The 111,279-nt window shown below is 69.6% G+C and carries 107 protein-coding genes, 2 pseudogenes and 1 riboswitch (2 of these 110 running past the window's edge); of the genes and pseudogenes, 70 read left to right on the forward strand and 39 right to left on the reverse strand.

What is annotated here, in order from left to right; translation table 11 throughout:
* From BKK80_RS28050 to BKK80_RS28060, 3 genes are all read left to right on the forward strand, one after another.
* A protein-coding gene (locus BKK80_RS28050) for an ABC transporter ATP-binding protein (RefSeq protein ID WP_071019803.1) crosses the window boundary here: on the forward strand, positions 1-985 show its 3' portion. 44 nt of this gene lie to the left of the window's left edge; only the last 985 of its 1,029 coding nucleotides appear in the window; the start codon falls outside the window, past its left edge; the stop codon is at positions 983-985.
* Positions 982-1,977 (forward strand): ABC transporter ATP-binding protein, encoded by a 996-nt coding sequence (locus tag BKK80_RS28055; RefSeq protein WP_071072175.1) that lies wholly within the window; start codon positions 982-984, stop codon positions 1,975-1,977. The genes BKK80_RS28050 and BKK80_RS28055 overlap by 4 nt, the downstream gene beginning before the upstream one ends.
* A 62-nt stretch (positions 1,978-2,039) precedes the next feature.
* Entirely contained in the window at positions 2,040-3,506 is a 1,467-nt protein-coding gene (locus tag BKK80_RS28060) for an N-acyl-D-amino-acid deacylase family protein (RefSeq protein WP_071072177.1), read from the forward strand.
* 48 nt (positions 3,507-3,554) lie between these two features.
* On the opposite strand, the gene BKK80_RS28065 is transcribed toward BKK80_RS28060, so the two are convergent.
* Together BKK80_RS28065 and BKK80_RS28070 are read right to left on the reverse strand one after the other, a co-directional pair.
* A complete protein-coding gene (locus BKK80_RS28065) occupies positions 3,555-3,776 on the reverse strand; it encodes a DUF3606 domain-containing protein (protein ID WP_071019794.1) in 222 nt (73 codons plus the stop codon).
* A gap of 186 nt (positions 3,777-3,962) precedes the next feature.
* Positions 3,963-4,178 (reverse strand): hypothetical protein, encoded by a 216-nt coding sequence (locus BKK80_RS28070; RefSeq protein WP_071072179.1) that lies wholly within the window; start codon positions 4,176-4,178, stop codon positions 3,963-3,965.
* A gap of 286 nt (positions 4,179-4,464) precedes the next feature.
* On the opposite strand from BKK80_RS28070, the gene BKK80_RS28075 reads away from it, so the two are divergent.
* Positions 4,465-5,250 carry a PP2C family protein-serine/threonine phosphatase gene (locus BKK80_RS28075; protein WP_071073377.1) on the forward strand — a complete coding sequence of 262 codons (786 nt, stop codon included), beginning with the start codon at positions 4,465-4,467 and terminating at the stop codon, positions 5,248-5,250.
* Positions 5,251-5,276: 26 nt separating this feature from the next.
* On the opposite strand, the gene pedF (BKK80_RS28080) is transcribed toward BKK80_RS28075, so the two are convergent.
* The 3 genes from pedF (BKK80_RS28080) to BKK80_RS28090 form a co-directional block, all read right to left on the reverse strand.
* Entirely contained in the window at positions 5,277-5,795 is a 519-nt protein-coding gene (gene pedF / locus BKK80_RS28080; protein ID WP_198173370.1) for a cytochrome c-550 PedF, read from the reverse strand.
* Positions 5,796-5,800: 5 nt separating this feature from the next.
* Positions 5,801-6,409: a pentapeptide repeat-containing protein gene (locus tag BKK80_RS28085; RefSeq protein WP_071019788.1), complete on the reverse strand. Its 609-nt coding sequence runs from the start codon at positions 6,407-6,409 to the stop codon at positions 5,801-5,803.
* Between the two features lie 128 nt (positions 6,410-6,537).
* Positions 6,538-8,355 carry a methanol/ethanol family PQQ-dependent dehydrogenase gene (locus BKK80_RS28090; RefSeq protein ID WP_231908249.1) on the reverse strand — a complete coding sequence of 606 codons (1,818 nt, stop codon included), beginning with the start codon at positions 8,353-8,355 and terminating at the stop codon, positions 6,538-6,540.
* A gap of 609 nt (positions 8,356-8,964) precedes the next feature.
* Between BKK80_RS28090 and adh the strand changes: the two genes are divergently transcribed.
* The 6 genes from adh to BKK80_RS37595 all read left to right on the forward strand — a co-directional run bounded on the left by adh (position 8,965) and on the right by BKK80_RS37595 (position 14,343).
* Positions 8,965-10,485: an aldehyde dehydrogenase gene (adh, locus tag BKK80_RS28095; RefSeq protein ID WP_071019783.1), complete on the forward strand. Its 1,521-nt coding sequence runs from the start codon at positions 8,965-8,967 to the stop codon at positions 10,483-10,485.
* Positions 10,486-10,634: 149 nt separating this feature from the next.
* Positions 10,635-11,039, forward strand: coding sequence for a DUF779 domain-containing protein (locus BKK80_RS28100; RefSeq protein ID WP_071019780.1), 405 nt, complete (start codon positions 10,635-10,637; stop codon positions 11,037-11,039).
* A 107-nt stretch (positions 11,040-11,146) separates the two neighbouring features.
* Positions 11,147-12,127 carry a tripartite tricarboxylate transporter substrate binding protein gene (locus BKK80_RS28105; RefSeq protein WP_071022495.1) on the forward strand — a complete coding sequence of 327 codons (981 nt, stop codon included), beginning with the start codon at positions 11,147-11,149 and terminating at the stop codon, positions 12,125-12,127.
* Positions 12,124-12,912, forward strand: coding sequence for a quinoprotein dehydrogenase-associated SoxYZ-like carrier (locus tag BKK80_RS28110; protein WP_071019777.1), 789 nt, complete (start codon positions 12,124-12,126; stop codon positions 12,910-12,912). The genes BKK80_RS28105 and BKK80_RS28110 overlap by 4 nt, the downstream gene beginning before the upstream one ends.
* Positions 12,909-13,886, forward strand: a complete 978-nt coding sequence (locus BKK80_RS28115; RefSeq protein ID WP_071019774.1) for a quinoprotein relay system zinc metallohydrolase 1 — start codon at positions 12,909-12,911, stop codon at positions 13,884-13,886. The genes BKK80_RS28110 and BKK80_RS28115 overlap by 4 nt, the downstream gene beginning before the upstream one ends.
* Positions 13,887-14,097: 211 nt before the next feature.
* Entirely contained in the window at positions 14,098-14,343 is a 246-nt protein-coding gene (locus BKK80_RS37595) for a c-type cytochrome (RefSeq protein WP_231908248.1), read from the forward strand.
* 224 nt (positions 14,344-14,567) lie between these two features.
* Here BKK80_RS37595 and pqqE read toward each other — a convergent pair whose 3' ends face one another.
* The 5 genes from pqqE to pqqA all read right to left on the reverse strand — a co-directional run bounded on the left by pqqE (position 14,568) and on the right by pqqA (position 17,890).
* Entirely contained in the window at positions 14,568-15,818 is a 1,251-nt protein-coding gene (pqqE, locus tag BKK80_RS28125) for a pyrroloquinoline quinone biosynthesis protein PqqE (RefSeq protein WP_071019771.1), read from the reverse strand.
* On the reverse strand, positions 15,790-16,089 hold the full coding sequence (pqqD, locus tag BKK80_RS28130) for a pyrroloquinoline quinone biosynthesis peptide chaperone PqqD (protein WP_071019768.1): 300 nt from the start codon (positions 16,087-16,089) through the stop codon (positions 15,790-15,792). The genes pqqE and pqqD overlap by 29 nt, the downstream gene beginning before the upstream one ends.
* The gene (gene pqqC, locus BKK80_RS28135) at positions 16,086-16,778 is read right to left on the reverse strand and encodes a pyrroloquinoline-quinone synthase PqqC (RefSeq protein WP_071019767.1); all 693 of its coding nucleotides are present in this window, start codon (positions 16,776-16,778) and stop codon (positions 16,086-16,088) included. Before pqqC ends, pqqD begins: the two co-directional genes overlap by 4 nt.
* A complete protein-coding gene (pqqB, locus tag BKK80_RS28140; protein WP_071072181.1) occupies positions 16,775-17,692 on the reverse strand; it encodes a pyrroloquinoline quinone biosynthesis protein PqqB in 918 nt (305 codons plus the stop codon). The genes pqqC and pqqB overlap by 4 nt, the downstream gene beginning before the upstream one ends.
* Positions 17,693-17,815: 123 nt before the next feature.
* On the reverse strand, positions 17,816-17,890 hold the full coding sequence (gene pqqA, locus BKK80_RS35910) for a pyrroloquinoline quinone precursor peptide PqqA (RefSeq protein WP_083384790.1): 75 nt from the start codon (positions 17,888-17,890) through the stop codon (positions 17,816-17,818).
* A gap of 145 nt (positions 17,891-18,035) precedes the next feature.
* Between pqqA and BKK80_RS28145 the strand changes: the two genes are divergently transcribed.
* Both BKK80_RS28145 and BKK80_RS28150 read left to right on the forward strand, forming a co-directional pair.
* Complete coding sequence (locus BKK80_RS28145; protein WP_071072183.1) at positions 18,036-19,007, forward strand: alpha/beta fold hydrolase; 972 nt, start codon at positions 18,036-18,038, stop codon at positions 19,005-19,007.
* A gap of 161 nt (positions 19,008-19,168) precedes the next feature.
* Entirely contained in the window at positions 19,169-20,053 is an 885-nt protein-coding gene (locus BKK80_RS28150) for an MBL fold metallo-hydrolase (RefSeq protein WP_071073379.1), read from the forward strand.
* Positions 20,054-20,110: 57 nt separating this feature from the next.
* Here the strand turns inward: BKK80_RS28150 and BKK80_RS28155 are convergent, their stop codons facing one another.
* Positions 20,111-22,234, reverse strand: coding sequence for a sigma-54-dependent Fis family transcriptional regulator (locus BKK80_RS28155; protein ID WP_084545916.1), 2,124 nt, complete (start codon positions 22,232-22,234; stop codon positions 20,111-20,113).
* A gap of 321 nt (positions 22,235-22,555) precedes the next feature.
* On the opposite strand from BKK80_RS28155, the gene pedF (BKK80_RS28160) reads away from it, so the two are divergent.
* From pedF (BKK80_RS28160) to BKK80_RS28210, 11 genes are all read left to right on the forward strand, one after another.
* Entirely contained in the window at positions 22,556-23,044 is a 489-nt protein-coding gene (pedF, locus tag BKK80_RS28160; RefSeq protein ID WP_071019758.1) for a cytochrome c-550 PedF, read from the forward strand.
* Between the two features lie 104 nt (positions 23,045-23,148).
* On the forward strand, positions 23,149-23,589 hold the full coding sequence (locus BKK80_RS28165) for a thioesterase family protein (protein ID WP_071019756.1): 441 nt from the start codon (positions 23,149-23,151) through the stop codon (positions 23,587-23,589).
* Between the two features lie 365 nt (positions 23,590-23,954).
* Entirely contained in the window at positions 23,955-25,520 is a 1,566-nt protein-coding gene (locus BKK80_RS28170; protein WP_084545917.1) for a L,D-transpeptidase family protein, read from the forward strand.
* A gap of 73 nt (positions 25,521-25,593) precedes the next feature.
* The gene (gene mepK / locus BKK80_RS28175; protein ID WP_071019750.1) at positions 25,594-26,160 is read left to right on the forward strand and encodes a peptidoglycan L,D-endopeptidase MepK; all 567 of its coding nucleotides are present in this window, start codon (positions 25,594-25,596) and stop codon (positions 26,158-26,160) included.
* Positions 26,161-26,526: 366 nt separating this feature from the next.
* Positions 26,527-27,768 carry an amine dehydrogenase large subunit gene (locus BKK80_RS28180; RefSeq protein WP_236903808.1) on the forward strand — a complete coding sequence of 414 codons (1,242 nt, stop codon included), beginning with the start codon at positions 26,527-26,529 and terminating at the stop codon, positions 27,766-27,768.
* On the forward strand, positions 27,765-28,358 hold the full coding sequence (locus tag BKK80_RS28185; RefSeq protein WP_071072187.1) for a MauE/DoxX family redox-associated membrane protein: 594 nt from the start codon (positions 27,765-27,767) through the stop codon (positions 28,356-28,358). The genes BKK80_RS28180 and BKK80_RS28185 overlap by 4 nt, the downstream gene beginning before the upstream one ends.
* Positions 28,359-28,426: 68 nt before the next feature.
* Positions 28,427-29,014, forward strand: a complete 588-nt coding sequence (gene mauD / locus BKK80_RS28190; RefSeq protein ID WP_071040050.1) for a methylamine dehydrogenase accessory protein MauD — start codon at positions 28,427-28,429, stop codon at positions 29,012-29,014.
* Positions 29,015-29,033: 19 nt separating this feature from the next.
* Positions 29,034-29,549, forward strand: coding sequence for a methylamine dehydrogenase light chain (locus BKK80_RS28195; protein WP_071019744.1), 516 nt, complete (start codon positions 29,034-29,036; stop codon positions 29,547-29,549).
* The gene (locus BKK80_RS28200; RefSeq protein WP_084545791.1) at positions 29,546-30,043 is read left to right on the forward strand and encodes a c-type cytochrome; all 498 of its coding nucleotides are present in this window, start codon (positions 29,546-29,548) and stop codon (positions 30,041-30,043) included. Before BKK80_RS28195 ends, BKK80_RS28200 begins: the two co-directional genes overlap by 4 nt.
* 1 nt (position 30,044) lies before the next feature.
* Positions 30,045-30,482 (forward strand): cytochrome c, encoded by a 438-nt coding sequence (locus tag BKK80_RS28205; RefSeq protein ID WP_071072189.1) that lies wholly within the window; start codon positions 30,045-30,047, stop codon positions 30,480-30,482.
* Positions 30,483-30,808: 326 nt separating this feature from the next.
* Entirely contained in the window at positions 30,809-32,263 is a 1,455-nt protein-coding gene (locus BKK80_RS28210; protein WP_071022487.1) for an amidase, read from the forward strand.
* A gap of 113 nt (positions 32,264-32,376) precedes the next feature.
* On the opposite strand, the gene BKK80_RS28215 is transcribed toward BKK80_RS28210, so the two are convergent.
* Complete coding sequence (locus BKK80_RS28215) at positions 32,377-33,366, reverse strand: AraC family transcriptional regulator (RefSeq protein WP_071072191.1); 990 nt, start codon at positions 33,364-33,366, stop codon at positions 32,377-32,379.
* A 237-nt stretch (positions 33,367-33,603) separates the two neighbouring features.
* Positions 33,604-33,714, forward strand: a riboswitch (SAM-I-IV-variant riboswitch).
* A 54-nt stretch (positions 33,715-33,768) separates the two neighbouring features.
* Between BKK80_RS28215 and BKK80_RS28220 the strand changes: the two genes are divergently transcribed.
* The 3 genes from BKK80_RS28220 (at position 33,769) to BKK80_RS28230 (ending at position 36,125) form a co-directional block, all read left to right on the forward strand.
* Positions 33,769-34,137, forward strand: coding sequence for a hypothetical protein (locus BKK80_RS28220; protein ID WP_071019737.1), 369 nt, complete (start codon positions 33,769-33,771; stop codon positions 34,135-34,137).
* Positions 34,138-34,518: 381 nt separating this feature from the next.
* Positions 34,519-35,541: a D-alanine--D-alanine ligase family protein gene (locus tag BKK80_RS28225; protein ID WP_071072194.1), complete on the forward strand. Its 1,023-nt coding sequence runs from the start codon at positions 34,519-34,521 to the stop codon at positions 35,539-35,541.
* A 32-nt stretch (positions 35,542-35,573) separates the two neighbouring features.
* The gene (locus tag BKK80_RS28230) at positions 35,574-36,125 is read left to right on the forward strand and encodes a shikimate kinase (protein ID WP_071072196.1); all 552 of its coding nucleotides are present in this window, start codon (positions 35,574-35,576) and stop codon (positions 36,123-36,125) included.
* 258 nt (positions 36,126-36,383) lie between these two features.
* Here the strand turns inward: BKK80_RS28230 and BKK80_RS28235 are convergent, their stop codons facing one another.
* The 3 genes from BKK80_RS28235 to BKK80_RS28245 form a co-directional block, all read right to left on the reverse strand.
* Complete coding sequence (locus BKK80_RS28235) at positions 36,384-36,800, reverse strand: DUF5615 family PIN-like protein (protein ID WP_071072198.1); 417 nt, start codon at positions 36,798-36,800, stop codon at positions 36,384-36,386.
* Positions 36,797-37,471 (reverse strand): DUF433 domain-containing protein, encoded by a 675-nt coding sequence (locus tag BKK80_RS28240; protein ID WP_071072201.1) that lies wholly within the window; start codon positions 37,469-37,471, stop codon positions 36,797-36,799. Before BKK80_RS28240 ends, BKK80_RS28235 begins: the two co-directional genes overlap by 4 nt.
* A gap of 314 nt (positions 37,472-37,785) precedes the next feature.
* Positions 37,786-38,025 carry a hypothetical protein gene (locus tag BKK80_RS28245; RefSeq protein ID WP_236903809.1) on the reverse strand — a complete coding sequence of 80 codons (240 nt, stop codon included), beginning with the start codon at positions 38,023-38,025 and terminating at the stop codon, positions 37,786-37,788.
* 16 nt (positions 38,026-38,041) lie between these two features.
* On the opposite strand from BKK80_RS28245, the gene BKK80_RS35915 reads away from it, so the two are divergent.
* Both BKK80_RS35915 and BKK80_RS28250 read left to right on the forward strand, forming a co-directional pair.
* The gene (locus BKK80_RS35915) at positions 38,042-38,581 is read left to right on the forward strand and encodes a GNAT family N-acetyltransferase (RefSeq protein WP_418235921.1); all 540 of its coding nucleotides are present in this window, start codon (positions 38,042-38,044) and stop codon (positions 38,579-38,581) included.
* A gap of 290 nt (positions 38,582-38,871) precedes the next feature.
* A complete protein-coding gene (locus tag BKK80_RS28250; RefSeq protein ID WP_071072205.1) occupies positions 38,872-39,708 on the forward strand; it encodes a helix-turn-helix transcriptional regulator in 837 nt (278 codons plus the stop codon).
* Positions 39,709-39,735: 27 nt separating this feature from the next.
* Here the strand turns inward: BKK80_RS28250 and BKK80_RS28255 are convergent, their stop codons facing one another.
* Positions 39,736-40,323, reverse strand: coding sequence for a LysE family translocator (locus BKK80_RS28255; RefSeq protein WP_071019695.1), 588 nt, complete (start codon positions 40,321-40,323; stop codon positions 39,736-39,738).
* 905 nt (positions 40,324-41,228) lie between these two features.
* Between BKK80_RS28255 and BKK80_RS28260 the strand changes: the two genes are divergently transcribed.
* The 11 genes from BKK80_RS28260 (at position 41,229) to BKK80_RS28310 (ending at position 54,604) form a co-directional block, all read left to right on the forward strand.
* Entirely contained in the window at positions 41,229-43,253 is a 2,025-nt protein-coding gene (locus BKK80_RS28260) for a sigma-54-dependent Fis family transcriptional regulator (RefSeq protein ID WP_162287360.1), read from the forward strand.
* 345 nt (positions 43,254-43,598) lie between these two features.
* Positions 43,599-44,681, forward strand: a complete 1,083-nt coding sequence (locus BKK80_RS28265; RefSeq protein ID WP_071073386.1) for a 2,3-butanediol dehydrogenase — start codon at positions 43,599-43,601, stop codon at positions 44,679-44,681.
* Between the two features lie 155 nt (positions 44,682-44,836).
* Positions 44,837-45,985, forward strand: a complete 1,149-nt coding sequence (locus tag BKK80_RS28270) for a hypothetical protein (protein WP_071073388.1) — start codon at positions 44,837-44,839, stop codon at positions 45,983-45,985.
* 303 nt (positions 45,986-46,288) lie between these two features.
* Positions 46,289-47,299 carry a thiamine pyrophosphate-dependent dehydrogenase E1 component subunit alpha gene (locus tag BKK80_RS28275; protein WP_071019690.1) on the forward strand — a complete coding sequence of 337 codons (1,011 nt, stop codon included), beginning with the start codon at positions 46,289-46,291 and terminating at the stop codon, positions 47,297-47,299.
* Positions 47,300-47,329: 30 nt separating this feature from the next.
* Positions 47,330-48,403: an alpha-ketoacid dehydrogenase subunit beta gene (locus BKK80_RS28280; protein WP_071019689.1), complete on the forward strand. Its 1,074-nt coding sequence runs from the start codon at positions 47,330-47,332 to the stop codon at positions 48,401-48,403.
* Positions 48,400-48,651, forward strand: coding sequence for a lipoyl domain-containing protein (locus BKK80_RS28285; protein WP_071019686.1), 252 nt, complete (start codon positions 48,400-48,402; stop codon positions 48,649-48,651). The genes BKK80_RS28280 and BKK80_RS28285 overlap by 4 nt, the downstream gene beginning before the upstream one ends.
* Positions 48,648-49,385: a 2-oxo acid dehydrogenase subunit E2 gene (locus BKK80_RS28290; protein WP_071019685.1), complete on the forward strand. Its 738-nt coding sequence runs from the start codon at positions 48,648-48,650 to the stop codon at positions 49,383-49,385. The genes BKK80_RS28285 and BKK80_RS28290 overlap by 4 nt, the downstream gene beginning before the upstream one ends.
* Positions 49,385-50,155, forward strand: coding sequence for a lipoate--protein ligase family protein (locus BKK80_RS28295; protein WP_071072209.1), 771 nt, complete (start codon positions 49,385-49,387; stop codon positions 50,153-50,155). Before BKK80_RS28290 ends, BKK80_RS28295 begins: the two co-directional genes overlap by 1 nt.
* 122 nt (positions 50,156-50,277) lie before the next feature.
* Complete coding sequence (locus tag BKK80_RS28300; RefSeq protein WP_205683728.1) at positions 50,278-50,862, forward strand: gluconate 2-dehydrogenase subunit 3 family protein; 585 nt, start codon at positions 50,278-50,280, stop codon at positions 50,860-50,862.
* 80 nt (positions 50,863-50,942) lie between these two features.
* Complete coding sequence (locus BKK80_RS28305) at positions 50,943-52,517, forward strand: GMC family oxidoreductase (RefSeq protein ID WP_071072211.1); 1,575 nt, start codon at positions 50,943-50,945, stop codon at positions 52,515-52,517.
* A 122-nt stretch (positions 52,518-52,639) separates the two neighbouring features.
* Complete coding sequence (locus BKK80_RS28310; RefSeq protein WP_071072213.1) at positions 52,640-54,604, forward strand: sigma-54-dependent Fis family transcriptional regulator; 1,965 nt, start codon at positions 52,640-52,642, stop codon at positions 54,602-54,604.
* Between the two features lie 227 nt (positions 54,605-54,831).
* Here BKK80_RS28310 and BKK80_RS28315 read toward each other — a convergent pair.
* Positions 54,832-55,035 (reverse strand): annotated as a pseudogene (locus tag BKK80_RS28315) (transposase); the annotation flags it as partial.
* Positions 55,036-56,182: 1,147 nt separating this feature from the next.
* Between BKK80_RS28315 and BKK80_RS28320 the strand changes: the two are divergent.
* From BKK80_RS28320 to BKK80_RS28340, 5 genes are all read left to right on the forward strand, one after another.
* On the forward strand, positions 56,183-56,581 hold the full coding sequence (locus BKK80_RS28320; protein WP_071072215.1) for a hypothetical protein: 399 nt from the start codon (positions 56,183-56,185) through the stop codon (positions 56,579-56,581).
* Between the two features lie 180 nt (positions 56,582-56,761).
* Positions 56,762-57,046 carry a type II toxin-antitoxin system Phd/YefM family antitoxin gene (locus tag BKK80_RS28325; RefSeq protein WP_071040562.1) on the forward strand — a complete coding sequence of 95 codons (285 nt, stop codon included), beginning with the start codon at positions 56,762-56,764 and terminating at the stop codon, positions 57,044-57,046.
* The gene (locus BKK80_RS28330) at positions 57,046-57,381 is read left to right on the forward strand and encodes a type II toxin-antitoxin system RelE/ParE family toxin (RefSeq protein WP_071040065.1); all 336 of its coding nucleotides are present in this window, start codon (positions 57,046-57,048) and stop codon (positions 57,379-57,381) included. The genes BKK80_RS28325 and BKK80_RS28330 overlap by 1 nt, the downstream gene beginning before the upstream one ends.
* A 458-nt stretch (positions 57,382-57,839) precedes the next feature.
* Positions 57,840-59,078, forward strand: a complete 1,239-nt coding sequence (locus BKK80_RS28335) for a hypothetical protein (RefSeq protein WP_157903360.1) — start codon at positions 57,840-57,842, stop codon at positions 59,076-59,078.
* Positions 59,079-59,579: 501 nt separating this feature from the next.
* Complete coding sequence (locus BKK80_RS28340) at positions 59,580-62,336, forward strand: UPF0182 family membrane protein (protein WP_071072220.1); 2,757 nt, start codon at positions 59,580-59,582, stop codon at positions 62,334-62,336.
* Positions 62,337-62,420: 84 nt separating this feature from the next.
* On the opposite strand, the gene BKK80_RS28345 is transcribed toward BKK80_RS28340, so the two are convergent.
* Positions 62,421-63,722 (reverse strand): MFS transporter, encoded by a 1,302-nt coding sequence (locus tag BKK80_RS28345; protein WP_071072222.1) that lies wholly within the window; start codon positions 63,720-63,722, stop codon positions 62,421-62,423.
* 179 nt (positions 63,723-63,901) lie between these two features.
* Complete coding sequence (locus BKK80_RS28350; RefSeq protein WP_071040069.1) at positions 63,902-64,534, reverse strand: TetR/AcrR family transcriptional regulator; 633 nt, start codon at positions 64,532-64,534, stop codon at positions 63,902-63,904.
* A gap of 79 nt (positions 64,535-64,613) precedes the next feature.
* Between BKK80_RS28350 and BKK80_RS28355 the strand changes: the two genes are divergently transcribed.
* Positions 64,614-65,279: an O-methyltransferase gene (locus BKK80_RS28355; protein ID WP_071019663.1), complete on the forward strand. Its 666-nt coding sequence runs from the start codon at positions 64,614-64,616 to the stop codon at positions 65,277-65,279.
* Positions 65,280-65,366: 87 nt separating this feature from the next.
* Entirely contained in the window at positions 65,367-65,933 is a 567-nt protein-coding gene (locus BKK80_RS28360; RefSeq protein WP_071072224.1) for a hypothetical protein, read from the forward strand.
* A 186-nt stretch (positions 65,934-66,119) separates the two neighbouring features.
* On the opposite strand, the gene BKK80_RS28365 is transcribed toward BKK80_RS28360, so the two are convergent.
* The 4 genes from BKK80_RS28365 to BKK80_RS28380 all read right to left on the reverse strand — a co-directional run bounded on the left by BKK80_RS28365 (position 66,120) and on the right by BKK80_RS28380 (position 69,934).
* Complete coding sequence (locus BKK80_RS28365) at positions 66,120-67,319, reverse strand: aminotransferase class V-fold PLP-dependent enzyme (protein ID WP_071072226.1); 1,200 nt, start codon at positions 67,317-67,319, stop codon at positions 66,120-66,122.
* A 6-nt stretch (positions 67,320-67,325) separates the two neighbouring features.
* Complete coding sequence (locus tag BKK80_RS28370) at positions 67,326-67,835, reverse strand: RidA family protein (RefSeq protein WP_071072228.1); 510 nt, start codon at positions 67,833-67,835, stop codon at positions 67,326-67,328.
* 90 nt (positions 67,836-67,925) lie between these two features.
* A complete protein-coding gene (locus BKK80_RS28375) occupies positions 67,926-68,924 on the reverse strand; it encodes a LysR substrate-binding domain-containing protein (protein ID WP_084545793.1) in 999 nt (332 codons plus the stop codon).
* 125 nt (positions 68,925-69,049) lie between these two features.
* Positions 69,050-69,934 carry a LysR family transcriptional regulator gene (locus BKK80_RS28380; RefSeq protein ID WP_071019652.1) on the reverse strand — a complete coding sequence of 295 codons (885 nt, stop codon included), beginning with the start codon at positions 69,932-69,934 and terminating at the stop codon, positions 69,050-69,052.
* A gap of 190 nt (positions 69,935-70,124) precedes the next feature.
* Here BKK80_RS28380 and argC point away from each other — a divergent pair, with 190 nt between their 5' ends.
* Both argC and BKK80_RS28390 read left to right on the forward strand, forming a co-directional pair.
* Positions 70,125-71,078, forward strand: coding sequence for an N-acetyl-gamma-glutamyl-phosphate reductase (gene argC, locus BKK80_RS28385; protein WP_071072230.1), 954 nt, complete (start codon positions 70,125-70,127; stop codon positions 71,076-71,078).
* A 282-nt stretch (positions 71,079-71,360) separates the two neighbouring features.
* A complete protein-coding gene (locus BKK80_RS28390; RefSeq protein WP_157903361.1) occupies positions 71,361-73,061 on the forward strand; it encodes a serine hydrolase domain-containing protein in 1,701 nt (566 codons plus the stop codon).
* A gap of 32 nt (positions 73,062-73,093) precedes the next feature.
* On the opposite strand, the gene BKK80_RS28395 is transcribed toward BKK80_RS28390, so the two are convergent.
* From BKK80_RS28395 to BKK80_RS28400, 3 genes are all read right to left on the reverse strand, one after another.
* The gene (locus BKK80_RS28395; protein WP_071019644.1) at positions 73,094-73,501 is read right to left on the reverse strand and encodes a VOC family protein; all 408 of its coding nucleotides are present in this window, start codon (positions 73,499-73,501) and stop codon (positions 73,094-73,096) included.
* Positions 73,502-73,609: 108 nt separating this feature from the next.
* On the reverse strand, positions 73,610-73,744 hold the full coding sequence (locus BKK80_RS37785; RefSeq protein ID WP_257786758.1) for a hypothetical protein: 135 nt from the start codon (positions 73,742-73,744) through the stop codon (positions 73,610-73,612).
* Between the two features lie 342 nt (positions 73,745-74,086).
* On the reverse strand, positions 74,087-75,166 hold the full coding sequence (locus BKK80_RS28400) for a Leu/Phe/Val dehydrogenase (protein ID WP_071019642.1): 1,080 nt from the start codon (positions 75,164-75,166) through the stop codon (positions 74,087-74,089).
* Positions 75,167-75,603: 437 nt separating this feature from the next.
* Between BKK80_RS28400 and BKK80_RS28405 the strand changes: the two genes are divergently transcribed.
* The gene (locus BKK80_RS28405; protein WP_071019639.1) at positions 75,604-76,041 is read left to right on the forward strand and encodes a universal stress protein; all 438 of its coding nucleotides are present in this window, start codon (positions 75,604-75,606) and stop codon (positions 76,039-76,041) included.
* 44 nt (positions 76,042-76,085) lie between these two features.
* On the opposite strand, the gene tdh is transcribed toward BKK80_RS28405, so the two are convergent.
* From tdh to BKK80_RS28435, 6 genes are all read right to left on the reverse strand, one after another.
* On the reverse strand, positions 76,086-77,114 hold the full coding sequence (tdh, locus tag BKK80_RS28410) for an L-threonine 3-dehydrogenase (RefSeq protein ID WP_071019637.1): 1,029 nt from the start codon (positions 77,112-77,114) through the stop codon (positions 76,086-76,088).
* 124 nt (positions 77,115-77,238) lie between these two features.
* Complete coding sequence (locus BKK80_RS28415) at positions 77,239-78,441, reverse strand: glycine C-acetyltransferase (RefSeq protein ID WP_071019635.1); 1,203 nt, start codon at positions 78,439-78,441, stop codon at positions 77,239-77,241.
* A gap of 126 nt (positions 78,442-78,567) precedes the next feature.
* Positions 78,568-79,383, reverse strand: coding sequence for an SDR family NAD(P)-dependent oxidoreductase (locus BKK80_RS28420; RefSeq protein ID WP_071072237.1), 816 nt, complete (start codon positions 79,381-79,383; stop codon positions 78,568-78,570).
* Positions 79,380-80,189, reverse strand: a complete 810-nt coding sequence (locus BKK80_RS28425; protein ID WP_071040073.1) for a citryl-CoA lyase — start codon at positions 80,187-80,189, stop codon at positions 79,380-79,382. The genes BKK80_RS28420 and BKK80_RS28425 overlap by 4 nt, the downstream gene beginning before the upstream one ends.
* Positions 80,190-80,199: 10 nt before the next feature.
* Complete coding sequence (locus BKK80_RS28430) at positions 80,200-81,771, reverse strand: class I adenylate-forming enzyme family protein (RefSeq protein WP_084545795.1); 1,572 nt, start codon at positions 81,769-81,771, stop codon at positions 80,200-80,202.
* Between the two features lie 209 nt (positions 81,772-81,980).
* Positions 81,981-82,979 carry a tripartite tricarboxylate transporter substrate binding protein gene (locus tag BKK80_RS28435; RefSeq protein ID WP_071019627.1) on the reverse strand — a complete coding sequence of 333 codons (999 nt, stop codon included), beginning with the start codon at positions 82,977-82,979 and terminating at the stop codon, positions 81,981-81,983.
* 90 nt (positions 82,980-83,069) lie between these two features.
* Here BKK80_RS28435 and BKK80_RS28440 point away from each other — a divergent pair, with 90 nt between their 5' ends.
* On the forward strand, positions 83,070-83,939 hold the full coding sequence (locus BKK80_RS28440; protein WP_083384487.1) for an IclR family transcriptional regulator: 870 nt from the start codon (positions 83,070-83,072) through the stop codon (positions 83,937-83,939).
* Between the two features lie 352 nt (positions 83,940-84,291).
* On the opposite strand, the gene BKK80_RS28445 is transcribed toward BKK80_RS28440, so the two are convergent.
* Entirely contained in the window at positions 84,292-85,104 is an 813-nt protein-coding gene (locus BKK80_RS28445; protein WP_071019624.1) for a siderophore-interacting protein, read from the reverse strand.
* 65 nt (positions 85,105-85,169) lie between these two features.
* The gene (locus BKK80_RS28450) at positions 85,170-85,868 is read right to left on the reverse strand and encodes a PadR family transcriptional regulator (RefSeq protein WP_071019621.1); all 699 of its coding nucleotides are present in this window, start codon (positions 85,866-85,868) and stop codon (positions 85,170-85,172) included.
* 286 nt (positions 85,869-86,154) lie between these two features.
* On the opposite strand from BKK80_RS28450, the gene BKK80_RS28455 reads away from it, so the two are divergent.
* Positions 86,155-86,760, forward strand: coding sequence for a 2-hydroxychromene-2-carboxylate isomerase (locus BKK80_RS28455; protein WP_071019619.1), 606 nt, complete (start codon positions 86,155-86,157; stop codon positions 86,758-86,760).
* 82 nt (positions 86,761-86,842) lie between these two features.
* Here the strand turns inward: BKK80_RS28455 and BKK80_RS28460 are convergent, their stop codons facing one another.
* Complete coding sequence (locus tag BKK80_RS28460; protein WP_071072239.1) at positions 86,843-87,658, reverse strand: MetQ/NlpA family ABC transporter substrate-binding protein; 816 nt, start codon at positions 87,656-87,658, stop codon at positions 86,843-86,845.
* A gap of 361 nt (positions 87,659-88,019) precedes the next feature.
* On the opposite strand from BKK80_RS28460, the gene BKK80_RS28465 reads away from it, so the two are divergent.
* From BKK80_RS28465 to BKK80_RS28495, 7 genes are all read left to right on the forward strand, one after another.
* Positions 88,020-88,985 (forward strand): helix-turn-helix transcriptional regulator, encoded by a 966-nt coding sequence (locus BKK80_RS28465; protein WP_071019615.1) that lies wholly within the window; start codon positions 88,020-88,022, stop codon positions 88,983-88,985.
* Between the two features lie 263 nt (positions 88,986-89,248).
* Positions 89,249-89,518, forward strand: a complete 270-nt coding sequence (locus BKK80_RS28470) for a hydroxyquinol 1,2-dioxygenase (protein ID WP_157903362.1) — start codon at positions 89,249-89,251, stop codon at positions 89,516-89,518.
* Positions 89,519-89,889: 371 nt separating this feature from the next.
* Positions 89,890-91,902 (forward strand): alkaline phosphatase family protein, encoded by a 2,013-nt coding sequence (locus BKK80_RS28475; protein ID WP_071019612.1) that lies wholly within the window; start codon positions 89,890-89,892, stop codon positions 91,900-91,902.
* Between the two features lie 31 nt (positions 91,903-91,933).
* On the forward strand, positions 91,934-92,134 hold the full coding sequence (locus BKK80_RS28480) for a hypothetical protein (RefSeq protein WP_071072241.1): 201 nt from the start codon (positions 91,934-91,936) through the stop codon (positions 92,132-92,134).
* Positions 92,135-92,184: 50 nt separating this feature from the next.
* A complete protein-coding gene (locus BKK80_RS28485; protein ID WP_071019607.1) occupies positions 92,185-94,320 on the forward strand; it encodes a phosphocholine-specific phospholipase C in 2,136 nt (711 codons plus the stop codon).
* 172 nt (positions 94,321-94,492) lie between these two features.
* Positions 94,493-95,413 carry a LysR substrate-binding domain-containing protein gene (locus BKK80_RS28490; RefSeq protein WP_071072243.1) on the forward strand — a complete coding sequence of 307 codons (921 nt, stop codon included), beginning with the start codon at positions 94,493-94,495 and terminating at the stop codon, positions 95,411-95,413.
* 246 nt (positions 95,414-95,659) lie between these two features.
* Positions 95,660-96,505 carry an isocitrate lyase/PEP mutase family protein gene (locus BKK80_RS28495; protein ID WP_071040078.1) on the forward strand — a complete coding sequence of 282 codons (846 nt, stop codon included), beginning with the start codon at positions 95,660-95,662 and terminating at the stop codon, positions 96,503-96,505.
* Positions 96,506-96,645: 140 nt separating this feature from the next.
* Here the strand turns inward: BKK80_RS28495 and BKK80_RS28500 are convergent, their stop codons facing one another.
* Positions 96,646-97,566, reverse strand: coding sequence for an alpha/beta fold hydrolase (locus tag BKK80_RS28500; RefSeq protein WP_071019599.1), 921 nt, complete (start codon positions 97,564-97,566; stop codon positions 96,646-96,648).
* An 801-nt stretch (positions 97,567-98,367) separates the two neighbouring features.
* Here BKK80_RS28500 and BKK80_RS28505 point away from each other — a divergent pair.
* The 8 genes and pseudogenes from BKK80_RS28505 to BKK80_RS28540 form a co-directional block, all read left to right on the forward strand.
* Positions 98,368-99,126, forward strand: a pseudogene (locus tag BKK80_RS28505) (IS481 family transposase); the annotation flags it as partial.
* A 616-nt stretch (positions 99,127-99,742) separates the two neighbouring features.
* Positions 99,743-100,447 (forward strand): HAD family hydrolase, encoded by a 705-nt coding sequence (locus BKK80_RS28510; RefSeq protein WP_071019597.1) that lies wholly within the window; start codon positions 99,743-99,745, stop codon positions 100,445-100,447.
* A 153-nt stretch (positions 100,448-100,600) separates the two neighbouring features.
* Positions 100,601-101,635 carry a M14 family zinc carboxypeptidase gene (locus BKK80_RS28515; protein ID WP_071019594.1) on the forward strand — a complete coding sequence of 345 codons (1,035 nt, stop codon included), beginning with the start codon at positions 100,601-100,603 and terminating at the stop codon, positions 101,633-101,635.
* Positions 101,632-102,384: an alpha/beta fold hydrolase gene (locus BKK80_RS28520; protein WP_071019592.1), complete on the forward strand. Its 753-nt coding sequence runs from the start codon at positions 101,632-101,634 to the stop codon at positions 102,382-102,384. Before BKK80_RS28515 ends, BKK80_RS28520 begins: the two co-directional genes overlap by 4 nt.
* A gap of 105 nt (positions 102,385-102,489) precedes the next feature.
* Positions 102,490-103,410: an alpha/beta hydrolase gene (locus tag BKK80_RS28525; RefSeq protein ID WP_071072245.1), complete on the forward strand. Its 921-nt coding sequence runs from the start codon at positions 102,490-102,492 to the stop codon at positions 103,408-103,410.
* 348 nt (positions 103,411-103,758) lie between these two features.
* Positions 103,759-104,052 carry a hypothetical protein gene (locus tag BKK80_RS28530; protein WP_071019586.1) on the forward strand — a complete coding sequence of 98 codons (294 nt, stop codon included), beginning with the start codon at positions 103,759-103,761 and terminating at the stop codon, positions 104,050-104,052.
* A 130-nt stretch (positions 104,053-104,182) separates the two neighbouring features.
* Positions 104,183-104,875 (forward strand): alpha/beta hydrolase, encoded by a 693-nt coding sequence (locus tag BKK80_RS28535; protein ID WP_071019583.1) that lies wholly within the window; start codon positions 104,183-104,185, stop codon positions 104,873-104,875.
* A gap of 80 nt (positions 104,876-104,955) precedes the next feature.
* Positions 104,956-105,324, forward strand: a complete 369-nt coding sequence (locus BKK80_RS28540; RefSeq protein ID WP_071019581.1) for a hypothetical protein — start codon at positions 104,956-104,958, stop codon at positions 105,322-105,324.
* A 69-nt stretch (positions 105,325-105,393) separates the two neighbouring features.
* Here BKK80_RS28540 and mdtD read toward each other — a convergent pair whose 3' ends face one another.
* Positions 105,394-106,815, reverse strand: coding sequence for a multidrug transporter subunit MdtD (gene mdtD / locus BKK80_RS28545; protein ID WP_071072247.1), 1,422 nt, complete (start codon positions 106,813-106,815; stop codon positions 105,394-105,396).
* 133 nt (positions 106,816-106,948) lie between these two features.
* Between mdtD and BKK80_RS28550 the strand changes: the two genes are divergently transcribed.
* Together BKK80_RS28550 and BKK80_RS28555 are read left to right on the forward strand one after the other, a co-directional pair.
* A complete protein-coding gene (locus BKK80_RS28550; protein WP_071040080.1) occupies positions 106,949-107,809 on the forward strand; it encodes a LysR family transcriptional regulator in 861 nt (286 codons plus the stop codon).
* Between the two features lie 293 nt (positions 107,810-108,102).
* Complete coding sequence (locus BKK80_RS28555) at positions 108,103-108,819, forward strand: Crp/Fnr family transcriptional regulator (RefSeq protein ID WP_071019574.1); 717 nt, start codon at positions 108,103-108,105, stop codon at positions 108,817-108,819.
* Between the two features lie 11 nt (positions 108,820-108,830).
* Here BKK80_RS28555 and BKK80_RS28560 read toward each other — a convergent pair whose 3' ends face one another.
* Positions 108,831-109,961: an AGE family epimerase/isomerase gene (locus tag BKK80_RS28560; protein ID WP_071072249.1), complete on the reverse strand. Its 1,131-nt coding sequence runs from the start codon at positions 109,959-109,961 to the stop codon at positions 108,831-108,833.
* Between the two features lie 228 nt (positions 109,962-110,189).
* Between BKK80_RS28560 and BKK80_RS28565 the strand changes: the two genes are divergently transcribed.
* Positions 110,190-110,438, forward strand: a complete 249-nt coding sequence (locus BKK80_RS28565; RefSeq protein WP_071019570.1) for a hypothetical protein — start codon at positions 110,190-110,192, stop codon at positions 110,436-110,438.
* A gap of 295 nt (positions 110,439-110,733) precedes the next feature.
* Complete coding sequence (locus tag BKK80_RS28570; protein WP_071019567.1) at positions 110,734-111,003, forward strand: hypothetical protein; 270 nt, start codon at positions 110,734-110,736, stop codon at positions 111,001-111,003.
* An 81-nt stretch (positions 111,004-111,084) separates the two neighbouring features.
* Here BKK80_RS28570 and BKK80_RS28575 read toward each other — a convergent pair whose 3' ends face one another.
* On the reverse strand, positions 111,085-111,279 hold the end of the coding sequence (locus tag BKK80_RS28575) for an MOSC domain-containing protein (RefSeq protein WP_071019564.1). The gene runs 369 nt beyond the window's last position; only the last 195 of its 564 coding nucleotides appear in the window; its start codon lies off the right edge, out of view — the gene reads right to left on this strand; it ends in the stop codon at positions 111,085-111,087.

The following is a 111,279-nucleotide window of genomic DNA, read 5'->3' on the forward strand; positions in this document are numbered from 1 at the left end:
GGAAGTCCAGGACCTGCAGGTCCGTTTCGATACCCTCAGCGGGCCGGCGCGCTCCGTCAACGGCGTGTCCTACACCGTGCGCGCCGGCGAGACGCTCGGCGTGGTGGGCGAGTCGGGCTGCGGCAAGAGCGTGACCGCGCTCGCCATCATGCGCCTGCTGGCCACGCCGCCCGCCCGCGTGCGCGGCAGCATCCGCCTGCGCGGCACCGAGCTGCTGGCGCTGAGCGAGCGCGAGATGCGCCGCATCCGCGGCAACCGCATCTCGATGATCTTCCAGGAGCCGATGACCTCGCTCAACCCGGTGCTGACCATCGGCCGCCAGATTGGCGAGACGGTGCGCCTGCACCAGGGCGCCAGCCGCGCCGAGGCGCGCCGGCGCGCCATCGAGATGCTGCGCCTGGTGCAGATTCCCGAGCCGGAGCGCCGTGTCGACGAGTATCCGCACCAGCTTTCGGGCGGCATGCGCCAGCGCGTGATGATCGCGCTGGCACTGGCCTGCCATCCCGAAGTGCTGATCGCCGACGAACCCACCACCGCGCTGGACGTCACCATCCAGGCGCAGATCCTCGAGCTGGTGCGCCGGCTGCAGCAGGAACTCGGCATGGGCGTGGTGATGATCACGCATGACCTCGGCGTGGTGGCGGAGAGCTGCCAGCGCGTGGTGGTGATGTACGCCGGGCGCAAGGTGGAGGAAGCCGACGTGACCGAGCTGTTCGACCGGCCGCTGCACCCTTACACGCGTGCGCTGATGGCCTCGATGCCTTCGCTCAATGCGGGCGGCGGGCGCCTGGCCGAGATCCCCGGCCTGGTGCCCTCGCCGCTGCAGCCGCAGCGTGGCTGCGCCTTCGCGCCGCGCTGCGCGCTGGCCGAGGCACGCTGCCACCAACAGGCGCCGGCGCTGGCCGAATCCGGCGCAGGCCACCTGGTGGCCTGCTTCGCCGTGGCCGCCGCCCACCCCGCATCCCCGCTGGAGATCGCCGCATGAACGCCCCCGCCCAGGCCGCCGTCCCCTTGCTGCAGGTCGAAGGCCTGCGCAAGCACTACGCCGCGCCGCGCCGCTGGCCGGCCCCGCCGCCCGCGCCGGTACAGGCCGTCGATGGCGTCTCCTTCACGGTGGCGCGCGGCGAGACGCTGTCGCTGGTCGGCGAATCGGGCTGCGGCAAGACCACCACCGCCAAGTCCGTTCTGCGCCTGGTGGAACCCAGCGCCGGCTCGGTGCGCCTGGACGGCGAAGAACTGCTGGAGCTGTCGGCCAGCGCCATGCGCCAGCGCCGGCGCGACATGCAGATCATCTTCCAGGACCCCTACGCCTCCTTGAGCCCGCGCCTGACCGCCGGCGAGATCGTCGCCGAGCCGCTGCGCAATTTCGGCATGCGCTCGCGCGCCGAGCGCGAGGCGCGCGTGCAGTGGCTGTTCGGCAAGGTCGGGCTGCGCCCGGAAGCGGCCGCGCGCTATCCGCACGAGTTCTCCGGCGGCCAGCGCCAGCGCCTGGGCATCGCGCGCGCGCTGGCGCTGCAGCCCAGGCTGATCGTCTGCGACGAACCGGTCTCCGCGCTCGACGTGTCGGTGCAGGCCCAGGTGGTCAATCTGCTGATGGACCTGCAGCAGGAATTCGGCATCGCCTACCTGTTCGTCGCCCATGACCTGGCCGTGGTACGCCATATCAGCCACCGCGTGGCGGTGATGTACCTGGGCCGCATCGTCGAGCTGGCCGACCGCGACACGCTGTTCGACGCGCCGCGCCACCCCTACACCGAGATCCTGCTGTCGGCCGCGCCGGTACCCGACCCGCGCGCGCCGGTGCGCCGCATGGTGCTGCAGGGCGACCCGCCCAGCCCGGCGCGGCCGCCCTCCGGCTGCCGCTTCCATACGCGCTGCCCGCTGGCGCAGGAGGTCTGCCGCACCCAGGCGCCGGCGCTGACCCCGCGCCCGGGCGCCGGGGCCGCCGAGCACCTGGTGGCCTGCCATTTCCGCTGAAGGTGGCACCCCGCTGCTGCCTCCCTTTCCGATCCCCTTGCCCTGCCCAGGAGAACCCCACGATGGCTGAACCGGTTACCACCCACCACGACCTGCTGATCCGCGGCGGCACCGTGATCGACGGCAGCAGGGCACCGCGCTTCGAAGCCGACGTGGCAGTGCGCGACGGCCGCATCGCCGCCATCGGCGACCTGTCCGGCCACAGCGCCGCGCGCACGCTCGACGCGCACGGCCGCATCGTCGCGCCCGGCTTCATCGATTCCCATACCCACGACGACCAGGCCGTGCTGTCGCAGCCGGCCATGCCGTTCAAGGTCTCGCAGGGTGTCACCACGGTGGTGGCCGGCAACTGCGGCATCAGCGCCGCGCCGCTGCGCGCCGACATGGACCTGCCGATGCCGCTGGGCCTGATCGACGCCCCGCCCGACGGCCGCTTCGGCACCTTCGCCGCCTACCTCGACGCGCTGCGCGCGGCGCCCAGCTCGGTCAACGTGGCCGCCATGGTCGGCCATTCCACACTGCGCGCGGTCACCATGGCCTCGCTCGAGCGCCCGGCCGACGCCGGCGAGATCGCCGCCATGCAGGCCCTGGTGGAAGAGGCCATGCAGGCCGGCGCCATCGGCCTCTCGACCGGCACTTTCTACCCGCCGGCGGCAAAGGCCACCACCGAAGAGATCATCGAGGTATGCCGGCCGCTGAGCGCGCGCAAGGCGCTCTATGTCACCCATATGCGCAACGAATCCGACCATGTGATGGAGGCGCTGCAGGAGACCTTCCGCATCGGCCGCGCGCTCGACGTGCCGGTGGTGGTGTCGCACCACAAGGTGCAGAACACCCCCAACTTCGGCCGCAGCCGCGTCACGCTGCCCTTTATCCAGGAGACCATGCGGCAACAGTGTGTGTCGCTCGACTGCTATCCCTACACCGCCGGCTCCACCATGATCCGCACCGAGGCGCACATGCTGGAAGGCCGCGTGCGCATCGCCTCCAGCCAGCCGCACCCCGAGTGCGCCGGCCGCGACCTCGACGAGATCGCGCGCGAATGGGGCGTGTCCAAGCAGGAGGCCGCGCAGCGCCTGCAGCCCGGCACCGCGATCTACTTCCTGATGGACGAGGGCGATGTGCAGCGCATCCTCGCCTTCGAGGACACCATGATCGGCTCCGACGGCATTCCCGTGGGCGAGAATCCGCACCCGCGCCTGTGGGGCACCTTCCCGCGCGTGCTCGGCCACTACTGCCGCGACATCGGCCTGTTCCCGCTGGAAACCGCGGTGTGGAAGATGACCGGACTCACCGCGCGCAACTTCGGCCTGCACGGGCGCGGCACGCTGGCGGCGGGCAATCATGCCGACCTCGTCATCTTCGACGCCGGCACGATACGCGACGCGGCGGACTACGACACGCCCACGCGGCCGGCCGAAGGCATCGATACCGTGATCGTCAACGGCGCCGTCACCTGGCACGCGGGCCGGCATACGGGCGCGCGCAACGGCCAGGTCATCACGCGGCGCGATCCCGTGGCGGCTTAGCCAGGCGGCGAGCCGACCAGCCGGCCAAGCCGCCGAGCTGCTGAAACCCTAAGGCGCGGGCGCGCCGCCCGGCCGTGCGCCGGCCGCGGCGCGCCAGGCCTCCAGCTGCGCGCGCACCGCCGCCAGGTGTTCGCCTGCGGCATCGACCGCGTCCTCGAGCTGCTGCGGCGTGCAGTGCAGCTCCGCGCACCAGTAACGCGCCTCCAGGGCATCCATCAGGTTGACCCGGCCCGGGTCCAGGGGCCGGAAGCCCTGCGGAATGTCGCTCATGCCTGCCTCCCTATGTCGGCGGGCGCCACCTGTCCCGCCGGCGCGTGCTTGCGGCCGGCATCCGTGCGACGCCTTCAGGCACTGTAGACCAAATCCGCCTGCATGCAGCCCGGGCGCACCAGGCCCGGACCATGCTCCGGGGCCGCCTTCCTGCAAGGCGGGCCGCGACCGGGCGCCGCCGCGCGCTCAGGCGCGCGGCGGGGGAAACACATACCAGCATCCGTCGCCGTGCCGGAAGAAGAACAAGGCGAGGCGGCTGTCGCCATGCGCGGCCTCCACCCGCACGCAGCCGTACGGATTCACCGGGGAGCGCGCCATACGCGTGATGCGCACCGGCAGGCCGGCCGCCGGCCCCATCCATTTGCCGATCAGCCGGCGCAGCGATATCGCATCGGTCCGCATGGCATCCTCTTCCTCAGCCTGCGTGGGTGACGTACGGCACGCAGCCGGCGGCGCAACGCGCCGATGCCCGCCCGGGTCGGGGCCTGGCCGTGGCGAGCCGTCCCCGGCGAGGGCCTGGGATTGCGCGGCCCGCTTTGAGCGCGGCGCCCCAGTGGCTATGCTGATCGATGGGCGCGCGCTCCCCGGTGCCACCTCGACCCGGGCCTTGCGGCGGCCGTGGCGGCACGCCCGGCATGGCAGGTGCCGGCCGATCGCAGTGATTCCGTGAACCCGCATCGTGAACATCGTGCGTTGCGCATCGCCATTCCCTTGGCAGTCTTCCGCCTGCACGGACGTCGGGCGGGTGCGGCTGCGCAACGAGGACGCCTGCCTCGACCTGCCCGGGCGCGGCCTGTGGGCCGTGGCCGACGGCATGGGCGGCCACGCGCTCGGCGACTACGCCAGCCAGGCGGTGGTGGCCGCGCTGGCCGCGCTGCCCGCGCCCGCCACGCTGCGGGACGCGCTGCGCGATGCGCGCGCGGCGCTGCAGCAGGTCAACCAGGCGCTGCTCGACGAGGCCGCGCGCCGCCGCGTGCCGTGCATCGGCAGTACCGTGGTGGTGCTGCTCGCCTGCGGCCCGCGCCGTGCCTGCCGCTGTGCCTGCCTGTGGGCGGGCGACAGCCGGCTCTATGTCCTGCGCGACGGCCACCTCTCGCGCATCACGCACGACCACAACCGCGCGGAAGAGCTGCGCGCGCGCAGGCTGATCACCGCCGGGCAGGCCCGGCACCACCCGGCGCAGAACCTGGTCACGCGTGCACTCGGCGCCGCCGCCACGCTCGAGACGGAAGAACGGGAGATCGAAGCCGACGCCGGCACCGTGTTCCTGCTGTGCAGCGACGGTCTCAGCAACGAGCTCTGCGACGAAGACATCGCGTCGATCCTGGCGGCCTGCGGCGACGACTGTGCGCAGGCCGCCAGGGCCCTGGTGCAGGCCGCGCTCGAGCGCGGCGGCAGCGACAATGTCTCTGCGGTCGTGGTACGTGCCGGCGAGGCCGGCCTGCCAGCCGGGCCCTTGCCGGATTCCGCGTGACGCGAGGGTTCCGCGGTCCCCGCTCATCACTTGCCCCGCTGCGACTCCACGAAGGCCTGCACCGCCCACAGCACCTCCTGCGGCAGCAGCCCTTCCCACGGCGGCATGTGCACCACGCCGACCCGCACCTTGCCGTGCAGCACCGAGTCGCGGAAGAAAACGTCGTTGTCGACCATGCAGTCGTGGCGCAGCTTGGCGTCGCCGATGGCGCGGCAGAAACCGTCGAGCCGGCGCAGGTCGGGCGCGCTGCCGCCGCCGGCGGCATCGGCGCCGTGGCAGCGCGCACACGACTGGTTGAATACCGTGCGCCCGACCGCTTCGGCCTCGGCGTTGCCGCGATAGGGGTTCTCTGTGCGCCACTCGGTACCGAGCGGCGGCAGCCGCGAGGCGTCGACCACCGGCGCATGCGCGACCTCGGCCGCCGCGCAGCCGATGGTCAGCACGAACAGGGCCAGCGCGGCCAGCGCCAGCCAGAGCGTCATCGCGAGCATGCCCATGGTCTTCCCCCTGGGTTCCCGGTGCGGATGTTGAAGGATCGATGTCATGGTGCCTACCAGTCCGTCGGGCAGCCGCGGCAGCCCTCGAAGGCGCTGTCGGGAAAGATCGTGTAGCGGATCAGGCTCCCTTCCAGCGTGGCATTGCGCAGGTTAACGGTCACGAATTTGGTTTCCTGCAGGTTGGCGTCGGCCAGCTTGGCGCCGGCGAACCAGGCGAATTGCGCACGCGCCGCTTCCAGGCTGGCGGCGGTGAGGTCGGCGCCACTGAAATCGGCGCGCATGATGCGGCCGAATTCCAGGTCGGCGCCGACCAGCCTGGCGTTGCGAAAGGTCGCCGCAGGGGCGTTGACCTTGTTCAGGCGCGCGCCGGTCAGGTCGGCGCCGTCGAGATTGGCGCCGGCCAGGTTGGTGCCGCGCAGGTCGGCCCGCGCCAGCCGGGCGCCGCGCAGGTCGGCGCCGGCCAGGTTCTGGCCGGACAGGTCGGCATGGCGCAGGTCGGCGCCGGCGCAGCGGGCATGGGGCCAGATGCCGCAGCCGTTGATGACCAGCGGCGTGATGGTCTTCGGCTGGGCCTGGGCGGCAGGCGCGGCCAGCGCCACGGCTGCGCCCAGCATGAACGCCGCATGGCGGGGGAAACGCGCAGGGCGGGCGGGAAGTCGCATGGGAAGCTCCTGAAGCGGGCGGAAAGCGGATCCGAGCGGATCCGAGCAGCGCCACCGCATGACACGCGCGGCGCCGGCGGGCGGCCGAGGCGGCGGGACGCTCGCCCCGCCGCCTCGGCCCCTCCTGCTTACAGCCGTGTCGCCTTGGGCAGCTTGAACACCCACATCGAGCCGCCCTGCGTGACCTGCTTGGTCAGCTCGGCCATATCGCCGCCCCAAAGCGGCACCGCGCCGCCGTAGCCCGACTGCACGCCGATGTACTGGTCGCCGTCCATTTCCCAGGTGATCGGCACCGAGACCACGCCGGAGCCGGTCTGGAAACTCCACAGCTCCTTGCCGGTCTTGGCATCGAAGGCCTTCATGAAGCCGTCCGAGGTGCCGGTGAAGACCAGGCCGCCGGCAGTGGTCAGCGTGCCGGCCCACAGCGGGAACTTCTCCTTGTGCTCCCAGGCGATCTTGCCGGTCTTGGGATCGATGGCGCGCAGGATACCCACGTGGTCGTCGAACAGGCGCTTGATGCGGAAGCCCTGGCCGAGGTAGGCCGAACCCGGCTTGTAGGTCAGGTGCTCGGTCCAGTAGTCCATCGCCCAGTGGTTGGCGGGGATGTAGAACAGGCCGGTGTCAGGGCTGTAGGACATCGGGTGCCAGTTGGTGCCGCCGAGGAAGGGCGGCGAGACGAACACGCTCTCGCCCTTGTCCTCGCCGTCCTTGGGCAGCGGCGGGCGGTTGTTCTTCTCGATCGGCTTGCCGGTCTTGAGGTCGAAGCCCGAGGCCCAGGTGATGCCGTCGACGAAGGGCCAGGCCCCGATCAGCGAGGTCGGCTTGTTGGGATAGCCGGCGCCGGTGGCGAGCTTCTCGCGGTCGGTGACGAAGAAGAAGCCGTTGCGGTCGGCGTGCGCCGAGGCCTTGATCTGCTTGCCGGTCTTGGCGTCCTTGTACTCGAACAGGATCACCGAGTTATTGCCCGAGAAGTCCCAGGCATCGTTGGGCGTGTGCTGGTAGAAACCCTTCAGTTCGCCGGTGCTGGCATCGACGTAGGCCTGGCCGGAGGTGAACAGGCTGTCCCAGTTGCGCGGGTCGTCGCCCTTGGCGGTGCGCTTCCAGGTGTTCCACGGCGCCGGATTGCCCGCGCCGATGACGATGGTGTTGGTATCCACGTCGAAGGAGGCGCTCTGCCAAGGCGCGCCGCCACCGTGGTTCCAGGCCTCGACCTTGCCGGTGGGCGATTCGGGGTCGGCCGGCCAGGACGGCGCCTTGGGATCGCCGGTGGGCGTGCTGTCCTTGCCGTCGAGGCGGCCCATATGGCCTTCCACCAGCGGGCGCGCCCACACCTCCTTGCCGGTATCGGGATCGCGCGCGAACAGCCAGCCGACCACGCCGAACTCGTCGCCCGAGGAACCGTGCACCAGCAATACGCGGCCGGTGCGCTTGTCCTTGACGATGGTGGGCGCGCCGGTCATGGTGTAGCCGACCTTGTGGTCGCCGAACTTCTCCTTCCAAACCACCTTGCCGGTCTTGCGGTCGAGCGCCACCACGGCGGCGTCGAGCGTGCCGAAGTAGACCTTGTCGCCGTAGATGGCGGCGCCGCGGTTGACCACGTCGCAGCAGGGACGGATATCGTTGGGCAGGCGGTGCTCGTAGGCCCACAACTGCTTGCCGGTACGCGCGTCGATGGCATAGAAGCGCGAGTACGAAGCGGTGATGTAGATCACGCCGTCGCGCACCAGCGCCTGGCCCTCCTGCCCACGCTGCTTCTCGCCGCCGAAGGAGAACGACCAGGCCGGCACCAGCTGGCTCACGGTCTTGGCGTTGACCTGCTTGAGCGGGCTGTAGCGCTGCGCCTTCACGCCCAGGCCATAGGTCAGCACGTCGCCGGGGGTCTTGTCGTCGTTGAGGATGTCTTCCCAGGTCACGTCGCCGGCGGCGGCTTCGGCGGCGCCGACCATGGCGCCGAAGGACAGCGCGGCGGCCGTCAGCACGACCAGGCTCTTGAGCGCGGGCAGCGCGGATTGTTGTGGCTTCATCGTTGCAATGTCTCCCTTCATTATTGGTTGGTTCGAACCGTTGGCTGCGCCGCGGCTGGTGACCTGATCACCCGCTCACCAACTGGCGGCACCGGCGCGACGCGTAGGCCGCGCCACCTACCTGCAATCGCTGTGCCAGTGCCGTGCCGACCGCCCGGCACGGTTGCCACCCCCGCCGCAAGCGCACCGCCGCGCGCCATTGTTCAAATCCGCAACAGCGCGCACGGCGCAACGGTCCGCCATGCAACAGGCCCCGGCGGCACGGTACAACGTGCCTTGCCGCGGCACCGTGCCAGGCGCCGCAGCGACACGCCGGAGGGCACGCCAGGGGCACGCCAGGCGCCTCGCGCCGGCCCGCAGGCACGCCGTTTCTCCGCACAAACCCTGAGACGCGCAGCAGCATCGCCACACTGGCACGGCACTTGCCCTGCTGTATCGCGGAGCCGGCGGCACGCACCCGCCTGCCGGCGATCCGAACCTTCAGGCCCCTCAGGTCATTCGGGCCGAATCCGGCCAATCCAGGAGACAAAGATGAACCACGCCGAAATGAAGTTCCTCGACATCGAATTCCCGTACAAGGACCGCTACGACAACTACATCGGCGGCAAGTGGGTGCCCCCGCGCTCGGGCCAGTACTTCGACAACATCTCGCCGGTGACCGGCGAAGTCTTCTGCCAGATCGCGCGCTCCAACGCCGACGACGTGGAACTGGCGCTGGACGCCGCGCACGCCGCCAAGACCGCCTGGGGCCGTACCTCGCCGGCCGAGCGCGCCAATGTCCTCAACCGCATCGCCGACCGCATGGAGGCCAACCTCAAGCGCCTGGCCGTGGCCGAGACCATCGACAACGGCAAGCCGCTGCGCGAGACCATGGCGGCCGACCTGCCGCTCGCGGTCGACCACTTCCGCTACTTCGCCGGCACCGTGCGCGCCCAGGAAGGCGGCATCTCCGAGATCGACCACGACACCATCGCCTATCACTTCCATGAGCCGCTGGGCGTGGTCGGCCAGATCATCCCGTGGAACTTCCCGCTGCTGATGGCCACCTGGAAGCTGGCCCCGGCGCTGGCCGCCGGCAACTGCGTGGTGCTCAAGCCGGCCGAGCAGACCCCGGCCTCGATCCTGGTGCTGATGGAGATCATCGGCGACCTGCTGCCGCCGGGCGTGCTCAACGTGGTGAGCGGCTTCGGCCTCGAGGCCGGCAAGCCGCTGGCGTCGAACAAGCGCATCGCCAAGATCGCCTTCACCGGTGAGACCACCACCGGGCGGCTGATCATGCAGTACGCCTCGCAGAACCTGATCCCGGTCACGCTGGAGCTGGGCGGCAAGAGCCCCAACATCTTCTTCGCCGACGTGCTCGACAAGGACGACGCCTTCTTCGACAAGGCGCTGGAAGGCTTCGCCATGTTCGCGCTGAACCAGGGCGAGGTCTGCACCTGCCCGTCGCGCGCCCTGATCCAGGAATCGGTCTACGACCGCTTCATGGAGCGCGCCATCAAGCGCGTCGAGGCCATCAAGCAGGGCCACCCGCTCGACCCCTCCACCATGATCGGCGCGCAGGCCTCGCAGGAGCAGCTCGAGAAGATCCTCTCCTACATCGACCTGGGCAAGCAGGAAGGCGCGCAGCTGCTGGCGGGCGGCGCGCGCAACCAGCTCGGCGGCGCGCTCGACAAGGGCTACTACGTCAAGCCGACCGTGTTCCGCGGCCACAACAAGATGCGCATCTTCCAGGAGGAGATCTTCGGGCCGGTGGTATCGGTGACCACCTTCAAGACCGAAGAGGAAGCGCTGGAAATCGCCAACGACACCCTGTACGGGCTGGGCGCCGGCGTATGGACGCGCGACGTCAACCGCGCCTACCGCTTCGGCCGCGAGATCCAGGCCGGCCGCGTGTGGACCAACTGCTACCACGCCTACCCGGCCCACGCGGCCTTCGGCGGCTACAAGCAGTCGGGCATCGGGCGCGAGAACCACAAGATGATGCTCGACCACTACCAGCAGACCAAGAACCTGCTGGTCAGCTACAGCCCGAACGCGCTCGGCTTCTTCTGAGCGGAACCGGCACCGGCAAGGGCGGCGCGCGCCCGCCCGTCGCGCGCGCCGCCCGCAGGCTCCGCAACCCGGGTGCCGCCTCCTCCGGCACCCGCTTTCGCCAGGCCGCCGCGCCCCCGCGGCGGCGGCCGGCTTTTTCTCTCGCGCCCATGACCGACACCACCCTGCCCGCCCGCGTCACCGCCACCGATGCCGCGCTGGCGCTGATCGCCCGCCTCGTGCGCGACCACGGTCCCGTGCTCTTCCACCAGTCCGGCGGCTGCTGCGACGGCAGCGCGCCGATGTGCTTTCCGCGCGGCGAGTTCCTCGTCGGCGGCAGCGACGTCAAGCTCGGCGAGATCGGCGGCGCGCCGTTCTACATGAGCGAGTCGCAGTTCGAATACTGGCAGCACACCCAGCTCATCATCGACGTGGTGCCCGGCAATGGCGGCATGTTCTCGATGGAGCGCGCCACCGGGCTGCGCTTCCTGACCCGCTCGCGGCTGTTCAGCGACGCGGAAGCCGATCGGCTGGCCGCCCATCCGCCGCAGCGCGCCACCGTGGACTTCCCATGAGCACGCCGCAAACCTTCCAGGTCCGCCACGGCTGCGATGCCATCCACTCCCGGCTGCCGGGGCGGCCCCGCCCCTGGACGTCCGCGCCGGCCCTGCTGGCGGCGCTCATGGCCACGCTGCTGGCCGCGCTGCTGGCCGCGCTCCTGCCGGGCACGGCGCGGGCCGCGCCGGCGCAGGACCGCCAGGCCTTCCCCGTGCGCCCGCTCACGCTGATCGTGCCGTGGCCCGCCGGCGGCGCCACCGACCTCTCGATGCGCATCCTGGCCGAGCGCGCCGGGCGCGAGCTCGGTCAGCCCATCGTGGTCGAGAACCGGCCCGGCGCCGGCGGCACCCTGGTGGGCGGCCTGCTGGCGGCGGCCGCACCGGACGGCTACACCCTCGGCCAGCTGCCGCCCACGGTATACCGGCTGCCGCACCAGCAGCGCACCGCCTGGCAGCCGCTGCGCGACCTGCAGCCGGTGCTGATGATCTCCGGCTACACCTTCGGCGTGGTGGTCCCCGCCGACAGCCCGTTCCGCAGCTTCGACGACCTGCTGGCCTGGGCCGCCGCGCACCCCGGGCAGCTCACGGCCGGCTCCACCGGCATCGGCACCACCGCCCACCTGGCCATGGAAGACGTGCTGGGCCGGCGCGGCATCGACTACGTGCACGTGCCCTACCGCGGCACCGCCGACCAGATGCTGGCGGTAGCCAACGGCTCGCTGATGGCCGGCGTCAACTCGACCGGCTTCGCGCCCTTCGTGGAGAGCGGCAAGATGCGCCTGCTGGCCATCTTCAGCGACAAGCGCTCGCCGCGCTGGCCGCAGGTGCCCACCGTGGCCGAACTCGGCTTCCCCGGCGCGGTCCACACCGCGCCCTACGGCATCGCCGTTCCGCGCGGCACCGATGCGCGCATCGTGCGGCGCCTGCACGACGCCTTCCGGCTCGCCATGCAGGACCCCGCCCACCTGGCCGAACTGGCCAAGTACGACCAGTCGCTGTCCTACCTCGATACCGAGCACTACGAGGCCTATACGCGCGACCTGTGGCAGCAGGAAAAGCGCTTCGCCGAACGGCTGGGCATGGCCGCCAGGGAGGGTTCGCGATGAACACGCGCCGCACCCTGCTGCGGGCCGGCCTGTGCCTGCCCCTGGCCGTCCCGGCCGCCATGCTGGCCACCCCCGCCCGCGCACAGGGCAGCGACCCGCTCGGCTCGCCGCAATGGCCCGCGGTCTGGCGCGACGTGCTGGGCGGCGGCCGGGTGGTATTCGATCCGCGCGTCAAGGTCAGCGGCCCCGCCTTCGCCGAAGACGCCATGCACGTGCCGATCGCCTTCGATGCCGGCGAGCTCGGCGCGGTGCGGCGCATCGTGGTGGCGGTCGACCGCAACCCGATCCGCAAGGTGCTGGAGTTCGAGCCGGGCCCGCTGCGCGCGGCGCTCACCTTCCGCTTCAAGCAGGAGCAGGCTTCGCCGGTACGGGTGGCGGTCCAGGACGGGGATGGCGTCTGGCACGTCGGCGGCATCCTGGTCAACGCGGCCGGCGGCGGCTGCACGGTGCCCGGCGACACGCGCCGCGACGGCTCCTGGGAGGCCACGCTGAACCGCGTCGAGGCGCGCGTGTTCCCCGGCCGCACGCCCGGCACGGCGCGGCTGCGCCTGCGCGTGATGCACCCGATGGACACCGGCCTGGTGGCCGGCATCCCCGCTTTCCACATCGAGCAGCTCGCCATCACCGAGCCCGGCGCCGCGGCGCCGGCCCTGCTGCGGCTGTACGAGCCGGTCAGCGAGAACCCGGTGTTCTCCTTCGACCTGCCCGCCTGGCCGCGCAGCGGCACCCGCGTCAGCGGGCAGGACAACAACGGCAACCGCATTGCCGCACGGATCGTGCCATGAGCCGACCCCAGCGCCTTCTCCTCGCCCTGGCGGCCAGCGCCTGCGCCGCGCTGGCCGCCACCGGCGCGCCGGCCCAGAGTGCCCAGGGCACCCCGAGCGACTACCGGCTCGCGCCGCAGCGCATCGCCCCCGATACCTGGCTGATCGCCGGCGAGAACGCCGACTTCGCACCGGCCAACGGCTGCAACATCATCAACACCGCCTTCATCGACACCGGCGACGGCGTGGTGGTGGTCAACACCGGCCCCTCGCTGCGCTACGGCCAGCAGCAGCGCCGCGCCATCGCCGCCGCCACCGCCGCGCCGGTGCGGCAGGTGCTCAACCTCAACCTGCATCCCGACCACTTCTTCGGCAACCAGGCCTGGAGCGACGCGCCGACGCAGGCGCTGCCCGGCACCATTGCCGGCGCGGCGCGCGAAGGCGAAGCCTACGCCGACAACCTCTACCGCCTGTGTGGCGCCTGGCTGGCGGGCACCACGCCGGCCCCGGCCGGGCTGCCCGCCCAGCCCGGCCGTTTCCGCCTCGGCACGCACGAACTGGAGTTGCTGCGCTTCGACGGCCATACCGGCGACGACCTGGTCCTGGTCGACCACAGCGCCGGCGTGATCTTCGCCGGTGGCCTGGTCTTCCACCAGCGCGCGCCGACCACGCCCCATGCCGACCTGCCGCGCTGGCTGGCCAGCCTGGACCGCCTGGAGGCCCTGCAGCGGCGCAGCGGCGCGCGCGTGCTGGTGCCCAGCCATGGCCCGCTCGACGCCGACGGCGGCGCGGAGGCCATCGGCCAGACCCGGGCCTACCTGCGCTGGCTCGACACGCGCATGCGCGAGGCAGCCGCTGCCGGCACCGACCTCGCCGAGCTGATCGCCCAGCCGGTGCCCGCGCCCTTCGCCGGCTGGGCCGCCATGCCGCAGGAATACGTGCGCAACCTGACCCACCTCTACCCGGCCTACGAGCGCGCGGCCCTGGCCGACTGAGCCGTCCGCCCGCACCGCTTTCCCTCAAAACACAAAGGAGACCTCCATGCCCCCGAACCCCTACCCCGCAGCGCTGCCGGCTGCCCGTGTGGCTGCCCGTGTGGCTGCCCGTGTGGCCCATCGGCCAGCCCCGCTGCCCGCCCTCGGCACCGCCTTCGGCCTGGCGCTCGCGCTGGCGCTGGCCCCCGCCGCCTCGCACGCTGCGCCCGACATGCAGGCGCTGGCGGAGAAAAGCGGCTGCTTCTCCTGCCACGGCATGCAGAACAAGGTGATCGGTCCGGGCTTCGCCGAGGTCGCCGCCAAGTACAAGGGCGACGGCGAGGCCGCCGCACGGCTGGCGCGCAAGATCCAGGAAGGCGGCAAGGGCAATTGGGGCCGCATCCCGATGCCGCCGCATCCCGGCCTGAAAGAGGCCGAAGCGCGCCAGCTTGCCGACTGGGTGCTGGGCGCGGGCTGACGCACGCTTTCCCGGCCCTGCCCTGCGGTGGCGCTGAAGCCCGGCGCCGCCGCGCCGTCCAGGCCATAGCGACGGGGCTGCCCCCCCTGGAGGCGCACCTACGCACCTACGCACCTACGCACCTGCCGAATGCTTGCCGCAGGACTTGTCGACCGGCTCGCCGTGCGGCCCGCGGGCGAGCCGCAAGGGGCCGCGGCACCGCGGCGCCCGCAGGTCCGCGCCGGCTAGCCCCGGCTCAGGCGCAGTGAGTTGGCGTCGGTGCGGAACACCAGCGGCGCGGTGGACGCCGCTGCGGCACCGTCCCGCGGCGCCAGGGCCGCCGCCAGCCTCCCGTGCGCCACGCCGCGCGTGGCCGCCACGCCCGGACCGGTTGCCATCGACGCCGCGCCTTGCGCCACCGCCTCGCGCACGCGTCCGTGCTCGGGCGAGCGCTCGCAGGCCGGGTCGGTGGCCGCCGGGTCGCCGGTCAGCAGGAACGCCTGGCAGCGGCAGCCGCCGGCATCGTCCTCGCGGCCGTCGCAGCTGCGGCACGGCTCGGGCATCCAGCCGGTGCCGCGGAAGCGCTGGAAGGCTTCGCTCTCCTGCCAGATCCAGCGCAGGCCGTGCTCGCGCACATTGGGCAGCGCCGGCCCGGGCAGCATGCGCGCCGCGTGGCAGGGCAGCGCGGTGCCGTCCGGCGCCACGCCGAGGAAGGTCGTGCCCCAGCCGTTCATGCACTTCTTCGGCTTGCCCTCGAAGTAGTCCGGCACCACGAACAGGATGCGGCAGCGCTGCCCCACCTGGGCCCGGTAGCGCTCCACCACCGCCTCCGCCTCGCGCAGCTGCCGGGCATCGGGCATCAGCGCCTGGCGGTTGTGCCAGGCCCAGCCGTAATACTGCGTGTTGGCCAGTTCCAGGTATTCCGCCCCCATCTGCAAGGCCATCTCGATGATGGTGCCCACGTGCGGCAGGTTGTAGCGGTGCAGCACGCAGTTGAGCACCATCGGGTAGCCATGCGCCTTGATGCTGCGGGCCACGCGGCGCTTGAGCTCGAAGGTGCGGGTGCTGGAGAGGAAGTCGTTCAGTTCGCGGGTCGAATCCTGGAAGGAGAGCTGGATATGGTCGAGCCCGGCCTCGCGCAGCGCGGCCAGGCGTGCGTCGGTGAGGCCGATGCCTGAGGTGATCAGGTTGGTATAGAAGCCGAGCCCGTGCGCGTGCGCCACCAGGGTTTCCAGATCCTTGCGCAGCAGCGGCTCGCCGCCGGACAGGCCGAGCTGCACCGCGCCCAGCGCGCGCGCCTGCGTCAGCACGTCCAGCCACTGCGCGGTATCGAGCTCGGCCTCGTGGCGGGCGTAGTCGAGCGGATTGGAGCAGAAGGCGCAGTGCAGCGGGCAACGGTAGGTCAGCTCGGCCAGCAGCCACAGCGGCGGCCCCGGCCGCGCCGCCGCGGCGTCCGCGGGCACCGCCTCAGACCAGCCAGCCGCGTTCGATTGCATGACTGACAAAGGCGTGGACCTCGGGGGCGATGCCATCGACGCCGAAGGCGGCCTGCAGGTCGTCGATCAGCATGTCGAGCGTGCGCGTGCCGTCGCAGTGGCGCAGGATGGCGGCGGCGCTGTCGTTCAGCGTCACCATGCCTTCCGGATAGAGCAGCACCCAGGCCTGCTGGGCGGGCTCCCACTGCAGGCGGAAGGTGCCGTGCAGGCTGGGCCTGCGCGCCGCGGCGGCAGGCGCCGGCGCGGTCTCGGTGGTCGGGGCGGCGCTCATGGATAGGCCTTTTCGATGGCGTCCAGCATCGACCACAGCACGTCGAGCTTGAACTGCAGGATCTCCAGCGCGCGCAATTGCAGCGCCGGCGTGCGGAAATGGGACAGCGTCACGCGCAGCCCATGGTCGACGTCGCGCTGGGCGAGCGGGATGCGCGAACGGAAATAGGCCAGCCCCTCGCGCTCGATCCACGGATAGTGTTCGGGCCAGCCCGACAGCCGCTGCTGGTGGATCTCCGGCGCGAACATCTCGGTCAGCGAGGAACAGACCCCCTCCTGCCAGGGCGCGCTACGCGCAAAGTTCACATAGGCGTCGACGGCGAAGCGCACGCCCGGCAGCACCAGGCGCTGCGACCACAGCTGCTCGCGCGACAGCCCCACCGCCTCGCCCAGGCGTGTCCACGCCTCGATGCCGCCCGGCGTTTCCGGGGTGCCATCGTGGTCGAGGATGCGCACCACCCACTCGCGCCGCGTCTCGCGCTCCGGGCAGTTGGCGAGGATGGCCGCATCCTTCTGCGGGATGCGGACCTGGTAGTAGAAGCGGTTGGCCACCCAGCCGCGGATCTGCTCCGGCGTGCAGGCGCCGGCCGCCATGCGCTGGTGGAAAGGATGGTGGATGTGGTAGCCCGACTGGCGGGCGCGCAGCCGGGCCTCGAATTCCGCCGGGCTCCAGGGTTCGCTGTGGCTCATAGCGCGATCTCCATGCCGTCCCAGGCCACCTCGATGCCGTGCGCGGCCAGGCGGCGGCGCTGCGGCGAGTCTTCGTCGAGGATGGGATTGGTGTTGTTGATGTGGATCAGGATCTTGCGGACGCGCGGCACGGCATCCAGCACTTCGATCATGCCGCCCGGGCCGGATTGGGCCAGGTGGCCCATGTCGCGCGCGCGCTTGGCCGACAGCCCCAGTTTCGGCATCTCGTCGTCCTGCCAGAAGGTGCCGTCCACCAGCACCACGTCGGCCGCCTGCAGCTCGGCCATCACGTGCGGCTCGATCGCGCCCAGCCCCGGGGCGTAGAACAGGCGCGCGCCGCTGCGCGTGTCGACCACGCGCAGGCCGATGTTGTCCCCGTGCTGGGGGGCCTCGCGGTTGGGCGAGTACGGCGGCGCCTTGCTGTCGAGCGGCACCGGCGTCAAGGCCAGCGACGGCAGCGCGGCCAGGCGCAGCGCGCTGCCGTCGAGCGGCAGCGGGTGGGCCTCCAGGCCGCAGTAGTGGGACAGGATGCGCCGCAGCGGGAAAGCCCGGTCGAGATCCGCCAGCACCGGCGCGGTGGCGTAGAGCGGCAACGGCCGGCCATGCTCGCGCAGCATCAGCAGGCCGGTGACGTGGTCGATCTGGGCGTCCATCAGCAGCACCGCGGCGATGCCGCTGTCGCGCTGGCTGCGTGCCGGCTGCAGTGCCGGCGTGGCGCGGACCTGCGCCAGGATGTCGGGCGAGGCATTGACCAGCAGCCAGTCGCTGCCGTTCTCGCTCAAGGCGATCGAGGATTGTGTGCGCGGCGTCGCGCGCACGGTGCCGCGCCGCACGCCGGCGCAGTTCGGGCAGTTGCAGTTCCATTGGGGAAAGCCGCCGCCCGCGGCGGATCCCAGTACCCGCAGTGTCACCATGTTCTTGTCGGGCGCGGTGCGCCTGTCTCCCTTGTCTGTGCGGCCCCGCCGGTTCGCGGGAAGCCGGCACGGCAGGCTGCGCGGCCGGGCCCGCCGCGCGGGCGGGCCCGGCCGGCTACGGCGTCAGCGGTTCGCGATGTACATCGTGATCTCGAAGCCCAGGCGCAGTTCGGTGTAGGCGGGGGTATTCCAGGTCATGTCTCCTCCTTGATTCGGATGTCGGATTGGCTTGGTCCGGATGGCTCGTTGCTACGGTGCGCCCGGCTGGCACGGATCGTGTTCGCCTGGCCTGCGCGGGCGTCCATCCGGGCCGCCGCGCATGAACCCTGACGAGGCAAATTCCATGCCCAACACGCCATCGCCCCCGTCCGGCGAGGTCTTCTGGCTGCGCACACCCGACGCGCACCGCCTGCACGTGCGCCTGCTCGGCCCGCCCGGCGGCACGCCCTGGCTGGTCCTGCACGGCGGGCCGGGCAGCGGCTGCGCGCCGTCGATGGCGGACTGGTTCGACCTGGCCCGCCACCGCGTGGTGCTGCCGGACCAGCGCGGCGCGGGCCGCTCGCGCCCGGCCGGCTCGCTCCGGCGCAACACCACCGGCGCGCTGCTGGACGACCTGGAGCGGCTGCGGCGCGCCCTCGGCATCGAGCGCTGGCACGTGGCGGCCGGCTCCTGGGGCGCCGCGCTGGCCCTGGCCTACGCCGCCCGCCACGCGCCGCATGTGGCCGGGCTGGTCCTGCGCGGCAGCTTCCTGACCGGGCGCGACGACATCCTGCGGCTGTTCAGCGCGCGGGCGCGCGGCGCCTCGATGCTGGCGCCGCGCGCCCATGCTGCGGCGCACACACGGCTGGGCGCGGCACAGGCGCAGCTGCTTGCGACAGTGCAACTGTTGCAAAACGGAACACCTGTCCAGCAACGGGACACCGCGTGGCGCTGGCGCCGCGTCGAATCCGGCCTGCTGACGGGACGGCCGGCGCGGCGCTCGGACGGTGCGGACCGTGCCGGCGCGCGCTCGCTCGCGGCCAGGCGCGCCGAACGCGCGCTGTGCCGCAAGTACCGCATCCAGGCCCGCTACCTGCCGCGCCGCTGCGGCCTGGGCAAGGCCGCGCTGCTGCGCGCGGCGGCGGCGGTCGGCGCGCAGGGCATCCCGGTCACGCTGCTGCACGGCACGCGCGACCGCGTCTGCCCGCCGCGCAATGCCGAGCGGCTGCGCCGCGCCATCCCGCAGGCCGAGCTGTGGCGGATCGCGGGCGGACACCTGGCGCAGGGCGCGATGGCCGAGGCGCTGGGCCGGGCCATCCGGCGGCAGTCGGCATGACGAGGCCGGCACTCCCACGCCGGCGCTGGCTGGCGCAAACCCCGGCGCTGGTCCTCGGCGCATGGCTGCCGCCGGCCGCTACCGCGCAGGCCGCACGGCCCGCACGCCACGCCGGAAGCGGGTCCGGCCTGCCCGCACCGGCCTCCGTCGCCGCGGCGGCCATGCCGCCGCTCGCGCTGCGGCCGTTCGGCCCGGGTACCTGGGTGGCCGAGGCCGTCAATGCCGAGCCCGCGCGCGCCAATGCCGGCGCGGTGGTCCCCTCGCTGGTGGTGCTGGCCGGCGACGGCGTGCTGGTGGTCGATCCCGGCCCGCACCTGCGGTGGGGCCGGCGCCTGCTGGCGGCGATCCGCCGGCTGACGCCGCTGCCGGTGCGCTGGGTGGTCAATACCCACGCCCATCCGGAGCATGTGCTCGGCAACGCGGCTTTTGCCGCGCTGCGGCCGCGCCCCGTCTTCGTCGCCTCGCCGCAGACCGCCGCCCTGATGCGCGCGCGCTGCGCGGCCTGCCTGGACCATCTGCGCGCCCTGCTTGGCGCCGGCACGCTGGCCGGCACAGGCATCGTGCTGCCGGCGCCCGCGCTGCGCGATGGGACGCGCTTCGCCACCGGCGCGATCGATTGGCGCGTGCGCGTCTTCGCCGACGCGCACAGCCCGAGCGATACCGTGCTGTACGCGCCGGCCAGCGGCCTGCTGTGCGCCGGCGGCCTGGCCACACGCCAGCGCGTGCCGGACCTGCGCGAGGGCAGCCTGGCCGGCTGGCAGGCGGCGCTGCGCGAGCTGCTGGGGTGGGAGGTGCGCCGTGTTGCCGGCGCCGGGGTGGGCACGCCGGCGCAGACGCTGGCGCCCACGCTGGCCTATCTCGATGCCCTGGAAGCGGATATCGCGCGTGCCTGGCGCAGCGGCGGCGATGCTGCCGACGCCGCCCGCGCCGTGCCGGGAGACGGCTTCCGCCACTGGCGCGGCGTCTCGCCGCGCCACGCGCTCAATGTGCAGCGCGCCTGGCTGGAACTGGAAGACCGCTACCTGCGCGAGGCGCCGCCGGGCTGAGGGTGCCGGCGCAGGACGCGCTCACGCCGAGCAGAGCTCGGGCCGGCTAGCGGAGGCTCAGGCGTCCGGCCCGCCGCCGCTGCCGGGGTCGGTGCCCGGATCGGCACCCCCCGGCTGCAGCAAGCGTGCCGCCTCGCCGATCTTGCGGTAGACGGTGTTGCGCGAAATGCCGAGGGCCTTGGCGGCGGCCGAGATATTGCCGCCATGCGCGCGCACCGCGGCCACCGTGGCCAGCGCCTCGACTTCGGCCAGCCGGGTCGGCGTGGCGGCAGGCGCGGCAGGCGCGGCGGACGTGGCGGCCGCCGACGGCAAGCCGAAAGCGGGCGCGGCCGGCTGAGCGGCCAGGCCCCCCGGCCCGGCGGCCACGGCCTGCCCGGCGCGCGCCTGGCGCTCCTGCCAGTCTTCCAGGAAGTCGTCCGGCAGGTGCGACTCGTCGATCTCGTCCTCGCCCGCCGCCATCAGCCGTGCCGTGTTCAGCAGGTTGCCGAGCTGGCGGATATTGCCCGGCCAGTGGTAGCTGCCGAACATCCGCATCACCCCCTCGCCCAGGCGTTCCGGGCAGGCCGGCGTGCGGTCCTGCGCCAGCAGCCGGGTGGCGATGGCGGCCAGGTCGGTGCGGTCGCGCAGCGCCGGCAGGCGCACCACCAGGCCGTTGAGCCGGTAGTACAGGTCCTCGCGGAAACGCCCCGCCGCCACCTCCTCGCGCAGGTTGCGGTTGGTGGCGCACACCAGGCAGAAGCTCACCTGGATCACCTTGCTGCTGCCCAGCGGCGTCACCGCGCGCTCCTGCAACGCGCGCAGCAGGCGTGCCTGCAGATGCAGCGGCATATCGCCGATCTCGTCCAGGAACAGCGTGCCGCCGTTGGCCAGCAGCATCTTGCCCACCCCGCCCTTCTTGCGCGCCCCGGTGAAGGCGCCTTCCTCGTAGCCGAACAGCTCGGACTCGATCAGCGTCTCCGGGATCGAGGCGCAGTTGACCGCCACGAAGGGGCCTTGCCGGTTCGGGCTGTCGGCATGGATGGCACGTGCCAGCAGTTCCTTGCCGGTGCCGGTCTCGCCCAGGATCATCACCGGCACCTCGCGCCCGATGACCTTGCGCAGCTTGCCGATCACCGCGTGCATCTGCGCGTCGCCGGTGTCCAGGCCGGCCAGGCCCTCGGCCGCCTGCGGCACCGCAGGCGCCAGCCGGCGCGGCATGGCCGGCGGCACTTCGCTCACCGCGGTCGCCACGCCGGCCGCCGCGGGATCGGTCGCGAGGCGCGCCCCCGACACCGCCTCGGAGCGCTTGTACTGCACCCGCGCCCACACCTTGACCCCGCTCGGCAGGCGCAGCGCCAGCGCGCCGCCGTGGGCCGCGCGCAGCGCGTCGAACAGTTCCGACATGGCCACGCCGAACAGCGAGGGGAAGGTGTGCACCTGCAGCGCCCCCAGCGACAGGCCGAGCTGGAACTGGCCGCTGCGGTTGGCCGAAAGGAAGCGGCCGCCCGGCGTGAACGCCGCCAGCCCCTCGACGATGGTGCCGAGGAACTCCTGGCGCGAGTGGAAATGCACGCACACCATGTCCTGGAAGGCGTTGCCGAACAGCTGGTTCTCGATCATCTGCGCCGACATCCGCACCAGCGCCATGGTGTGCTTGTGGAAGCCGCGATGGTCACCGGAGACGTCCAGCGCGCCGGCGGTGCGGCCGTAGGGATCGACGATGGGCGCGCAGGAGCAGGTCAGGAACTGGTTGGCCTGCAGGAAGTGGTCGCCGGCATGGACCAGGGTCGGCCGCCCTTCGGCCAGCGCCGTGCCGATGGCGTTGGTGCCCTTGCTTTCCTCCGACCACACCGCGCCGGCGCGCAGCGCCACCTTGTCGGCCTTCTGCAGGAAATCGTCGTCGCCCAGCGAATGCAGGATCAGCCCCGAGGCGTCGGTCAGCATCACCATGCTGTGGGTGTTGACGATCTGGTCGTAGAGCGTCTCCATCACCGGCAGCGCGTGGGTATACAGCGACTGGCTGTGGGCGATACCGTCGCGCAGTTCGCCGGCAGCCGCCTGGCCGTAGTCGGGCGCCTCGTAGCGCCGCAGCCCATAGGCCTCGGAGCGCTGGTGCGCCTGCGCGATGGTCTCCGTGGGCGTGCCGTCCCAATCCGGGACGGTGCCACCGCCGGCCGCCTGGCCGGCCGGGTGGGCAGTCATCATGGCATGGTCTCCTTCTCCTGTTCGGTTCGCCCGCGGTCTGTGCGCGCGGGTCGCCGGCGGCGCGCCTGGGGCGCCTTGCCGCCGCTTGTACCCCACTTGTTCCGGGGTACTGTTGCATGGTGAAGCAAGAGGCTTGCCAGCGTGTTCCATTTCGGGGCACGCCGGCCGTGCCCGCCTGTCACGATGCGGTGCAATATCCTACCGCGCCGGGCCCTCCGACCCTGGTATGCCATTTGCAGATAGGTCCGCCAACACCGCGCGAGCGGCGAGTACCTATCGAAAACAAGACAGAAACCAACCAAAACGGAGGTGACACCCATGGCCCGACCGCATCGATTCCGCCCCTGGCTGCGCGCGCTGGCGCTGGCCGGCGCCGCAGCCGCGCTGCCCGCCCTCGTGCAGGCCCACGGCGACGTGGTCCCGCAGGCCGTCGATATCGGCACGCTGCCGCAGCTCGGCGCGGAATGGAAGCCGGACAATCCCTATCGCAGCGGCGCCGCCCACAAGGAAGCCTTGCATATCGGCAGCTCGGCCTACAACCAGAACTGTGCGCGCTGCCACGGGCTGGAAGCGGTCTCGGGCGGCATCGCGCCGGACCTGCGCGCACTCGACACCGACTGCACCTCGCTGTCCGATCCGGCCAAGAAGCAAGCCTGCCGCAGCGAGATCGACCAGTACTTCTCCACCACGGTACGCCAGGGCCGCACCCGCGACGGCCGCGTCTACATGCCCCCCTTCGAAGGCACGCTGTCGCAGGAGGCGGTGTGGGCGATCCGCACCTATATCGAGTCGCGCGGCGCGCCCTGAGCGCCGACCGGCGGGCGCGGCGGCGCCCATCGACTATCATAGGGCCCCCGCGGCCGCGCCTCACCGGTGGCGCGGCCGCTTCCGTCTTACCCGTATCCATCCCAATGGCCCGCCTGCAGCTCGACTTTCCCGCAGAGCAGTTCTGCTACGACACCCACCTGACGGTGCGCGTCACCGACATCAATTCCGCCAACCACCTGGCCAACGACTCGATGATCTCCATGATCTCCGAGGCACGTGCCCGCTTCCTGCATGATTTCGGCATCGGCGAGATCCAGGGGGAAGGCGTCGGCATCATCGTCACCGACCTCGCCACCACCTACCGCAACGAGGCCCATGCGCGCGACCAGTTGCGCTTCGAGGTGGGCGTGATGGACTTCAACAAGTACGGCGGTGACATCATCTTCCGCATCACCCGCCCGCGCGACGGCGCGCTGATCGCCATGGCCAAGTCGGGCTTCGTCTTCTTCAACTACATGCAGAAGCAGGTGGTGCCGATGCCCGAGGCCTTCCCCGGGCGCTTTCCGCGCGTCAACTGGGTCTGAGGCCCCGGCCGCGCGGGCGCGGCTCCGGCACGCCGGCTTGACGCACATCAAGCCACCGCGCGGAAGCGGTCCGCCGCACGCGCTGGCGCGACCGGCAGCGGCCGACCCCGGCGGTACACTATCGTTTCCTCCCCGCAGTGATCTGCCGCCGCGCCTGCCCTGCCTGCCGGAGCGGCCCATGCGCCAGCGCCGGGGAAGCCGATGGAGAAACGATGCCTTGCCCCGCTGTCCTGCCCGCCACCCTGCCTGCAGTCCTGCCCGCCACCCGCCACGCGCGTCACCCCGTGCCGCCCCGGGCACCGCGCCGCGCCTTCGCCCGGCGTGTGCTCGGCGCCTGCCTGCTGGCCTGTGCCACGGCCTGGGCCATGCCGCCGGCGTTTGCCAGTGCCAGCGACAGCGCAGGCAGTGAGGCCGGCGCCACACCGTGGTTCACGCAGGGAAGGCCGAGCGATGCCGCCCTGCAGGCGGTGGATGCCCTGGCCGGCGCCGCCGCCGACGGGCTGGATGCGAGCGACTACGATGCCGAGGGCCTGCGCCGCGCCGTGCGCGAGGCGCGCGATGGGGCGCCGCTGGCGGCGGATGCCGCCGGCGCGCTGGACGCTTCGCTGACGCGCGCCATGCAGCGCTACCTGTCCGACCTGCACGACGGCCGCGTCGATCCGCGCCAGGTGCACGCCAATTTCCCCCATGCCGCCGGCGACACCTTCGATCCCGCGGTATCCCTGCGCGAAGCGCTGGCACACCAGCGCCTGCCCGAAGCCTTGCATGCGGCCGCGCCAGCCTTCCCGCTCTACCCGGCCCTGCGCCGGGCCCTGGCGCACTACCGCACGCTCGCCGGCGATCCCGCCTTCGCGGCGCCGCTGCCGGCGCTGCCTGGCGGCAAGCTGGCGCCAGGCCAGGCCTATGCCGGCAGCGCCGCGCTGGCACGGCGGCTGGAAGCGCTGGGCGACCTGCCCGCCGGCACGCGCGTGCCCGCGCGTTACGAAGGCGCGCTCGTCAACGGCGTCAAGGCCTTCCAGGCGCGCCACGGCCTCGACGCCGACGGCGTGCTCGGCGGCGGCACCCTGGCCCAGCTCAACACGCCCATGGCCACGCGCGTGCGCCAGATCGAGCTGACCATGGAGCGCCTGCGCTGGACCCCGCTGCTCGACGCGCCGCGCATGATCGTGGTCAACGTGCCCGAGTTCGTGCTGCGTGCCTACGAGGTCCACGACGGCCAGGTGCAGGTCAAGGTACAGATGAAGGTGATCGTGGGCAAGGCACTCGACACGCGCACGCCGCTGTTCAAGGAGGACATGCGCTACATCGAGTTCAGCCCGTACTGGAACGTGCCGCGCTCGATCGCCCGCGCCGAGACCATCCCGCGCATCCGCCGCGACCCTGCCTACTTCCAGCGCCAGGGCTTCGAGTTCGTCGGCGGCGACGGCCGCGCCGTCACCACCTTGTCCGACGCCAATCTCGACGCCGTGCTGAACGGCCAGATGCGCATCCGCCAGCGGCCGGGCCCGCAGAACGCGCTGGGCGACATCAAGTTCGTGTTCCCTAACAACGACAATATCTACCTGCACCACACGCCCACCGTGCAACTGTTCCAGCGCGGCCGGCGCGACCTCAGCCACGGCTGCATCCGCGTCGAGGAACCGGTGGCGCTGGCGCGCTTCGTGCTGCAGGACATGGCCGGCTGGGACGAGGCCCGCATCCGCCAGGCCATGACCAAGGGCCAGTCGAACACGCTGCGGCTGCAGCAGCCGCTGCCGGTGGTGCTGGCCTACGGCACCGCCATCGTGCAGGAGGACGGCCGCGTGATGTTCCTGCCCGACATCTACGGCCTCGACCGCCTGCTCGACCAGGCCCTGCGCCAACATTCGACGCGGCGCATGGCGGCCGGCAAGCTCGCGCCGAGGCAGCGCAGCCTGGCAGTGCGCAACTGACCGTACACTACAGACAGCGCGCTACCGAGCCGGCCCCGCACGCCGGCACATGACCCCCACAGGAGTCCCGCCCATGTCCGACCCCGTCCACCCCCGCCGCCGCTTCCTGCACCGCGCCGGCGCCGCCGCGCTCGCCACCGGCCTGCTGCCGCTGGCCCCGCAGCCGGCGCTGGCCGCGCTCGCGGCCCTGCCCGGCGCCCACGCGCTGTCCTTCGACAACCTGCACACCGGCGAGCGCCTCTCCACCGTCTTCGCCATCGGCGACACCTTCGTGCCGCAGGCGCTGCAATCGCTCAACCACCTGCTGCGCGACCACTACTCCGGCCAGGTCGGCAATATGGACCCGCAACTGTTCGGCCTGCTGTTCCGCCTGCGCCAGGCACTCGGCACCGACGAACCCTTCCAGGTCATCTCCGGCTTCCGCAGCCCGGCCACCAATGCCCGCCTGCGCCACACCGGCGGTGGCGGCGTGGCCAGGCGCAGCCTGCACATGGACGGCCAGGCCATCGACATCCGCCTGGCCGGCGTGCCGCTGGCCGAGCTGCGCGACGCCGCGCTGTCGCTGCAGGGCGGCGGCGTCGGGTTCTATGAGAAGGAGCAGTTCGTCCACGTGGACACGGGACGCGTGCGGGCCTGGTAAGCTGCCGGCCGCCCTTGCCACCTCCCGGCCTCCTGGCCGGCGGACCTTCTGGTCGCCGGGTTGGTCGCCGGGTTCCCCGGGCGCAGGCCCTCGGCCGCGCCGCCATTGCCGAAAACGGATGACCAGCGTGGTGCGGCACGCCCCATGCCAAGGCAGCGGCACGCGCCGCACATCCACCGTACGCGCACCGGACGTGCACCGGCCGCCTGATCCGCCACCCCGCGCCGCACACCTGCCGCGCCCGCGCTGAAACGGCGCCGGCAGCGCTCCGTACAAGTCCCGGTCCCCGCCTTGCCGATTCCGGCTCACGCCGGCAGCGCGCCCCTCCCTAGACTGGCTCCCATCCCGCCTCGACAGGAGCCCGCCGTGAAGCACCCCAGCCGGGCGCCAGGCCGCACGAACCGCATGCCATGGCGCACCACCCGCCCCCGCCGCCGGACCACCGCCTCGGTCCTGTCCGGCGCCGCTTTCGCCACCCTCGCGGCACTCGCCGCCGTCTGCGGCGTCCCCGCCGCGTGCGCCGAGGACCTGCCGCCGGAGACGCTCACCGTCGCGCAGCTGCCGCCGGCCGATGCCGACCGCCTCTATATCTCCGACGTGGCCTTCCGCCACATGGTGGACGGGCGCCTGCACGTGGTCGACGGCAAGCGCATGAAGTACCTCGGCCTGGTACCGACCGGCTTCGGCGGCCAGGCCGTGCTGTCGCCGGACAAGCGCACCCTCTACGTGGTCGCCACCTACTACCCGCGCCTGTCGCGCGGCGAGCGCGCCGACGTGGTCAGCCTCTACGACGCCGACACCCTGGCCTACCACAGCGAGATCGTGATCCCGCCGCGCCACGCGCAGTCGCTGCCCTACCGCGGCATCATCGCGGTCTCGGCGGACGGACGCTTCCTCTACGTGCAGAACGCCACGCCCGCCACCTCGGTCAGCATCGTCGACCTGCAGGCCGGCAAGCTGGCCGCCGAAGTGCCGACCCCCGGCTGCTGGGGCATCTTCGCCACGCCGGCCTCCAGCCAGCGCTTGCGCACCTTGTGCAGCGACGGCGCCATGCTCACCATCGAGCATGACGCGCAAGGCCAGCCGGCCGGCCAGAAGCGCAGCGCGCGGCTGTTCGACCCGCAGCAGGACCCGGTCTTCCTGCATGCGGAAGCCATCGGCGACGCGCTCTACTTCGTCTCCTTCCACGGCAATGTCTATCGCGCCGACCTGTCCGGCGAAACGCCCGCCTTCGACCCGCCCTGGTCCCTGCTCGGCAGCGCCGATGCCAGGCGCGGCTGGCGCCCGGGCGGCTACCAGCTGTTCGCCGTGCACGCCGCCACCCGGCGGCTCTTCGTCGGCATGCATCCGCGCGGCCGGGAAGGCTCGCACAAGTCGCCGGCCGACGAGATCTGGACCGTCGACCTGGCCAGCCACAAGCGCCTGGCGCGCGCCCCGGGCCAGCACGCGCTGGCGCTGACCGTCACCCAGGAAGCGCGCCCGACCCTGTACGCCCTCGACGCCACCACCTCCGGCGTGGTCGCGCTCGACCCGGCGCAGGGGCTCAAGCCGGTCGCGCGGCTGGACGGCGTAGCCGAGAACCCCCTGCGCGTGGAGGCCCACCAATGAATGCCGCCGCCCTGCTGGCCGACCCCATCGTCGCCGCCGCCTGCCACGCCGCCGCAGCCCTGGTGCTGGGCCTGTCGGTGGCGCCCAAGCTGCGCGACCTGGCCCGCTTCCAGGCTGCCTTCGCCGCCTATGGCCTGCTGCCGCCGGCCTGGACGCGCACCGGCGCGCTGGCCTTTGTCGCGGCCGAGGGCGCCGCCGCGCTCGGCCTGGTGCTGCTGCCGCAGAGCCCGGGCCCGGCCCTGGCCGGGCTGGCGGTGGCCGGCCTCGCCACTGCCGCGGTCGCCGTCAACCTGGCGCGCGGCCGGCGCGAACTGCGCTGCGGCTGCGGGGCGGCCGCCGACAGCATGCCGATCTCCGGCGCGCTGCTGGCGCGCAACGCGGGCCTGCTGGCCGTGCTCGCGGTGGCGGCGGCCTCCACCAGCAGCAGCCTGGCCGGCGCGGCCGGCATCAGCGACGTGGCCGGCACCGGCATGGCGCGCGCGCTCGGCACGCTCGACTGGGCTGCCGCCGCCTTCTGCGCGCTGGCCTTGCTGCTGCTGTGGCTGGCTGCCACCCAGTTACTGGTCAATGCCGGGCGCGCGCGCGGCTGACGCCGCCGCGACGCCGGACCTCCCCGCTTCCTTCCACTTCAAGCATCACGCATCAAGCCGAGTTCACCATGACCGCTCTCGTTATCGCCAATATCGTCTTGTGGATCGCCGTGCTGGCGCTGCTGTTCGGCCTCTACGCGCTCGCGCGCCAGGTCGGCATCCTCTATGAACGGGTCGCGCCGATGGGCGCGCTGATGATCGACGCCGGCCCGCGCGTGGGCCAGCCGCTGACACGCTTCGACCTGCAGGACGTGCGCGGCGATGCCGTCGCCGTGGGCGGCGCGCAGCCCGCCAGCACGCTGCTGTTCTTCCTCTCGCCCACCTGCCCGATCTGCAAGAAGCTGCTGCCGGTGCTGAAGTCGATCGCCGCCAGCGAGCGCGCCTGGCTGCGCATCGTGCTCGCCTCCGACGGCGAGCAGCCCGAGCACCTGGCCTTCCTGCGCCAGGCCGGGCTGGCCGAGTTCCCCTACGTGCTGTCCAAGGAACTGGGCATGCACCTGCAGATCGGCAAGCTGCCCTACGCCGTGCTGCTCGACAGCGCCGGCACGCTGCGCGCCAAGGGGCTGGTCAACTCGCGCGAGCAGCTCGAAAGCCTGTTCACCGCCATGGACCTGAACGTGGCCTCGGTGCAGCAGTTCCTCGAAACCCACGCCTGACGGCACGGAGACATTTGTGATGTGGTTCGACCGATGGATCGAGCGCCAGGCCCGCCGCACGGCCCAGCGCACCAGCCGGCGCAGCGCGCTGGCCACGCTGGGCAAGGCCATGGTGGGCGGGCTGGCGCTGCCCGTGCTGCCCTTCGACCGCAGCGCCCACGCCGCCGCCGCGCATGGCGCGCGCCCCGGCAAGGGCGTGGACGAGACCTCCTGCGACTACTGGAAATACTGCGCCGTCGACGGCTTCCTGTGCGCCTGCTGCGGCGGCAGCTCCACCAGTTGCCCGCCGGGCACCGAGCCCTCGCGCGTGTCCTGGGTCGGCACCTGCCGCAACCCGGCCGACGGCAAGGACTACATGGTCAGCTACAACGACTGCTGCGGCAAGACGACCTGCGGCCGCTGCGAGTGCAACACCAACGAGCGCGAGCGCCCGGGCTACAAGCTCGGCGTGCACAACGACGTCAACTGGTGCATGAGCAACAGCAGCACGATGTTCCATTGCACCACCTCCATCATCCTCGGAGTACAGGAATGACGCGCTTCACCCGGCTCGGCGCCCTCACCGGCGCTGTCCTTCCCACTCTCCTCCCCGCGCTGCTGGCCGCGCTCGCCGCCAGTCCCCTCGCCGCCACCGCCGCCACCGCCGCCCCCGACGGCAAGGCCCTGTTCACCGCCAACTGCGCTGCCTGCCATAACGCGGACGCCTCCGGCATCGCCGGCGTGGCCCCGCCGCTGGCCGGCGCGCTGCGCGAGCGGCTGGCCACGCCCGCCGGCCAGGCCTACCTGGCCAATGTGGTAGTGCATGGCCTGGCCGGCCCGATCGAATCGCAGGGGCAGTCCTATAACGGCATCATGCCGTCGTTCGCCACGCTGCCGGACGACGACCTGGCGGCGGTGCTGGCCTGGCTCGGCACGCAGAACGGAGAGGCCGCGCCCAGCGTCGGGGCCGAGCTGCTGGCCAAGGCGCGCGCCGAGCGCAAGACGCCCGGCGCGGTGCGCAAGCTGCGCGATGGCGCCACGGCACGCTGACATGGCGAGCGCCGCGCCGCGCCGCGCACGGGCCCGCGCCGCGCTGCTGGCCGCCGCCGCGTACGGCCTGCTGGCCGGCCCCGCGCACGCCCAGCAGCGGCTGCCGCGCGCCCAGGCCAACTACCTGCTGCACTGCTCCGGCTGCCACCTGCCCGACGGTGCCGGCAAGCCCGCCGCCGGTATCCCCGACATGCGCGCCACGCTGCCCCGGCTGCTCGCCTCGGCCGCCGGGCGGGCCTTCGTGATCCAGGTGCCAGGCACCTCGGGCTCCGACCTCAGCGATGCCGAGATCGCCGAACTGTTCAACTGGATGGTGCCGGCGTTCGGGCCCGGCGTGGCCTCGCCCGGCTTCACCCGGCAGGAGGTCGCCCGCTACCGCCACGATCCGCTCGACGACGTGATGGCGCGGCGCGCGTCCATCCTGCCGGCGCCCCGCTGAAAGGCGCGGCCATTCCAGCCGGACTTCCACGCCGCCCCTGCCGACCGATTCATCACCGCCCCCAACCCCTTCCCGGATACCGCCCAATGACCACCCCCGCCGCCTCGCCCCGGGCAGTTGCCTCGGATACCCCGGATGCCTCGGATACCCTGGGCACCGCCACCGCCCCGGCACCGCCGCAACCCACCCGGCGCCAATGGCTGGGCCGCCTCGCCGGTGCCGCGCTCGGCACGGCGGCCGCCGGCGCCACGGCCGCCGTGCCCGGCGCCGATGACCACGCAGCCCCGGCGCCCCGCGCCGGCGCCACCCCCGACCCCATCGTGCTGATGCCCGCCTGGCAGCTCTCGCGCGAGATCGCCGCGCGCCGCGTCTCCTGCCGCGAAGTGATGGCCGCCTACCTGACCCATATCGACCGCGTCAATCCCGTCGCCAACGCCATCGTCGCCCGCCGCGACAGCGAGCTGCTGCTGCGCGAAGCGGCTGCCGCCGATGCCGCCCTTGCATCCAGCCAGCGCGCCGGCCAGCGCCCCGGCTGGATGCACGGCATGCCGCAGGCCCCCAAGGACCTGGCGCTGACGCGCGGCATCCGTACCACCTTCGGCTCGCCGATCTTCCGCGACAACGTGCCGACCCAGGACGCCATCATCGTCGAGCGCGCGCGCCGCGCCGGCGCCATCCTGCTCGGCAAGACCAACACCCCCGAGTTCGGGCTCGGCTCGCAGACCTTCAACCCGGTCTACGGCGCCACCCGCAACCCCTACGACCCGGCCCGCTGCGCCGGCGGCAGCAGCGGCGGCGCGGCCGCCGCGCTGGCCCTGCGCCTGCTGCCGGTGGCCGACGGCAGCGACTTCGGCGGCTCGCTGCGCAACCCCGCCGGCTTCTGCAATGTGTACGGCATGCGCCCGTCGATGGGCCGCGTGCCCTACGGACCGACACCCGAAGTCTTCCTGCAGCAGCTCGGCTACGAAGGCCCGATGGGCCGCACCGTGGCCGACGTCGCCCTGCTGCTCGCCACCCAGGCCGGACCCGACCCGCGCACACCGCTGGCGCTCGAGCGCGACCCCGCGCTGGCCGCGCTGACCCCCGACAACGTGCAGGCAGCGCTGGCCGCCGACCTCAAGGGCAAGCGCGTGGCCTGGCTGGGCGACTGGAACGGCTACCTGCCGATGGAAGACGGCATCCTGCCGCTGTGCGAACAGGCGCTGCAGGCCTTCCCCGCCTTCGGCGTGGCGGTCGAAGGCATCGCACCGCCCTTCGCGCCGGAACGGCTGTGGAAGGCCTGGCTCACGCACCGCCACTTCCTGGTCGGCAACGGCATGCTGCCGTTCTACCGCGACCCCGCCAAGCGCGCGCTGCTCAAGGCCGACGCCATCTGGGAAATCGAAGGCGCGCTGCAGCTGAGCGGCAACGACGTGTACCACGCCAGCGTGGAGCGCAGCGCCTGGCTGGACACCCTCGACCGGCTCTTCACCCGCTTCGACTACATCGCCGTGCCCACCGCGCAGGTCTTCCCCTTCGATGTCAACCAGCCGTGGCCCAAGTCCATCGCCGGCCGGCCGATGGACACCTACCACCGCTGGATGGAAGTCGTGTTTCCGTGGACCCTGTCCGGCTGCCCCACCATCAGCGTGCCGGTCGGCTTCGGCAGCAACGGCCTGCCGATGGGCATGCAGCTGATCGGGCGGCCGCGCGGCGACCTCAGCGTGCTGCGGCTGGCGCGCGCCTATGAGCAGGAACGGGACTGGGTGGGACGGCATCTGCCGCGGGCGATGCTGGGGTAGCGAGCAAGGTCGCGCGGGATGGCTTGGTGGAGTAACGGCCTGATGTGGATACGGCGAGGGCAGCCATCGCCAGCGCGACCCAGCTCGCTTGATGCTAGCGCCGACCCTCTCCCTCAACGCGGCCGCGCCAGCGTCTGCGACGGCAACTCGCCGAAGAACTCTCGATACTGCGCCGCAAAGCGCGGCAGGTGATGAAAGCCGTAGCGCGCCGCCACCGCTCCCACGGAATCCGCGGTGCCGGCGCGCAGCGCCAGCCGCGCGCCGTTCATGCGCACCGCGCGCACGAAGTCCAGCGGCGCCAGTCCGGTCACCTCATTGAAGCTGTACTGCAGCGTGCGGCGCGATACCCCCAGCCGCTCGCACAGCGCCAGCACACTCCAGCCGGCTTCGGGCGCGGCGCGCACCATGTCGTAGGCGTCGGCCACCAGCCGTCGCCTGACCGTGGGCGTGGGCAGCGACTCATGCGTGCGGTCACCGTCGGCAGTCAGTGCCGTGGCGGCCGCCAACAGCAAGGCATCGCGCATCGCGCTCTCGACGAAGCGGTGACGGAACACCTCGGTTTCCAGCGCCGCAGTGCCCAGCACCGACAGCAGCGCCGCGCGCAGTTCCGCCGCCACGCCCGGACGCAATTGCCGCACCGGCGGCAATTGCGCCACCGTCACCGGTGCGCCGCCGGCCAGCGCGAGCGCGTGCTGCAGCGCCGGCAGCGGCAGGGTCAGCCCGAGCAGATCGAGTTCGCGCGGGGTGCGCATGGCCAGGGCCTTGCCGTTGCCGGCGGTCAGCAGCCCCGCGCCACGCATCGCATAGCCGTGGAACCAGCCGCCATCGCACTGTGCATGCGGCAGCGCCAGCGACAGGTAGCCGCGCATCGCCTCGCCCTCTTCGAGCAAGGCCTGCGAGGTCTGTTCGCGGAACACATGGACATCGCCGAAGGCAGCCTGCTGCACCTCGGCGCGGAAGGGGCCCGGCGTGAGCTGCTGGTAGCGCTGCTGCCAGCCGTCGAGTTCGGCCGCGGCGGCCTGCACGTCGTCCGCGACGAAGCGGCGCAGGCCGCGCGCGGCCCGTGACGGCGGGGGCGCCGAAGGGGGCGGGGTGGGCTTCATGGAAATGTCTGCCTGGGGTATCGGCCCTATGCTGTAGCCTGTTCCGGCGCCCGTCACGCATCGGTTCCGGCCGGCGTGCGGGCACTACCGGGCCAGTGTAGCGAAACGGCTCCGCCACGCAAGCGGGGCAATCCCATGCCGTCGCGCCGACGACGCAAGCGCCCGCCGCGGCCACCGATGTGGTGCCCAGTGCGGCACCCGCCCCTTCCGCCGGCCCCGCGCCGTCTGCTATAGTCGCCCCTGCATCCAGAGTTGGTACCCGACGGTATCAACGCCAACCTGCCTCTCCCGGGCAAGGTGGTTGCCTCAAGGCGATGCGGCCGATGGTCGGCAACGAAGCGGGAAGCGGCATGGCGCGCACCGGTTCGAGTGATCCTTCCAGTGATCCAATTGCGAGCAGCTATGCAGCAGACACAATCCTCCTCCCCCTGTCCCATTGCGGACACCTCGAGCTCCACCCCCGGCAAGACCGCCTGCACCACCGGCACGGAATTTCCGCCAGCGGGCGACCAGTTGGTCCACATCCTGCACATCACTTCGGTACCCGACCACAGGGTCGTCGATGACGTCTCCGGCCGCATGACGGCCTGCGGCGGCACCGTCGACGGCTGGCGCGTGGTGCGCAGCGGCCCGCTGCTGGCCCAGGAGGTACGCCTGCGCGGCGTCAGCCAGGCCTGTGCGCGCGCCGTGCGCGAGGAGCTGCTGGCGCTCGACGAGGTGCTGCGGATCCGGCTGGAGCACCTGTACCTGCGGCGCGGCCGGCCGGCCTGAGACACTCCAGGCCGCCCGCCCGGACGCGCCAGTGTCCGGGCCGCCTCAATCCCGGTCGCATGCACCCAGTGGCAAGAAGCGCCGGTAAGGCCTCGCCTTGGGGGCACGATTGAAGGCCAAGCAAATGCTTCAGTATCCAGCCAACCGGCCGCAATCCGCGTGGCACGCACTGACGGCCGGAAAGCGACCATCGCGACAGCCGTCGTGCTGTCCGTTGTCACGTCCATTGCAGTCTCCTGCCCGAATCAGGGAAACTTTCGGCCGCGGCAACGTCTGAGCCATGTCAGAGCCTGACGGTGTCCGAAGCATCGGCCGTCGACCCAGTCCCGCCCCTGCCCGCCACCGGCACGGGCGGCCCATCATTGCGAGAACCCAGCCCCCATGCCAGATAGCAAACTGAAGGTAGCGGTACTGTTCGGCGGCACCAGCGAAGAACGCGAAGTCTCCATCGCCAGCGGCGCGCAAGTCATCCAGGCCCTGCGCAGCGCCGGCCACCATGTGCTGGCCGTGGAAACCTCGCGCGGCCTGCTCAGCGACGAAGACGAAGTCCGGCTGCTGAGCGCCAAGGTGGACGAGGCCCCGCCCGCCTCCGACGCCCTCGCCGTGCTGCGCTCGGCCGAAACCAGCCTGATCCGCACGCCCGCGCTGGCCGACGTCGACGTCGTCTTCCTGGCCCTGCACGGCGGCACCGGCGAAGACGGCACCGTGCAGGCCATGCTCGACCTGGCCGGCATGGCCTACACCGGCAGCGGCCACCTCGCCAGCGCCATCGCCATGGACAAGGACATGTCCAAGCGCCTGTTCGTCGCCGCTGGCGTCGCCACGCCGCGCTGGCACATGGTCCCCTGCCCGCCCGAAACGGTGACGCGGGACCTCGGCTACCCCCTGGTGGTCAAGCCCAACCGGCAAGGCTCCACGGTCGGCCTGTCCATCGTCCGCAGCCCCGACGCCCTGGACGCCGCCATCCAGCACGCCGCCCGCTTCGACCGTGAAGTCATGCTCGAACAATTCATCGCCGGCCGCGAACTGACCGTTGGCGTACTCGGCGACCAGGCCCTGGCGGTCGGCGAGATCCTGATCGAACCCCAAGCCGTGTTCGACTACCGCGCCAAGTACCAGCCCGGCGCCGTGCGCGAGATCTTCCCCGCCGACCTGCCCGACGCCATCACCGCCGCCGCGCAGGACGCCGCGCTGCGCGTGCACCGCGCGCTCAAGCTCGACGGCTACAGCCGAACCGACTTCCGCCTCGACGCGCAGGGCCGCCTGTGGTGCCTGGAAGTGAATTCCCTGCCGGGGATGACGGCGACGAGCCTGCTGCCGCAGTCAGCGGCGGCGAGCGGGGTGTCGTTTGCCGAGTTGTGTGAGCGGATCTGCCGGGCGGGGATAGCGCGGCGACGGGGATGACAGCGTTCCGGCCGCCGCCGCCGGAGAGATCAATGTTCCCTGTCGCACATCTGATCGGGCCAGGAGGGGCCGGCAAGAGCACCATCGGCGCGGTCCTGGCACGCCGGCTGAACTGGCGCTTTGTCGATCTGGACCAATGCTTCTTGTCATGGCACGGCCATATCGGCGACCTGATAGATCGCCACGGCTACGCCGGATACGCAAGACGCAATATCCAGCTGTACGCCGACCTCAGGCATCGCGTGGCCGAGCCCATGGTCTGCGCGCTCTCGTCCGGGTTCATGACGTATCCGTCGGACATTGCGCCAGCCTATCCATCCATCCGCAGCAGCATCGAGTCCGATGCACGCACCGCGCTCTTGCTGCCCGCCCTCGACCTGGAGCCATGCACCAGCCTGATCGTCGCGCGGCAATTGTCCCGAACCTATCTCAAGGCAAGCGCGGAAAGCGAGGCCAGGAAAATCCGCGATCGGTTCCCGCGCTTGATGGCACTGAACTGCGCGCGCTTTGTCAGCGAGGGACCTGTCGATGCGATCGCGGCCTCGATTGAACGGTTTATCCGGGATTCGTTGGCACGGGCTTGAGCCGCGTAGCCCGGACCGGCGCGCGGCAAATTCGCGTACTCGGCGACCAAGGGCAATCGGCCTTCTTCGATAGCAGTCGTCTTACATCGACGATCATCAACAATGCATGCTGCAGAGAAGCCGAAAGATTGATAGGCTGCTTGCGGCCAGGAGCTGGCACTCGACATGAGGGCCCGTTTGGGGTTCACATGGATAGCGCTGGAGAATCCATCAGGAGGTGCGCCGCATGACTTCGTGCTAGGCGGCCCGCCTTTCCCCTTACTGCGGAATCGCATACCGCTCGATCGTCACCCCGCCGGCGGCATCTTCAATCACCTCAAGCGCCTGATTGATCAGGTCTGGCAACGTCGCCAGCTCTTGCAGAGCAAGGCCGAACAAATCGAGTTGGCGCGCTGGTGTCATGGGCAGGTTGGACACAAGGCACACAAGGCCGGCATGTATCGGCTCTTTCGTATGCAGCCCACCCAGTGGCCCGCCAAGCGGCCCGCGAAAATCCACGGCGTTATGGGTCACCAACGTGAAGTCCTCCGCAAGCGCGTGCCGGATAAGCCGATAGTCCGGGGTACCCGACCAGCCACGGTCACGCACACAGGTGGACTCGGGATAGCCGGCATCGCGCGCGAGCCGGACCAGGCCCGGCCAGAGGCATTCGTCGATCAGGAACTTGTACGTCACGCCCGCTCCGGCGCGGGCCTCACCACTTTGCGGGAAACGATGACCTGCGCCGACTCGGCCTCCGGCAGGCGGCGCGGTCGACCGGGTCGCGGATGGGCCTTGACGTAGACCTTCGCGTCTTCCAGCAAGGGTGCCGTCAGGAACGGGTAGGCTTGCTGCAGTTCCGCGAACGGAACCCCATCGTCTGAGGCCGCGACGACGTTGGCTACAGGCACGCGGGTGCCGGCAAAGCACGGGGTGCCGCCGAGCACATCCCGATCCTCGACTATGTATTCCTCGGCTTGCTGCAGTTGCGTGGCGCGTTGAACGACCGATTCCACGAACTTTCCCAGGCCAATGATGCAAAAGTCCGTCTTCAACGACCAATCGAAGTCCGCATGCAGCGCACGACTGCTGAGGATGAGGAAGTTGTCAAAGTCCGCGCGCTGTGCCAGCCGTGACGTGATGTGCTCGATCACGTGCCGGCGCATGGTGCGCGTCAGTTCGTCGCTCGTTTGGAAATAGAACTGGGCCAGTGGCGCAGTCAACGGGGCGAAACGTCGGCCGTGCTCGCGCCACACCAAGGTGGGCGGCAGCACTTCTTCATCCACGAGGCGATTGATCTCCTTGTCCGTGACGCCGGCCAGGAAGGCGACATGGGCGGCCGATACTGCATTGCCCGCTGTGAGCATGATAGACCTCCAATCCTTTCCGGAATGCAGAAATCTTTCCGGTTAAAAGGAAAGATTTTAGTCGATTCAGGCCAACAGCGCGACAGGCGCTTGCTCTGTTTCACGGCGAGTCTGGAATTCTTGCCCCTTTCCGGCGCGAACTGAGCACAGGATCGCGCTGGCAGACTTTGATTCCCGACCGACCGGCGTGACGGCATCCAAGGATGTGGACAGCCCGGTCACAAAGCCTCGGACCGAAGCAGTTCCTCCGTCCTTGCGCGCCTCGCCGGCATACGGGAACAGACTTCCCCAGGGATCCCCTTTCCCATCCACCTTCAAGCCCACAGTCCTCCGCGCGTCGCCATCAATGCCTGCGCCAGCCTCCGCAGATTCTTCCAGATCTCCGACGGCCTGCGCTGCCGCCTGGGTGCCACCTCCGCCACCATCTTGGTAACGAGCTGGAATGGCGCCTCATCCAGCACCTGAGCCAGATACGCCCGGAACGCGGCGGGCCACTTTGAGACGTTCGACAGGCCGATGCACATCGGCCACAATCCGACGACATCGGTAAACACATGGGGATGAACCTTGGTGCTGCACCCGGATGAAATCCGTATCGAATCTAGTCGACTTTCGATTAAACCCTTCTCTGCAAGTGATGCTGACGCTACATTTCCGTGCATCACGCTTTCACTGACTCGTTTGATGTCATGGGAGCCGCCTCCTGACAGAGAGAGCTTTGATCTCGTCTGGCAAGCGTGGTTACCGGCGATAGCCGAAGGAACGGATTTTGTATTTGCAGTCCGTCAACGAGATAGCGGGGGATTTCTTGGATTGGCGGGACTCCATCACGTTAAGAGCCCTAGTGCGGAGTTGGGCATTTGGATTCGAGAGGATCGCCACCGCGAAGGCATTGGCCGTGAAGCGGTTAGTCTTGTGGCAACGTGGGCAAGCCGCGAACTGGGCATCGATCGCTTCACCTATCCTGTTGCTGAAGAAAACTACCCCAGTCGACGCATTGCCGAATCTCTCGGCGGTGTCGTAGCGGAACGCAGGCTGATACCGAAATACAAGTACGTCATCTATCAAATACCGAGCCAATTGAAACTCGATGACCGGCGAAAGCCATAGCATCGCTGCCATCCGGCAGCGGCACAGAGACGGAATCGAAGGACATGCAAGGCAGAAGTGCCGCTTCTGACGGCAAAGCTGCATCTTTGACCGACCGCTTTGGAGAATTTCGATGGACCGCTTTGGGTCGGGAGCCGTCAAAGGCCGTCGCCGATCGTCGAGAGAAGTCGCTGGAGGCGGAGATCGGCCAGAGGCGGCCGGCCGACTTCCCGGGCCAATCTGGGCACCGTGCTCGACCGAGGATGCGTTACAGTACCCAATGCCAAGCGTGGACATAGCCGCGAATCCAGATGAACAGTGTGCCCCTTACGGTCAAAGAGACAATAGCCCCGACGTTCTGGCGCGATGAAACGCTGCCGTTTATCGAGGCTCGTTCAATACAGGGCGGTCGCCAGGTTTGCTATGCAAAGCACGCGCATGACACGTTCTCAATCGGTGCGATCACGGGCGGCCGCAGTACGTATCTCAACGGGAGAGTCCAGGAGCACGTGGGTGCCGGCGCAGTGGTGGTCATCAACCCGGAAGATGTCCACGCCTGCAATCCGATCGACAATCAGCCATGGTCGTATCGCATGTTCTATGTGAACGTTTCTTGGCTGATGGACCTTCAGCATGAACTCGGTTTCAGTCACAACTGCGGCTTTCGTGCGTTTTCGACCACCATGACGACTCGGCCTGACCTGTATGCTGGGTTGAATCGCCTATATGCCGTATGCACCGACGAGCACGCAGACCATCTGAAAAAGCATAGTGCGGCGCTCACCTTCTTTTCGGAAGTGCAGCAAGCGCTGAGCCCGGCCCCTGCATTGACTGGGAGCCCGAATCGAAAGCTCGTCCGCGCGGCGGAATACATACGAGAAAACTGCACGCGCTCGCTGAAGCTGGCGGAGATCTGTGCAGCAGCAGATCTCTCTGCGTCCTATCTGATCCGCTCTTTTAAGGATCGCTACGGCATGACGCCTCACGCGTACCTTATCAATTGCCGTATCGAATACAGCCGGTCAGAGCTCAGGCGGGGGCGAGCCATCGCCGATGTCGCCATTGAAGCGGGATTCTCCGATCAGGCCCACCTGCAACGGACTTTCCGGCAATTTGTGGCGGCCACGCCTCGCCAGTATCGTGGTTGAGCCCCAGGGCGTGGCCGAGCCAGCCGCCTATGCCTGAAGCAGGTAGACGGCGCTGCCCGCAAGCAACAGCGCCATCAGGCGATTGAATAGCCGGACCCGCTTGGGATCGCTCAAGTATTGACGCAAAAATGATCCTGCATATGCCCAGCAGGCAATCGATCCATAGCAGATCACGAAATAGACTACCGTGAACTGCCAGACCAACATGCGGTCGCCGTTTGCTGCGTATGCCCCCATGCCCGCAAGGGATGCTAGCCATGCTTTCGGATTCAGCCACTGCATCGCTGCTCCGGAGAGCAACGACGGACCTTTTGTTGCCTCCTCCGCTCCGAGTCGCCCGTCATCGACGGCGAGCTTGTAGGCCATGTAAAACAGAAACGTTACCCCGGCCCACTGAATTGACTTCGTCAGATACGGCCAATGACTCTGGATTTCGTGTAATCCCAACCCGGTCAGCAAGAGCAACAACGTAAAACCAATGGTCGCTCCCGTAACATGCCGCATGCTGGCGCGTAGTCCATGCTGAGCGCCTGTACTCAACGCAACGATGTTGACGGGCCCGGGAGAAATCGATGCAGCCAGGGCAAAGGCGCTCATGGAAAGAAGATGGCTCATCTATTGCCTTCGATACGCTCGTTGAGAAATCACAGAGCCCGAAGGTATAGCGGGATGGGACCGCACGTATTGAAGAAAATTACCCTTTGCTTTCCGTAGACCGACCGCTTTTTGCAACTGTGGCAGTCCATTTCGGGTCGGTAGCCGCCATCCGGCATCGAGAGTGCCGCTGGTAGCTGGCCGAAACCTTGCACGACTCGCGCCAACTGAAGATTCGTTCCAGATCTCGGCCGCCCGGGACTCAGGTCGCTTCGACCGTGACCTCACGCAATGGCACCTTGAGCGACCGGCCATCTTCCAATCGAATAATGGCCTCAGGCGCTGCCTTCCTGCTGCCCGGCGCGATCATCCAGCACCCTTGGACGGGGTCCCTACCCCGACTCACTAGCGCGAGCCGGCACTGCGGGCCTCTTTGCTTGCATTCAGGCGTCCGCATGTCCGCATGCCTTGGGCAAGCCGCACCTCCTCTGCGCCGTACCTTGTGACCAAGATGATCTCGGTGTCATCGTCGGTGATATCACTCAGCATCGAGGGCGGGCTTCGGCTGCCGCTTCCGCTGCCGCCGGCATGCCGGCGGGCCAGGCGAGATGGCGTGGCGCCGGGGAGCGCGGGAAGGCGCGGAGGTGGCCTATCCTTTCTGACAGGAATACCAATGATAATGGTCCGTATTAGTAACAAAAGCCGGAAACTTTTACCATGAAGACGACCGCGTGGCGGTGCCGCGCGCGCTTCGCGTGCTGCAATGCGGTGTGATTGCCAGCGCGGGATATGCTAAAAAGGCGGGCCGTGCGCGATGCGCGGGCGAGTACGACGGGACTCTCGCGTCCGGCACGGCCGGTATGGACTGGCGGATGCGGACGCCGACGCCCCGGGCAACAGGAGTTATGCATGTCGAGGAAGCGGAAATGACCCAGTCCTATGCACTGCAACACGCGCGGCGCGTCTCATCCGTGGTCGACCAGGCGTCATTCAACGAGGCTGCAGCGCAGGCGCGCCTGTTCCGCTCCTGGACCCGCTCGCTCAATACCTTCCGGCTGGACCCGGGCAATACGTCCGGCCCGCGCGTCATCAGCGCTGCGGAGCTGAAGGACAGGCGCAGCAGTGCCGAGGCCCTGCTGCGCTTCTCGAACCCGGTGGTGGAGCGGTTGCACGGCATTGTCGGCAAAGCGGGCTATTGCGTCCTGGTGGCCGACGCCGATGGCGCCCTGATCGATTTCCGTGGCCAGGAAGACCGCCGCAGGGAATACCGGCAGCATGGGCTGTATCACGGCCGCTATTTCACCGAGGACTCCGAAGGAACCAGCGGGGTGGCCTGCGTCCTGGCCGACAAGGAACCCATTACCGTCCACACCGAGGATCACTTCAGGGCCGCATTCACCTGCCTGACCTGTACCGCCGCGCCCATTATTTCGCCATCCGGCGAATTGACCGGCGTACTGGACGTATCGGCCGTGCGAAACAGCGAGAATCGCGACTCGCAGGAATTGATCTACGCCTGGGTATGCCAGGCGGCGGAGATGATCGAGAACGCCTGCCTGCTGCACGATACCAGCCATCTGTGGACGCTGTACCTGCACCGCAGCCAGGACTACCTGAGCCTGCACCCCGAATTGCTGATTGCATTCGACGATGCCGGAAACATCGTAGCGATGAACCGGCAGACAAAGAGCATGCTGAGCGCGCTATACACCGCGATACCGGCGAACGTCCAGCATCTGTTCGACCTGAATGCCGGACAGGTCATCGACCTGAACAATGGCATGGAGATGTTCCCGTTGCGGCTGACCCGCGGCGCAGGACGCTTCTTTGCAAGCCTGCGCCCGCCCCGCCAGGCCCTGCGCACGATTTCGCTGTCGCCGGAACACCCGGCCGCCGGGCACGCTCCCCGTGCTCTTGCCAGCGATCATCTGGTCATCGGCGACCCGCAATTCTCGTCGCATCTCGCCCGCGCGCTCAAGATCGTCGACCGGCGCATTCCCATGCTGCTGCAAGGCGAGACGGGAACAGGCAAGGAGGCGTTCGCGCTCGCCGTCCATCGCGGTTCGCTGCGTGCGTCGCAGGCATTTGTCGCCGTGAACTGCGCGGCGATCCCGGATACGCTGATCGAAAGCGAGCTGTTCGGTTACGCGGAAGGGGCATTCACCGGCGCCAAGCGCAAGGGGCTCAAAGGGAAGATACTCCAGGCGCACGGCGGCACCTTGTTCCTCGATGAGATCGGCGACATGGCTTTGCCGCTGCAGACCAGGCTGCTTCGCGTCCTGGCGGAGAGCGAGCTGGTACCGCTGGGCTCCGAGCAATCGGTGCGGGTCGACATCAACCTGATCTGCGCGACCCACAGGGACCTTGCGCGCATGGTCTCCGACGGTACCTTCCGGGAAGATCTCTACTATCGCCTGACCGGCGCGGTGTTCCGGCTGCCTCCCCTGCGCGATCGCTCCGACCTCGACGAGCTCGTCGATTTCTTCCTCGCGGAAGAAACCGAAGCGCACGGCAGCCGCCCGGCGCTGTCCGCCGAAGCGCTGGCATGCATCCGCCGCTATCGCTGGCCCGGCAACGTACGGCAGCTGCGCATGGCGTTGCGGTACGCATGCGCGCTGGCTGCGGCCCCCGGCGTCATTGCCGCCGAACATCTTCCCGATTATCTGCGCTGCGCCGCGGATGGCGCCATGGCGGCACCGCAGCCGGTTAGCCCGCCAGTCGCGCCACAGGCGTTCGACAGTGCCGGCCTGCGCCCCGGCGAGCATCTCGAACGGGAGCACATCGTGCAGATGCTCGCCTGCCATCACTGGCGCGTCAAGGAAACCGCCAAGGCCCTGGGCATGAGCCGCGCCACCATCTACCGCAAGATGGCCCGATACAAGATCGTCTATCCGGGTTCGGCATCCTTGCCGGGGTCCGCGCCCTCGTCTCAGGCGGACGAGGCGGACTGAGGCACGGTGTCTCACCGGACCGAGCCAAGCCGTCTCATGCCGGCGGCCCGCAGCTCGCCGGGCCGTCGCCGGCATCTTGCTGTATCGCAACGATAAACGCGCGCGGCCAGCGGTTCACCACGCCGGCGCCTGACGCAGCGCCACACTGCACCGCAGCATACCCAGCGTCTGCGTCGCCCGCCCTCGTGCGCTGTGCTCACTGGCATGGTTCATGCGATTTCCCTGCTGCACGAAGGCCATGCCAGGCATGAACCAGCGCCCCCCGCATGGCCTGCGTCGTCCCCCCCCCACAATTACGATGGAGACACAACCGTGAGCAACGAAGATTCGGTGCATCAGTCCAGCATGAAGGCCGCCGTATGGCGGGGCCGCCACGATGTGCGCGTCGAGGAAGTGCGCGTTCCGGACAAGCCCGCCGAGGGATGGGTAAAGATCCGCGTGCATTGGTGCGGCATCTGCGGGTCGGACTTGCATGAGTATGTCGCGGGGCCGGTCTTTATCCCGGTCGATCATCCCCACCCGCTCACCGGCCTGAAGGGGCAATGCATACTCGGTCACGAGTTCAGCGGCGAAATCGCTGAGCTGGGTGCAGGCGTCACCGGTTTCCAGGTCGGCGAACGCGTCACCGCGGACGCCTGCCAGCATTGCGGGAAATGCTATTACTGCACCCATGGCCTGTACAACATCTGCGAGAACCTCGCGTTCACCGGCCTGATGAACAATGGCGCATTCGCGGAATACGTCAACGTGCCGGCGGAGCTGCTCTACAAGCTGCCGGAGAACTTCCCGACCGAGGCAGGCGCGTTGATCGAGCCGCTGGCGGTAGGGCTTCATGCCGTGAAGAAAGCCGGCAACATCGTCGGCCAGACGGTGGTGGTGGTCGGCGCCGGCACCATCGGCCTGTGCACGATCATGTGCGCGAAGGCGGCCGGCGCAGGACGCATCATCGCGCTCGAAATGTCGTCGGCGCGCAAGAAGAAGGCGCTCGAAGTCGGTGCCAACGTCGTCATCGATCCCAAGGAGTGCGATGCGATCGCGGAGGTCAAGGCGCTGACCGGCGGCTATGGCGCGGACGTGTCCTTCGAGTGCATCGGCAACAAGGCCACGGCGAAGCTTGCCATCGACGTGATCCGCAAAGCCGGCAAATGCGTGATGGTGGGGATTTTCGAAGAACCCAGCGCGTTCAATTTCTTCGAGATCGTATCGACGGAGAAGGAAATCATCGGATCGCTCGCCTATAACGGCGAATTCGCCGACGTGATCCGCTTTATCGCCGATGGCCGCATCGACGTGCAGCCGCTCATCACAGGGCGGATCTCCCTCGCCGACATTGTGTCGCACGGCTTCGAAGAGCTCGTCAACAACAAGGACGGCAACGTCAAGATCATCGTCCAGCCGATTGCCAGCCGGTCGGCTTTGACAGCCTGACGCCCTCTCGCTCCGACGGGCCGCGTTGACCGACGCGGCCGCCCCCTCCCCATCCCACCGGTATGCGAGCCTGCGCGATGCACCATCGGGCATCGGGCATCGGGCAGCGCGCGCGCCTCGCGTGCCGGGCTTTCATCGTACTGGACATGCCGGTCATGGAACCCCTCAGCCCCAATATCGAAGCTCAAGACACACCAGCGCTCGCGCCTGCCGGATTCGCGCTGCGGCCATTGGCATTCTCCGTGGCCGTATTCCTGATCGTGCACGGCGTCAGCCTTGGCGTATGGCGCCTGTTCGCGGACCCCAGGCAGGCCGTCTGGCAGTATGCTCCCCAGCCGTTCGGCATGTACCTCTTCTGGGGCATCCTGGTGCTCGTTTTCATCGGTTTCAACTTCGGCATGGCCGGATTCTCGGCGTTGAGGCAGCCCCTCCGGGGCTGCCTCGCCACCATCGTGACGCTGGCGCTGTCCTTCGCCCTCCCCGCCGTACTCGTCTACGGCTACGGCGAACTCGATCCGGCATTCGGCGCCATCAACGGCGCCGGCTATGGCGCGGCCGGCCTGATCGTGCTGATCGGCTTCTACGGCTTCGGCATACTGGCGACGGGCATGGCCGGATGGCCGTGGTCCGGCAGCGGCCTGAGCCCCGCGGCCAGCGGCCTTGCGCAACTCGCCGCCGGCGCCTGCCTCACCGGCCTGGGCTATTTCCTGCTGATCTACCCCGGCATATCGACCGCCACCACGCCGCATGCGATCCTGCTGCCGCTGCCGGTAGCGATCGGCTGGTTCTATTCGGTCATTGTGGCGTGGCTGGCGACGTTCCTGATCTTCGACAACTGGCCGTGGAGCCGGCTGAGCCGTAAAAGCCATATGGCACTTGCCGCGCTGGGCGGCAACATCCTGCTGGGCACGGCGCTCTATGCCGTGCATCTGGCCTTGCTCAGATGGGTGCTCATCCCGCCCGGCGCCGTCGAGAAGATCGGCGCGATGCTCCCAAGCTGGCCTGCGCAGCTGGGCGTATGGATCGCCTTCTGGCTGATCTTCTGGGCCAACGTCGCCGGCAACTGGCCCAACCGGTTCGGCGCCGGCACCAACCGGGCGATACGCGCCGCATCGTGCTGGGGACTTGGGCTGATCTCCTTCCTCGCCTATACGCGATGGTTCGCCGGCGCGGTGCTCCATGAAGCGGAGATCGTCCCCGGCTTTGGCGGCGATCCGCTTACCTGGGTCGATCTACTCAACTACGTCATGCTGATCTACGCGGTCTATTTCGAGTTCTACGGGCTCTCGAAAAAGACGGGCTGAAGCGCCCTCCACCGGCCTCATCGGCGCCCGGCGTCGCCTTGCCCTGCCCCGGCGGCGGCAGCCGCTTGCGGCGACAGATGTCCCGCCCGATGCGACATCTGTCTCGCCGCAAGGCGCGACAGATGTCTGCCGCGGGCCCGCCGGCAGACCTGCCTTTTCCTCCCGCATCCCGCCTCCGGCAAGGCCTGGCGGGATGCGCCGCGCCGCGCGCCGCGCATCCGGCCGCGCTGGCACCACTCTTGCGATCAAGGCTTGTCCGGCACCGCAGCCGGCCGCTGAAACGAAAGCAAGAGGAGACCCCGAATGGAACCCACCCCAAGCCATCTTCTGTGGATGTACGAGAAGATGATCGAGATCCGGCAATACGAAGAGACCATGGCCAAGGTCTACCTGGAAGGCAAGCTGCCGCCGAGGATCCAGAAAGGCCTGGCCTTCGATATCGGCGCCGGCCCGGTGCCGGGAGAGATGCATCTCTCGGCCGGGCAAGAGCCGGTGGCCGTGGGCGTATGCGCGCACTTGCGCCCGGAAGATACCGTGGTCGGCGCGCACCGCTCGCACCACTTCGCCATTGCCAAAGGCGTGCCGCTCGATGCCATGACCGCCGAGATGTTCGGCAAGGCCACCGGGCTCGGACGCGGCAAGGGCGGCCACATGCACCTGTTCCATCCCGAGACCAAGTTTTCCTGCAGCGGCATCGTCGGCGCGAGCTCCCCGCAGGCTTGTGGCGCCGCGCTGGCGGCGCGCAAGCTGGGCAAGGACTGGGTGGCCGTGTCCTTCTTTGGCGAAGGCGCGGCCAACCAGGGCTCGTTCCATGAGTCGCTCAATCTGGCCGCGCTGTGGAAGCTGCCGGTGGTGTTCGTCTGCGAGGACAACAAGTACGGCATCTCGGTGGAGAAATCCGCCTCCACCTCGGTGCCTTCCAACGACGTGCGCGCCGCCGGCTATGGCATGCCTGGCGTGCTGGTGGAGCGCAACGACGCCGTCGCGGTGTACCGCGCCGCCGGCGAGGCCGTGGCACGGGCGCGCCGCGGCGAAGGCCCCACCCTGATCGAAGTCAAGACCGACCGCTATCTCGGCCACTTCCAGGGCGACCCGGAAACTTACCGCCCGCGCGACGAAGCCAAGACCCTGCGCAGCGCCGACCCGATCCACGCCCTGGGCACTTCGCTGCGCGCCAGCGGCCTGCTCGACGACGCCGCCGAAGCCGCCTTGCGCCAGAGCGTCTCGGACCGCATCGAGGCCGCCTATGCGTTCGGCCGCAACAGCCCCTACCCCGCGCCCGCAGAAGCGCTGCAACACGTCTTCGTCCAGTAAGACCCGCACCCGCATAAACAGGAGACCAGCATGCAAACCGCACAGAGCGCGTCCCATGGCACGCGCACGCTCACCATGGCCCAGGCCATCGCCGAAGCCATCGGCCAGGAAATGGAGCGCGACTCGCGCGTCTTCGTGATGGGCGAGGACATCGGCAAGTACGGCGGCATCTTCAGCGCCACCACCGGCCTGCTGGACCGCTTCGGGCCGGATCGCATCATGGATACGCCGATCTCGGAGACCGCCTTCATGGGCGCGGCCATCGGCGCCGCCGCGGAAGGATTGCGCCCGATCGCGGAACTGATGTTCGTGGATTTCTTCGGCGTGTGCTTCGACCAGATCTACAACCACCTCGCCAAGAACACCTATATGTCCGGCGGGCGCGTGGGCCTGCCGGCGGTGGTGATGACCGGCATCGGCGGCGGCTACAACGATGCCGCCCAGCATTCGCAATGCCTGTATGCCAGCTTTGCCCACATGCCCGGCATGAAGGTGGTGGTACCGTCCAACGCGTACGACGCCAAGGGCCTGATGACTCAGGCCATCCGCGACGACAATCCGGTCGTGTTCTGCTACCACAAGGGCATCATGGGCCTGTCGTGGATGTCCTACTTCGAAGGCAGTACCAATGCCGTGCCGGAGCAAGCCTACACCATTCCCTTCGGGCAGGCACGGGTGGCCCGCAGCGGCCGCGACGTGACCATCGTCACGCTCTCGCAGATGGTGCAGAAATCGCTGCTGGCGGCCGAGCAGCTGGCGGCCGAAGGCATCGATGCGGAGGTGATCGACCTGCGCACCATCGTCCCGCTCGACCGCGAGACGGTGCTGCGCTCGGTGGCCAAGACCGGCCGCCTGCTGGTGGCCGACGAAGATTACCTGAGCTTCGGCCTGTCCGGCGAGATTGCCGCCGTCGTGGCGGAAAACCTCGACAGCGTGGCGCTGCGCGCGCCGGTGCGGCGCCTGGCGGTGCCAGACGTGCCCATCCCCTTCTCGCGCCCGCTCGAGCAATTCGTGATTCCTCAGGTCGACACCATAGCCGCGCAGGTCCGCGCCCTGGTGCAGGACCGCCCCCTTTCCTATCAACTGAAGCGAGAAGCAGCATGACCGACGTAACGATGGCCGACACCGTCTGGCAGGACGTGGAAGACGGCACCGAAGCCCTGTTGCAGGAATGGCTGGTCAAGCCCGGCGATGCGGTCAGCGCGGGCCAGCCGCTGGGCGTGGCCGAGCTGGTCAAGACTACCCATGAAATCGTCGCGCCCGTGGACGGCATCGTCGCCGCGCTGGCAGTGGCGGCGCAGGACACGTTCGGACGCGGCGCCGTGCTCGCCCGGCTGGAGCCGAGATCATGAGCCACAGTCTCGCTTCCGTGCTGAGCGGGCCGGGCGCCGCGGCAACGGCCGACGCCGGCGACCGCCTCATGCTGCCCCTGACAGGCATGCGTGGCGCCATCGCCCGCAATATGAGCGCCGGCTGGGCCGTGCCGCGGGTGGCGCATTCGGTCGAGGTGGACGTGACCCTGCTGGAACTGGCGCGCCACACCATGCAGAAAAACGTGGGGCCCGAGTGCAAGATCACCCTGACGGCCTTCGTGCTGCGCGCCGTGGCGCTGACCCTGCGTCAGCATCCGCGCCTGAACGCGCGTGTGCTGGAGAAGGAGATCGAGCTGATGCCGAACATCAACCTCGGCCTCGCGGTCAGCCTCGACGAGGGCCTGATGGTGCCGGTGCTGCGCGACGTGGATACCAGGACGGTGGCGGAAATCGCGGCGGAGAGCCGCGCCCTGGCCGCCGGCGCGCGCGCCGGCACGCTGCCGGCCGGCGCCTACCAGCGCGGCACCTTCACCGTGACCAACCTGGGCATGACCGGCATCGACAGCTTCACGCCCATCCTCAATGTGCCGCAGGCCGCCATCCTCGGCGTGACGCGCGTGGCCAAGCGGGCCGTGGTCAAGGACGACTGGATCGCGGTGGCGCCGATGATGGGCCTGCACCTCGTGTTCGACCACCGCGCGGTGGACGGCTATCCGGCCGCGCGCTTCCTGACCGACCTCAAGACGCGGCTGGAAACCGTGGAAGGCCTGTGATGCTCGCCCCCGCCTTCCTCGCCAGCGGCGCAGGCTGCACCGAAGAACAAGCCTGGAACCGGGCCCGCCTGGCGGAGCCGGTGCTGCGCCCGGCCGTGCGCCTGTGGACCTATGCCGCGCCGGGCATCGTGCTGGGCTGCGCGCAGTCATCCATGCGCGAGCGCCTGACCGGCTGCGCCACCCCGGTCGCGCAGCGGGACTCGGGCGGCGGCGCCGTGCTGACCGGTCCTTGGATGCTGTCGGCTTCGATCGTGCTGCCCGCCGGCCACGCGCTGGTCGGCACCGGTACGGTGTCGAGCTACCGCTGGCTGGGCGTGCTGCACGCCGGGCTGCTGCGCGATCTCGGCATTGCAGCCTACGCGGTGCCGCCGGAGGAAGTGCGGCTGGCCCCGCCGGCGGATACGCTGAAGTGGGCGTGCTTCGGTGGGCTCTCGCCCTGGGAGGTAGTGGTGGGCCAGCGCAAGATCGTCGGCCTGGCGCAGGTGCGCCGGCGTACCGGCGTGCTGCTCACCTCCGGCACGCTGATCGCAGCGCCCGATTGGCCGCTGCTATGCGCCGCGCTCGGCGGCGATCCCGCCGATGCCGACCGCCTGCGCGCCTGCACCACGTCCTGCGCCGAACAACTCGGCACGCCGTTGATGGCCACGGTGCTGGCCGAGCGGCTGCACCACATGCTGATCGACGTGCTCGGCGAGCCCGGCCACGGCCGCCCCAGGGCACGCCCGGCGCCGGCCTTCGGCCCGCCGCACGCCGTGCCCAGCCCGTGCTGAATGGCTCCGCCCCACAAGCCGCGACAAAGCGGCGGGAGGTGGCCGCCGGCAACAAGCAATGAGCGGGACAAGGAGCGGACAACGTCCGCGCCGCGGTCCCACAACGAATGGAGACAAAACAGATGAAATCCCCGCAACCTGCCGGCCCCGGCACCGGCACCACCATGCGTACCCTGCGCAAGCAGCCCACCGTCTCGCGCCGGGGCTTCCTGCGCGGCGGCGGCCTTGCCGCGATCGGCGTGACAGTCACGCCGGCGGCGCTGGCCCAGCCGCCGCGCGAAGCCATGACGGCGCCGTTCCGCGCGCTTGGCCCGGCCACCGCGCGCACGCTGGTAGCCATGTCGCGCGACATCTTCCCCCACGACAAGCTGTCCGACCGCTACTACGTCGATGCCATCGCCCCGCTGGAGAAATCCGCCGCCGGCGACAAGGCCACGCGCGCCCTGCTGCAGCAGGGCGTCGCCGCGCTGGATGCGTCGGCACGCGAACGCTTCGGCCGTCCCTACGGCGAACTCGCCAGGGAAGGCGACCGCGTCGCGCTGCTGCAAGCCATCGAGACCACGCCCTTCTTCCAGAAGGTGCGCGGCGAACTGGTCACCGGCCTCTACAACAACAAAGCAGTGTGGCCCCTGCTGGGCTACGAGGGTTCATCCTGGGAGAAAGGCGGCTACCTGCACCGCGGCTTCGACGATATCGACTGGCTCTGAGCCGCCGGCACCGGCATTCCCCCCGACAAGAAGCCGCCCGGGCTGCGGCAAGCCCCCCGGAGCGGCGCATGGAGACAAGCATGGCAACGAAGTTCGACCTCAAAGACGACAGCGTGGTCGTCATCATCGGTTCCGGCGCGGGCGGCGGCACGCTCGCCAACGAACTGGCCCAGCGCGGCATACGCAGCGTGATCCTCGAAGCCGGCAAGCACTTTACGCAGGCCGATTTCGAGAACGACGAGTGGGAGATGTTCAACAAGATCTCGTGGCTGGACAAGCGCATCTCGGCCGGCGGCTGGCATCACACCAAGACCTACCCCAACCTGCCGGCCTGGATCGTCAAGGGCGTGGGCGGCTCCACGGTGCACTGGTCCGGCGTGGCGCTGCGCTTCATGCCGCACGACTTCCACAACCGCAGCACCTATGGTGCGGTGAAGGACGCCAACCTGATCGACTGGCCCATCACCTACGACGAACTCGCGCCGTTCTACGATCGCGCCGAGAAGAAGATGGGCGTGACCACCACCGCCGCCTCCGGCCTGCCGGCGCTGCCGGAAAACAACCACTACAAGGTGCTGGCGGCCGGCGCGCACAAGATCGGCTACAAGGAGATCGTGCGGCCGATGGCGGTCAACTCGCAACCCTATGACGGCCGCCCGGGCTGCATGCAGATCGGCTTCTGCATGCAGGGATGCAAGATCGGCGCCAAATGGTCCACCCTCTACACCGAGGTGCCGCGTGCCGTGGCCACCGGCAAGGCGGAATTGCGGCCGCAATCCATGGTGCTGCAGATCGAGCACGACGCCGCCGGCAAGGTCACCGGCGTGCTCTATGCCGACGAGCACGGCCGGCGCCAGTTCCAGCGCGCGCGCGTCGTCTGCGTGGCCGGCAACTCGATCGAATCGCCGCGTCTGCTGCTGAACTCGGCCAGCAGCAAGTTCCCGCAGGGGCTGGCCAATTCTTCCGGCCAGGTTGGCCGCAACTACCTGAACCACACCACCGCGGCAGCCGTGGCGATCCATCGCAAGCCGGTCTATATGTACCGCGGCACCGCGCTGGCGGCGGTGGTCTCGGACGAAGCCCGGCTCGACACGAAGCGGGGCTTCTTCGGCGGCTATCACCTGGAAGGACTGGCGCTGGGCCTGCCCTTCACCGCCGCCTTCATGAAGCCGGGCGGCTGGGGCCGCGAAGTCTCCTCGGCACTGGAAATGTACGACCACATGAGCTGTGTCTGGGTCTGCGGCGAAGACCTGGCGCAGGAGCGCAACAGCATCACCCTGCACGCCACCGAGAAGGACCAGTACGGCCTGCCGGTGCCGATCGTGAGCAAGACCGACCACCCCAACGATGCCGCCGTGCGCGCCCATGGGCTGGCCCAGTTCCGCAAGATGTCGGAGGCGGTCGGCGCCACCCGCGTGATCGACATGCCCCCCTACCCCGCCAGCCACAATATGGGCACCAACCGCATGAGCGCCAAGGCCAGCGACGGCGTGGTCAACCGCTGGGGCCAGAGCCACGACATCCCTAACCTGTTCGTCTCCGACGGCAGCCAGTTCGCTTCCAGTTCGGCGTCCAACCCCACCCTGACCATCGTGGCGCTGGCGATCCGCCAGGCCGAGTACATCGCCGGCGCGCTGCAACGGCGCGAACTCTGAGCCGCGCCGGGTGGCCGCCCGCCGCATTGCGGCAGGCGGCCAAATCGATTAGCGTAGAGCCAGCGCTGGGCCGGGCATCCGATCGCCGCCAGCCCCCACATGAACCGCCCAAGGAGACAACCGTGCTGCAACAAGCACACCGGGCACATATCGAGCGCCTGCTCGCCTTTGCGCAGCAGCCCGGCGCGGCCGAGGGCACGATAGAGCGTTCCTGGCTGCGCTGCTTCAACGACTATGGCCTCGACCCGAGCCGGCCGGTGCCTGCGTATATCGTGGAGGCGCAGCGCCTGCGCGAACACAAGGACCAGATCGAGGATTTTCTCGGCGTGGCGCGTACCGGCATGGAGCAGCTCTACAAGCGCGTCTCCGCCCTCGACTGCGTGCTGCTGCTGACCGACGCCCATGGCGTGACCGTGGACTTCATCGGCAACGACCACCGGGACCACGAACTCAAGCGCGCCGGGCTCTACCTCGGCGCGGACTGGAGCGAGCCGCGCGCCGGCACCTGCGCGGTGGGCACCTGCATTGTCGAGCAGGCGCCGGTGACCTGCCACCAGACCGACCACTTCGACGTGTCCCATATCACGCTCACGTGCAACAGCGCGCCGCTGTTCGATCCCACCGGCGGCTTCCTGGGCGTGCTCGACGTCTCCGCGCTGAGCGCTCCGGCGCCGCGCGAAGGACAGCACCTGGCGCTGCAGATGACCACCATGTATGCGCAGATGATCGAGGACGCCAACTTCCTGCGCTACTTCCGCGACCAATGGATCCTGCGGCTGGGCTCGACCTGGTCGCTGGTGGACGTGGACAGCGAGATCATGGTCGCCTTCGACGCCGACGGCGTCATCCGGGGCATCAACAGCGGAGGCCGGCGCAGGCTGCGGCTGGCCGACGCCGCCGAAGGACACGGCGGCAAGCCCCTGGATCTGCGCGGCCACCTGCTCACCGAAGTCTTCCGCGAAGACATGAGCGAGCTCTGGCGCATCGCCCACGCCGGCATGTCGTCCGAGCGCACCGCGGTGCGCACCCATGACCACGGCTTGTACTACGCCACCGCCATCGCGCCGCGCGGCGCGCCGGGCCGGCCCTCGGCGCCCGGGGCCCAGCCGGCGCTGCCGAGCGCGGAGGCAAGCGCCGCGCTGGACGCGCTCGGAGCGGGCGACCCGCAGATGCAGCGGCTGATCCTGCAGGCCAAGCGGCTTGCCAACAAGCCGCTCAATATCCTGGTGCATGGCGAAACCGGCACCGGCAAGGAAGTCCTGGCCAAGGCGCTGCACGCTGCCAGCGAGCGCCGCGGCAAATCCTTCGTCGCGGTCAACTGCGCCGCCATTCCCGAATCGCTGATAGAGAGCGAGTTGTTCGGCTATTCGCCGGGCACCTTCACCGGTGCGCGCAGCAAAGGCATGCGCGGCCTGATTGCGCAATCCGACGGCGGCACGCTGTTCCTCGACGAAATCGGCGACATGCCGCTGCACCTGCAAAGCCGGCTGCTGCGCGTGCTGTCCGAACGCGAAGTGATGCCGCTGGGCGCGGAGAAACCCATCCCGGTAGACCTGCGCGTGATCGCCGCCTCGCACCGCGACCTGCGCCAGCTGATCGCCGAACAATGCTTCCGCGAAGACCTCTACTATCGCCTGTGCGGCGCCACCTTGCACCTGCCGGCCCTGCGCGAGCGGCGCGACAAGGACTACCTGATCGCACGCATCGCCGCAGAAGAGGGCCGGCAGCTGGACATGCGGGCCGAACTGGCGCCCGCCACGCTGGCCCTGCTCCGCGCCTACACCTGGCAGGGCAATGTGCGGCAATTGCGCAATGTGCTGCGCTTCGCGCTGGCCATGAGCGACAACGGCTTCATCGACACCGACGCACTACCGCCCGAGATCCTTGAGGGCACGCAGGAAAACCCGGCAGAAGCCGCGCCGGCGGCCACGCGGCCGCTTCCCGGCAACGAACGCGAGGTCCTGCTGGCGGCATTGCGGCGGAACAAATGGCGCATTACGCAGGTTGCGGTTCAGCTGGGGATCGCGCGGGCGACGGTCTATCGGCAGATGGAGCGATATGGGATAGTTGCGCCCAATCAGCAGTGATATATTTTCAAGCTATTTTTATTTATTTTTTTGTTTCATTTTTAAATTATTATGGACCTGATTTATGGCCGCAGGGACCTGACCAGCCGCTGAAGTACTCGCCGCGCAAGCGGTGAGGCCTCTCCCGCAAGGCTTGCGAGTCCACTATGTTTCACAATCCGGAAGCTGAGCGTCACAGCATCGACTTTTTCCGCATTTTTCGCCCATTTCCGGACTCATTACCGCGATCACTGGAACTGCGGACGGATTTCTCCCAGCGAGCGCATGCGCACGAGGTTGTAGGCGGCCATGCTCAGCACAAACATCTGATCGGCTTTCTTCAGGCCGCGCACCATCACCTGACGCATGCGCCCCACGGTCTTGATCCAGCCAAAGCCCTGTTCGATCAGCTTGCGCTTTTGTTGCGAGACCGCATGCCCGGCGCTGCAAGCACTGTCAGATTAGGACTAGTCTTTCACACGTCAATGTCCGTTTTCGATCCGCAAACGACGAGCCGACTGCGGAGCTTGAGCAGCTTAAGCCCTTCCTCCAGATTGCTGCGCAGACGCCCGAACGTCCATCGCTAACAGCGTCCCTTCGTTGGACCGTGCCATCTGGCGCCCCGAGGATCAAGCCCGACGCTTCTATAGATCAGCAGTTATCCGACCCGATGCTGGAGCCGGAGCAGGGCCTTGGCCGCCTCGGCAGACGACGCGCCCCACGCTCTCGACGTCCGTGCTGGCGAGCCGATATCCCACATTCCAGTGTCAAGAGCCGGTCAGGAAGGGAGCCAATCGTGCCGGCCTGCTCAGTCGCGAGACTGAGCAGGCCATACTCTGACAGCGTTTCCAGAGTTCGACGTCCCTGGACATCTCCGCCCTCCCTATCCACTCGGACCACGGCGCTATTCATAACATTCAATTCATTGTCCCCACCTTAGAGTGCCCCCGACGCCCGGGGGATAAAGAAATGCTTCGCCCCAATATAGAGTGACAGCCGCAACGTCAACCAACCCGTTGCTTATTCCGTCAGGGTATAGGGTCCCACACCTATACCCTTTTTTTGCGCTCAATTGATAATAAAAATGATAATTCATATCATTCTCCTTCCCATCCATCCTGATTGACCTTTCACGGCGCCGGCTCAATTGCCATAGGCATGGCATCGGGCCAGCAGACACAGCACCGGACGGATGGGCGCACCGCATCGCTTCCGGCTGGGCGAAGGCAGCAGAACATGCCACCTGTTCTCGCGCAATACGCTTCGGTTGCCTCTAGTCCAAAAAGACTACTTGAGCTTTTGACCCCATTACCTACGCTAAAGCCCGCCATGCGCTCGCCACGACAGACGGCCTGCGCAGAAGAGCAAATCAATGCCACTAAAACAAGACTGGGGTCATCGATATGACGGAATACATGCCCGGATCGCCTGGATGCGATAGTCGGCGCCATCTCTAAAGCCTCGGCTGCCGCCGGGCTTCCTGTTCTGCATCCACTGCTGGCGCCATCCGCCAAGGCTGCCCGACGCTTCATTGCATCGCCTTTGCCATCCCGAACAGCCGGCAGGACTCAGGCCGACCTCAGAAAAGGCAATCATCCAATGCAAGACGACACACCAGAGCATCAGCGGCTTGCCCTCGATTTCCATCAGCGCCATCTCAACTGGCTCCGCCTGGCAATCCGGCGTTATCGAGAACGGGATCCCGTGGCAAGCGTGACGCTGTCCGAGCCATACCGGGCGGGCTGGATCGAGTGGGAAGGCCAGACTTACTACTATGTTTGCGGCGTCGATGCACAGAGCATGCTCCGACTCGGCCAGGTTTTCTTCGCGGCTGCCCCGGGTACGCTCGCCCTGGTCGACCCGATAGCCTATCCCCCGCCGATCCTGGGTCTGTTTGCGCTGGATCCCCCGTCCCTCTATTTCCGCTCAGCAAGGGAGCGGTCGCTCGACGCCGGCCCGGATCCGTCCGCCGGCCTGTCTGCCACGCATGGTATCTAGCAGCCACGACTCGTGGGGTTCGGGGTTCGGGCGCCATCTTCATCCGCTTCCGCCGCCCAGCGGCAGGTGTGACTGGACGATCTGCTGCAGAAGGAGAAGGCCATGCGCGCGGGCAGAATTGACGCTGGACTGTTAACGGACTATATTCAGTCCATCATTGCTATCCACAGGAGCCGTGCAATGCGAATCGCGGATCACGTCAAACCAATCAGCTATCTCAAAAGTGAAGCTGCACAGATCGTCAAGGACCTCGCCGAGTCCGGTGAGCCATTGATCATCACCCAAAACGGTGAGGCCAAGCTCGTTGTGCAAGACGTGCGCAGCTATGAAGCCGACCGGCAGACATTGGCCTTGCTGAAGATTCTGGCCCTTGGGCAAAAGCAGATCGAGCAGGAGAAGTTTTCCGACATCGATGATGTGTTTGCCGAACTGGATGAACTGGACCGGCAAGAAAAACGGCGCTGATGGCCTCCAATTTGCTGAAGGCGAAGCTTCTCGACAGCGGCAGAAGCGAACTGAAGCGGGTGCGCCGCTACGTTGTGGATGCATTTGGCATAGCCGTCTGGGAAGACTCCTATGCGCAGATCCAGGCGTCCATCACTCGCATCCGAGAGTTTCCGGAATGCGGCCATATCGTCGATGAGCTCAGTGGGCTGACCGCGAACAGGTTCCGCGAAGTGCCTTGCGGAAAGAATCGAATCATTTATGAATTCAGGGACGACACGATCTATATTCACCTGATCATCGATCAGCGTCGAGATCTGACTAGCCTGCTGCAGAAAATCATCCTGCAGGCGTGAGAAGGGTCGACCCGCAACGCGAACCTTCGCATCGATGATTTATCCCCGGGGCAAAGGCCAATCGCCTCCCATCACCTCGAGTCGGGGCGGCAGGATTCGAACCGCAGGCCACCTCGTCTTCCAACTCTCGCCTGCCGACCGTCAAGCGCCATTCCAGTGCTGACGCGCCATGGGCGGATCGCTTGGCCGACCTGGACACTCAGGCGTGGGTATCGCAGGCTCAAGCCAGATATGCCGCACGCTGCTCAAAAGGAGACGACCGGCCATGCCACGACAGCCGGGCGGCCAGCTACAGATGCCTCCCGACAAGCGGCATCAGAAGGCCCCCTTAATCCACTTTGTATCCTAAAGAACACCTGGAAAGTGCCGTTAGATGCCAGACAGTGCATCACAACGCACATACATTTCTTCGTTAGTTACCCTGCACTGGCAGGGGCTTCGTCTTTAGGGGCTGGGAATTGCATAACCTTTCGAAAACGGGAAACTTCAGGCTCGCGGCGTCGGCAACGATTGCGCTGGCGGTGTTTGCGCTATCCGCCTGCGGTGGCGGCGATAGTGGCAGTGGCAGCAGCAACACGGCCACCGTGAGCACGCCCAGCGCCGGCAGCAACGTGGTAACGCTGAGCGGCCAGGTCACTGACGGCCCGATCGCAGGCGCGAAGGTCTGCCTGTTCTCCAATGGGGTGCAGGCGAACAATGCCGCCGGGGATGCGATCTGCTCCAGCCAGACCGACGCTCAGGGTAACTACGTCCTGACCATTCCCCGCAATCTCGCTTCCGGCCTGCTGACGCTGATGGCCGCGAAGGGCACCGACATCCAGCTCGCCTCGACATTGGGCACCGTGGCACAGGTGTTGTCTGCGGCAGGATCTGCCGGCACGGTGACGCCGGCACAGTTGACCTCCGCCAATGTCACGCACATCACCACCGCGAATTTCGCGCTGGCCGACCTGGACCATGACGGCAAGGTCTCTCAAGCCGAACTCGATGCCTACTCGCCCGATTTTTCCGTAGTCCAACGGGCGGCGACAATCCTCCAGGCTTATATCGATGGCGGCCAGACTTCGCTCATCGGCGGCGCCACCAGCAACACGCTCGTGCTGGCTTCCGCAGTGGTACAGAGCAAGCCTTTGGGCACCACGGGCATGACCGCCGACGACTGGTTCAACGACCCCTCCAACGCGGCACGCATCCGCGCCGCGAATGAGGCCCTGAGCACGTCCCTGGCCAGCGACATGGCAGGAAAGTTCGTCGACTATCGCCTGACCAAGACCGTCACGCAGCAAACCATTCCGGCACCGATTTCCGTCAATGGCGGTGCAGCGACGCTTTACTGCAGCAGCGATCGGACGCTCAACAAGCCGATTTATATCGACATCAGCATCGCCTTCGATGCGGCGCGCAATATCGCATTGGTGCGATATCCCGACGATAATGGCCAGCCCGCCTACCTGACCGGCAGCTACAACGCCAAGAACGGCGCCATCAACCTCTACGAACTGCAACCCAAGGGCATTTCTTCGGTCCAGGGAAGCGTGACCTTCTACGAGGAGGGCTATAACAAGCACGTTGGCACGATTGACGCCACCGGGGCCATCGCCGGCACCTTCGAGGAGAAATGGGCGGAAACCTGGTCGCTCGATGCCAGCCGGCAGGAGTGCTCGGAGTCGGGCCCGTTTACGATCGCGAAGAAATAGCAAATTGCTGCATCGTTCCTGAAGGGAGGGGGTTCCGGCCCCTCTCCCTTTTGATTCCGGGCCTGGAACGACGATGCCGGACCCAATGGACCCAATGGACCCAATGGCCGCAGCGGGTCCCGGGTCGCGGACTCAACCGCTCAAGCCGCCACCTCCAAGCGATCACCGGCATTTCCCGATTCGGCTCAATGACATCTCGGGCCAACGCCAACGCGGTGCGAACCCGGCACACGGGGTGCCAAGAGGCGCGCTCCAGGCAGCTCGTGAGCATGCAGACCCCGGCCTAGCCACCGCCACTCGCCCCCCCCCTTCCCCCTTCCCCCTTCCCCTTCCCCCCGGCCCCGCAAGATTTGGTACCCCACACCACACGCCTGGCCCGCCGACAGCCAGATCCCCGACCTAGAATGCCTGACGGGGTATCCGCACCTGCCCGCCGGATCCGTCACCTACGAGCGGCCGGCAGCGCGATAGCTCGCCAACGGTTGCAGCCAAGGAGAGGCAATGCGGTCGCCACGCAGATCCAGCGTGCGCCTGAAGGGCTATGCCATCGCCGCCGTAGTCATCGGCGGCCTGATCCTCCTCGCCCGCCTGGCAGATCTCCTGGTCGAGTGGCTGTGGCTTTCTTCGATCGGCTACGCCAGCGTCTTCCGGGTCATTCTCTCCGCCAAGGTCTTCTTGTTCATTGCCGTGTTCGCCATCTCGGCGGGCATCCTATGGGCGGCGGGGATGGTGGCGCACCATTTTGCGAGCGGGCCTCGCGTGCTGGCGCTGCACACCGGCTCCTCCGGACCGCCACGGTTCATCGGCATGCCCGGCGACGTGGCGGCACGCATTCCCTGGCGTGCCGCCCTTGCCGGCGCGGCCGTCGTCATCGGGCTGTTCATCGCCGACAGTGAAATGTCGCGCTGGGACCTGGCGCTGCGCTTTCTGCACCAGGTTCCCTTCGGCGAGCAGGACCCGATCTTCGGCAAGGACATCGGTTTCTACCTCTTCTCGCTGCCGCTTTATCTTGCCCTGAAGAACTGGCTGTACTGGTTGCTGCTCTGGAGCACGGCCATCGCTGCCGTGATTTATGGGATACGTGGCGATATCGTGCTCGGGCCGCCTGCCATGCGGCTGGCTCCCGCCGTGGCGGCGCATGGCTCGGCGCTGCTGGGCCTGTTCTTCCTGTTGAAGGCCTGGTCGTACTGGCTGGACCGCTATCTGCTGCTGTACGGCGATAACGGCGTCGTGGTGGGCGCCAGCTATACGGACATCCACGTCGAGCTGCCCGTGCTGTGGCTGCTCGCCAGCCTTGCCATCGCCGCGGCCTGCGCATCGCTGGCCAATATGCGCCGCCGCGACTATCGCGTGCCGGTCGCCGCGGTCTTGCTGGTGTCCGGCGGCTCTTTCCTGCTGGCCCTGGTCTATCCGGCGCTGTTCCATCGCTTCTATGTCAAGCCGAGCGAACTGGAACTGGAGGCGCCCTTCATTGCCCGCAATATCGCGCTGACCCGCAGGGCCTATGGCCTGGAACAGATCGAGGTCAAGCCGTTTCCCGCCGAGCAGGGACTGGATCTCGCCAAGATCGAGGCCAACCGGGCGACCATCGACAATGTCCGCCTGTGGGACGTGGCACCGCTGCTGGATACCTATGCGCAGCTGCAGGAGATCCGGACTTACTACAAGTTTCTCTCGCTGGACATCGACCGCTACCGCCTCGACAGCGGCTACCGCCAGGTCATGCTGTCCGCGCGCGAATTCGAGCCGGCCATGCTGCCGGCGAATGCCAAGACCTGGGTGAACCTGCATCTTTTGTTCACCCACGGCAGCGGCATCGTGATGTCGCCGGTTACCGAGAAATCAGCGGAAGGGCTGCCTTCCTTCTATCTGCGGGATATTCCGCCGGTGGCCGCCGGCGGTCCGCCGGTCGGGCAACCGCGCATCTATTTCGGCGAAGGCACACGCGACTACGTCATCGTCAAAGGCAGCGTGCCGGAGTTCGACTACCCGCAGGGCAAGGACAATGCCTATACCAGCTACCAGGGGCGCGACGGCATCGCCATCGGCGGCCTGGCGCGGCGCACCCTGTTCGCCTGGCAGCAGGGCGATGCCAACATCCTGCTGACCGGATACATCACCGGCCAAAGCCGGATCCTGATCCACCGCAATATCCAGGAACGGGTGCTGGCTATCGCGCCGTTCCTGAGCCTGGATCGGGACCCGTATATCGTGGCCAGCGGCGGGCGTCTTTACTGGATCCAGGATGCCTATACCACCAGCCGCTGGTTCCCCTATGCCCAGCCGGGCTTCGGCGAAAACTCCAACTACATCCGCAATGCGGCCAAGATCGTGATCGATGCCTATGACGGCGCCGTCGATTTCTATGTCAGCGATCCCGCCGACCCGATCGTGCAGACGTACCGGCGGATCTTCCCGGCCTTGTTCAAACCCCTGTCCGCCATGCCGGCGGATCTGCAGCGGCATATCCGCTACCCCGAGGAGCTGTTCCGGATCCAGGCGCAGCTTTACGGCGCCTACCATATGGACGCGCCGGAAGTCTTCTATAACCGCGAGGATCTCTGGCAGTTCCCGCGCGCCCCGGCCGGCATAGACGGCACCAACGCTCCCGGCGCGCCCACCCCGCTGATGTCGCCCTACTACATGATCATGCGGCTTCCCGGCGAGGCGGACACCGAGTTCATCCTGATGATGCCGATGGTGCCCAGCCAGCGCGACAATATGATCGCGTGGCTGGCAGCCCGCTGCGATCCACCCGCATACGGCAAGCTCATCGTCTACGCCTTCCCCAAGGAGAAGCTGGTCTACGGCCCCTACCAGATCGAGGCACGCATCCAGCAGAACACCGAGATCTCGCAGCAGATCTCGCTATGGAACCAGATGGGCTCCCGCGTCATCCGCGGCCATCTCCTGGTCGTGCCGGTCGAGAACTCGATCCTCTACGTCTCGCCGCTCTACCTGCGCGCGGCGTCCGGCCAGTTGCCCGAATTGAAGCGCGTCATCGCGGCCTACGGCGACCGCGTGGTGATGGAAGACACCTTGGGCGAAGCCATCGCGGCGCTGTTCAAGGACAGCGCTCCGTCGGCACCATCCGCCCCCGGCCCGGCCGACGCACGCGCACGCGATGCGCTCGCCCACTATGACCGCGCCATCGAGCGGCTGAAGGCTGGAGACTGGAGCGGCTTCGGCGCGGAACTCGATGCGCTCAGGCCGCTGCTGGAAAAGCTTGGCGCCGACCGGGACGGCGAGCGCCGCTGAGGTGCGGGTTTACGGCTTGCCCGCGCGCGGCGGCCCGGCCCGCCGACGGGCGGCATCCGCAGGGGTACGCGCGACTCTCGGGCGCTAGCCCCGCCCGCTCTCCTCGATCGCCGCCGCCTCGACTTCCGCGTTGAATTCCCCATCCCTGGTGGCAATCAACCCCCTCGGCACCGCCGCAATCAGCGGCAGGATCAAGGCATAAACGAACGTAGTCGCCACCACACAATAGACAAATCCCCATTCCTCCCCGCTGCGATAGATCCACGACCCCAGCAGGTCCCCCGCCCGCCCCGACAGCGCGAACACCCCGTCCACCAGCATCATCAGGGTTCCCTGCAGCCCCGGCGGGCAGGCGCGCATCGCCAGGTCGAAGTAGGCCGCGGTAGCCACGCCGCCCATCAGCCCGATCGGCGCCGCCAGCACCAGCGCGAGATTGGCCGAGTGGATGAAGGCCAGCGGGATCATCTGCGGAATGGCAACCAGAGTGCCCCACCACAGCAGCTTGCTCAGCGCCACCCTCTTGCACAGGTAGCCGTACAGCAGGAAGGTCGGCACGAAGGCGGCGGCGAAGATGCCGTTGTAGTAGGAGTAGACGGCATCGGAGGCGTGCAGCGTATTGCTCAGGTAGAACTGCAGCGGCGTGGCGGCGCCCGGCGCGAAGTTCCACAGGAAGCAGATCAGCAGCGCGGGGTAGATGGCCCGATGGTTGACCAGCCGGCGGACGTTGCCGACGAAGTCCGTGCTCCTGGCCTGCGGTTGCTCGTAGGCATGGCGGAAGACGGAGGCCGGTTTCCACAGGGACAGCAGGGCGAGGCCGAGATTGAGCACCGCCACCAGCAGGAAGGCTTGCTGCGCGCCGAGGTGGTCGGAGACGTAGCCGGAGGCGAAGGCGCTCGCCACGACCGGGATGGTGCCGACGACGTTCCATAGAGCGCTCAGCCGGCCGGACATCAGCTTTTCCTGGCCGACCAGCGCGATCAGCCCTTGGTAGGCGGCGGCGACGAAGCGGGAGGACAGCATCGCCAGCAGCATGCCGAGGCCCAGGCTCGCATAGGAAAGGCCACTGAAGGCCATGCCGAGCAGCGCGACGGCGGTGAGCGGGGCGAAGATCAGGAAGAAGCCGCGGTCGCGCCAGCCCAGCGGGTTCCATTGGTCGCGCGCGAGGCCGAAGGCGAAGGCGAAGTAGACCGGAATGCCGGTCAGCAGCCGGAACACGGAAATCTCCGTGGCGGTGGCGTGCAGCTGGTTCTTGAGCAGGTAGGAAGTCTGGATATCGACCAGCGCGCCGCCCGGTGCGGCCAGGTAGGTGAGCAGGGTCAGGCAGCCGAAGTACAGCAGGGTCCGGTCGCGGCCTTCGGCACCGTTATGACCTGAAGCGGCCAGCATATGCGTCCCCCACGCGGCAAGAGCGGGATGGCGTCCGGTGCCGGGCAGGCGGCCGGAACGGCTCGTGGCCCCACGTCCTTGGGCACCGGCGCGGCGATGGCTGCCGCCGGCGGCCAACCGGGCGGTCGTGGTGCCGACATGCCAAGGTGCGCCCGCTTGTCGCTGCCGTCAAGCCGGAATCACGCACGGCCCAGGCGCTCGAGATAGGCAACCAACATATCGGCCATGGCGTCCGCGTAGATATCGATTTCCTCGTCGCAGCGCGGCGCCTCCGAGAACTGCTTGCCGACCGCGCCGAGCGTGCTGGCGATCAGCCCGCCGGCCAGCGCCCGCGTCGCGTCCGAGGCCGCGGGCAGGGCCTCGCGCATGAAGGCGTCGACGATGCCCTGCCCCGCCGCCTTCACCTCCTGCGCTTCGGGCGCATCGCGATAGAGCGGTGCGGCGTCGTTGAGCGCCCCCCGGATGGCGGCTTCTTCGCATTCGGAACGCAGGAAGGTGTGCACCAGGATGCGCAGCCGTTCGAACGGCGGCCGGGCGCGGTCTTCGAGAATGGCGCGCAGCAGTTCGGTGGTCCGGCGCCATTCGTCGCTTTGCAGGCGGAACAGGATGGCCGCCTTGTTGGGGAAGTACTGGTACAGCGAGCCGACGCTGACGCCGGCCCGCTCGGCCACGCGCGCGGTGGTGAAACGTGGCGCGCCTTCTTCGGCCAGAACCTGAACAGCGGCTTGCAGGACGGCCGTGACCAGTTCGGTGGAGCGGGCCTGCCGGGGCTGTTTTCGCGAGGCAATCTGGGTGTTTCGGCGCGGCGGCATGGGGTGGTCGGCAATGCGAATAGAAAACCTGAAGGATTCGTCGCATTATAGGTTTCACTCTTTCAATGAGGAAAGCCCGATGACTACCCTGACCACCTCCCCCGTCGCTCCCTTGCTGGAACGCCTGTTCGCCGAGGCCGACGCGGCCTCACCGGCGCTGCTTGCCGGCTTCGCCGACCTCGCGCCGGCCGAGCGCGCACGGCTGCTGCAGAGCAAGACCGATTATCTCGAGCTCTATGGCCGCCTGAAGGACGTGCCGCTGCCGGTCTCGCGCGCAACCGGCCGCCTGCTCTACCTGCTGGCGCGCGGCTGCGGCGCGCGCAGCATCGTGGAGTTCGGCACCTCTTTCGGCATCTCGACCCTGCACCTGGCGGCGGCGCTGCGTGACAACGGCGGCGGCCACCTGATCACCAGCGAGTTCGAGCCGTCCAAGGTAACGCGCGCCCGCGCCAACCTGGCCGCCGCCGGCCTCCACGACCTGGTGGAAATCCGTGTGGGCGACGCCCTGCAGACACTGGCCTCCGACCTGCCCGCGCGCATCGACCTGCTGCTGCTCGACGGCGCCAAGGCGCTCTACCCCGACATCCTCGCCCTGGTGGAGAGCCGGCTGCGGCCCGGCGCGCTGATCGTGGCCGACAACGCCGATGACAGCCCGGAATACCTGGCGCGCGTGCGCGCGCCGGCAGCAGGCTATCTGTCGGTGCCGTTCGCGGAGGATGTGGAGTTGTCGATGCGGCTGGGCTGAGCCTGCGCTGACTGGCATCATGGCGGATTGGCAAGGCAATCGCGCAATTCCCGCCCTGCCCATTGGATACCCCATCCTGCCACCCACATGAAACCAGCACCACGGATCTTCCTCAAGGCATTGCTCAGCGTCCCGGTCGGCTACGGCCTGGCCTATCCCTTCTTCCACCCCGAGGCCGGCGGCGGCATCCTCGCTGAAATGCAGCGCTTCGGTCAGGGCACCGGCGCGGCCGTGGCCCTGGTCTTCCTCGCCCTGGTCTACCTGTACGCCCGTGACCTGAAGACGTCGCTGTCGCTGGTCTCGCCACAGGCCCGCCGCGCTTCCCCTGCCAGCGTATGGCTGATGTTCCTGCTGCCCTACAACTTCATCGAAGACTTCTGCATCGTGGCGAACGTCGCGCGCTCCCTGGAGGCGCAAGCGCGTTCCCACGCAGGCCTGGCGCGGTTCCGCTCCTTCGGCCTGGCAAGCGGCATCGGCTGGTGTGCGGCGCAGCTCGTCTCATTGCTGCCGAACGCGCTGGGATCGGCCGCCGGCCTGGCCGCGCTCGTCTTCTGGGCCTGGCATTGGGCCTTCATCCGCCGGGCCAATCGCGTTCTCGGGCAGGCTGCCGAACCTGCATCGCGCCAAGTGCGCCGCCAACAGGGGGGCGCCTGAGAAGCGTGGCCCCGGGCAGGCGCATCGCGTGCGTCCCCGGCCGCCGCAGCCACCACGCGCCAGCGCCGGCCTTCGCTTCCGGCCCGTCGCGCAGTGAGCCGAAGCCGGCCCGGCGCTCGTCGTCCTGCCCGGTAGCCCCCGGTCCTGCCACAACGTCGCCGCGTGGCACGGCTGAGGCCATCGCCCTCAGCGCAGCAACCCTCGCAAGGCCGCAACGAGCCGCCCTGCCTCCTCCACCGTGGTCAGGTAGCTGACCGATGCCCGCGCCACCTGGTCCAGGCCGCGCGCGCGCATGTCGAGCGGCGTATAGGGAATGCCGCTGGTGCCGATCGAGATACCCTGTGCCGCCAGCGCGCGCTGCAGCGCGGCCGGCTCGTGCCCGGCCACCTGGAAGGCCACCAGGCCGGAGCGTTCGGTGCCCGCGTCGAGCACCGTCACGCCGGCAACCGCGGCCAGCTCCGCGCGCAGGTGGGCGGCCGTGGCCAAGATCCGCGCGCGGATGGCCGGCAGGCCGATGGCCAGCGCTTCGCGCAGCGCGTTGGCGAGACCGCAGCGCAACGCCAGCGAGGCCTCCGCCGCTTCGAAGCGGCCGGCGTCCTGGCGCAGCCGCGGCTCGCCATGGGCGTCGAGCGGCGCGGCATGGCGGTCGACCCAGGCCGGCGTGGCCATGCGCGGCAGGAACCCGCGCCGTACATAGAGCAGGCCGGTACCGCGCGGCGCGCGCAGCGCCTTGCGGCCAGCCGCGCTCAGCACGTCGCAGCCGAGGCGGGCCACGTCGACCGGCAACTGGCCGACCGCCTGCGCGGCATCGACGAAGTACGGGATGCCATGGCGGCGCGCCACCTGGCCCACGGCCTCGGCCGGATTGATCAGGCCGCCGTTGGCCGGCAGCCAGGTCAGCGCGATCAGGCGCACGCGTTCGTCCAGCATGGCCTCGAGCGCGGCGGGATCGACCGTGCCGTCCGGCGCGCAGGGGATGGTTTCGACCGAAGCCCCGGCCTCGCGTGCCGCCAACTGCATGACCGCAAGATTGCCGCCCCATTCGTGGCGGCTGACCAGCATGCGCTCGCCCGCACGCCAGCGGCCCAGCGCGGCGAAGGCGCTGCCCCAGCCTTGCGAGGTGCCGCCGGTCAGGGCGATCTCGTCGGGCCCGGCGTTGAGCAGCGTGGCGGCGAGCACGCGCGCCTGCTCGCTCTGCTCCGCGGCGGCCACGCCGGCCTCCATCGGCCCGCGCGTGGCCTCGCGCTCCAGGTGGGCGTGGATCGCGCCGAGGGTGGCGGCGGAGGGCAAGGAAGCGCCCGCGTGGTTGAAGTGGATGGTCGTGCGCGTGCCGGGCGTGGCGGCGCGCAAGGCGTCGACCGCGGCGTCGGTGAGCAGTGCGGTCATGGCGGATCAGGCTGCGGGCTGGCCAGGCTGGCCGGACGGCGCGTTCAGCGGCCGCAGGGCGACCACGGCCTCGATCTCGACGGCGCTGCCGGTGGGCAGCTCCGCCACGCCGACGGCGCTGCGCGCGTGCCGGCCGGCCTCGCCGAAGACCTGCACCATCAGGTTGGAGGCGCCGTCGGCCACCGCGCTCTGCCGGCGGAAGCCCGGCGCGCTGGCGACGAAGACGCCGAGGCGCACGATGCGCGCCACGCGGTCGAGGCGGTCGCCGGTGGCGGCCGCGATCTGCGCCAGCACAGCCAGCGCGCACAATCGCGCCGCCTCGATACCCTCGGCCTCCGTGACCTCGGCGCCGAGGTGGCCGACGCAGGCCGTCTCGCCCTGGCGGCGCGCGATCTGGCCGGAGATATACAGCAGGTTGCCCTCCTGCACGAAGGGAACATAGTTGGCGGCCGGCGCGGCGGCGGCCTCCAGGTGCAGGCCGAGTTCGGCCGCGCGTGCGCTGAGGGACTGGGTCATGGGGATCGCTCGGGTCGGGGATCGCGGGTTGCGGCTTGCAGGTTGCGATCGGGAAGTCCCATGCTAGCGCCGGCCGCGGCGCCTGACCAATCAATCCTTTGCGCGCACGGATGAGCCAGATTGATCCATGCCGCCGTCGTCCTTGCCGAGCGGCGCCGCGCCTGCGTTGCCGACCTCCTCCACGGCTTGCGCGGCCACGGCCATCAGCCAGTCGCAGAAGGTCTCCAGCGCCGCGCCGCGCGGCCCGTTCGCCGTCACCAGCCACCAGCCGATGTCCGGGTCGTCCAGCACCATGCCGGGCAAAGCGTGCACCAGCGCGCCGCTGGCGAGCTGCGGCCCGATCAGGCGGTGACGGCCCATGGCGATGCCCTGGCCGGCCAACGCGGCCTCGACCACGATGTTGTAGTCATGCAGGTGCACGGTCTGCGCCTGGCCCAGGTCCAGGCCGAAGCGGGCCGCCCAGGCGGCCCACTCGAAGGGCTCGCTGGCGTGCGAGCTGAGGATGGGGAAGCGCAGCAGGTCCTGCGGGCGCAGCCGCCGCGGCGGCCGCCCCGGGCCGGCGAGCAGCGCCGGCGCGCACACCACCGCCAGCCGTTCCGGCATCAGCTTGCGCGCGCGCAGGCCGGGCCACTTGCCGCGGCCGTAGCGGATCGCCACGTCCACCTCGCCGCGCGCGAGGTCGGCCAGCGCGATGTCGGGCCGCAGGCGCAGTTCGATACCCGGGTGCGCCGCGTGGAAGCCGCGCAGGCGCGAGGCCAGCCAGCGCGTGCCGAAGGAGGCCAGCAGCCCGACCGTCAGCACGCTCGGCGCGGACGCGGCGCGGATCGCTTCGGTACCCAGCCGCAGGCGCTCGAAGGCCGCCGCCACGTGGATGTGGTAGGCCTGCCCTGCCTCGGTCAGCGCGACCGCGCGCGGGCGCCGCGCGAACAGCGGCAGGCCCAGGTCTTCCTCCAGTTTCTTGATATGGTGGCTGACCGCGCTCTGGGTCACGTTCAGTTCCTGCGCCGCGCTGCTGAAGCTCAGGTGGCGCGCCACCGCCTCGAAGACGCGCAGGGACAGCAGCGGCGGGATGGGGCGCACGGAACGCATGGCAGGCACGGCAACAAGGCAGGATGCGGAAGGCGGACCATTCTACGCCACGCCTCACGCGCCGCCGCGGCCACGCTGGCGCTCAGCGCGCATCGGCCCCGCCCCTCGCGGGCGCTTCGTCCCCGCTATGCCGCGCGCAGCGCCCACAGGACGTCGAGCACATGCTCGGTGGCACGCTCGACCTGCCCCGCGCGATGCGCCAGGCCCAGCTGCCGCCACAGTGCCGGGCGCAGCGGCCGCATCACCACACGCGCGTCCGGCACCGGCGTGGTGGCCTCGTGCGGCAGCAGCGCCGCGCCATAGCCGGCCGCCACCAGGCTCTTGATGGCGTCGTTGTAGTTGAGCTGGATGCGCGGCACCGGCCGGTGGCCGCCGCTGGCGAACCACTCGGCGGTCAGGCGCGACAGGCGCGTGGTGCCGTCGTTCAGGATCAGCGGGCGCGACACCAGCCAGGCCGGCGTGATGCGCGCCGGACAAGGCCAGCTCGCCGGCAGGAAGGCCAGCACCGGGTCGCGCCGCCAGGGGCGGATGGCCAGTCCCGCCACGCGCGCCTGCGGCAGCGCCACCAGGCCGACCTCCAGCGTGCCGGCGGCCAGCCGCGCCAGCGTCTCCTGGGAGGTCAGCACGGCCACCTGCACGTCGATGTCGGGATGCCGCTCCGCCAGCATGGCCAGCGCCTGCGGCAGCAGGTGGGCGATGGCGCCGGTCGAGGCGCCGAGGCGCACCCGCCCGGCCAGGCCCTGCACCTGGCGCTGCACGTCGTCCAGCGCCTGGTCGGCATCGGCCAGCAGGCGGCGGGCGCGCTCCACCAGCGTCTCGCCGATGGCGGAGGGCCGCACCTCGCCACGCTTGCGCGTCAGCAGCGGCGCGCCGACGCGGGCCTCGAGCTCGGCGATATGCAGGCTGACGGTGGGCGGCGCCAGGTGCAGCGCGCGCGCGGCCTCGGCGAAGGAGCCCAGGTCGGCGATGGCGACGAGGGTACGCAGGCGGTCCAGGCTGATTTCGCGCATCGGCGGCACTCCGGTTGAGGGTGGGTCCGTGGCAGCGGACTTCATTCAGGAAAGATGAACTTCAGCGTCATGAAATTCAACTTTTCCGATTCTATCCGGTGGCGCAAGATGGCGCTTCCCGTACCGGCCACGCCGGCCCCGGGCTGACGCTTTCCCACCGATTCCCAAGCCACTTTCGAGGACCCACATCATGCGCTACCCCCTCGTTTTCATCGACGGCGACCAGGGCACCACCGGCCTGCAGATCCACGAACGCCTGCGCGACCGCGACGACCTGCGCCTGCTGACGCTGCCCGCCGGCCAGCGCAAGGATGCACGCGCCCGCGCCGAGGCCATCAACGCTTGCGACATCGCCATCCTGTGCCTGCCGGACGCGGCCGCGCGCGAGGCGGTGGCATCCATCGCCAACCCGGCGGTGCGCGTGATCGACGCCAGCTCGGCGCACCGCACGCAAGCCGGCTGGACCTACGGCTTCCCGGAAATGGCGGCGGGCCAGGCGCAGCGTATCGCCGGCGCGTTGCGCGTCAGCAATCCGGGCTGCTACCCCACCGGGGCGATCGGCCTGCTGCGCCCCCTGGTGGTGGGCGGCCTGCTGCCGCCCGCTTACCCGCTCGCCATCCATGCCGTGTCGGGCTACTCCGGCGGCGGCCGCGCCGCGGTCGATACCTACGAGGGACCGGACGCCGATCAGGCCCTGCCGTTCCAGGTCTACGGCCTTGGCCTGGCGCACAAGCACGCGCCCGAGATCCAGCAGTACGCGGGCCTGGCGCGGCGCCCCGCGTTCGTCCCGGCCTACGGCGCCTTCCGCCAGGGCATCGTGCTGACGGTGGCGCTGGAACTGGACCTGCTGGCCTCCGGCACGGACGGCGACAAGCTGCATGCCTGCCTGGCCGACCACTACGCCGGCGCGCGCCATGTCGAGGTGATGGCGCCGGCCGAGGCGGCCGCCGCCACCCGCCTCGACCCGCAGGCGCTGAACGGCACCAACGACCTGCGCCTGGCCGTGTTCGCCAACCGCGAGCATGGGCAGGTATTGCTGGCGGCGGTGTTCGACAACCTGGGCAAGGGCGCTTCGGGCGCGGCGGTGCAGAACCTCGACCTGATGCTGGCGGGCGTGGCGGCCGACGCGCGCCAGGCGGCCTGACGCGGGCGGGCGGCCCCTGGCACCGGCCGGGGCGCCCGCCGACATCAGGCCGCACATCGCGGCAGCATTCCCGATCGCCTCCGCGCATCCCCAGCCCCGCCGATCGCCGCGCGCCGGGTCCCGGACCGAGCCCGGCCAGCACCGGCAATCCCGCGCTGCCGCCGGCCCGGGTTCCGTCCATATTGACCGGACCTCACACCCTTGCCGACAATGCCGTCCACGGCATCCGTACCGGTGCCACCATCGTCGGGGATCCCGTCATTGGAACCCAGGGAGCATGCCATGAGGGGATTGCGTTTTCGCCTGGTTTGCCGCGTCGTCGTGGCGCTGGGCACGATCTGCGCCTTGGCCGCCCCCGCGCTGCCGGCGCACGCTGCATCCGCGGCAACCTTTCCCGATTTCACCACCCCACCGGAGCAGATCGCGCGCGCCGTCCTGGCCGATGAGCCCGGCACCGTCGCGGTCGGCATATGGCGCCAGGACCACGAACAGTCGGCGCTGCTGCGCCGCGCGTCGGAGGATGGTCCTGCCATGGTGCAAAGCGCAGCCGCCGGCGCCGAGCCGCTGTTCGAGATCGGCTCGATCAGCAAGCTCTTCACCGGACTGCTGCTGGCCCAGGCCGTGGAGCACGGCGAGCTTGGGCTGGACGATTCGCTCGGCACCTTGCTCGGCGGCGCCTACCGGCTGGCGCCGGAGACCGCCGCCATCACGCTGCGGCAGCTCGCCACCCATGGCGCCTGCCTGCCGCGCGAGGCGCCCGGCTTTCCGGGCTATACCGAGCCCAACCCCTTCGCCGCCATCGACCGCCAGCGCCTCTACGCCGCCGTGGCCGGCCTGCGGCTGGCACACGCGCCGCCCTGCGCCGGCGCCTACAGCAACTTCGGCATGGGCCTGCTCGGCCAGTTGCTGGCCGACCACTACGGCAAACCCTGGGCCACCCTGGTGCGCGAGCGCATCACCGGCCCGCTGGGCATGCACGACACCATGCAGGTACTCGGCGCTCGGCAGGAACGGCTGGTGCCCGGCCGCTTCCACCTGGAACCCGCGCCGCCCTGGGACTTCGATGCCCTGGCCGGCGCGGGCGCGCTGCGTTCCAGCACCACCGACCTGCTGGCCTTCGCGCGCGCCCTGTCGGCAGGCAGCGCCGGCCCGCTGGGCCCGGCCGCCACGCGCATGCTGACGCCGCTCGGCCGCTACCGCGCCGGAGAGATCGGCTACGCAGTCATGATGCGAGGCACCGGTGCGCACCGGACCTACTTCCACGACGGCCTGACCGCCGGCTACCGCGCCCTGCTCGTGTTCGCGCCGGACACCGGCGAGGCGGCAGCGCTGCTGGCCGCCAATACGCATGCCGAGCCATCCCGGCTGCTGACCGGCGTGCTGGCGCGCCGCTACCCGCCCGCCGCCACGGCCCGCGGTACACCGTCGGACGCCGAGCTGGCGGCCGTCAGCGGCAGCTACCGCGTCGACCGGGACACCTTGGAGATCTTCGCCGCGCAGGACGGCCGGCTGTACCGCCGGCTCTCCGGCGGCGGCTTCCGGCCGCTCGAGCCGGCCGGGACCGATACCTTCATCGATGCGCCCGTCGGCGCCGAATTCGTCTTCCGGCGGCAGGACGGCCGCGTAGCCGGCGTCGACCTGTATCAAGGCGGTGGGAGCTATTCGGCAAGCCGCACCGAAGCGGCGGCGCCTGCGGCGGTGGTGATCGAGCCGGCACGCGCCGCCGACTACGACGGCCGCTACGCAGGCAAGCGCCTGCTGCGCACGGAACTGAAGCTGGATGTCCGGCAGAGCGGCGGCCAGCTCGGCGTCCGGCTGGGCAACTTCTGGCGGCAGCCGGTCTTTCCGCTGCCGGGCCGACCCGACCGTTTCGTCTTCGAAGACCGCCGCGCGCAGCTCCAGTTCACCCGCGACGCAGGCGGCAAGGTCGACGGCGCAGTGCTGTACGACCGTGGCGTGATTTCGGTGCGGCGGTTGCCCTGAGGCACCGCGGCATGGCGGCAGCGTCCCGCCGCTCAAGCCGCCGGGTAGCTCGCCACCTCGATCAGGTTGCCATCCGGGTCGCGGCAATAGACCGAGGTCATCGGCCCGAGCGCGCCGGTGCGCTCGGCCGGCCCGGCCTCGATCGGCACCTCGTGGGCGAGGAAATGCGCCACCACTTCCTTCGGCGGCATGCGGGTGATGAAGCACAGATCGTCGCTGCCGGCGGTGGGACGGACGCCGGTGAACCATGCCACCGTGTCTTCGCCGACCGGCCGCAGGTTGATCTTCTGCTGGCCGAACCTGACGCTGACGCGCGTGCCGGTACGGGAGGCAAAGTCCTCGCGCTGCATGCCGAGCACGTGTTCGTACCAGGCGGCGCTGGCCTCCACGTCTTTCACATTGAGGACGATATGGTCGAAGCGGTCGATCACCAGGCTCATGGCAGGGTCCTGTGGGCGGTGGGTGGAGGAAGGGAGCCCCGCGGCCGGCTTGGCGCGCGGGCTGTCGTACTCTACACCGGATGGCGCCGACGCCGCGCCGGGGTCCGCCTACGGACGCAGCAGGTCCAGCCCGCCGAAGGCGACCACGCCGCTCAGGGCCAGCATCGACACGGAGTCGTGGGAGAACAGGAGGATCGCCGCGGCTGTCCAGCTCACGACGAAGAATGCAGCCATCCGCTTCATGGGGTAGTACCGGGTGCAATGCCGTGCAGGTTCACGGCCGCCCGACCCGCATGTTGGCAGCCGGGACAGCCGGGCACACGGCCGAGGGCCGGGCGACGGGGGCGCGGGAGACAGCGGGACAGGGGTTGAAATCGTCAGCGGCCCGTCCAGGCGGGCCGCTCTCACTCGCTGCCGCCGCGTGGCGGAAGCGTGGCGATCAGTATAAACCCTAGGTCAGCCCGCCACCAACGGGAATATCGGCCGATCTGCCGGCTTCTCCCGGCATTCCCTCTCGATGTGCGTCCAACGCCGCCGCCACCGATGTGCCGGCGCGACGGCGGAGCGCGGCGCCGTGCCCTGGCCTCAGGCCGCGCCTTCGCGCAGACGCTCCTGGGCCCACAGCACGGCCACGCGGGCCGGCGCCTGGGCGCTGGCGCGCACGCGCTCGGCCAGCTCCAGCACGCGCTCGCGGATGCCGGCCACTTCGGCCATCACCGTGGCCTCGTCGGCGCCGCCCAGGAATTCGCGGGCGCAGCTGATGATGCCACCGGCATTGATGAGGAAGTCGGGTGCGTAGAAGATGCCACGGCGCTGCAGTACATCGCCTTCGGCCAGCGAGGCGAGCTGGTTGTTGGCCCCGCCCGCCACCACCTGGAAGGCGCAGCCGGCGGCCACCGCCGGCGTGATGACGGCGCCCAGTGCGCACGGCGCGAACACGTCGGCCTGCACCTGGACGATGTTGTCCGGCGCCACGGTGCGGGCGCCGAAACGTTCGGCGGCCTGCGCCACCTTGGCGGCGTCGACGTCGGCCACGACCAGGCGGGCGCCGGCTTCGTGCAACAGGCGGCACAGCTCCCAGCCGACCGAGCCCAGGCCCTGCACGGCCACGGAGACGCCGTCCAGGCCGGTGCGGCCCAGCGCGACCTGCACCGCGGCTTCGATGCCGACGAACACGCCATAGGCGGTCTTGGGCGAGGGATTGCCGCCGAAGCCGCCGGCGCGCGGCAGGCCGCTGATATAGCGCGTTTCCGCCTGGGCGGCGCGCATGTCTTCCACCGTGGTGCCGACATCCTCGGCGGTGATATAGCGTCCGTCCAGCGACTCCACCAGGCGGCCGAAGGCTTGGAACAGCGCCGCGCGGTCGGTCTGGCCGGGCGCGCGCAGGATCACGGCCTTGCCGCCGCCGAACGGCAGCCCGGCCAGCGCGTTCTTGTAGGACATGCCCTGCGACAGACGCAAGGCGTCGGTCAGCGCGTCCTGCTCGGCCGCATAGGTCCAGTAGCGGCAGCCGCCGAAGGCCGGGCCGCGGGACGTATCGTGGATGGCAATGATGGCTCGCAGGCCCGACGCGGGGTCGGTGGCAAGCGTGATGTGCTCATGGGACGGGCCTTCGCCCGTGCCGAACAGGCCGCGGGCGGCGTCGGCGGGGATGCGTGCAGTCAAGACGTCTTCTCCAGCAGGAATGGAAGCGCAAAGGGGTAGCTCTGCCTTCCCGGCACACCGCGTCGGGTCGCGAAGCGGTGCAGGTTCGACGGCTGCCGGCAAGCGGCGGCGGCCATCATGGGCGGACCGGGTGCCAATTGTGTTGGCGCCTGGCCCGGGAAACTCGCGGTTGCCGCCATGCGAAGCGGCACCGAGGGCGCATCGTAGCGGAATCCGCGCGGCGGCGGCATCAGGGTTTCAGGGGAGTTGACGGCGGCGGCATCCGGCGGGCCAGGCCTGGCCCGCCGCAGCGGAGGGCCGTACCGTGCGGCCGGGCTACGTGGCCGGGGCCGCATTGCGGCACGGGTGCGCGAGCCTATACTCAAGGCACGATCCCGGACCGCCCACCCGCCTCCCGGCACGCCGTCCGGCAACGCTTCCCGCGCAAGGAGCCCGCCATGTTCCAACACCTGCTGATGCCGGTCGACGGTACCCCGGGCTCCGAGGCCGCCTTCCGCAAGGCGCTGGAATTCGCCGCCGCCATCGGCGCCCGCCTCACGCTGCTGCACGTGATCCCGGATTTCCAGCTCCACACCTACCAGGTGGAACTGCTGGGCGACACCCGCACACGGTACGCGCGCGAGGCCAGCCGCGCCGCGGAGGACTACCTGGGTGGCTTCGCCAGCGAGGCGGTCGAAGCCGGCGTGCCCTGCGATACGGTGGCGCTGATCCACGACCATCCCTACGAGGCCATCCTCGACACCGCACGCGACAAGGGCTGCGACCTGATCGCGATGGCCTCGCACGGCCGGCGCGGCATGGTCGGCATGCTGCTGGGCAGCGAGACGCGCAAGGTGCTGACGCATGGCAGCATCCCCGTGCTGGTCTACCGCTAGATCCCTCGCCAGGCCTGCCGCCGGACGCCTGCGCCGCCCCGCCGTCAGGCCTCCCAGTCGAGCAGCACCTTGCCGCTGTTGCCCGACATCATGGCGGCGAACCCCGCCTCGTACTCCGCCACCGGGAAGCGGTGCGTGATCATGGGCGCCAGGTCCAGCCCGCTCTGCAGCATCGCCACCATCTTGTACCAGGTCTCGAACATCTCACGGCCGTAGATGCCCTTGATCTCCAGGCCCTTGAAGATGACCTGGTTCCAGTCGATCGGCACGCTCGACGGCGGTATGCCCAGCAGGGCGATCTTGCCGCCGTGGTTCATGGCCTCCAGCATGGCCGCGAACGCCGACGGCACGCCCGACATCTCCAGGCCCACGTCGAAGCCTTCGACCATGTGCAGGCCGGCCGCCACCTCGCCCAGGTCCTCGCGCGCGACGTTGACCGTGCGCGTGGCGCCCATGCGCGCCGCCAGCGCGAGGCGGTAGTCGTTGACGTCGGTGATGACCACGTTGCGGGCGCCCACGTGGCGCGCGATCGCCGCGGCCATGATGCCGATCGGCCCGGCGCCGGTGATCAGCACGTCCTCGCCGACCAGGTTGAAGGACAGCGCGGTATGGGTGGCATTGCCGAAGGGATCGAAGATGGCGGCGATCTCGTCGGGGATATCGTCCGGGATGCGGAAGGCGTTGAAGGCGGGGATCACCAGGTATTCGGCGAAGGCACCGGCGCGGTTCACCCCGACGCCGACCGTGTTGCGGCACAGGTGGCGCCGCCCGGCGCGGCAGTTACGGCAGAAGCCGCAGGTGATATGGCCCTCGCCGGAGACGCGGTCGCCGATGGCCAGCCCGCGCACCTCCTGGCCGATCGCCACCACCTCGCCCACGTACTCGTGCCCGACCTGCATCGGCACGGGGATGGTGTGCTGCGCCCACTCGTCCCACTTCCAGATATGGACATCGGTACCGCAGATGGCCGTCTGGCGGATGCGGATCATCACGTCGTTGTGGCCGACCTCGGGCTCGGGCAGGTCGGTCAGCGCCAGGCCTGGCGCGCGTTCTAGCTTGGCAAGGGCTTTCATGCTGGACCTCCTGCTTCCAGCTTAGGCGATGGCGGGCGGAAAGCGGAGCACGATGCGCAACATGAGGCGCAACATAAGGCGCAACATGAGGTGCAAGACCAGGCCGGGCACGGCGGGGAACCCCTCAGGGAATCGCGCCCAGCTTGCGCCCGACCTTGGCAAAGGCTGCCACCGCCTGCTCGACCTGCGCCGGGGTGTGGGCCGCGCTCATCTGCGTGCGGATGCGGGCACGCCCGCGCGGCACCACCGGATAGGAGAAGCCGATCACGTAGACGTGCTCCGCCAGCAGGGCGTCGGCCATGGCGGTGGCCCGGTCGGCGTCGCCCAGCATGACCGGGATGATGGGATGCCGGCCCGGCACCAGCGTGAAACCCAGCGCGCTCATCTCGCGGCGGAAAAGCTCGCCGTTGGCGCGCACACGCGCGCGCAGCGCGGCGCCCTCCTCGCTGCCGAGCAGCTCCAGCACCTTCAGCGTGGCGGTGGCGATGCTGGGCGCCAGCGCGTTGGAGAACAAGTAGGGCCGGGAGCGCTGGCGCAGCAGTTCGACCACCTCGCGCCGGGCCGCCACATAGCCGCCGGAAGCGCCGCCCAGCGCCTTGCCGAGCGTGCCGGTGAGGATGTCGATGCGCCCCTCGACGCCGCACAGCTCGGGCGTGCCGCGCCCGTGCTCGCCGACGAAGCCCACCGCGTGCGAATCGTCCACCATCACCAGCGCGCGGTAGCGGTCGGCGAGGTCGCAGATGCCCTTCAGGTTGGCGACGATGCCGTCCATGGAGAACACCCCGTCGGTGGCGATCACCTTGAAGCGCGCGGCGCCGGCCTCGGCCTCCTGCAGGCGGGCCTCCAGGTCGGCCATGTCGTTGTTGCTGTAACGGTAGCGGCGCGCCTTGCTCAGGCGGATGCCGTCGATGATGCTGGCGTGGTTGAGCTCGTCGCTGATGATGGCGTCGCGATCGTCGAACAGCGTCTCGAACAGGCCGCCATTGGCATCGAAGCAGCTGGAGTAGAGGATGGTGTCCTCGTAGCGCAGGAAGGCGGCCAGCGAGGCTTCCAGCGTCTTGTGGACCGACTGCGTGCCGCAGATGAAGCGCACCGACGCCATGCCGAAGCCGTCTTCCGACAGGCCGCGACGGGCCGCCTCGATCAGGCGCGGGTCGTCGGCCAGGCCCAGGTAGTTGTTGGCGCAGAAGTTCAGCACCTCGCCGCCGGCCGCCAGCCGGATGGCGGCGGCCTGCGGGCTGCCGATGACGCGTTCGGCCTTGTAGAAGCCTTCGGCGCGGATGGCGGCGAGCGTGTCGCGCAGATGCGGAAGATAGCGGTCGTCCATGTCGGCTCCCCCGGGCGGCAAGATGGCAGGCCGGAGCGGCGGACTGAGCGCCCGCGCGCGTCCCGGCCCGACCAGTCTAGTGCGCGCGCCGGGCGCGCACAAGACGGCCGCGGCAAGGCTGCCGCCTCAGGCGTACTTGCCGGTCAGGCCGCCATCCACCACCAGCTCGGTGCCGGTGATGTAGGCCGCCGCGTCCGAGGCCAGGAAGGCACAGGCGTGGGCCACCTCCCAGGCACTGCCCATGCGCCCCATCGGCACCTGGCGCGCGCGTGCCTGGCGGGCCTCGTCCAGGCTGTCCTGCGAGAACATGTGCGCCACCGTGCCGGCGATGCGCGGCGTGTCGATCAGGCCCGGCACCACGGTGTTGGCGCGCACGCCGTGCGGCGCGTACTGCTGCGCCACCATGCGCGTGAACTGCATCACCGCGGCCTTGGTCACGCTGTAGGCCAGGTGCGGATAGCCCACGTAGCGCATGCCCGCCACCGAGGCGATGGCGACGATGGCGCCGCGCCCCTGCTCCACCATGCCGGGCAGCACCTGCTGCGTGCACAGCAGCAGGCTGCGCACATTGACGGCGTGGACCCGCTCGAGGTCGGCCGCGCTGGTCTCCATCGGCCCCCCGGTCTTGCCGATGCCGGCATTGTGGTGCAGCACGTCGATGCGGCCGTAGTGCTCGCGCGCGGCAGCAAAGACGCGCACGATGTCGCCCTCCTCCGCCAGGTCGCCCTGCAGCGTCAGCGCGCTGCCGCCCTCGGCACGGATCAGCGCCGTGGTCTCGTCGGCCGAGGCGGCATCGCGGTCCACCACGCACACTTGCGCGCCGAGCCGGGCGTAGGTCACGCAGGAAGCGCGGCCGATGCTCCAGCCCGGCCCCGCCGAGCCGCCGCCGGCCACCAGCACGGTGCGGCCGGACAGGTCGAGCGGCAGCGCCGGCGCGTTCATTGCCCGGCTCCGCCGGCCTTGCCTCCTCCGTTGCCTCCTTCCCCCACGTAGGGAATGGCTTCCTCCACCGTATCCCAGATGAAGCGGCCGGACGGGCTCTGCTGCTCCTCGACGATATGCGCGACCAGCCCGGCCGCGCGCGAGATCACGGCGAAGCCGCGCATCACGCCGGTCGGCACGCCGATCTCGCCCAGCAGCGCCGCCACGGCGCCGGTGGCGTTGATGGTGATCGGGCGGCCGGCCACCGCGTCCACGGCCTGCGACAGCCGTTCGAGGGCGCGGATCTTGTCGCCCGCCAGGTCCGGCTCCGCGCGGCCCATCTCCAGCAGCTTGTAGGCGCGCGGGTCCACCGGCTTGTGCAGGTGGTGGCCGAAGCCGGGCACGGCGCCCTTGATCTCCTTGTAGTGCCGGGCGATGGCCAGGGCCTCGGCATCCGGATCGGCGGCAGCGCCGATCCGGTCGAGCAGGCGCGAGCAGTTCTCCATGGTGCCGACGAAGGAGCTGCCCACCGCGAGCAGCCCCGCCGATACCGCGCCCTGCAGGTTCTCGGGCGCGCTCATATAGATCAGCCGCGTGGCGATGGCGCTGGGGGTCAGGCCGTGTTCCATCAGCACGATCAGCACCACGTCGGTGATGCGCAGGTCGACCGGGCGCGGCGTGCGGCCCAGGATCTGCATCAGCATCACCTCGGTGAAGGTCTTCTTGCCCATCAGGTCTTCAACCAGGTTGGCATCGCGATAGTGCAGGCTGGTCAGCGTGTGCGTGCACAGGCGGGTGACGGGGCCCTGGTCCGGCTTGGTTGTCATGGCGGTCTCCTCAGTTCTGGGTCTGGTTCTGGGTCTGGTTCTGGTTCCGGATGGGGTTCTGGTGACCGCGGCCCGCCGCATCGGCGGCGATGGCCTGTTCGCGCACGGCGGTCTTCAGCACCTTGCCCACCGGCGACAGCGGCAGGCTGGCATGGAAGTGGACACGCTTGGGTGTCTGCACCGGGCCCAGGCGCTCGCGCACGAAGGCGATCAGCTCGGCTTCCTGTGCCTGCATGCCGGGACGGAGCTGCACGGCCGCCTGCACCGCCTCGCCCCATTTATCGTCGGGCACGCCGAACACCGCGCATTCGTGCACGGCCGGGTGCTGGCCCAGCGCGTTCTCCACGTCGACCGGATAGACGTTGAAGCCGCCGGTGATCACCATGTCCTTGAGACGGTCCTTCAGGTAGAGGTAGCCGCGTTCGTCGATCAGGCCGCGGTCGCCGGTGTGCAGCCAGCCGTCGACCAGGGTCTGCGCGGTCTTCTCGGGCAGCTTCCAGTAGCCGCCCATCAGCAGGTCGCCGCGCGCCACCACCTCGCCCACCTCGCCGGGCGGCAGCAGGCGTCCGTCCGGCGCCATGATGGCGACGTCGCTGAACCAGGTGGCGCGGCCCACCGCCGCCCAGTTCTGCTCCTGCTCGAAGTCCTCGGGACGCATCACGGTCAGGATCTGCGGCGCCTCGGTCTGGCCGTAGGTAGTGCCCAGCACCGGGCCGAAGAAGTCGCGCGCCTGGCGGATCTTCTCCGGCGGCATCGGCGCGCCGCCGTAGATCAGGCGCCGCAGCGCGGGGAAATCGGCGCGCGAGGCGCCCGGCAGCGCCATCAGCATGTAGATCAGCGTGGGCGGCATGAAGCAGACCGTGCCGCCGCGCGTGCGGAAGGCCTCGCGCACGGCCTCGGCGCCGGCGCCGGCCAGTACCACGTGGCAGCCGCCCTGGGCCAGGATGGGCAGCAGGTAGGTGGAGGTGCCGTGGGTGACCGGCGCGGCCACCACATAACGATCGTCGGCGTCGAAACCCCAGGCCTGGATCTGGTTGGCGATATTGGCCATCCAGGCCCGGTAGGGCTGCATCACGCCCTTCGGCAACCCGGTGGTGCCGCCGGTGAACTTGATGGCCTGCGTGGCCTCGGGCGGCAGGTCGAACAGCGGGCGCGGCGCCCCCGCGTGCGCCGCGCACAGCCCGGCGACACTCAGGCCGTCCGCGGGCGCGGTGCCGCAATGGACGCGCGCGCCGGGCGCCCCCTCCAGCAAGGGGGCACAGGCCGGGTCGAGCACCAGAATCGAGGGTTCGGTCACCTCGAGGATGCGGCGGATCTCAGGATGCGTGCTCTTGGGGTTGAGCGGCACCCACACCTTGCCGCAGGCCAGCACGGCCAGCAAGGCAACGATATGCTCGGCGCTGTTGCCGGCGCAGATGCCCACCCGGCTCTGCGGTGCGCTGTCCAGGGACTGCAGCGCGGCGGCCAGCGCCGCCACGCGCGCGGCCAGCTCGCGATAGGCGATGGTGCCCTCGGGCGCGTCGATGGCCGGGCGCTCGGGCCAGCGCTGGGCTGCGCGCCAGAAGAAGTCGATGGGGTACATGATTGGGCTGTCTCTCCTGTGGATTGGCTGGCGAATGCGGGCCGGTCCTAGTCCACTGAATCGCTGAAATCGGTCGGTGCCTGCCATGGCATGCGGGCTCATCGCGTCGTTGCAAATGCTCGCCATCGCCGTGCTATGGCTGCGCTTTGCGCCTAGCGCTGATTCCCGCATGCCATGTCTTTCCCCTCCCATTTCAATGATTCAGTGGACTAGTCCGCCTTGGCGCCGGACTGCTTGACCACCTCACGCCAGCGCTTGATCTCGGCGGCGGCGAAGGCGCGCGCCTGTTCCGGCGTGCCCGGCTCCGGCGTGGCGGCCAGGTCCTGCAGCCGCTGGCGCACGTCCGGCGCACCCAGGGTCTTGTTCAGCACGGCATTGAGCTTGTCGATCACCGCACGCGGCGTGCCGGCGGGCGCGGCCAGGCTGAACCAGGACTGCACGTCGAAACCCGGGTAGCCCGACTCGGCCACGGTTGGGACCTCCGGCAGCAGCGGCGAGCGCTGCGCGCTGGTGATGGCGATGGCGCGCAGGCGGCCGGCCTTGACATGCGGCAGCGAGGACGGCGTGTTGTCGAACATCGACTGCACCTGGCCGCCCAGCAGGTCCGACACCGCCGGCGCGCTGCCGCGGTAGGGCACGTGCAGCATATTGAGGTGGGCCTGCATCTTGAACATCTCGCCCGACAGGTGGATCGACGAACCGCTGCCGGACGAGGCGAAGGTGACGCCGTCGGGCGAGGCCTTGGCGAAGCGCACGTAGTCGGCCACGGAGTGCACCGGCAGCTTGGGATTGACCACCAGGATGTTCGGGATCTTGGCGATCAGGCCGATCATCTCGAAGTCCTTCTGCGGGTCGTAGCCGAGCTTGCTGTAGAGCGTGGCATTGATGGTGTTGGCGATGGTGTAGTCGTACAGCGTGTAGCCGTCAGGCGCCGCCTTGGCCACCATCTCGGCACCGACGTTGCTGTTGGCGCCGGCGCGGTTGTCGACGATCACCGCCTGGCCGAGCTGTTCGCCCATCTTGAGAGCGATGATGCGCGCCAGCACATCGGTGGCGCCGCCGGCGGCATAGCCGACGACGAGGCGGATCGGCCGCGTGGGCCAGTTGGCGGCGTCGGCACGCGCCGCCGCCGGGGACAGCGCCGCGCCGAAGGCGAGCGCCGCCATGAGCGCCAGCCAATGCCGGCGACCCTGGGTCTGCATGGTCATCTTGTCTCCTCTTTCTGTTCTGCCGGGAGCCGTTCGCGCCGCGCTGCGGCATACTGGCGGACGGCTCCTACGACCAGCAGATTCTTCCCCATGCCTTCCCTCCCCGCCAACCGGAATGTCCGCCAGCCGGACGTTTTTGCCGCCGGTCCGACCATCGCCCACGCCATCGCCACACCTGGCGAGGACAGCGCCGATGCAGTCGATGCAGTCGAGGACAGCGGCAGCCGCACGCTGCGGCGCGGCCTGCAATTGCTCGATGCCATCCTCGCGGGCGGCCGCGAAGGCCTGCGCGTGGTCGACCTGTGCCGTGCCGCCGGCCTGGAGCGGGCCACCGTCTACCGCCTGCTCTCCACCTTGGTCGAATGCGGCTATGTGGCGCAGAAGGGGCGCTTCCGCTATGTGGGCGGACCGCGCCTGGCGGCGGTGGCGCAGGCGCGCGGCACGCCGGCGGTGGTCTCGCGCCTGCAGCCGGTGCTGGCCCTGGTCAGCGAAGCCTGCGGCGACGCCGCCTTCGCGGTGATACGCGAAGGCGCGCTGTCGCACTGCATCGCGCGGCACGTGGGCAGCTATCCGGTGCAGGTGCTGGTGATCCAGGTCGGCACGCGCCAGCCGCTCGGCGTCGGCGCGGCCGGGCTGGCGCTGCTGTCGGCGCTGCCGGACCGCGAAGTGGAAAACGTCATCGCGGCCAACGGGGCCACGCTCGAACGCTACGGCGGCATGACGCCGGAACGCATGCGCATCCTGGTGCGTGCCACGCGCGAGCGCGGCTGGTCGGTGATCGGCAACCATGCCACGCGCGATGTGCTGGCGGTGGGCATGGTGGTGCGCGATGCGGAAGACGAACCGGTGGCGGCCATCAGCGTGGCCTCGACCATGGCCCGCATGCCGCGCGCACGGCAGGACCTGATCGTGCGCGCGATGCGCAAGGCGTTTGCCACGCAGCTGCCGCGCGGGTTGTAGCGCGGGCGATCTGCCCGGGAAGGCGTGCCGGGGCGATGGATGGCGCGGCGGGGCTGCCGGCGCCTGCCCTCTCCCCCGGCCCCTCTCCCGCAAGCGGGAGAGGGGAGCAAACCAGCGCGGCGCGAAGCCCATCGCACTGGGCGGAGCCGACGAGATGCACCAACACCAATCGCCAAGCACACTGTCTTGGCTCCCTCTCCCCGCACGGAGAGGGTTGGGGAGAGGGGTGGTTCAGCAAGGCGCCACGCATGACGAAGCCGTCGGTGTGGTCCAGCCCGCGAGCCAAAAGACGAAGCCGATGGTGTAAACCCAACCATCCCAACCCTCCCAGCCAGCCCCGCCGCCGCGAAGCTCAATCCTCCAGCGTCTCGTGCACCGCCGAGGCACCGCGCTTCCAGTAGGCCGAGGCGCGGATGCGGCTCTTGTCGATGCCGCGTTCGCCCACCAGGTGCTGGCGCACCGCACGCATCGCCTGCGCTTCGCCGGCGGCCCAGGCATAGCCTTCGCCCGGCGGCAGTTGCAGGTCGTGCAGCGCCGGCGCCAGCAGGCTGCCTTCGGCGGCCTCGCCGTTGCGATGCAGCCAGCGCACGGTAAGCTGCGCGGCGCTCTGCAGCGGGATCTGCGCGATCGGGCTGGCCACTTCCACCACCACCAGCGCCTGGCTGCCCGCGGGCAGTTCTTCCAGCCGGCGGCCGATCGCCGGCAACGCGGTCTCGTCGCCCACCAGCAGGTGCCAGTCGAACTCGCGCGGGATCACGAAGGAGCCGCGCGGCCCGCCGATGCCCAGGAACTGGCCCGCACGCGCCTGCGCCGCCCAGGTCGAAGCGGGGCCGTCGCCGTGCAGCACGAACTCGATGTCGAGCTCGCACGCGGCGTTGTCGAAGCGGCGCGGGGTGTAGTCGCGCGCGGCGGGCCGCGCCGCCCCTTCCGGGAACACCGGGCCGTTCGGCCCGACTTCGGGCAGCGCCGGCTGGTCCTGCCCCGGGGCGGGAAAGAACACCTTGACGTGGTCGTCGAAGGAGCCCGAATGGAAGTCGGCCAGGTCGTCGCCGCCGAAGGTGACGCGCAGCAGTTGAGGGGAAACCAGGCGGGTACGCAGCGCCTGCACCAGCCGCATCTTGAGCGGATGGCGCACGCGCTGCACGGTCAGGTCGCGTGTCGTCATGAAGTTCCTTGTCGATCCGCCTTGCCGGGCAAGGCGTGGGAAAGCGGGGTGCGCCGGCATCGGCCTCAGGCCTTGCCCGGCGCCTCGATCTCTGCGGTGGCGCGCTGCAGGATGGCGGCGATGCGCCGCTGTTCGTCGGGTGAGGCCTCGCCGCGCAGCACCAGCGCGCGCTTCAGGCCCTGGCGCGCGGCCACGTACTCTGGCAGCCAGCCGCCGGCCTCCGGCTCGACCTGCGCTTCGCCGGCCATGGCGCGGCGCATCCACTCCATCTTGCGCGCCACGTGCCGCAGTTTGCCGAGCATCAGCGCCAGGCGCTCGCGGTTGGCTTCGAGATGGTCGCGCCCCGGCTGGGCGAGGTGGTAGCGCTTCTTGTTGCCCTCGCTATCCACGGTGGCGTAGCCAACCTCTTCCAGATAGGTCAGCGCGGGATAGATCACGCCCGGGCTGGGCTTGTAGAAGCCGCTGGTGCGTGTCTCGAGCGCCTTGATCAGTTCATAGCCGTGGCTGGGCTGCTCTTCCAGCAGCGACAGCAGCAGCAATTGCAGGTCGTCGGCGCTGAACTTGCGCCCGCGCCGCCAGCCGCCCTCATCGAAGCCATCGGTACCGTCGCCGCCATCGGCATCGCCGAAGCCGCTCCAGAAGCCGCGGCCGCCGCCGCGCGAGTGGCGGCCGATGGCGTGGCGCGCAAAACGCTCGCCGAACTGCTCGGAGAGATGACCGAGCAAGTGCCGGCCGAGACCTCTGCCAAAGGGATGGGAATGCATGGATTCACTCCGATATATCGTAAAACATATCTTACGATATAAAGCGAGGCGTGACTTGTCAAGGACGGCTTTGTCCCGGCGCGCGGCATTCTCCCCTTCCCCGCCCGCCTTGCGGCATCCTGCCGCCCCCCCTGCCGACGCGCCTTGTCCTCTTGACATGAAGCATGCCCGGCCCTAACGTTCGTGACTAAACGGTCGTCATACAAATATACCGCGACCGTTCCGGCCAGGTCCCTTCCGGACCCGCCCACGACATGGACATGGCATCGACACAGGAGACAAGACCATGCAACAGTCCGCGCGCCGCACCTTGGAGTTCTTCTTCGACTTCGGCAGCCCCTATTCCTACCTCGCCTACCTGGAGGCGCCGCGCGTGGCGCAGCGCGCCGGCGCCGACATCGCCTGGCGGCCCATCCTGCTCGGCGGGGTGTTCAAGGCCACCGGCAACCACAGTCCGGCGGAGATCCCCGCCAAGGGCCGCTGGTCGAAGACCGACCTGGCGCGCTGGGCCAGGAAGTATGGCGCGCCGTTCCGCCACAATCCGCACTTCCCCATCAACACCTTGATGCTGATGCGGGCCGCGATGGGCTATCAGCGCCAGGACGAGGCGCTCTTCCAGCGCTATGTGCAGGCCATCTTCCAGGCCATGTGGGTGGACGGGCGCAACCTGAACGATCCGGCCGAGATCGGCGCAGTGCTCGCGCAGGCCGGCCTCGACCCGCGCGCGGCGCTGGCCATGATCGACGATCCTGCCGTCAAGGACGCCCTCAAGCAGGCCACCGAAGCCGCGGTGGCGCGCGGCGTGTTCGGCGTGCCGAGCTTCATCGTGGGCGAGGAGCTGTTCTGGGGCAACGACCGGCTGCACTTCGTCGAGGAAGCGCTGACGGAGTGAGCGCCGCGGAGGATCGTCGGCGCCGCCCGGCGGCGGCCCGCGTCGCGCCGCAGGATGCAACAGGGGCAGGCCCTGCCCCCCCTCAGAAGGCCGGCAGGATCGCGCCGTGGAACTGCCGGGCCAGGAAGTCGCGCACCTCCTGCGACTGGTAGGCCTCCACCAGCGGCTTGACCCAGGGCTTGTCCTGGTCCTGCTCGCGCACTGCGATCAGGTTGGCATAAGGACCGCGCAGGTCCTCGGTGGCGATGGCATCGCGCGTGGGCGACAGGCCGGCCTTGACGGCATAGTCCGTGTTGATGGACGCCGCGTCGAGGTCGGCGAGCGCGCGCGGCAGGATGGCCGAGTCCAGTTCCACCAGCTTGAGCCGCTTCGGATTGTCGACCACGTCGAGCGGCGTCGCGTTGCGGCCGCCCGTGCCCGCGCCGGCGCGCAGCTTGATCAGCCCTTCCTTCTGCAACAGCAGCAGTGCGCGGTTGCCGTTGGAGGGGTCGTTCTGGATGCCGACGCGCGCACCGCGCGGCAGCTCGCCCAGCGATTTCACCTTGCGCGAATAGAAGCCCATCGGCGCCACATAGGTCAGGCCGACGCTGACGATCTTGTAGTGGCGCGCCTGCGCCTGGCTGTCGAGGAAGGGACGGTGCTGGAAACCGTTGGCGTCGAGATCGCCGGCATCCAGCGCCGCATTGGGCTGCGCGTAGTCATTGAACTCGACGATCTTCACGTCGACACCCTTGCGCTTGGCCACCTCGCGCACCACTTCCCAGATCTGGGCGTCGGGACCGCTCATGGTGCCCAGGCGCACCACCTGGTCGGCGGCGCGGGCCAGCGGCAAGGCCCCGACCGACAGCGATAGTGCCAGCGCGAGCGTGGCGGCGTGGAAAACGTGACGGCGTTGCATGAAGGCTCCTCTGTCCTGTGCGAAGGTGTCGCGGCCACGCCGCCCGCGCGGGCAGGCTCCGGCCGCGGCCCGCGGCACCTGCCGGCGGGCATGTGCTGCCCATCCTAGCGACACGCCGCGGCGACGGGAATGAAGGAGTTCGGCTATCGATATGCCATGCGCGCCACGCTGGCATCGCCACCATCGGCCGCACCGCCGCGCGCCTCGGGTGGCATTTCCAGAACCCATCCCTGAGCGCGGGCGCCGCGCGCGCCGCGCGAATGCGGCGCGCTTGCGATTCCGCTTGGCCGCGCGCGCGGATCTTGCCTACCATGGGCAAAGAGTTGCCGGGCACGCCGGGGGGCATGAACGGGAGGCCGTCATGGATATTCCGCGCCTCATCCTCGAGTTCTACCGGTGCGCGCACGAATGCGACGCGGCTTCGTTCCAGGACACGGTGCTGCGGACACTGCAGGGTGCGCTGCATTTCGACGCCGGCAAGTGGGGCATCGGCCGGATCGCACCGGACGGCATCCATTTCCTTTGCGCGCATCTGTTCCACGACGACCCCGAAGCCCCGCTGCTGTACGAAAGCATCTCGCTGCAGGACACCGCGGCCTTGCGTGCGCTGGCAAGCCCGGGCATGCCGGCACGCTTTCATGCCGAGAGCGAGTTCGGCGCCGCCTCGCAGAAGGCGCTGCTCGACTACAAACGACGCTTCCGCCATGCGAACGGCCTCATCACGGTGCTACCCGGCCAGGACGGCACGGTACAGAGCCTGTCGCTGTACCGCCATGCCCCCAACCAGCACTTCAGCGCGGCCGACACACGCCTGTGCCACCACCTGGTTCCCCACTTGATGGAAGCCCTCGCCATCAACCGGTCGCTGGCGCTGGCAGCGCTGCCGCCCTCCTTCGGCGAGCAGCGCTATCCCGGCGCCATCGTCGCCCTCAGCGGCTACATCCTGCACGCCGAAGCGGCCTTCCTCGACCTGCTGCGCGCGGAGTGGCCGCAGGCCGAGGCACTGCACCTGCCCGAAGCCCTGCGCGCCGCGCTGGTCGCGCAGGGCCGGCCGGCCTTCCTCGGCGAAGCCATCGCCGTGCGCCGCGTGCTCGGCGGCGAGCCGCTCTTCCTGCGGGCCAGGACACGGCTCCCGGTCGACCGCCTGACCGCGCGCGAACTCGCCATCGCGCAATGCCTGGCGGCCGGCGACAGCTACAAGACGATCGCGCGCAAGCTGTCGATCGCGCCGGCCACGGTGCGCAACCACATCGCCGGCGCGCACGAGCGTCTGGGCATCCGCTCCAACGCGGAACTCGTACTGCACCTCAAGGCCGCCGCCTTCTGAATGCGCCACACGAACGCGCACTGGATGCGCACTGGACGCACGCTGGCTGCGGGATTGATGCATTTGCATCATTGGCAGGCCCGGCGCCGATTCCTATGCTCACCCTGCGCGGCCGGAAGGCCCGTGCCAGCCCCCCGGCGGAAGCGCCCCGGCGGAAGCACCCGACTCCCGCCAGGCACGGTGCGCGCGGCGCTCCCTTGTCCATGCGCCGCCGCCCGCGCCGCTCCCCCTGGGGCATGCCCCGTCACCCGCAGGAGAAACCCATGACACCTCATCATCGAATGGCCTGGATGGCGGCCCTCGCGGCCGCACTGGGCACCGGCGTCTGCGCCGCGCAGGCAGCCCCGGGCGCGATCGGGGCGGCCCGTCCGTCGATCGACGCCCATTACGCCGCCGCAGCGCGGAGCGCCACCGGCACGCACGACCCCTACACCGACGGCATGCGCACCATCAGCGACCTGCGCGATCCGTTCACTGACGGCAGCCGTTCGTCTTCCGCCCCGCGCGACCCCTACAGCGAAGGCGGCAACTGAGCGCCGCGCACTCGCGCCGCACCGTTCCCTCTTTTCCGCGCCGGGCCGGCCGCCCTCCCTGAGGGGGGCCGGCCCGCCTGCATACGCCGGTCTCCGGTCCCCTCCTAGCGTCCCGCATGACGCCGGCCCGCCCCCTCCGGTGAGCGGCCCGGCCCTGCCCGCGCACGCGGCGGCAAACCCCGTGCGCGGCCCGCTCAGCCGGTGCTCGGCCAAGAATCCGAATGACCGCATCAGGATTCTTTCCCCATCTGTCACTGCGATGACAAGCCCCCTCCTTACGCTGCGTACGCATTGCGGGGAGCGCAATCCGACACGCATCCAGCGCCGTGGCACACAGGCGCCGCGGCACAACAGAAGAAGGGGAATCTCAGATGGCATGGACTCGACACGCACGCCTGGCGTGCGGACTGGCATTGGCCGGCACGCTGGCCGCCTGCGGCGGCAGCGATGACGGCGCTGCGGCATCGGGCGGGCAGAACCCGCCCTCGCCCAGCACCCAGACACCGGCGACGGCCAGCAAGAAGGTGCTGCTGGTCGGCGTGGACGGCGCCACCTATTCCGCGCTGCAGTCGGCGCTGCTGGCGCACGCGCTGCCGAATCTCGGCCAGCTCACGCTGATGCCCAGCGCCACCGGCGGCACCCTCGGCACGGTGACCGAGCAGGCACCGCTGGACGCGCCGAGCTGGGCCACGGTGCTGAGCGGCACCTGGCGCAACCGCCATGGCATCGCCGACGACAGCGCCAGCCAGCTGCAGGCGCCGACGCTGTTCGCCCGGCTGCGCAGCGCCGCCGGCAGCGCGCGCCAGGCCGGCGCCGCCACCAGCTCGATGGTGATGCCCGGCCTGCTCAAGTCCGACCAGGCCAGCGGCGCGCTGAACACCCTGGTCGACTGCGCCGGCGCCGACGACTGCGTCACCCAGAACAGCCTGCGCCTGGTGCGCGCGGGCTACGACACGGTGTTCGCGCACTACACCGCGCCCGCCGCCGCCGCGGCCGCGGCAGGCCTCGAAAGCAGCGCCTACACGAGCGCCCTGGTCAGTGTCGACGCCGCGCTCGGCAAGCTGCTGGCTGCCGTCGCCGAGCGCCGCAAGGCCAACCCCGGCGAGGACTGGCTGGTACTGGTCACGGCCAGCCACGGCCTGGACGCCACCGGCGCCACCACCTCGGTGCCGATGCTGGAGAACCGCACCGCCTTCATCGCGCTCAACAAGGCGCTCAACGCAGACCTGACCAGCCCCGGCGGTCCGGCCCCGACCAACAATGCCCAGCTGGCGGCGCTGCCCAGCGGCGCCGACATCGCCCCGACCCTGCTGGACCATGTCGGCGTGCGCGCCGACGCGGCCAGCAATGCCACCGACGGCGCCTCGCTGATCGCCAGCGCCACCGGCGTGCGCGGCATCGCCACCACCGTCGGCCGCTACGGCGACGCGCTGCTGCTGAACTGGCAGAACCCGTCCGCCGCCAGCGGCAGCATGACCCTGCTGCGCGACGGCAAGACGGTGGCGACGCTGCCGGCCGGCACCACCCAGTACAACGACAGCGGCTTCGACCTGGCCAGCGGCCTGTACCGCTTCAACTACACGCTGGTGCGCAACGGCGTGCCGACGTCCTACCTGGCCCAGATGAACTACATCCGGCCGACCCCGCTGGCGACCACGCTGACCAATAACCTGGCGCTCTACTACAGCTTCGACAAGCTGCCTCCGGTCGACGTCAAGGGCGCCTCCACGCTCGGCCCGTGGATCGCCGGCACCGACGGCGGCTCGGCCAGCACCGACAACTTCGGCAGCGGCGCGCTCAAGGTGGACTCGCGCATCGATGCCTACAAACTGGCCTTCAGCGGCACCGACCTGGCGCTGAGCCCGCAGTTCACCATGGGCTTCTGGTTCAAGACGGACTGCACCCAGGGCAACGGCACCGGCGAGCCCATCCTGTCGAACAAGGACTACTACACCGGCAGCAACCCTGGCATTGCCATCGCCCTGTGGGGCAGCTGCGAGCTCCGCTTCAACATCGGCAGCGGCGGCAAGCGCGACGACATCACCGGCATGAAGGTCAGCGCCAACCAGTGGGCCTATGTCGCCCTGTCGATCAACGCCACCGCCAAGACCTTCAGCGCCTACATCATCGACCCCGTGCTGGGCCTGCAGAAGACCGAGAACAAGGCCATCGCCAACACTGACGTCAGCAAGCTCGGCGGCCTCGGCACCAAGACCTGGGGTGTCAACGACGACGCCACGCATAACTACGTCGCCAACAATCCGGGCTCGCTCAAGGGCGTGATGGAGTTCAACGACCTGGCGATCTGGACACGCACCCTGACGCTGGACGAGCTCAAGTCGATCCCGGGCTCGCGCCAGCCGATCTCTTCGCTGCAGCCGTGACAGCCCAACCTCATCATCGGACCTCACTGACATGACGCCACTCCTCCACACTCTTGCGCGCATGCGCTGGCTCGGCGCCGCGCTGCTGTGCGCCGCGCTGGCCGCCTGCGGCGGCGACGGCGGCAATGCCGGCACCACCGGCGGCACCGGCTCGCCGGCGACGCCCGCGGCCGACGCCGATGCGCCCAACCAGACGCCCGACAAGACGCCGCAGAAGCGCTGCGCGCCTTGAGCGCCGCGCCTGCCGGAAACCGCCCACCATTCCACGCTGCACGCACTGACATGACTTCGTCCAGCCGACGCAACTTCCTTCGCATGGCCGGCAGCGGCACCGCCGCCGCCGCGGCCCTGGCCGCCTTCCCGCCTTCCATCCGCCGCGCCCTGGCCATCCCGGCCAACAACGCCACGGGCACCATCCGCGACGTCGAGTACGTGGTGATCCTGATGCAGGAGAACCGCTCCTTCGACCACTATTTCGGCACGCTGATGGGCGTGCGCGGCTTCGGCGACCGCTTCCCGATCCCGCTCGCCGGCGGCCTCAACGTCTGGCAGCAGACCTACACCTCGGGCTCGCGCACGGTGCTGCCGTACCACCTCGACAGCCAGGCCGGCAACGCCCAGCGCGTCAGCGGCACGCCGCACAGCTACCCCGACGCGCAGAACGCCTGGGACCTCGGCCGCATGAACAAGTGGCCGACCTACAAGCAGACGCAGTCGATGGGCTACTACACCTCGGCCGAACTCGATTTCCAGTTCGCCCTGGCCAATGCCTTCACCCTCTGCGATGCCTACCACTGCTCGTTCCACGGCGGCACCAATACCAACCGCCTGTTCCACTGGACCGGCACCAACGATCCCACCGGCGCCTTCGGCGGGCCGGTGATCGACAACAGCGGCGACTCGCTCGATGCCACCGGCATCAACTACCGCTGGACCACCTACCCGGAGCGCCTGCAGGCCGCCGGCGTGAACTGGAAGGTCTACCAGAACATGCCGGACAACTACACCGACAACCCGCTCGCCGGCTTCGACCAGTACCGCAAGGCCAACGCCGCGCGCGGCAACGCGGCCAACGGCAGCCCCTATCCGGCCTACACCGTCAATGACGAGACCATCAGCCCGCTCATCAAAGGCATCGGCAACACCATGCCGGACGCGGGCTTCCTGCAGGCCTTCAAGGACGACATCGCCGCCGGCAAGCTGCCCCAGGTCTCGTGGATCGTGGCACCCGCCACCTACTCCGAGCACCCCGGGCCGTCCAGCCCGGTGCAGGGTGCGTGGTACACCCAGGAAGTGCTCAATGCCCTCACCGCCAATCCCGATATCTGGAGCCGCACCGTCCTGCTGATCAACTTCGACGAGAACGACGGCTTCTTCGACCATGTGCCGCCGCCGTGCGCGCCGGCCTACGACGGGGGCGTGCTGGCGGGCGGCGCGACCATGTCGGCCGACGGCGAATATCACACCGACCAGCACCCCTACGGTCCGGGCCCGCGCGTGCCGATGTACGTGGTCTCGCCCTGGAGCCGCGGCGGCTGGGTCAACTCGCAGGTGTTCGACCACACCTCGGTGCTGCGCTTCCTGGAAGCCCGCTTCGGCGTTGCGGAGACCAATATCAGCGCCTTCCGCCGCGCCGTCTGCGGCGACCTGACCTCCGCCTTCAACTTCGTCACCCCCAACCGCGAGGTGCTGCCCACGCTGCCCAACCGCGACAAGACCAGCGCCGACGCCATCCGTACCGCGCAAGGCCTGCTGGCCCAGGTACCGCTGCCCACCGTGGCGGCGCAGAAACTGCCGGCCCAGGCCACCGGCTCGCGCCCTTCGCGGGCCCTGCCCTACGAGCTGCACGTCAGCGCCCGCGAAGACTACGCCGGCCGCCGCGTCTGGCTGGCCCTGCGCAACACCGGCAAGGCCGCCGCGGTGTTCCACGTCTATGACCGCCTGCACCTGGACCGCGTGCCGCGCCGCTACGCGATCGAGCCGGGCAAGGAACTCAGCGGCAGCTGGGACACCTTCGCCAGCGACGGCGGCAAGTACGACCTGTGGGTGCTTGGCCCGAACGGCTTCCATCGCGCCTTCCAGGGCGACGTCAGCGCGCTCGGCGTGCCCGGCGCCAGCGCGCCGGAGATCCGCGTCTGCTACGACGTGGCCAATGCCCACGTCTACCTCGACCTGATCAACACCGGCACGGCTGCCTGCACCTTCACCGTGACCGCCAACGCCTATCGCGGCGACGGCCCCTGGACCTACGAGATCCCGGCCGGCAAGCAGATCGAGCAGCACTGGCCGGTGGGCCGCCAGGGCAACTGGTACGATTTCACCGTGACCACCGCCCAGGGCGGCTTCCTGCGCCGCTTCGCCGGACGCCTGGAGACCGGCGCCGACAGCGTCTCCGATCCCGCCATGGGCCAGGGCTGATGCGCCGCGCGGGCCGGCCCGCCGGCCCGCCACCCACCTGCGCCCCGGTTCAGTGAACCAGCCTTCGCCAAGGCGGCCTTCCGGCCAGGGAGGCCGCCTGTCTGCACGCCATCCACGCGACTGTCACAAACCGCCCGTAGACTGGCGCCCCGCATACTCTCCCACCCCTATCATGCTCGGCGACCTGTTGATGACCTTCTTCGAGGTGGCCCGCCAGGGCAGCATCACGACCGCCGCCAAGCAGCTACGCGTCAGCCAGCCCACCGTCACCGGCCGCATCCGCCAGCTCGAAGACCTCTACGGCGTGGAACTGTTCTACCGCCGCGCCAGCCGCGTCGACCTCAGCGACGTCGGCGTGGCCCTGATGCCCATCGTCGAGCAACTGGTGCAGCAGGAAGGCAGCGCCGACTTCCTGCTGCGCAACGCCGGCGACCTGCGCTTCGGCAACCTGCGCATCGGTGCCACCGGCCCGTACTACATCCTGCGCAGCGTGGCCGCCTTCCGCCAGCGCTACCCCGCCATCGACGTCAGCATCGACATCGGCAACTCGCAGCAGATGCTGGACGCGCTGTTCGAGTACCGCATCGACGTCGCCATCTCCTCCCACACCGTCGACGACCCCCGCCTGGCGCGCGTGATGCTGGCCTCCGACCCGCTCGTGCTGGTGGCGCCGCCCACCCATGCGCTGGCGTGCCAGACCAGCGTCAGCCTGGCCCAGCTCACCACCTGCCACCTGTTGATGCGCGAACACGGCTCGATGACCCGCAAGGCGACCGAGACCGCGCTGGCCGACGCCGGCTTCGAGCTGCCGCAGCACACCGTGATCGGCAGCCGCGAGGCGATCTACGAAGCGATCCGCCAGGGCCTGGGCGCGAGCGTGGTGCCCCTGGGCGAAGTGCCGGACGACCCGGCGCTGCGGGTGGTGCCGTTCTCGTGCCAGCCACCGGTGTTGCATGAGTACCTGTATTGCCTGGAGAACCGCAAGGGGACACGGCTGCTGGGGGCCTTCCTCGATTGCCTGGTGTTGCCGCAGGAGCGCGGCGGGGAACGGGTCGGGACCCGCAGGCCGGCGCCGGCACCGGCGCGGACCTGAGGCATAACGGGCCGCATCGTTCGATACCGGCCCGGGTGCTCGCCCTGGGTGCTTGCCCCGGGCGGGCGGCCGGAGCACGCCCCGGTGCAGCGGGTGCGGCCCGCTGCGGTCCGCGCATGCCGGAGCCCCCGCCGGCATGCCCGGCCGGCATCCCCGGCATGCGCACATTTCCCTTGATTCCGGGGGCGATGCACAGTGAAATCTACGTCCCATCACACAGTCGGGCCATGCGCCCGCGACCTCATCATGCAAGCATTCTCTGCCGAGCATCGGAAGAAGGCCCAGGCCTTCCGCGATCGCCATTTCCAGGGCGAGGGTTTCATCATTCCCAATCCCTGGGATGCCGGCACGGCCCGCCTGCTAGCCCATGCCGGCTTCGAAGCGCTGGCCACCACCAGCGCGGGACTTGCCTTCTCGCTCGGCCTGCCGGACGGCGCGGTGCCGCGCGAACGGGTGCTGGCCCACCTGGAGGAGATTGCCGCGGCGACCGGGCTGCCTGTCAGCGCCGACCTGGAGAACGGCTACGCCGACGCGCCGGAAGATGTGGCCCGCACCATCCGGCAGGCCGCGCAGGCCGGTGTCGTCGGCGCCTCCATCGAGGATGTCACCGGCCGCGCCGACGCGCCCTTCTACGACATCGGCTTCGCCGCGGAACGGATCCGCGCGGCGGTGGAGGCCGCGCGCGCCCTGCCCATCCCCTTTACCCTCACGGCACGGGCCGAGAACTTCTTCCTCGGCAAGCAGGACCTGGCAGACACGATCGCCCGGCTGCAGGCATTCCAGGAAGCCGGCGCCGACGTGCTCTATGCACCGGGCCTGAGCCGCAGCGAGGATATCGCCACGGTGATACGCGCGGTGGACAGGCCGGTCAACGTCCTGGCCGGCTTCGGCGGCTCGACGCTGAACGCACCGGAACTGTTTGCCCTCGGGGCCCGGCGCGTCAGCGTGGGAGGCGCGATGGCGCGCAGCGCCTTGGGCGCCTTCATGCAGGCCGCGCGTGAGATGCAGGAGCAAGGCAGCTTCGGCTACATGCGGACTGCCGCGAGCGGCGCGGCGATCAACGCGATCTTCCGCCCCTGCGCGACCAACTGATCCGCGTGGGCGCCGCCGTGGCAGCGCATGCTGCCGGGAAACATGCCATTTGCGCCGGCATTGGCTTGCTCTCCCATTCTTTGCCCTTGGCGCTGCTCCCCTTCCTGGCTGAGCTTCCCATGGCGGTGCGCGCGACCCGCTCAGGTCTGGCGCATGAACGCCGAGACCAGGCCGGCCACGGCAGCCGGGGCATCTTCCAGGCAATAGTGGCCGACTCCCGCCAGGCGCTTGACCGGCGCCGCGGGAAAGATCTCGGTGAACAGGGGCAGGAAATGCTCAGCGCCGAGCGTGCGGTCCGCCTCCCCCCAGATCGCGAGCGCCGGTTTGCCGCGGATCGCCCGCTCCGCCGCCGCATCGGGCGTTTCGAAGCGGTGAGCACCGGTGGCGAATCCCTTGGCCCAGCCGATGGCGCCCAGGCAGTCGGCCGGCGTGGCGAATGGCGCGGCATAGGCCGCCAGCCAGGCATCGCTGATGATGGCGTTGTGTTCGAAGCCGTTCAGTTTCAGCGTGCTCAGGATATTGAAGCCGAGCTGGCCCAGCACGGTTTCCAGGCTGCCGTCCGCTTCGGCCTTGGCGATCCACCGGAACCACGGTGACTCGGCGGCATTCGCCATGACTCGCTGCGGCAGGGTCGCCTGCCCGAAGGGAGTCGGACCGTTGGCGCTGATAACGCGGCGGATCCGGTCCGGATGGCGGGCTGCCAGCCCCATTCCGACAGGACCGCCGAAGTCGTGCATCACGAGCGTGATGCCGGTGAGGTCGAGCGACAGGACCAATCGTTCGAGATTGTCGATGTGGTCCTGCAGCCAGTAACTGCGGCCTTGGGGCGTTTCGCTCTTGCCGAATCCCATATGGTCGGGAACGACTACGCGCCAGGTCCCGCGCAGCGTCTTGATGAGATCGCGGAACAGGTAGCCCCAGGTTGGCTCGCCGTGCAGGCAGAGCAGGACTTCGCCGTCGGCGGGGCCTTCATCGACGTAGTGCATGCGGAAGCCGGGGCTGTCGGTGAAATGGGGGGTATAGGGGAAGGTGCCAGCCAATGTTGTCGCGTGATCGGTCATCGTTCGTTCCTCCATCTTTTTTGGTTGCAAAATAAAACCAGATGGAATTTACAAGGCATGGTTTTGTTTTGCAACCACATGGTGATGAGGGGTTCTTGCTGGGTGGGCGTGGTGCATGTCGGGCGGTGTTGGTATGCGGGGCAACGGCCTGTTTCGGCTCTCGTGACTTGGTGCTTTGGTTGGGGCGATGTCGGTGTGCGAGGCAAAAGCCTGTTTCGACTCCCCTGCGGGGAGCCGACCTACTTTCTTGTCTTGCCAAGAAAGTAGGCAAAGAAGGCGCGCCGGGTGCGGCTTAAAACCCCCTCGCGTGCTGGGGCAAAGAGCGGCCGGGCCCCAACTCGGATCGCCTTAAGGCGATCCTCAGACAGGGGGCCCTCTTTTCCGCTCCTTGCCCCAGCCCGCGAGGCGCCGCACACGGCAGGGAACAGACGCCACGCCTCGCTTCGCTTCGGGTGGGCTGTGTTCGGCCAGCTGCTGGCCGAACACAAAGGCTTAGCAAACCTGGCCGTTATGCAAAAGTGAGCCCGCTCGCAGACCAACGGTTGGCCTTTCCCTCCCGTGTGCGGCGCCTCGCGAATTGGCCCCGGCCGCCGATGAAGCCCGTCCGCTGTCTGAGCGGCCGCAGGCCGCGAGTTCGGACGGGCGCGGCGGCCGGGGCCAATTCGCGAGGGGGGTTCGCCGCACCCGGGTCGCCTTTCTTTGCTTACTTTCTTGGTCTCGCTGTATAGACCGGGGACATGGTGGACAGGTGTGCGAGGACATGGTTGACACTTCACGGCAGAGTTTCTGCCGGAGTCCGTCATGTCCTGGAGCCCACGCGACACCATGAGCCTGCGCCACGAATTCGTCCTGCTCGCCCAGCAAGAGGGCTGCAATCGCCGCCAGCTTTGCCAACGCTACGGCATCTCCCCGCAGACCGGCTATAAGTGGATTGCTCGGTACACCGAACAGGAGATGGCTGGCTTGGTCGAGCGGTCGCGCCGGCCCGCGACCAGTCCGACCCGAACGGCGGAGGAACTGGAGCGACTGGTCGTCGCCCTGCGCCTGCAGCACCCGGCTTGGGGCGGACGCAAGATCAGCCGGCGGCTTCAGGATCTGGGCCACACACCGGTGCCGGCTCCGAGCACCGTGACGTCCATCCTGCATCGGCATGGCCTGATCTCACCCGAAGCCTCAGTCAAGGCCCAGCCGTGGCAGCGCTTTGAACATGCGGCGCCCAATCAGCTGTGGCAAATGGATTTCAAGGGCGGCTTTCGCACGCACGATGGCCAGATGTGCTCACCATTGACGGTACTGGACGATCATTCCCGCTTCGCCGTCACGCTGGCCGCCTGTACGCAGACCCACACCGCTGTGGTCCAGGAGCACCTGGCCCAGGCCTTTCGCCACTTCGGACTGCCTTGGCGTATCAACGCCGACAAGGGGGCGCCGTGGGGCAGTCCTTCACAACCGGGTCAGCTCACCGGCCTGGGGGTCTGGCTCATCCGGCTGGGCGTGCGCCTGACCCATAGCCGTCCGGCCCATCCTCAAACCAATGGCAAGGACGAACGCTTTCACCGGCCGGGGCCCATTCGCGAGGCGCCGCCCACGGGAGGGAAAGGCCAAACCGTTGGTCTGCGAGCGGGCTCGCTTTTGCATAACGGCCAGGTTTGCTAAGCCTTTGTGTTCGGCCAGCTGCTGGCCGAACACAGCCCGCCCGAAGCGCAGCGAGGCGTGGCGTCTGTTCCCTGCCGTGTGCGGCGCCTCGCGGGCTGGGGCAAAGAGCGGATTAGAGGGCCCCCTGTCTGAGGATCGCCTTAAGGCGATCCGAGTTGGGGCCCGGCCGCTCTTTGCCCCAGCACGCGAGGGGGTTTTGAGCCGCACCCGGCGCGCCTTCTTTGCCTACTTTCTTGGGCAAGACCAAGAAAGTAGGTCGGCTCCCCCGCAGGGGGAGTCGAAACAGGCCGTTGTCACACTGACCGATACCACTCGAATCCACGCGCAAAAGCCTTGCTTCACGAAAGCGAGTCGGCTCCCCGCAGGGGGTCGAAACAGGCCGTTGTCTCGCAGACCAGCATCGCCCGAAGACAGGCACCAAGTCCCATCCAATACCAGCATCAAAAAACTTACGAAAACCATCACGCACCAGTCACCCCACTGCCACATGCTTGCGGCTTTCCCCCAGGAGCCCCCAAGCATGACCAGCCTCGCCCTGTTCGACCTCGACCACACCTTGCTGCCGCTGGACAGCGAGTACGAGTGGACACGCTACCTGGTGCGCGTCGGCGCCCTCGACGCGGCCGAGGCGGATGACTACAACGCGCGCTGGCTGGAGGCCTACCAGGCCGGCACGCTCGACGCGCGTGCCCACGCGCGCTTTGCCCTCGGCCTGCTGGCGCGCCACCCCCGCCTCCGGCTGGAGCAATGGCGCGCCGACTTCATGCGCGAGGTCATCGAACCGGCTTTGCTGCCGGATGCCGCGGCGCTGCTGGCGCATCACCGGCACGACGGAGCGCTGTGCTGCATCGTCACGGCTACCTGCCGCTTCGTCGCCGAACCGATCGCGGTGCGGTTGGGCGTGCGGCATCTGATCGCGGTGGAGGCCGTGGTCGATGGGAGCGGTGAGTTCACCGGCGAACTGGAAGGCGAGCCCAGCTTCGGCGCCGGCAAGGTCGTGCGCGTGGCACAGTGGCTGCAGGCGCAGAACCTGCGCCGCGAGGCCTTCGATCGCATATTCTTCTACAGTGATTCGCGCAACGACATCCCGCTGCTGGAGCAGGTGAGCGACCCGGTCGCGGTCAACCCCGACGCCTCGCTGCTGGCGCTGGCGCGCGCGCGCGGCTGGCCGGTGCTGGCGCTATCCACCGATGCCCCGGCCGGCGCCGCGCTATCGGCGGCCTGAGGCGGCGGCACGCGGGCACCGGCAGGCCGGACTTCCCCCGCCGTCGCGGCCATGTCATGCCGGATTCACAAAGCGTCGCCATCATCACTGCCGCCGCCGCCTCGGGATACGGTGGAACGAGGCGGAAGAAGCGACCCCGGAGACCGTACGCGCATGGCATCGCCCGACCCGCGCAGCGCCAGCTTTGCCGAGTATGAGCAGCTCCAGGACATCCTGGCGGCAGGCGTCGGCGTGCTGCGGGCGCGCGTGGCCTGCGAGGTCAGCACGCAGGGCCACCGCTTTGCCGTCTACGTGGCCTGCCTCGGCAGCGAGGCGCCGCAGGCGCCGGCGATCGGCATCTTCGGCGGCATCCACGGCCTGGAGCGGATCGGCACGCTGCTGGTGCTCGACTATATGCGCGCGCTGCTGGGCCGGCTCGAATGGGATGAGCTGCTGCGGCGCCAGCTCGAATCCGTGCGGCTGGTCTTCATGCCGATCGTCAATCCGGGTGGCATGTGGGCCGGCACACGCGCCAACCCCGCCGGCGTGGACCTGATGCGCAATGCGCCGCAGGACGCCGAGGGCGCGGTGCCCTTCCTTGCCGGCGGCCAGCGCTACGGCGCCTGGCTGCCGTGGTACCGCGGCCGCGCCGGCGCGCCGATGGAGAGCGAAAGCGCCGCCATGCTGCGCGTGGTCGAGGAGGAACTGCTGCCGCGCCCGCTCAGCTTCGCCGTGGACTGCCACTCCGGCTACGGCTGGCGCGACAGCATCTGGTTTCCCTATGCGCGCACCACCCGGCCCATGCCTCACCTGGCCGAGATGTTCCTGCTCAAGACCTTGTTCGAGCAGGCCCACCCGCACCACGGCTACGCCTTCGAGCCGCAGAGCCAGCAGTACCTGCTGCACGGCGACCTGTGGGACTACGCCTACGACCGTGCGCGGGCGCCCAACCTGTTCCTGCCGATGACGCTCGAACTCGGCTCCTGGCTCTGGATCAAGAAGAACCCGCGCCAGCTCTTCTCGCGCCAGGGTATCTTCAACCCCATCATGGCCCACCGCACCGCGCGCGTGCTGCGGCGCCACGTCAGCCTGTTCGATTTCCTCGGCCGCCTGGCGGTGGCGCCGCAGCGCTGGCTGCCGCACGACGAGCAACGCGAGCGCCTGCGCCAGGCCGCGGCCGCCCACTGGCTCGGCGGGGAGCGCCGGTGAGCGGCGCTCCGTGGCTGCTGCTGCGCGGCCTCTCGCGCGAAGGGCGGCACTGGGCCGAACTGCCGGCACGCATGGCCGCGCAGGGCCTGGGGCCGGCCGTGCTGGTCGACCTGCCCGGCTGCGGCCGCCATGCGCGGGTGCCGGCACCGCTCACGGTCGGCGCCATGCGCGACTTCGTGCGCGCGCAGGCGTGCGCAGCGGGGCTGCGGCCGCCCTACCGCCTGCTCGCCATGTCGCTGGGCGGCATGGTGGCGCTCGACTGGGCGCAGCAGCATCCCGGCGAGGTGGCCGCTCTGGTCCTGATCAACACCAGCATGCGGCCCTATTGCCGCGTCGACCAGCGGCTGCGCCCGCGCGCCTGGCCCGCGCTGCTGGCGCTCGCCGCGCGCTGGCCGCGCCACGCCGAACGCGAACGCCTCATCCACGCGCTGACCTGCCGGCGCACGGATACGCTCGACGCCGACCTGAGCGCCTGGAGCGAGATCGGTGCCAGCGCGCCGGTCAGCCGCGCCGCGGCACTGCGCCAGCTGTTCGCCGCGGCCCGATTCCGCGCCCGCCCGGGCGCGCCCGCCTGCCCGGTGCTGCTGCTGTCATCGGCCGGCGATGGATTGGTCAGCCCGCGCTGCTCCGAGCGACTGGCCGGCGCCTGGCGGGCGGAGCTGCGCTGCCATCCCTGGGCCGGCCACGACCTGCCGCACGACGATCCCGACTGGCTGGACCGTACCCTGCGCGAAGCTGTTGCACGCTGAGCCCCGCGGAACCCGCCCCGGGGATGCCGCGCCCCGCCGATGCGGCTACACTCCTGCCATGCAAGTCCTGACCCGATCCCCTGCCCGTCCCGACCGGAGCGGCCGATGACCCGCCCGAGCTCACGCAAACCCTTCCCGCTGGCACGCTGGCTCGCCGGCGCCGCCTGCGCCGCGCTGCTGGTGGCGCTGGGCCGCGAGGCCCTCTACCTCGCGGTCGAGCACGGCGCCTTCCAGCCGTCCCGCCTCGGCCCGCTGACCCCGGAAGACTTCGGCGTACCGTCGCAACAGTCCACCTTCGACAGCGGCGACCGCACCTTGCATGCATCTTTCGTGCGCGCCGCCGAGCGCGATGCGCCGGCGCTGCTGGTGTACCACGGTGACGACGAGAGCCTCTCCGACTGGGCCCGCGCGCAGGCCCTGCTCTACCGCGCGGGCATCAGCAGCTTTGTGTTCGACTACAGCGGCTATGGCGCCAGCAGCGGTCACCCCACGGTACGCCATCTGGAAGAGGACGGGCGCCAGGCCTACCAGCGCTTCCTGGCGGCAACCGCCGAGGCGCCGCGCCGCTACGTGCTGGGCTACTCGCTCGGCACGGGAGTGCTGCTCGGCCTGATCGACACGCTGCGGCCGGCGCCGGCCGGCGTGGTGATCGCCGCCGGCTTCAGTTCGGCGCGCGCCGCGGCCGTGGCGACCGGCATCGTGCCACCCTGGCTGGCACCGCTGCTGCCGAATCCCTGGGACAACGAAGCGCGCGTGCACGAGCTGGGCCTGCCGCTGTTGCTGGTCCACAGCCGCAGCGACGAAGTGATTCCCTTCGCGCAGGCGGAACGGCTGGCGCGCGCCGCCACCGGCCCGCACCGGCTGCTGGCCCTGGACGGACTGGTACACAACGCCGCCATCGAAGCCGACGAGGCCGCCAACTTCTGGTCGCCGATCGCGGCCTCGCTGCGCAGCGGCGCCCTGGCCGTCGCGCCTCCGGCGCACGACGCTCGTCCGCCGGCCGGCACGCCGGCGCGGCGCGGATAGCGGGATAGCGCGCGGGAAAGCCGCTGAACGGCGCGAAGACGGCCGTCGCGGCCGTCGCGGCCGTTGCGGCCGAGGCAAGAGGAAAAGCAAGAAGAAAAAAGAGGGGAAGGCAGGCGCACGTTCCCGGAGCCGAGCCCGGCCCCGCGCCCGGGCGGCGCCGGCGCGCTGCGGTGCGCCCACACCAGCGGTGACCGGTCAATCTACTCCTGCCGCGCGCATCCGGCAACCGGCCATGTGGATGAGTTGCGACGCTGCCGCGTGTCACAGTGGCGCCCGGCATTCTTGTCTATAGTGCTCACATGGCCAGAACATCGAATCGCCGCTGTTGACAGCCCTGGAGGTACTGCCATGCGTTTGTTCGCGAACCTGTTCAGTCAGCCCACCCCGGAAAAGATCGCCGCGCGGGAACTGGAGAACATGAGGCTGACGCTGTTCCAGGCTGAACGACGACTGCTGGAAGCACAGATGCAGGTCGACTATTACCGCGATGTCATCGCCTTCCTCGAGGACGTGGCGGCCACCGGTGTCGAGGGCGTGGTCGACAAGCGCCGCGCCGCCGCTCGCCCCGCCGCCGAAACCGCGCCGGGCGCGCGCCTGGCCCCCGGCCTGACCACGGTGCCCATCGTGCCCTCGGCCGCCTGACGGGGCGGACGCGCCCCGGCGGCGTAGCGGGCCGGCGCCCGCCATACCGGCCATCGCCGGCTGTGCGATACTCGCGCGGCCGGCCGGCCGCGCGTTGTGGCCTGGCACGGGCACTCCCCAGGAACAGGCCATGAACGAACTGCTGCCCGCCATCGAACTCGAGACCGCGCCCGCGCCGGCGTTCACCGTCATCTGGCTGCACGGCCTCGGTGCCGACGGCAGCGACTTCGTGCCGGTGGTGCCGGAGCTCGGCCTGCCCGCGGCGCCAGGCGTGCGCTTCGTCTTTCCGCATGCGCCCGCCATGCCGGTCACGTGCAACGGCGGTTACGTGATGCCTGCCTGGTATGACATCTACACCCTGGACAACGCGCGCCGCCATGCCGATGAAGACGGCATTGCCGCCTCCTGCGAGGCGGTGCGTGCGCTGATCGCCAGGGAGAACGCGCGCGGCGTGCCCTGTGCGCGCATCGTGCTGGCAGGCTTCTCGCAAGGCGGCGCGATCGCCTATACGGCCGGCCTGACGCATCCGGAGCCGCTCGCCGGCATCATCGCGCTGTCCACCTACCTGCCGGCACCGGCCCTGGTGGACGCCGGCATGCGGGCGGACAACCTGGCCACGCCGATCTTCGCCGCGCATGGCAGCGAGGACGACATCGTGGCGCCGGCGCTGGGCGAGCAGGCACGCGACGCGCTGCGCGAGCGCGGCTGCCAGGTGGCCTGGCATACCTACCCGATGCCGCATTCGGTGTGCCTGGAAGAGCTGCGGGACATCGGCGCCTGGCTGCGTGCACGGCTGGCCGCGGCGCCGGCCGGCGAGCCCTGAGCGGGACCTGAGCGAGCCCGATCGAGCCGGCCATATGGTAGTCTCGCGTCCTTCCTGAATTCCGCCACCCCGTGCACGGCATGAAGCCCGCCCCGATCGTCCGACTCGATTTCAATACCCGCAAGGCCCTGCTGTTCGCGCTGACCGCCGAGCGGCTGTCCGCCTACTACGAGCACCGCACCTGGCTGACCGAGGCCCAGGGCGCGACGCTGGCCGCGCAATGGCTGTCGCGCTCCAAGCTGCAGCTCGCGCTGGCTGAGCGCCGCCTGCTGTCCGAGCTGAGCGACGAGTTCGCGCGCCAGCTCGCCGGCACGCTGTCGCGCGAGGCTGGGCTCTATGCCTCGCACGAGATGATGGAAGCGCTCGACCCCAACTACCAGTCGGCCTTCGCCCACGACCTGCTCGACGAGTGCGCGCGCCTGCTGCGCGAGCGCGGCGTGGAAGAGTAAGGCAACGGTAAGGCAACGGCGGCGCACGGCAAGCGGCGCAGCGGCGCCTGCGCGCGCCGCAGTGCAGGCTCAGCGGCCTGTGGTGCGCGCGGCGCCGCGGCCCCCGCGGCCCCCGCGGCCCTTCTCCAGCTCGGCCATGTCGAGGCGCCGGAACACCGCGGCCGAGGCCAGTGTGATCAGCCCCACGGTGAGGAAGGCCAGCCGGTAGGCACCGCCGCCCATGCCGGCGTGAGTGGTGAACAAGCTCACCAGCCCGCCGCCGATGGTCACACCCAGTCCGATCGCCAGCATCTGCACCATCGAGAAGAGGGAATTGCCGCTGCCGGCGTCTTCCCGGCTCAGGCCCTTCAGCGTAACGCTGTTCATGGCCGCGAACTGCATCGAGTTGGTGGCGCCGAACAGCGCCAGCTGCGCCGCCGCGAGCGCCATCGGCCAGCCCGGCGCGATCGCCGCGAAGGAGGCGATCGACGCGCCCACCAGCACGGTGTTCACCAGCAGGAAGGTGCCATAGCCGTAGCGGTTGACCAGCGGCACGATCCAGCGCTTGGCGAGGGCGCCGGCCAGCGCCGCCGGCAGCAGCATCATGCCGGAGTGCAGCGGCGAGTAACCGAGCTGAAGCTGCAGCAGCAGCGGCAGCAGGAACGGCACCGCGCCCGAGCCGATGCGGCACACCAGGTTGCCGGCCAGGCCAACGCTGAAGTTCGGCTCGCGGAACAGCGCCAGGCGGAACAGCGGCGCGCGGCTGCGGCGCGCATGGGGGATATAGAGCAACGCCGACAGCAGGCTGGTGGCGAACAGCGCGCCGCTCCACAACGCGTGGGCCGCGCCGCCACCGCCGCCCGGTGCGTCCAGCGCGAGCGAGAAGGCCACCATGCACAGCGACAGCAGCCCGCAGCCCAGCCAGTCGAAGGGCGGCGCCTGCAGGCCGCGGTCGGCCGGCAGGTAGCGCAGCACGGCCGCCAGCCCCAGCACGCCGATCGGCACGTTGATGAGGAAGATCCAGTGCCACGACACGCTCTGCACCAGCCACCCGCCCAGCATCGGCCCGAAGATCGGGCCCACCTGGCCCGCCACCGAGACGAAGGCCAGCGCGGCGATGTACTGCTCGCTGGAGACATTGCGCAGGATGGCCAGGCGCCCGATCGGCAGCAGCATCGAGCCGCCCAGGCCCTGCACGACGCGGGCCGCCACCAGTTGCGGCAGCGTGTGGGCGCCGGCGCAGAAGAGCGAGCCCAGCACGAAGATGAGAATCGCGGCGAAGTAGACGCGGCGGGTGCCGAAGCGGTCGGCCAGCCAGCCCGAGGCAGGCGTCAGCATGGCCATGGTCAGTGTGTAGGCAACCACCACCGGTTGCAGCGCCAGCGGGGTCTCGTCGAGGCTGCGCGCCATCGAGGGCAGCGCGGTGTTGACGATGGTGGTGTCGAGCGTCTGCATGAAGAAGCCGGCGGCGACGATCCACAACATCGGCATGCGGGGGGAATCCTGGGTCATTGTCCTTCTCGGTAGTGCCGCATGCCGCACGCCGTGGCACGCCGGGACTGCTGGCATGTTAATCAGCCGCGCACCGATCGTGAACCCCGCTGGCGTCATTGACTGCCATCGGATTTGCCGATGACAATGGCGCATGCTCAATCCGGTCTGGATCCAAACCTTCGCCACCGTGGCCGCGGCCCGCAGCTTTACCGACGCCGGCCGCCAGCTCGGCCTGTCGCAGTCCTCCGTCAGCGAACACATCCGCCGCCTGGAGGAAAACGTCGGTCGCCGGCTGTTCGTGCGCGACACCCATTCGCTGGCCATGACGCCCGACGGCGAGGCCCTGCTGGTCCACGCACGGCTGATCCTGCAGGCGCTGGCGCGCGCCGAATCGCAGTTCAGCGCGCCGCGCCTGCAGGGGCGCGTGCGCCTGGGCACCTCCGACGATCTCGCCCAGGGCCCCCTGCCCAAGGTGCTGGCGGCCTTCCGCAACTCGCACCCGGACGTGGAGCTGGAGATCACCATCGGCATGACGGGCAAGCTGTACGAACTGATGGATGCCGGCACGCTCGACCTGATGATCGGCAAGCGCCGCGACGGCGAGCGCCGCGGCGTGCCGCTGTTCCACGGCGCGCTGGAATGGCTGGCGGTGCCGGGCACGGTGGCCGACCTGAGCCGCCCGCTGCCGCTGATCCTGGTGAATGAACCGAGCGTCACCCGCGCCGTCGTGCTCGACACCCTCGCCAAGGCGGGCGTACAGTGGCGCATCGTGTGCAGCAGCAGCAGCCATTCCGGCTGCGTGGCCGCCGCACGCGGCGGCCTGGGCCTGACGGTGCGCGCGCGCGACCTGGCCGGGCGCGGCCTGGTGCCGCCGGTCAATGCCGACAGCCTGCCGGCGCTGCCCCAGGTCGAGTTCATCTCGCTGGCGGCGCGGCGCCTCAGCCGCCCCGCCGAGACGCTGCTGCGCCTGCTGCAGAAGAGCGACCTGCGCGGTTCGCGGCTGGACGACTGAGGCCGGCCGCCCTCCGCCCGTGCCGGCAACGGCACCGGCCGCGCCGGCCTGCCGGTCCCTCCCCCGTCCAAACGGTTGAGGTCATCCAAAAGCATGTCACCCGATTTACCGCGCCGCCTCCAACCTCCGGCCACTGTCCCCGTGCCCACACATATCGCTTAATGGACCTATACAAGGCCGCCCGCTACGTGGCGACCCGCACAGACGGGCAGCCGCTGTCGGTGGCGTCCGCTTGGTGGCGTCCGCTGCCGATGGCGTCCGCCTTGGTCTTCAGGGGAAACGGGGAGAAGCGCATGTTGGAAACCATCGTCGACCTGTCCGGCAATCAACTGCTGAAGCGCCTGCCGGAGCGCGAACGTACCGCCCTGCGGCCCTACCTGGAGCCGGTCAACCTGCGCGCCGGACAGCTGCTGAGCGATTCGGGGCAACGCATCCGCCACGTCTATTTCCCGATCAGCGCCATGATCTCCATGCTCTCGCTGCAGGAATCCGGCAGCACCGTGGAGCTGGCCTCGATCGGGCACGAAGGCCTGGCCGGCCTGCCCGCGCTGACCGGCGGCGAGACCATGCCCAACCGTACCGAGGTACGCAAGAGCGGCGTGGCGCTGCGCATCGCCGCCGGCGACCTGCGTGCCCAGTGGCCCATGCTGCCCACCCTGCAGCGCATGACCCTGCTTTACATGCAGGCCCTGCTGACGCAGGTGGCGCAGACCGTGGTCAGCGTGCGCCACCACTCCCTCACCGAGCAGCTGTGCCGCTGGCTGCTGCTGGCACTGGACCGCGCCGCCGGCAACGAGCTCGACGTGACCCAGCAGACCATCGCCGACATGCTGGGCGTGCGCCGCGAAGGCGTCACCGAGGCGGTCGGGCGGCTGGTGCAGCTGCACCTGATCGAGCACAGCCGCGGCCATATCACGGTGATCGACCGCGCCGGCCTGGAGGGCTATTCAGGCGAGTCGTACCGCATCGTCAAGCACGAGTTCGACCGGCTGCTGAGCACGACGGCCTGAGGCAGGCCGCCTCACAGTCCTGCCGAGGGCAAGGCTCGGTAGGCGCCGAACAGGTGATAGGGCGTGGTCGACGGCATGTCGGTGCGCAGCACCTCGCCGGCCGGCCCGAGCACTTCATGCCAGCCGCCGGCGTGCAGGAACCGCGCCTCGAAGCACCCGGCCCACTCCGCCAGCGTGGCCAGCGAGGCCGTGCTGCCCTCCAGCGCCAGCGCGCGGGCGAACTCCGTCTGCGCCCAGATGCGCTGGGTGGCGTCCGTCACGCTGCCATCCGCCGCCAGCGCCGCGCCGACGCCCTGGGTGGCGGCATCCACGCCGAAGCGTTGCGCGAAGGCGAAGGCGCGTCGCAGCGAGGCCTCCAGCGCCGATCCGCCGAACACTGCCGGCGCCATCGCCACCAGCGCAAACCACTCGAACTGGTGCCCCGGCTCGATGCGGTTGCCGGGCTCGCCCTGCGGCAGCTCGGCCACGCAGCCGTTGCCCGGATCGACGAAGCGCGCCAGCACGGCCTCGCCGATCTCGCGCAGGCGCTGGCCGTACCAGGCGTCGCCGGCAATGCCATAGGCGGCCAGGTAGGCCTCGGTCAGGTGCATGATGGGGTTCTGCAGCACCGGCGCGCCGCTGTCCCCATAGCCGGCATCGAGCGCGGAACGGTACAAGCCGGCGCCGTCGGCGAAGCGTGCCTCGATCAGCGCCGTGGTGCGCGCCATCAGCCGCAGTGCCGCCTCGCTGCCGCTGCGCTTGTGGTACTCGGCGCAGGCGAACACGGCAAAGGCGTAGGTATAGAGGTCGCGCGCCCGCTCCAGCGGCTCGGCGGCCGCGTCGACGCTGTAGATCCAGCTGCCCTCGCCGTCGCCGAAGCAGGCCTCCAGCGAGGCGAACAAGGCCGCCGCGTGTTCCGCGTCGGCGCTTCCGGGCAGGCCCGCGTGGGCGAACACATAGAGTTGGCGCGCGCAGGCCATGGCACGGTAGCGCACCGGCGGCAGCGGCGCGCCGCTGCCGCCGTCGAGCGCCTCGTAAGGCAGGCGCAGGGTGGGGTTCCAGCCGGCGCCGCGCCACAGCGGCAGGATGGTGCCCGTGTAGTGGCGGACCAGGGCGTCGACGCGGGCAGCGAGTCGGGGCGGGACGGTGGATGAGGCAGGCATGCGGCGTGTGATGGACAGGGTGCGGGAGGGCGCAAGCCGGCAAGATACTGGAAATGGCGCGCCGGCGGAAGTCCGCTGGAGCCCCGCGCGCCCTGAGCCCCCCGGAGGCACCGGACGCAGGCCGCGGCCCGCCGTCGCCTTTCGCCCCGCGCCGCCGCCGTCTACATTGAAGGATGGAAGACACTCACACCGTCTGTTCCACCAGGCGTTCCCGCGCGGGAGGCTGCCATGACCCACCACCCCCTGACCCTGACCGACCGGCACCGCACGCTGGTGCTCCACGTCGTCGAAGACCACCCCGGCTCCTACTGCTGGCGCATCGTCGTGGAAGAGCGAGGCTGCGCCGCCGACTGCGACTCCACCATCGAATCGCCCGCCGCCTATCCCTCGCATGCGGAAGCCGAGGCGGCCTGCTGGGCGGCCGGCAACCGGCTGCTGGACGGCATCCGCCTGGCCGGCGAATCACGTGCCCACTGAAACGCGCGCCCGGGGGGCTGCGCAGCGACCCGCTTAGCCGCCGCTCAGTCGCCGCCTGGCGCACGCTGCGCCCGGCAACCGCCCCAAGTGGCCGGTTCGGCAGCCCGTGCGTATTGTTCTTGCACCGCGCCATGGATGCGCTAGGCTGTAAGCCTCAGGGGCGGACGCATGTCTGTGCGCTGCCCCACCTTCCCGCATGGTCCCGTGTGGGAATTCCGCCGTTCCGACCCACCGCCGGCCCCGTGCCGGCGCAGGCCGCGTCGCCCCGGACGGCTGGCAAACGTGGGAGCGCGCCATGGCCAAGCCCGTTGTCAGTCCCCAGCGCTTCGTCGAGATGCTCAACGAGCGCCTGAGCAGGCACCCCCTGTACCGGGAGGGCATGCACGTCTACGCCATTCCCCAGCACAGCCCGCGCCCGCGCAGCCTGGTCTGCGTCGGCCCGCGCGGCACCGCCGGCGTGTGCGCCACCATCGAGGTCATCGTGCGCGGCGAATGCGACGTCTTTCCGGACATCGCCCAGGAGTGGGAGCTCAACGGCCCCCGCCCCGGCAGCCTGCCGCACTGAGCCCACCGCACTGAGCCCACCGCACCGAGCCCCCCTCCAGCCAGCTTTCCCGTCACCCTTCCCGCCTGTCTCGGCGCCGTCTCAAACCCGCTCCAGCGGCCGGTGCGGCAGCGCCGGCAGCATGACTTCGATGGCATCGCCCGCGCGCACCGCGCCGCCCGCCAGCACCACCGCCATCACCCCTGCCCGGCGCACCAGCCTGCCGTCCGCATCGCGGCCGAGCACCTCCTTGAGCAGGCCGGGCCGGAACGCTTCGATCTGCGCACAGGGATTGCG

The sequence above is a fragment of the Cupriavidus malaysiensis genome (genome assembly GCF_001854325.1).
Lineage (GTDB): Bacteria > Pseudomonadota > Gammaproteobacteria > Burkholderiales > Burkholderiaceae > Cupriavidus > Cupriavidus malaysiensis.

Excerpts from the sequence above, each read along its gene's own strand:
- BKK80_RS28055 (WP_071072175.1), top strand. The coding sequence starts at position 982 with ATGAACGCCCCCGCCCAGGCCGCCGTCCCCTTGCTGCAGGTCGAAGGC.
- BKK80_RS28060 (WP_071072177.1), top strand. The coding sequence starts at position 2,040 with ATGGCTGAACCGGTTACCACCCACCACGACCTGCTGATCCGCGGCGGC.
- BKK80_RS28065 (WP_071019794.1), bottom strand. The coding sequence starts at position 3,776 with ATGAGCGACATTCCGCAGGGCTTCCGGCCCCTGGACCCGGGCCGGGTC.
- BKK80_RS28070 (WP_071072179.1), bottom strand. The coding sequence starts at position 4,178 with ATGCGGACCGATGCGATATCGCTGCGCCGGCTGATCGGCAAATGGATG.
- pedF (WP_198173370.1), bottom strand. The coding sequence starts at position 5,795 with ATGACATCGATCCTTCAACATCCGCACCGGGAACCCAGGGGGAAGACC.
- BKK80_RS28085 (WP_071019788.1), bottom strand. The coding sequence starts at position 6,409 with ATGCGACTTCCCGCCCGCCCTGCGCGTTTCCCCCGCCATGCGGCGTTC.
- BKK80_RS28090 (WP_231908249.1), bottom strand. The coding sequence starts at position 8,355 with ATGGTCGGCGCCGCCGAAGCCGCCGCCGGCGACGTGACCTGGGAAGAC.
- adh (WP_071019783.1), top strand. The coding sequence starts at position 8,965 with ATGAACCACGCCGAAATGAAGTTCCTCGACATCGAATTCCCGTACAAG.
- BKK80_RS28100 (WP_071019780.1), top strand. The coding sequence starts at position 10,635 with ATGACCGACACCACCCTGCCCGCCCGCGTCACCGCCACCGATGCCGCG.
- BKK80_RS28105 (WP_071022495.1), top strand. The coding sequence starts at position 11,147 with ATGGCCACGCTGCTGGCCGCGCTGCTGGCCGCGCTCCTGCCGGGCACG.
- BKK80_RS28110 (WP_071019777.1), top strand. The coding sequence starts at position 12,124 with ATGAACACGCGCCGCACCCTGCTGCGGGCCGGCCTGTGCCTGCCCCTG.
- BKK80_RS28115 (WP_071019774.1), top strand. The coding sequence starts at position 12,909 with ATGAGCCGACCCCAGCGCCTTCTCCTCGCCCTGGCGGCCAGCGCCTGC.
- BKK80_RS37595 (WP_231908248.1), top strand. The coding sequence starts at position 14,098 with ATGCAGGCGCTGGCGGAGAAAAGCGGCTGCTTCTCCTGCCACGGCATG.
- pqqE (WP_071019771.1), bottom strand. The coding sequence starts at position 15,818 with ATGCAATCGAACGCGGCTGGCTGGTCTGAGGCGGTGCCCGCGGACGCC.
- pqqD (WP_071019768.1), bottom strand. The coding sequence starts at position 16,089 with ATGAGCGCCGCCCCGACCACCGAGACCGCGCCGGCGCCTGCCGCCGCG.
- pqqC (WP_071019767.1), bottom strand. The coding sequence starts at position 16,778 with ATGAGCCACAGCGAACCCTGGAGCCCGGCGGAATTCGAGGCCCGGCTG.
- pqqB (WP_071072181.1), bottom strand. The coding sequence starts at position 17,692 with ATGGTGACACTGCGGGTACTGGGATCCGCCGCGGGCGGCGGCTTTCCC.
- BKK80_RS28145 (WP_071072183.1), top strand. The coding sequence starts at position 18,036 with ATGCCCAACACGCCATCGCCCCCGTCCGGCGAGGTCTTCTGGCTGCGC.
- BKK80_RS28150 (WP_071073379.1), top strand. The coding sequence starts at position 19,169 with ATGCCGCCGCTCGCGCTGCGGCCGTTCGGCCCGGGTACCTGGGTGGCC.
- BKK80_RS28155 (WP_084545916.1), bottom strand. The coding sequence starts at position 22,234 with ATGACTGCCCACCCGGCCGGCCAGGCGGCCGGCGGTGGCACCGTCCCG.
- pedF (WP_071019758.1), top strand. The coding sequence starts at position 22,556 with ATGGCCCGACCGCATCGATTCCGCCCCTGGCTGCGCGCGCTGGCGCTG.
- BKK80_RS28165 (WP_071019756.1), top strand. The coding sequence starts at position 23,149 with ATGGCCCGCCTGCAGCTCGACTTTCCCGCAGAGCAGTTCTGCTACGAC.
- BKK80_RS28170 (WP_084545917.1), top strand. The coding sequence starts at position 23,955 with ATGCCGCCGGCGTTTGCCAGTGCCAGCGACAGCGCAGGCAGTGAGGCC.
- mepK (WP_071019750.1), top strand. The coding sequence starts at position 25,594 with ATGTCCGACCCCGTCCACCCCCGCCGCCGCTTCCTGCACCGCGCCGGC.
- BKK80_RS28185 (WP_071072187.1), top strand. The coding sequence starts at position 27,765 with ATGAATGCCGCCGCCCTGCTGGCCGACCCCATCGTCGCCGCCGCCTGC.
- mauD (WP_071040050.1), top strand. The coding sequence starts at position 28,427 with ATGACCGCTCTCGTTATCGCCAATATCGTCTTGTGGATCGCCGTGCTG.
- BKK80_RS28195 (WP_071019744.1), top strand. The coding sequence starts at position 29,034 with ATGTGGTTCGACCGATGGATCGAGCGCCAGGCCCGCCGCACGGCCCAG.
- BKK80_RS28200 (WP_084545791.1), top strand. The coding sequence starts at position 29,546 with ATGACGCGCTTCACCCGGCTCGGCGCCCTCACCGGCGCTGTCCTTCCC.
- BKK80_RS28205 (WP_071072189.1), top strand. The coding sequence starts at position 30,045 with ATGGCGAGCGCCGCGCCGCGCCGCGCACGGGCCCGCGCCGCGCTGCTG.
- BKK80_RS28210 (WP_071022487.1), top strand. The coding sequence starts at position 30,809 with ATGCCCGCCTGGCAGCTCTCGCGCGAGATCGCCGCGCGCCGCGTCTCC.
- BKK80_RS28215 (WP_071072191.1), bottom strand. The coding sequence starts at position 33,366 with ATGAAGCCCACCCCGCCCCCTTCGGCGCCCCCGCCGTCACGGGCCGCG.
- BKK80_RS28220 (WP_071019737.1), top strand. The coding sequence starts at position 33,769 with ATGCAGCAGACACAATCCTCCTCCCCCTGTCCCATTGCGGACACCTCG.
- BKK80_RS28225 (WP_071072194.1), top strand. The coding sequence starts at position 34,519 with ATGCCAGATAGCAAACTGAAGGTAGCGGTACTGTTCGGCGGCACCAGC.
- BKK80_RS28230 (WP_071072196.1), top strand. The coding sequence starts at position 35,574 with ATGTTCCCTGTCGCACATCTGATCGGGCCAGGAGGGGCCGGCAAGAGC.
- BKK80_RS28240 (WP_071072201.1), bottom strand. The coding sequence starts at position 37,471 with ATGCTCACAGCGGGCAATGCAGTATCGGCCGCCCATGTCGCCTTCCTG.
- BKK80_RS28250 (WP_071072205.1), top strand. The coding sequence starts at position 38,872 with ATGAACAGTGTGCCCCTTACGGTCAAAGAGACAATAGCCCCGACGTTC.
- BKK80_RS28255 (WP_071019695.1), bottom strand. The coding sequence starts at position 40,323 with ATGAGCCATCTTCTTTCCATGAGCGCCTTTGCCCTGGCTGCATCGATT.
- BKK80_RS28260 (WP_162287360.1), top strand. The coding sequence starts at position 41,229 with ATGACCCAGTCCTATGCACTGCAACACGCGCGGCGCGTCTCATCCGTG.
- BKK80_RS28265 (WP_071073386.1), top strand. The coding sequence starts at position 43,599 with ATGAAGGCCGCCGTATGGCGGGGCCGCCACGATGTGCGCGTCGAGGAA.
- BKK80_RS28270 (WP_071073388.1), top strand. The coding sequence starts at position 44,837 with ATGGAACCCCTCAGCCCCAATATCGAAGCTCAAGACACACCAGCGCTC.
- BKK80_RS28275 (WP_071019690.1), top strand. The coding sequence starts at position 46,289 with ATGGAACCCACCCCAAGCCATCTTCTGTGGATGTACGAGAAGATGATC.
- BKK80_RS28280 (WP_071019689.1), top strand. The coding sequence starts at position 47,330 with ATGCAAACCGCACAGAGCGCGTCCCATGGCACGCGCACGCTCACCATG.
- BKK80_RS28285 (WP_071019686.1), top strand. The coding sequence starts at position 48,400 with ATGACCGACGTAACGATGGCCGACACCGTCTGGCAGGACGTGGAAGAC.
- BKK80_RS28290 (WP_071019685.1), top strand. The coding sequence starts at position 48,648 with ATGAGCCACAGTCTCGCTTCCGTGCTGAGCGGGCCGGGCGCCGCGGCA.
- BKK80_RS28295 (WP_071072209.1), top strand. The coding sequence starts at position 49,385 with ATGCTCGCCCCCGCCTTCCTCGCCAGCGGCGCAGGCTGCACCGAAGAA.
- BKK80_RS28300 (WP_205683728.1), top strand. The coding sequence starts at position 50,278 with ATGAAATCCCCGCAACCTGCCGGCCCCGGCACCGGCACCACCATGCGT.
- BKK80_RS28305 (WP_071072211.1), top strand. The coding sequence starts at position 50,943 with ATGGCAACGAAGTTCGACCTCAAAGACGACAGCGTGGTCGTCATCATC.
- BKK80_RS28320 (WP_071072215.1), top strand. The coding sequence starts at position 56,183 with ATGCAAGACGACACACCAGAGCATCAGCGGCTTGCCCTCGATTTCCAT.
- BKK80_RS28325 (WP_071040562.1), top strand. The coding sequence starts at position 56,762 with ATGCGAATCGCGGATCACGTCAAACCAATCAGCTATCTCAAAAGTGAA.
- BKK80_RS28330 (WP_071040065.1), top strand. The coding sequence starts at position 57,046 with ATGGCCTCCAATTTGCTGAAGGCGAAGCTTCTCGACAGCGGCAGAAGC.
- BKK80_RS28340 (WP_071072220.1), top strand. The coding sequence starts at position 59,580 with ATGCGGTCGCCACGCAGATCCAGCGTGCGCCTGAAGGGCTATGCCATC.
- BKK80_RS28345 (WP_071072222.1), bottom strand. The coding sequence starts at position 63,722 with ATGCTGGCCGCTTCAGGTCATAACGGTGCCGAAGGCCGCGACCGGACC.
- BKK80_RS28350 (WP_071040069.1), bottom strand. The coding sequence starts at position 64,534 with ATGCCGCCGCGCCGAAACACCCAGATTGCCTCGCGAAAACAGCCCCGG.
- BKK80_RS28355 (WP_071019663.1), top strand. The coding sequence starts at position 64,614 with ATGACTACCCTGACCACCTCCCCCGTCGCTCCCTTGCTGGAACGCCTG.
- BKK80_RS28360 (WP_071072224.1), top strand. The coding sequence starts at position 65,367 with ATGAAACCAGCACCACGGATCTTCCTCAAGGCATTGCTCAGCGTCCCG.
- BKK80_RS28365 (WP_071072226.1), bottom strand. The coding sequence starts at position 67,319 with ATGACCGCACTGCTCACCGACGCCGCGGTCGACGCCTTGCGCGCCGCC.
- BKK80_RS28370 (WP_071072228.1), bottom strand. The coding sequence starts at position 67,835 with ATGACCCAGTCCCTCAGCGCACGCGCGGCCGAACTCGGCCTGCACCTG.
- BKK80_RS28375 (WP_084545793.1), bottom strand. The coding sequence starts at position 68,924 with ATGCGTTCCGTGCGCCCCATCCCGCCGCTGCTGTCCCTGCGCGTCTTC.
- BKK80_RS28380 (WP_071019652.1), bottom strand. The coding sequence starts at position 69,934 with ATGCGCGAAATCAGCCTGGACCGCCTGCGTACCCTCGTCGCCATCGCC.
- argC (WP_071072230.1), top strand. The coding sequence starts at position 70,125 with ATGCGCTACCCCCTCGTTTTCATCGACGGCGACCAGGGCACCACCGGC.
- BKK80_RS28390 (WP_157903361.1), top strand. The coding sequence starts at position 71,361 with ATGAGGGGATTGCGTTTTCGCCTGGTTTGCCGCGTCGTCGTGGCGCTG.
- BKK80_RS28395 (WP_071019644.1), bottom strand. The coding sequence starts at position 73,501 with ATGAGCCTGGTGATCGACCGCTTCGACCATATCGTCCTCAATGTGAAA.
- BKK80_RS37785 (WP_257786758.1), bottom strand. The coding sequence starts at position 73,744 with ATGAAGCGGATGGCTGCATTCTTCGTCGTGAGCTGGACAGCCGCGGCG.
- BKK80_RS28405 (WP_071019639.1), top strand. The coding sequence starts at position 75,604 with ATGTTCCAACACCTGCTGATGCCGGTCGACGGTACCCCGGGCTCCGAG.
- tdh (WP_071019637.1), bottom strand. The coding sequence starts at position 77,114 with ATGAAAGCCCTTGCCAAGCTAGAACGCGCGCCAGGCCTGGCGCTGACC.
- BKK80_RS28415 (WP_071019635.1), bottom strand. The coding sequence starts at position 78,441 with ATGGACGACCGCTATCTTCCGCATCTGCGCGACACGCTCGCCGCCATC.
- BKK80_RS28420 (WP_071072237.1), bottom strand. The coding sequence starts at position 79,383 with ATGAACGCGCCGGCGCTGCCGCTCGACCTGTCCGGCCGCACCGTGCTG.
- BKK80_RS28425 (WP_071040073.1), bottom strand. The coding sequence starts at position 80,189 with ATGACAACCAAGCCGGACCAGGGCCCCGTCACCCGCCTGTGCACGCAC.
- BKK80_RS28430 (WP_084545795.1), bottom strand. The coding sequence starts at position 81,771 with ATGTACCCCATCGACTTCTTCTGGCGCGCAGCCCAGCGCTGGCCCGAG.
- BKK80_RS28435 (WP_071019627.1), bottom strand. The coding sequence starts at position 82,979 with ATGACCATGCAGACCCAGGGTCGCCGGCATTGGCTGGCGCTCATGGCG.
- BKK80_RS28440 (WP_083384487.1), top strand. The coding sequence starts at position 83,070 with ATGCCTTCCCTCCCCGCCAACCGGAATGTCCGCCAGCCGGACGTTTTT.
- BKK80_RS28445 (WP_071019624.1), bottom strand. The coding sequence starts at position 85,104 with ATGACGACACGCGACCTGACCGTGCAGCGCGTGCGCCATCCGCTCAAG.
- BKK80_RS28450 (WP_071019621.1), bottom strand. The coding sequence starts at position 85,868 with ATGCATTCCCATCCCTTTGGCAGAGGTCTCGGCCGGCACTTGCTCGGT.
- BKK80_RS28455 (WP_071019619.1), top strand. The coding sequence starts at position 86,155 with ATGCAACAGTCCGCGCGCCGCACCTTGGAGTTCTTCTTCGACTTCGGC.
- BKK80_RS28460 (WP_071072239.1), bottom strand. The coding sequence starts at position 87,658 with ATGCAACGCCGTCACGTTTTCCACGCCGCCACGCTCGCGCTGGCACTA.
- BKK80_RS28465 (WP_071019615.1), top strand. The coding sequence starts at position 88,020 with ATGGATATTCCGCGCCTCATCCTCGAGTTCTACCGGTGCGCGCACGAA.
- BKK80_RS28470 (WP_157903362.1), top strand. The coding sequence starts at position 89,249 with ATGACACCTCATCATCGAATGGCCTGGATGGCGGCCCTCGCGGCCGCA.
- BKK80_RS28475 (WP_071019612.1), top strand. The coding sequence starts at position 89,890 with ATGGCATGGACTCGACACGCACGCCTGGCGTGCGGACTGGCATTGGCC.
- BKK80_RS28480 (WP_071072241.1), top strand. The coding sequence starts at position 91,934 with ATGACGCCACTCCTCCACACTCTTGCGCGCATGCGCTGGCTCGGCGCC.
- BKK80_RS28485 (WP_071019607.1), top strand. The coding sequence starts at position 92,185 with ATGACTTCGTCCAGCCGACGCAACTTCCTTCGCATGGCCGGCAGCGGC.
- BKK80_RS28490 (WP_071072243.1), top strand. The coding sequence starts at position 94,493 with ATGCTCGGCGACCTGTTGATGACCTTCTTCGAGGTGGCCCGCCAGGGC.
- BKK80_RS28495 (WP_071040078.1), top strand. The coding sequence starts at position 95,660 with ATGCAAGCATTCTCTGCCGAGCATCGGAAGAAGGCCCAGGCCTTCCGC.
- BKK80_RS28500 (WP_071019599.1), bottom strand. The coding sequence starts at position 97,566 with ATGACCGATCACGCGACAACATTGGCTGGCACCTTCCCCTATACCCCC.
- BKK80_RS28510 (WP_071019597.1), top strand. The coding sequence starts at position 99,743 with ATGACCAGCCTCGCCCTGTTCGACCTCGACCACACCTTGCTGCCGCTG.
- BKK80_RS28515 (WP_071019594.1), top strand. The coding sequence starts at position 100,601 with ATGGCATCGCCCGACCCGCGCAGCGCCAGCTTTGCCGAGTATGAGCAG.
- BKK80_RS28525 (WP_071072245.1), top strand. The coding sequence starts at position 102,490 with ATGACCCGCCCGAGCTCACGCAAACCCTTCCCGCTGGCACGCTGGCTC.
- BKK80_RS28530 (WP_071019586.1), top strand. The coding sequence starts at position 103,759 with ATGCGTTTGTTCGCGAACCTGTTCAGTCAGCCCACCCCGGAAAAGATC.
- BKK80_RS28535 (WP_071019583.1), top strand. The coding sequence starts at position 104,183 with ATGAACGAACTGCTGCCCGCCATCGAACTCGAGACCGCGCCCGCGCCG.
- BKK80_RS28540 (WP_071019581.1), top strand. The coding sequence starts at position 104,956 with ATGAAGCCCGCCCCGATCGTCCGACTCGATTTCAATACCCGCAAGGCC.
- mdtD (WP_071072247.1), bottom strand. The coding sequence starts at position 106,815 with ATGACCCAGGATTCCCCCCGCATGCCGATGTTGTGGATCGTCGCCGCC.
- BKK80_RS28550 (WP_071040080.1), top strand. The coding sequence starts at position 106,949 with ATGCTCAATCCGGTCTGGATCCAAACCTTCGCCACCGTGGCCGCGGCC.
- BKK80_RS28555 (WP_071019574.1), top strand. The coding sequence starts at position 108,103 with ATGTTGGAAACCATCGTCGACCTGTCCGGCAATCAACTGCTGAAGCGC.
- BKK80_RS28560 (WP_071072249.1), bottom strand. The coding sequence starts at position 109,961 with ATGCCTGCCTCATCCACCGTCCCGCCCCGACTCGCTGCCCGCGTCGAC.
- BKK80_RS28565 (WP_071019570.1), top strand. The coding sequence starts at position 110,190 with ATGACCCACCACCCCCTGACCCTGACCGACCGGCACCGCACGCTGGTG.
- BKK80_RS28570 (WP_071019567.1), top strand. The coding sequence starts at position 110,734 with ATGGCCAAGCCCGTTGTCAGTCCCCAGCGCTTCGTCGAGATGCTCAAC.